This window comes from Mesorhizobium sp. M0626 (assembly GCF_040320665.1).
GTDB lineage: Bacteria > Pseudomonadota > Alphaproteobacteria > Rhizobiales > Rhizobiaceae > Mesorhizobium.
The window spans coordinates 53,453-163,687 of sequence record NZ_JAMYQD010000006.1 but is presented as its reverse complement, the minus strand read 5'-3'; the positions used below and the strand labels follow the sequence as shown (position 1 = coordinate 163,687).

At 62.2% G+C, this 110,235-nt stretch carries 114 protein-coding genes, 2 tRNA genes and 2 pseudogenes (2 of these 118 only partly in view); 44 read left to right on the top strand and 74 right to left on the bottom strand.

Translation table 11 applies throughout. The features are described from left to right. The 3 genes in view from NKI37_RS09445 to NKI37_RS09435 are tightly spaced (at most 17 nt apart) and all read left to right on the top strand, a layout consistent with a single transcriptional unit that may run on beyond the window. Window positions 1-1,349, top strand: the 3' portion of a protein-coding gene (locus tag NKI37_RS09445; protein WP_023714986.1) for a PrkA family serine protein kinase. The gene continues 601 nt to the left of window position 1, outside the view; only the last 1,349 of its 1,950 coding nucleotides appear in the window; the start codon falls outside the window, past its left edge; the stop codon is at window positions 1,347-1,349. Between the two features lie 17 nt (window positions 1,350-1,366). Beyond that, window positions 1,367-2,674, top strand: a complete 1,308-nt coding sequence (locus NKI37_RS09440; RefSeq protein WP_023686733.1) for a YeaH/YhbH family protein — start codon at window positions 1,367-1,369, stop codon at window positions 2,672-2,674. Window positions 2,675-2,683: 9 nt separating this feature from the next. Further along, on the top strand, window positions 2,684-4,234 hold the full coding sequence (locus NKI37_RS09435; protein ID WP_352790761.1) for a SpoVR family protein: 1,551 nt from the start codon (window positions 2,684-2,686) through the stop codon (window positions 4,232-4,234). 41 nt (window positions 4,235-4,275) lie between these two features. Here NKI37_RS09435 and NKI37_RS09430 read toward each other — a convergent pair whose 3' ends face one another. The 3 genes from NKI37_RS09430 to NKI37_RS09420 are packed head-to-tail and all read right to left on the bottom strand — an operon-like array spanning window position 4,276 to window position 6,910. Then, complete coding sequence (locus NKI37_RS09430) at window positions 4,276-5,172, bottom strand: HlyC/CorC family transporter (RefSeq protein WP_023670669.1); 897 nt, start codon at window positions 5,170-5,172, stop codon at window positions 4,276-4,278. Next, window positions 5,169-6,302: a 3-dehydroquinate synthase gene (aroB, locus tag NKI37_RS09425; protein ID WP_352790763.1), complete on the bottom strand. Its 1,134-nt coding sequence runs from the start codon at window positions 6,300-6,302 to the stop codon at window positions 5,169-5,171. The genes NKI37_RS09430 and aroB overlap by 4 nt, the downstream gene beginning before the upstream one ends. Next, a complete protein-coding gene (locus NKI37_RS09420) occupies window positions 6,299-6,910 on the bottom strand; it encodes a shikimate kinase (protein WP_023670667.1) in 612 nt (203 codons plus the stop codon). Before NKI37_RS09420 ends, aroB begins: the two co-directional genes overlap by 4 nt. 171 nt (window positions 6,911-7,081) lie before the next feature. Here NKI37_RS09420 and NKI37_RS09415 point away from each other — a divergent pair, with 171 nt between their 5' ends. The 5 genes from NKI37_RS09415 (at window position 7,082) to NKI37_RS09395 (ending at window position 11,044) form a co-directional block, all read left to right on the top strand. After that, complete coding sequence (locus NKI37_RS09415) at window positions 7,082-7,234, top strand: hypothetical protein (protein WP_023670666.1); 153 nt, start codon at window positions 7,082-7,084, stop codon at window positions 7,232-7,234. A gap of 21 nt (window positions 7,235-7,255) precedes the next feature. Continuing rightward, on the top strand, window positions 7,256-8,167 hold the full coding sequence (locus NKI37_RS09410) for a site-specific tyrosine recombinase XerD (RefSeq protein ID WP_286439652.1): 912 nt from the start codon (window positions 7,256-7,258) through the stop codon (window positions 8,165-8,167). Between the two features lie 88 nt (window positions 8,168-8,255). Then, window positions 8,256-9,206, top strand: coding sequence for an acetyl-CoA carboxylase carboxyltransferase subunit alpha (locus tag NKI37_RS09405; RefSeq protein ID WP_352463189.1), 951 nt, complete (start codon window positions 8,256-8,258; stop codon window positions 9,204-9,206). 233 nt (window positions 9,207-9,439) lie between these two features. Further along, window positions 9,440-10,735, top strand: a complete 1,296-nt coding sequence (locus NKI37_RS09400; protein WP_352713599.1) for a L,D-transpeptidase family protein — start codon at window positions 9,440-9,442, stop codon at window positions 10,733-10,735. Between the two features lie 60 nt (window positions 10,736-10,795). Continuing rightward, window positions 10,796-11,044, top strand: coding sequence for a sulfurtransferase TusA family protein (locus NKI37_RS09395; protein ID WP_027050749.1), 249 nt, complete (start codon window positions 10,796-10,798; stop codon window positions 11,042-11,044). Between the two features lie 12 nt (window positions 11,045-11,056). Here the strand turns inward: NKI37_RS09395 and NKI37_RS09390 are convergent, their stop codons facing one another. Next, on the bottom strand, window positions 11,057-12,154 hold the full coding sequence (locus NKI37_RS09390) for a CobW family GTP-binding protein (RefSeq protein WP_023822508.1): 1,098 nt from the start codon (window positions 12,152-12,154) through the stop codon (window positions 11,057-11,059). Window positions 12,155-12,157: 3 nt separating this feature from the next. After that, window positions 12,158-13,336, bottom strand: a complete 1,179-nt coding sequence (locus tag NKI37_RS09385; RefSeq protein WP_023694057.1) for a D-alanyl-D-alanine carboxypeptidase family protein — start codon at window positions 13,334-13,336, stop codon at window positions 12,158-12,160. A gap of 233 nt (window positions 13,337-13,569) precedes the next feature. On the opposite strand from NKI37_RS09385, the gene NKI37_RS09380 reads away from it, so the two are divergent. Together NKI37_RS09380 and NKI37_RS09375 are read left to right on the top strand one after the other, a co-directional pair. Then, on the top strand, window positions 13,570-14,733 hold the full coding sequence (locus tag NKI37_RS09380; RefSeq protein ID WP_023699100.1) for a M20 aminoacylase family protein: 1,164 nt from the start codon (window positions 13,570-13,572) through the stop codon (window positions 14,731-14,733). A gap of 106 nt (window positions 14,734-14,839) precedes the next feature. After that, window positions 14,840-14,916, top strand: a tRNA-Arg gene (locus tag NKI37_RS09375). 87 nt (window positions 14,917-15,003) lie between these two features. Here the strand turns inward: NKI37_RS09375 and NKI37_RS09370 are convergent. Further along, window positions 15,004-15,195, bottom strand: coding sequence for a hypothetical protein (locus NKI37_RS09370; RefSeq protein ID WP_352790766.1), 192 nt, complete (start codon window positions 15,193-15,195; stop codon window positions 15,004-15,006). A 197-nt stretch (window positions 15,196-15,392) separates the two neighbouring features. Between NKI37_RS09370 and NKI37_RS09365 the strand changes: the two genes are divergently transcribed. Then, on the top strand, window positions 15,393-15,638 hold the full coding sequence (locus NKI37_RS09365; protein WP_352790767.1) for a hypothetical protein: 246 nt from the start codon (window positions 15,393-15,395) through the stop codon (window positions 15,636-15,638). Window positions 15,639-15,744: 106 nt separating this feature from the next. Here the strand turns inward: NKI37_RS09365 and NKI37_RS09360 are convergent, their stop codons facing one another. The 9 genes from NKI37_RS09360 to NKI37_RS09320 form a co-directional block, all read right to left on the bottom strand. Next, window positions 15,745-16,164, bottom strand: a complete 420-nt coding sequence (locus tag NKI37_RS09360) for a hypothetical protein (RefSeq protein WP_352790769.1) — start codon at window positions 16,162-16,164, stop codon at window positions 15,745-15,747. Between the two features lie 50 nt (window positions 16,165-16,214). Next, a complete protein-coding gene (locus NKI37_RS09355) occupies window positions 16,215-16,676 on the bottom strand; it encodes a hypothetical protein (RefSeq protein WP_352790771.1) in 462 nt (153 codons plus the stop codon). 492 nt (window positions 16,677-17,168) lie between these two features. Then, a complete protein-coding gene (locus tag NKI37_RS09350) occupies window positions 17,169-17,594 on the bottom strand; it encodes a hypothetical protein (RefSeq protein ID WP_352790773.1) in 426 nt (141 codons plus the stop codon). Further along, window positions 17,587-17,769: a hypothetical protein gene (locus NKI37_RS09345; RefSeq protein ID WP_352790775.1), complete on the bottom strand. Its 183-nt coding sequence runs from the start codon at window positions 17,767-17,769 to the stop codon at window positions 17,587-17,589. Before NKI37_RS09345 ends, NKI37_RS09350 begins: the two co-directional genes overlap by 8 nt. Window positions 17,770-18,332: 563 nt before the next feature. Beyond that, window positions 18,333-18,956, bottom strand: a complete 624-nt coding sequence (locus tag NKI37_RS09340) for a hypothetical protein (RefSeq protein WP_352790777.1) — start codon at window positions 18,954-18,956, stop codon at window positions 18,333-18,335. Between the two features lie 485 nt (window positions 18,957-19,441). After that, the gene (locus NKI37_RS09335; protein WP_352790779.1) at window positions 19,442-20,002 is read right to left on the bottom strand and encodes a recombinase family protein; all 561 of its coding nucleotides are present in this window, start codon (window positions 20,000-20,002) and stop codon (window positions 19,442-19,444) included. A gap of 322 nt (window positions 20,003-20,324) precedes the next feature. Continuing rightward, on the bottom strand, window positions 20,325-20,666 hold the full coding sequence (locus tag NKI37_RS09330; protein ID WP_352790781.1) for a hypothetical protein: 342 nt from the start codon (window positions 20,664-20,666) through the stop codon (window positions 20,325-20,327). Window positions 20,667-21,641: 975 nt separating this feature from the next. Then, on the bottom strand, window positions 21,642-22,028 hold the full coding sequence (locus NKI37_RS09325; RefSeq protein WP_352790783.1) for a hypothetical protein: 387 nt from the start codon (window positions 22,026-22,028) through the stop codon (window positions 21,642-21,644). Next, on the bottom strand, window positions 22,029-22,277 hold the full coding sequence (locus NKI37_RS09320; protein ID WP_352790785.1) for a hypothetical protein: 249 nt from the start codon (window positions 22,275-22,277) through the stop codon (window positions 22,029-22,031). Between the two features lie 144 nt (window positions 22,278-22,421). Between NKI37_RS09320 and NKI37_RS09315 the strand changes: the two genes are divergently transcribed. Both NKI37_RS09315 and NKI37_RS09310 read left to right on the top strand, forming a co-directional pair. Beyond that, window positions 22,422-22,718: a YuaX family protein gene (locus NKI37_RS09315; protein WP_352790787.1), complete on the top strand. Its 297-nt coding sequence runs from the start codon at window positions 22,422-22,424 to the stop codon at window positions 22,716-22,718. Beyond that, window positions 22,708-23,643: a TIR domain-containing protein gene (locus tag NKI37_RS09310; RefSeq protein WP_352790789.1), complete on the top strand. Its 936-nt coding sequence runs from the start codon at window positions 22,708-22,710 to the stop codon at window positions 23,641-23,643. Before NKI37_RS09315 ends, NKI37_RS09310 begins: the two co-directional genes overlap by 11 nt. Before the next feature lie 42 nt (window positions 23,644-23,685). Here NKI37_RS09310 and NKI37_RS09305 read toward each other — a convergent pair whose 3' ends face one another. After that, entirely contained in the window at window positions 23,686-23,949 is a 264-nt protein-coding gene (locus NKI37_RS09305) for a hypothetical protein (RefSeq protein ID WP_284269195.1), read from the bottom strand. Between the two features lie 223 nt (window positions 23,950-24,172). Here NKI37_RS09305 and NKI37_RS09300 point away from each other — a divergent pair, with 223 nt between their 5' ends. Continuing rightward, on the top strand, window positions 24,173-24,352 hold the full coding sequence (locus NKI37_RS09300) for a hypothetical protein (protein ID WP_352790791.1): 180 nt from the start codon (window positions 24,173-24,175) through the stop codon (window positions 24,350-24,352). A 35-nt stretch (window positions 24,353-24,387) separates the two neighbouring features. On the opposite strand, the gene NKI37_RS09295 is transcribed toward NKI37_RS09300, so the two are convergent. The 5 genes from NKI37_RS09295 to NKI37_RS09275 form a co-directional block, all read right to left on the bottom strand. Then, window positions 24,388-24,597, bottom strand: a complete 210-nt coding sequence (locus tag NKI37_RS09295; protein ID WP_352790793.1) for a hypothetical protein — start codon at window positions 24,595-24,597, stop codon at window positions 24,388-24,390. Continuing rightward, the gene (locus tag NKI37_RS09290) at window positions 24,572-24,781 is read right to left on the bottom strand and encodes a hypothetical protein (protein ID WP_352790795.1); all 210 of its coding nucleotides are present in this window, start codon (window positions 24,779-24,781) and stop codon (window positions 24,572-24,574) included. Before NKI37_RS09290 ends, NKI37_RS09295 begins: the two co-directional genes overlap by 26 nt. Before the next feature lie 89 nt (window positions 24,782-24,870). Beyond that, window positions 24,871-25,236 carry a hypothetical protein gene (locus NKI37_RS09285; RefSeq protein WP_352790797.1) on the bottom strand — a complete coding sequence of 122 codons (366 nt, stop codon included), beginning with the start codon at window positions 25,234-25,236 and terminating at the stop codon, window positions 24,871-24,873. A 16-nt stretch (window positions 25,237-25,252) separates the two neighbouring features. Continuing rightward, window positions 25,253-26,953 (bottom strand): ATP-dependent nuclease, encoded by a 1,701-nt coding sequence (locus NKI37_RS09280; protein WP_352790798.1) that lies wholly within the window; start codon window positions 26,951-26,953, stop codon window positions 25,253-25,255. 74 nt (window positions 26,954-27,027) lie between these two features. Continuing rightward, window positions 27,028-27,741 (bottom strand): SOS response-associated peptidase, encoded by a 714-nt coding sequence (locus NKI37_RS09275; protein ID WP_352790807.1) that lies wholly within the window; start codon window positions 27,739-27,741, stop codon window positions 27,028-27,030. A 133-nt stretch (window positions 27,742-27,874) separates the two neighbouring features. Here NKI37_RS09275 and NKI37_RS09270 point away from each other — a divergent pair, with 133 nt between their 5' ends. Beyond that, window positions 27,875-28,909, top strand: a complete 1,035-nt coding sequence (locus tag NKI37_RS09270) for a COG3904 family protein (RefSeq protein WP_352790799.1) — start codon at window positions 27,875-27,877, stop codon at window positions 28,907-28,909. 175 nt (window positions 28,910-29,084) lie between these two features. On the opposite strand, the gene NKI37_RS09265 is transcribed toward NKI37_RS09270, so the two are convergent. The 9 genes from NKI37_RS09265 to NKI37_RS09225 form a co-directional block, all read right to left on the bottom strand. After that, window positions 29,085-30,275, bottom strand: coding sequence for a tyrosine-type recombinase/integrase (locus NKI37_RS09265; protein WP_352790801.1), 1,191 nt, complete (start codon window positions 30,273-30,275; stop codon window positions 29,085-29,087). Between the two features lie 531 nt (window positions 30,276-30,806). Further along, window positions 30,807-31,217: a TadE/TadG family type IV pilus assembly protein gene (locus tag NKI37_RS09260; protein WP_023708223.1), complete on the bottom strand. Its 411-nt coding sequence runs from the start codon at window positions 31,215-31,217 to the stop codon at window positions 30,807-30,809. After that, window positions 31,207-31,632 carry a TadE/TadG family type IV pilus assembly protein gene (locus NKI37_RS09255; RefSeq protein ID WP_352790803.1) on the bottom strand — a complete coding sequence of 142 codons (426 nt, stop codon included), beginning with the start codon at window positions 31,630-31,632 and terminating at the stop codon, window positions 31,207-31,209. Before NKI37_RS09255 ends, NKI37_RS09260 begins: the two co-directional genes overlap by 11 nt. A 19-nt stretch (window positions 31,633-31,651) precedes the next feature. Then, the gene (locus NKI37_RS09250; protein WP_348529196.1) at window positions 31,652-32,857 is read right to left on the bottom strand and encodes a pilus assembly protein TadG-related protein; all 1,206 of its coding nucleotides are present in this window, start codon (window positions 32,855-32,857) and stop codon (window positions 31,652-31,654) included. 379 nt (window positions 32,858-33,236) lie between these two features. Further along, window positions 33,237-34,223, bottom strand: coding sequence for a methyltransferase (locus NKI37_RS09245; protein WP_023696403.1), 987 nt, complete (start codon window positions 34,221-34,223; stop codon window positions 33,237-33,239). Between the two features lie 237 nt (window positions 34,224-34,460). Continuing rightward, a complete protein-coding gene (gene chrA, locus NKI37_RS09240; protein ID WP_023683940.1) occupies window positions 34,461-35,852 on the bottom strand; it encodes a chromate efflux transporter in 1,392 nt (463 codons plus the stop codon). After that, window positions 35,849-36,667, bottom strand: a complete 819-nt coding sequence (locus NKI37_RS09235; RefSeq protein ID WP_023683941.1) for a chromate resistance protein ChrB domain-containing protein — start codon at window positions 36,665-36,667, stop codon at window positions 35,849-35,851. The genes chrA and NKI37_RS09235 overlap by 4 nt, the downstream gene beginning before the upstream one ends. Window positions 36,668-36,807: 140 nt before the next feature. Next, complete coding sequence (locus NKI37_RS09230; protein WP_023683942.1) at window positions 36,808-37,596, bottom strand: 3-hydroxybutyrate dehydrogenase; 789 nt, start codon at window positions 37,594-37,596, stop codon at window positions 36,808-36,810. Window positions 37,597-37,928: 332 nt separating this feature from the next. Further along, window positions 37,929-38,465, bottom strand: a complete 537-nt coding sequence (locus tag NKI37_RS09225; protein WP_023683943.1) for a TetR/AcrR family transcriptional regulator — start codon at window positions 38,463-38,465, stop codon at window positions 37,929-37,931. Window positions 38,466-38,614: 149 nt separating this feature from the next. Here NKI37_RS09225 and NKI37_RS09220 point away from each other — a divergent pair, with 149 nt between their 5' ends. After that, on the top strand, window positions 38,615-39,919 hold the full coding sequence (locus NKI37_RS09220) for an efflux RND transporter periplasmic adaptor subunit (RefSeq protein WP_023683944.1): 1,305 nt from the start codon (window positions 38,615-38,617) through the stop codon (window positions 39,917-39,919). Further along, entirely contained in the window at window positions 39,916-42,999 is a 3,084-nt protein-coding gene (locus tag NKI37_RS09215) for an efflux RND transporter permease subunit (RefSeq protein ID WP_023696405.1), read from the top strand. The genes NKI37_RS09220 and NKI37_RS09215 overlap by 4 nt, the downstream gene beginning before the upstream one ends. A 164-nt stretch (window positions 43,000-43,163) precedes the next feature. Here the strand turns inward: NKI37_RS09215 and NKI37_RS09210 are convergent, their stop codons facing one another. Continuing rightward, the gene (locus tag NKI37_RS09210) at window positions 43,164-43,625 is read right to left on the bottom strand and encodes a L,D-transpeptidase (RefSeq protein WP_023683946.1); all 462 of its coding nucleotides are present in this window, start codon (window positions 43,623-43,625) and stop codon (window positions 43,164-43,166) included. A gap of 331 nt (window positions 43,626-43,956) precedes the next feature. On the opposite strand from NKI37_RS09210, the gene NKI37_RS09205 reads away from it, so the two are divergent. Together NKI37_RS09205 and NKI37_RS09200 are read left to right on the top strand one after the other, a co-directional pair. Continuing rightward, the gene (locus NKI37_RS09205) at window positions 43,957-44,289 is read left to right on the top strand and encodes a hypothetical protein (protein ID WP_023670061.1); all 333 of its coding nucleotides are present in this window, start codon (window positions 43,957-43,959) and stop codon (window positions 44,287-44,289) included. A 33-nt stretch (window positions 44,290-44,322) separates the two neighbouring features. Next, window positions 44,323-44,493, top strand: coding sequence for a hypothetical protein (locus NKI37_RS09200; RefSeq protein WP_023670062.1), 171 nt, complete (start codon window positions 44,323-44,325; stop codon window positions 44,491-44,493). Between the two features lie 71 nt (window positions 44,494-44,564). Here the strand turns inward: NKI37_RS09200 and NKI37_RS09195 are convergent, their stop codons facing one another. Further along, complete coding sequence (locus NKI37_RS09195; protein ID WP_023670063.1) at window positions 44,565-45,269, bottom strand: response regulator transcription factor; 705 nt, start codon at window positions 45,267-45,269, stop codon at window positions 44,565-44,567. A 46-nt stretch (window positions 45,270-45,315) separates the two neighbouring features. On the opposite strand from NKI37_RS09195, the gene NKI37_RS09190 reads away from it, so the two are divergent. Together NKI37_RS09190 and NKI37_RS09185 are read left to right on the top strand one after the other, a co-directional pair. Beyond that, on the top strand, window positions 45,316-46,092 hold the full coding sequence (locus tag NKI37_RS09190) for a response regulator (RefSeq protein ID WP_198018604.1): 777 nt from the start codon (window positions 45,316-45,318) through the stop codon (window positions 46,090-46,092). Window positions 46,093-46,314: 222 nt separating this feature from the next. Then, window positions 46,315-48,405 (top strand): hybrid sensor histidine kinase/response regulator, encoded by a 2,091-nt coding sequence (locus NKI37_RS09185; protein WP_023751677.1) that lies wholly within the window; start codon window positions 46,315-46,317, stop codon window positions 48,403-48,405. Between the two features lie 203 nt (window positions 48,406-48,608). On the opposite strand, the gene NKI37_RS09180 is transcribed toward NKI37_RS09185, so the two are convergent. Next, window positions 48,609-48,989 carry a hypothetical protein gene (locus tag NKI37_RS09180; RefSeq protein WP_023751676.1) on the bottom strand — a complete coding sequence of 127 codons (381 nt, stop codon included), beginning with the start codon at window positions 48,987-48,989 and terminating at the stop codon, window positions 48,609-48,611. Between the two features lie 504 nt (window positions 48,990-49,493). Between NKI37_RS09180 and NKI37_RS09175 the strand changes: the two genes are divergently transcribed. Then, on the top strand, window positions 49,494-50,696 hold the full coding sequence (locus NKI37_RS09175) for an aromatic ring-hydroxylating oxygenase subunit alpha (protein ID WP_023751675.1): 1,203 nt from the start codon (window positions 49,494-49,496) through the stop codon (window positions 50,694-50,696). Between the two features lie 15 nt (window positions 50,697-50,711). Here NKI37_RS09175 and NKI37_RS09170 read toward each other — a convergent pair whose 3' ends face one another. Beyond that, entirely contained in the window at window positions 50,712-52,124 is a 1,413-nt protein-coding gene (locus NKI37_RS09170; RefSeq protein WP_352498128.1) for an aminotransferase, read from the bottom strand. 291 nt (window positions 52,125-52,415) lie between these two features. Between NKI37_RS09170 and NKI37_RS09165 the strand changes: the two genes are divergently transcribed. From NKI37_RS09165 to NKI37_RS09155, 3 genes are all read left to right on the top strand, one after another. Next, window positions 52,416-53,333, top strand: a complete 918-nt coding sequence (locus NKI37_RS09165) for an ABC transporter permease (protein WP_352790899.1) — start codon at window positions 52,416-52,418, stop codon at window positions 53,331-53,333. Further along, complete coding sequence (locus NKI37_RS09160) at window positions 53,330-54,154, top strand: ABC transporter permease (protein ID WP_023690125.1); 825 nt, start codon at window positions 53,330-53,332, stop codon at window positions 54,152-54,154. The genes NKI37_RS09165 and NKI37_RS09160 overlap by 4 nt, the downstream gene beginning before the upstream one ends. A 91-nt stretch (window positions 54,155-54,245) precedes the next feature. After that, entirely contained in the window at window positions 54,246-55,319 is a 1,074-nt protein-coding gene (locus NKI37_RS09155; protein ID WP_023748366.1) for an ABC transporter ATP-binding protein, read from the top strand. Between the two features lie 40 nt (window positions 55,320-55,359). On the opposite strand, the gene NKI37_RS09150 is transcribed toward NKI37_RS09155, so the two are convergent. From NKI37_RS09150 to NKI37_RS09125, 6 genes are all read right to left on the bottom strand, one after another. Continuing rightward, window positions 55,360-56,655 carry a flavin monoamine oxidase family protein gene (locus NKI37_RS09150; RefSeq protein WP_352790901.1) on the bottom strand — a complete coding sequence of 432 codons (1,296 nt, stop codon included), beginning with the start codon at window positions 56,653-56,655 and terminating at the stop codon, window positions 55,360-55,362. Then, entirely contained in the window at window positions 56,652-57,728 is a 1,077-nt protein-coding gene (locus tag NKI37_RS09145) for an extracellular solute-binding protein (RefSeq protein ID WP_023670074.1), read from the bottom strand. Before NKI37_RS09145 ends, NKI37_RS09150 begins: the two co-directional genes overlap by 4 nt. A gap of 116 nt (window positions 57,729-57,844) precedes the next feature. Next, window positions 57,845-58,927, bottom strand: coding sequence for an ABC transporter substrate-binding protein (locus NKI37_RS09140; RefSeq protein WP_352790903.1), 1,083 nt, complete (start codon window positions 58,925-58,927; stop codon window positions 57,845-57,847). A gap of 53 nt (window positions 58,928-58,980) precedes the next feature. Next, window positions 58,981-59,643, bottom strand: coding sequence for a transcriptional regulator BetI (gene betI / locus NKI37_RS09135; RefSeq protein WP_023711681.1), 663 nt, complete (start codon window positions 59,641-59,643; stop codon window positions 58,981-58,983). A gap of 27 nt (window positions 59,644-59,670) precedes the next feature. Beyond that, window positions 59,671-60,282, bottom strand: coding sequence for a class I SAM-dependent methyltransferase (locus NKI37_RS09130; RefSeq protein WP_352794422.1), 612 nt, complete (start codon window positions 60,280-60,282; stop codon window positions 59,671-59,673). Next, on the bottom strand, window positions 60,225-60,470 hold the full coding sequence (locus tag NKI37_RS09125) for a hypothetical protein (protein WP_352790915.1): 246 nt from the start codon (window positions 60,468-60,470) through the stop codon (window positions 60,225-60,227). Before NKI37_RS09125 ends, NKI37_RS09130 begins: the two co-directional genes overlap by 58 nt. A gap of 202 nt (window positions 60,471-60,672) precedes the next feature. On the opposite strand from NKI37_RS09125, the gene NKI37_RS09120 reads away from it, so the two are divergent. Genes NKI37_RS09120 through NKI37_RS09105 form a run of 4 tightly spaced genes read left to right on the top strand, consistent with a single transcriptional unit; the run spans window position 60,673 to window position 65,370 of the window. Further along, window positions 60,673-62,292 carry a phytoene desaturase family protein gene (locus NKI37_RS09120; protein WP_023690118.1) on the top strand — a complete coding sequence of 540 codons (1,620 nt, stop codon included), beginning with the start codon at window positions 60,673-60,675 and terminating at the stop codon, window positions 62,290-62,292. Further along, the gene (locus tag NKI37_RS09115) at window positions 62,279-63,844 is read left to right on the top strand and encodes a phytoene desaturase family protein (protein WP_352790904.1); all 1,566 of its coding nucleotides are present in this window, start codon (window positions 62,279-62,281) and stop codon (window positions 63,842-63,844) included. The genes NKI37_RS09120 and NKI37_RS09115 overlap by 14 nt, the downstream gene beginning before the upstream one ends. A 51-nt stretch (window positions 63,845-63,895) precedes the next feature. Continuing rightward, window positions 63,896-65,122 carry an aminomethyl transferase family protein gene (locus NKI37_RS09110; RefSeq protein WP_352790905.1) on the top strand — a complete coding sequence of 409 codons (1,227 nt, stop codon included), beginning with the start codon at window positions 63,896-63,898 and terminating at the stop codon, window positions 65,120-65,122. 2 nt (window positions 65,123-65,124) lie between these two features. After that, window positions 65,125-65,370 (top strand): hypothetical protein, encoded by a 246-nt coding sequence (locus NKI37_RS09105; RefSeq protein WP_023690115.1) that lies wholly within the window; start codon window positions 65,125-65,127, stop codon window positions 65,368-65,370. A 3-nt stretch (window positions 65,371-65,373) separates the two neighbouring features. On the opposite strand, the gene NKI37_RS09100 is transcribed toward NKI37_RS09105, so the two are convergent. The 4 genes from NKI37_RS09100 to NKI37_RS09085 all read right to left on the bottom strand — a co-directional run bounded on the left by NKI37_RS09100 (window position 65,374) and on the right by NKI37_RS09085 (window position 68,543). Continuing rightward, window positions 65,374-66,432 carry a dipeptidase gene (locus tag NKI37_RS09100; RefSeq protein WP_023690114.1) on the bottom strand — a complete coding sequence of 353 codons (1,059 nt, stop codon included), beginning with the start codon at window positions 66,430-66,432 and terminating at the stop codon, window positions 65,374-65,376. Between the two features lie 249 nt (window positions 66,433-66,681). Further along, window positions 66,682-66,981 carry a GNAT family N-acetyltransferase gene (locus NKI37_RS09095; protein WP_023683956.1) on the bottom strand — a complete coding sequence of 100 codons (300 nt, stop codon included), beginning with the start codon at window positions 66,979-66,981 and terminating at the stop codon, window positions 66,682-66,684. Further along, window positions 66,974-67,606, bottom strand: a complete 633-nt coding sequence (locus NKI37_RS09090) for an alpha/beta hydrolase (RefSeq protein WP_023727286.1) — start codon at window positions 67,604-67,606, stop codon at window positions 66,974-66,976. Before NKI37_RS09090 ends, NKI37_RS09095 begins: the two co-directional genes overlap by 8 nt. A gap of 4 nt (window positions 67,607-67,610) precedes the next feature. Next, window positions 67,611-68,543 (bottom strand): VOC family protein, encoded by a 933-nt coding sequence (locus NKI37_RS09085; RefSeq protein WP_023724468.1) that lies wholly within the window; start codon window positions 68,541-68,543, stop codon window positions 67,611-67,613. A gap of 217 nt (window positions 68,544-68,760) precedes the next feature. On the opposite strand from NKI37_RS09085, the gene NKI37_RS09080 reads away from it, so the two are divergent. Beyond that, on the top strand, window positions 68,761-70,299 hold the full coding sequence (locus tag NKI37_RS09080; RefSeq protein ID WP_031197104.1) for an alkaline phosphatase family protein: 1,539 nt from the start codon (window positions 68,761-68,763) through the stop codon (window positions 70,297-70,299). 104 nt (window positions 70,300-70,403) lie between these two features. On the opposite strand, the gene NKI37_RS09075 is transcribed toward NKI37_RS09080, so the two are convergent. After that, window positions 70,404-71,708: a PRC-barrel domain-containing protein gene (locus tag NKI37_RS09075; protein ID WP_023715017.1), complete on the bottom strand. Its 1,305-nt coding sequence runs from the start codon at window positions 71,706-71,708 to the stop codon at window positions 70,404-70,406. 256 nt (window positions 71,709-71,964) lie between these two features. Between NKI37_RS09075 and NKI37_RS09070 the strand changes: the two genes are divergently transcribed. Further along, on the top strand, window positions 71,965-72,885 hold the full coding sequence (locus NKI37_RS09070; RefSeq protein ID WP_352790907.1) for a diacylglycerol/lipid kinase family protein: 921 nt from the start codon (window positions 71,965-71,967) through the stop codon (window positions 72,883-72,885). Window positions 72,886-72,911: 26 nt separating this feature from the next. Here the strand turns inward: NKI37_RS09070 and NKI37_RS09065 are convergent, their stop codons facing one another. Then, window positions 72,912-73,139, bottom strand: coding sequence for a hypothetical protein (locus tag NKI37_RS09065; protein WP_023735212.1), 228 nt, complete (start codon window positions 73,137-73,139; stop codon window positions 72,912-72,914). Window positions 73,140-73,254: 115 nt separating this feature from the next. On the opposite strand from NKI37_RS09065, the gene NKI37_RS09060 reads away from it, so the two are divergent. Beyond that, window positions 73,255-74,823 carry a sensor histidine kinase gene (locus NKI37_RS09060; RefSeq protein WP_502896399.1) on the top strand — a complete coding sequence of 523 codons (1,569 nt, stop codon included), beginning with the start codon at window positions 73,255-73,257 and terminating at the stop codon, window positions 74,821-74,823. Window positions 74,824-74,881: 58 nt separating this feature from the next. Here NKI37_RS09060 and NKI37_RS09055 read toward each other — a convergent pair whose 3' ends face one another. From NKI37_RS09055 to NKI37_RS09045, 3 genes are all read right to left on the bottom strand, one after another. Further along, window positions 74,882-75,343 carry a hypothetical protein gene (locus tag NKI37_RS09055; RefSeq protein ID WP_023706299.1) on the bottom strand — a complete coding sequence of 154 codons (462 nt, stop codon included), beginning with the start codon at window positions 75,341-75,343 and terminating at the stop codon, window positions 74,882-74,884. An 11-nt stretch (window positions 75,344-75,354) separates the two neighbouring features. Further along, window positions 75,355-75,681: an ElaB/YgaM/YqjD family protein gene (locus tag NKI37_RS09050; protein WP_023670092.1), complete on the bottom strand. Its 327-nt coding sequence runs from the start codon at window positions 75,679-75,681 to the stop codon at window positions 75,355-75,357. A 124-nt stretch (window positions 75,682-75,805) separates the two neighbouring features. After that, window positions 75,806-76,567 (bottom strand): Crp/Fnr family transcriptional regulator, encoded by a 762-nt coding sequence (locus NKI37_RS09045; RefSeq protein ID WP_023806537.1) that lies wholly within the window; start codon window positions 76,565-76,567, stop codon window positions 75,806-75,808. Between the two features lie 279 nt (window positions 76,568-76,846). Here NKI37_RS09045 and NKI37_RS09040 point away from each other — a divergent pair, with 279 nt between their 5' ends. Beyond that, window positions 76,847-77,224, top strand: coding sequence for a response regulator (locus tag NKI37_RS09040; RefSeq protein ID WP_023806536.1), 378 nt, complete (start codon window positions 76,847-76,849; stop codon window positions 77,222-77,224). A 56-nt stretch (window positions 77,225-77,280) separates the two neighbouring features. Here the strand turns inward: NKI37_RS09040 and NKI37_RS09035 are convergent, their stop codons facing one another. Continuing rightward, entirely contained in the window at window positions 77,281-77,832 is a 552-nt protein-coding gene (locus NKI37_RS09035; RefSeq protein ID WP_023670095.1) for a sigma-70 family RNA polymerase sigma factor, read from the bottom strand. Window positions 77,833-77,835: 3 nt separating this feature from the next. Continuing rightward, complete coding sequence (locus NKI37_RS09030; protein WP_023670096.1) at window positions 77,836-78,039, bottom strand: NepR family anti-sigma factor; 204 nt, start codon at window positions 78,037-78,039, stop codon at window positions 77,836-77,838. 212 nt (window positions 78,040-78,251) lie between these two features. On the opposite strand from NKI37_RS09030, the gene NKI37_RS09025 reads away from it, so the two are divergent. From NKI37_RS09025 to NKI37_RS09000, 6 genes are all read left to right on the top strand, one after another. Beyond that, window positions 78,252-79,046, top strand: coding sequence for a response regulator (locus NKI37_RS09025; RefSeq protein ID WP_023670097.1), 795 nt, complete (start codon window positions 78,252-78,254; stop codon window positions 79,044-79,046). 220 nt (window positions 79,047-79,266) lie between these two features. Further along, window positions 79,267-79,434 carry a DUF1328 domain-containing protein gene (locus tag NKI37_RS09020; RefSeq protein WP_023670098.1) on the top strand — a complete coding sequence of 56 codons (168 nt, stop codon included), beginning with the start codon at window positions 79,267-79,269 and terminating at the stop codon, window positions 79,432-79,434. Window positions 79,435-79,594: 160 nt separating this feature from the next. After that, window positions 79,595-80,629: a sensor histidine kinase gene (locus NKI37_RS09015; protein ID WP_023670099.1), complete on the top strand. Its 1,035-nt coding sequence runs from the start codon at window positions 79,595-79,597 to the stop codon at window positions 80,627-80,629. 129 nt (window positions 80,630-80,758) lie between these two features. Further along, a complete protein-coding gene (locus tag NKI37_RS09010) occupies window positions 80,759-80,935 on the top strand; it encodes a hypothetical protein (protein ID WP_023683964.1) in 177 nt (58 codons plus the stop codon). 142 nt (window positions 80,936-81,077) lie between these two features. Continuing rightward, complete coding sequence (locus NKI37_RS09005) at window positions 81,078-81,404, top strand: hypothetical protein (protein ID WP_023670101.1); 327 nt, start codon at window positions 81,078-81,080, stop codon at window positions 81,402-81,404. Between the two features lie 83 nt (window positions 81,405-81,487). Continuing rightward, on the top strand, window positions 81,488-81,730 hold the full coding sequence (locus NKI37_RS09000) for a YMGG-like glycine zipper-containing protein (protein ID WP_023670102.1): 243 nt from the start codon (window positions 81,488-81,490) through the stop codon (window positions 81,728-81,730). Window positions 81,731-81,769: 39 nt separating this feature from the next. Here NKI37_RS09000 and NKI37_RS08995 read toward each other — a convergent pair whose 3' ends face one another. The 4 genes from NKI37_RS08995 to xylF form a co-directional block, all read right to left on the bottom strand. Continuing rightward, window positions 81,770-83,416 (bottom strand): CHASE domain-containing protein, encoded by a 1,647-nt coding sequence (locus NKI37_RS08995; RefSeq protein WP_352790911.1) that lies wholly within the window; start codon window positions 83,414-83,416, stop codon window positions 81,770-81,772. A gap of 156 nt (window positions 83,417-83,572) precedes the next feature. Continuing rightward, window positions 83,573-84,370, bottom strand: coding sequence for an ATP-binding cassette domain-containing protein (locus NKI37_RS08990; protein WP_352741156.1), 798 nt, complete (start codon window positions 84,368-84,370; stop codon window positions 83,573-83,575). Window positions 84,371-84,382: 12 nt separating this feature from the next. Continuing rightward, complete coding sequence (locus NKI37_RS08985) at window positions 84,383-85,699, bottom strand: sugar ABC transporter permease (protein ID WP_352790913.1); 1,317 nt, start codon at window positions 85,697-85,699, stop codon at window positions 84,383-84,385. Window positions 85,700-85,843: 144 nt separating this feature from the next. Continuing rightward, window positions 85,844-86,884: a D-xylose ABC transporter substrate-binding protein gene (gene xylF, locus NKI37_RS08980; RefSeq protein ID WP_023683968.1), complete on the bottom strand. Its 1,041-nt coding sequence runs from the start codon at window positions 86,882-86,884 to the stop codon at window positions 85,844-85,846. Between the two features lie 265 nt (window positions 86,885-87,149). Here xylF and NKI37_RS08975 point away from each other — a divergent pair, with 265 nt between their 5' ends. Then, complete coding sequence (locus NKI37_RS08975) at window positions 87,150-88,385, top strand: ROK family protein (protein ID WP_352791590.1); 1,236 nt, start codon at window positions 87,150-87,152, stop codon at window positions 88,383-88,385. Between the two features lie 30 nt (window positions 88,386-88,415). Here the strand turns inward: NKI37_RS08975 and phoB are convergent, their stop codons facing one another. The 8 genes and pseudogenes from phoB to NKI37_RS31935 form a co-directional block, all read right to left on the bottom strand. Then, entirely contained in the window at window positions 88,416-89,105 is a 690-nt protein-coding gene (phoB, locus tag NKI37_RS08970) for a phosphate regulon transcriptional regulator PhoB (RefSeq protein WP_031193203.1), read from the bottom strand. Between the two features lie 16 nt (window positions 89,106-89,121). Next, the gene (gene phoU, locus NKI37_RS08965; protein WP_352462178.1) at window positions 89,122-89,826 is read right to left on the bottom strand and encodes a phosphate signaling complex protein PhoU; all 705 of its coding nucleotides are present in this window, start codon (window positions 89,824-89,826) and stop codon (window positions 89,122-89,124) included. Between the two features lie 41 nt (window positions 89,827-89,867). Further along, window positions 89,868-90,692, bottom strand: a complete 825-nt coding sequence (gene pstB / locus NKI37_RS08960) for a phosphate ABC transporter ATP-binding protein PstB (RefSeq protein ID WP_023683970.1) — start codon at window positions 90,690-90,692, stop codon at window positions 89,868-89,870. 17 nt (window positions 90,693-90,709) lie between these two features. Continuing rightward, entirely contained in the window at window positions 90,710-92,026 is a 1,317-nt protein-coding gene (pstA, locus tag NKI37_RS08955) for a phosphate ABC transporter permease PstA (protein WP_023683971.1), read from the bottom strand. After that, a complete protein-coding gene (gene pstC / locus NKI37_RS08950; protein WP_023701343.1) occupies window positions 92,023-93,483 on the bottom strand; it encodes a phosphate ABC transporter permease subunit PstC in 1,461 nt (486 codons plus the stop codon). Before pstC ends, pstA begins: the two co-directional genes overlap by 4 nt. Before the next feature lie 96 nt (window positions 93,484-93,579). Beyond that, on the bottom strand, window positions 93,580-94,608 hold the full coding sequence (locus NKI37_RS08945; protein ID WP_352791593.1) for a substrate-binding domain-containing protein: 1,029 nt from the start codon (window positions 94,606-94,608) through the stop codon (window positions 93,580-93,582). A 497-nt stretch (window positions 94,609-95,105) separates the two neighbouring features. Continuing rightward, a complete protein-coding gene (locus NKI37_RS08940) occupies window positions 95,106-98,159 on the bottom strand; it encodes a PAS domain-containing hybrid sensor histidine kinase/response regulator (RefSeq protein WP_502896408.1) in 3,054 nt (1,017 codons plus the stop codon). A gap of 119 nt (window positions 98,160-98,278) precedes the next feature. Continuing rightward, window positions 98,279-99,658: pseudogene (locus tag NKI37_RS31935) on the bottom strand (PAS-domain containing protein); the annotation flags it as partial. 188 nt (window positions 99,659-99,846) lie between these two features. On the opposite strand from NKI37_RS31935, the gene NKI37_RS08935 reads away from it, so the two are divergent. Then, complete coding sequence (locus NKI37_RS08935; protein WP_023696429.1) at window positions 99,847-100,203, top strand: hypothetical protein; 357 nt, start codon at window positions 99,847-99,849, stop codon at window positions 100,201-100,203. A gap of 118 nt (window positions 100,204-100,321) precedes the next feature. Here NKI37_RS08935 and NKI37_RS08930 read toward each other — a convergent pair whose 3' ends face one another. Next, window positions 100,322-101,233 (bottom strand): DUF2865 domain-containing protein, encoded by a 912-nt coding sequence (locus tag NKI37_RS08930; RefSeq protein WP_352791595.1) that lies wholly within the window; start codon window positions 101,231-101,233, stop codon window positions 100,322-100,324. A gap of 291 nt (window positions 101,234-101,524) precedes the next feature. Between NKI37_RS08930 and NKI37_RS08925 the strand changes: the two genes are divergently transcribed. After that, window positions 101,525-101,740: a hypothetical protein gene (locus NKI37_RS08925; protein ID WP_023670117.1), complete on the top strand. Its 216-nt coding sequence runs from the start codon at window positions 101,525-101,527 to the stop codon at window positions 101,738-101,740. Window positions 101,741-101,849: 109 nt separating this feature from the next. Here NKI37_RS08925 and tolA read toward each other — a convergent pair. From tolA to NKI37_RS08895, 6 genes and pseudogenes are all read right to left on the bottom strand, one after another. After that, a pseudogene (gene tolA, locus NKI37_RS08920) lies at window positions 101,850-102,219 on the bottom strand (cell envelope integrity protein TolA). A gap of 215 nt (window positions 102,220-102,434) precedes the next feature. Beyond that, window positions 102,435-103,316 (bottom strand): glutathione S-transferase family protein, encoded by an 882-nt coding sequence (locus NKI37_RS08915; protein ID WP_352791600.1) that lies wholly within the window; start codon window positions 103,314-103,316, stop codon window positions 102,435-102,437. A gap of 25 nt (window positions 103,317-103,341) precedes the next feature. Continuing rightward, window positions 103,342-103,923, bottom strand: a complete 582-nt coding sequence (locus NKI37_RS08910; protein WP_352791602.1) for a VOC family protein — start codon at window positions 103,921-103,923, stop codon at window positions 103,342-103,344. Between the two features lie 591 nt (window positions 103,924-104,514). Continuing rightward, window positions 104,515-104,589: transfer RNA gene (locus tag NKI37_RS08905), tRNA-Glu, on the bottom strand. A 92-nt stretch (window positions 104,590-104,681) separates the two neighbouring features. Continuing rightward, entirely contained in the window at window positions 104,682-105,089 is a 408-nt protein-coding gene (locus tag NKI37_RS08900) for a VOC family protein (RefSeq protein ID WP_023818426.1), read from the bottom strand. A 13-nt stretch (window positions 105,090-105,102) separates the two neighbouring features. Further along, a complete protein-coding gene (locus tag NKI37_RS08895; protein ID WP_023748342.1) occupies window positions 105,103-105,483 on the bottom strand; it encodes a hypothetical protein in 381 nt (126 codons plus the stop codon). A 25-nt stretch (window positions 105,484-105,508) separates the two neighbouring features. Here NKI37_RS08895 and NKI37_RS08890 point away from each other — a divergent pair, with 25 nt between their 5' ends. Together NKI37_RS08890 and rpoH are read left to right on the top strand one after the other, a co-directional pair. Then, window positions 105,509-106,567: an RluA family pseudouridine synthase gene (locus NKI37_RS08890; protein WP_352791604.1), complete on the top strand. Its 1,059-nt coding sequence runs from the start codon at window positions 105,509-105,511 to the stop codon at window positions 106,565-106,567. A 188-nt stretch (window positions 106,568-106,755) separates the two neighbouring features. Next, entirely contained in the window at window positions 106,756-107,667 is a 912-nt protein-coding gene (gene rpoH / locus NKI37_RS08885) for an RNA polymerase sigma factor RpoH (protein WP_023670124.1), read from the top strand. Between the two features lie 294 nt (window positions 107,668-107,961). Here rpoH and NKI37_RS08880 read toward each other — a convergent pair whose 3' ends face one another. From NKI37_RS08880 to NKI37_RS08865, 4 genes are all read right to left on the bottom strand, one after another. Beyond that, the gene (locus tag NKI37_RS08880; protein ID WP_352790745.1) at window positions 107,962-108,834 is read right to left on the bottom strand and encodes an MBL fold metallo-hydrolase; all 873 of its coding nucleotides are present in this window, start codon (window positions 108,832-108,834) and stop codon (window positions 107,962-107,964) included. A 145-nt stretch (window positions 108,835-108,979) separates the two neighbouring features. Further along, entirely contained in the window at window positions 108,980-109,639 is a 660-nt protein-coding gene (locus tag NKI37_RS08875) for a peroxiredoxin (protein WP_023670126.1), read from the bottom strand. Between the two features lie 190 nt (window positions 109,640-109,829). After that, window positions 109,830-110,195, bottom strand: a complete 366-nt coding sequence (locus NKI37_RS08870; RefSeq protein ID WP_023670127.1) for a cell division protein ZapA — start codon at window positions 110,193-110,195, stop codon at window positions 109,830-109,832. Window positions 110,196-110,207: 12 nt separating this feature from the next. After that, on the bottom strand, window positions 110,208-110,235 hold the 3' portion of the coding sequence (locus NKI37_RS08865; protein WP_023670128.1) for a DUF4164 domain-containing protein. It continues 245 nt past the right edge of the window; the window shows 28 of its 273 coding nt (coding positions 246-273); the start codon falls outside the window, past its right edge; the stop codon is at window positions 110,208-110,210.

The following is a 110,235-nucleotide window of genomic DNA, read 5'->3' as shown; positions in this document are numbered from 1 at the left end:
TCGTCAAGCTGATGCCTTCGCGGCTGCGCCAGATCGGCATTGCCAAGACCGAACCTGGCGATGAGAACAATCAGGATGTCTCGGCCCTGGTCGGCAAGGTCGACATCAGGCAATTGGAAAATTTTAGCCAGTCCGACCCCGATGCCTATTCCTATAGCGGTGGCCTGAACCGGACCACGCAAGGTCTGCTTGAATTCGTCGAGATGTTCAAGGCACCCATCAAGGTTCTGCATCCGCTGCTGACCGCGACACAGGAAGGCAGCTACAACGGCACTGAAAATTTCGGCGCCTTTCCCTACCAGGGGATCATCGTCGCCCATTCCAACGAGTCGGAATGGCAACAGTTCAAGAGCAACAAGAACAACGAGGCGTTTCTCGATCGCATCCTGGTGGTCAAGGTACCCTATTGCCTGCGGATCACCGAAGAGAGGCAGATCTATGAGAAATTGCTGCGTGAGAGCGAGTTGGCCGCCAGCCCCTGTGCCCCTGAAGTTTTGGACATCCTCAGCCGCTTTGCAGTTTCGACGCGCTTGGCCGAGCACGACAACTCGCCGCTCTACACCAAGATGCGCGCCTATGACGGCGAAAATCTGAAGGAAGTCGATCCCAGGGCAAAGTCGGTCCAAGAATATCGCGACGCCGCCGGCGTCGATGAAGGCATGACGGGCGTCAGCACGCGCTTTGCCTTTAAGATCCTTTCGCAGACATTCAACTTCGATAATGAGGAGGTGGCCGCCGATCCTGTGCATCTGATGTACATTCTGGAGGAGGCGATCAAGCGGGAGCAGTTCCCGAAGGAAACGGAAGCGGCCTATCTTGAATTCATCAAGTCGGAGCTTGCGGCGCGCTACGCCGAGTTCATCGGCCACGAAATCCAGAAGGCCTATCTGGAGTCCTATAGCGAATACGGCCAGAACCTCTTCGACCGCTACATCGCCTATGCGGATGCCTGGATTGAGGACCAGGACTACAAGGACCCCGACACCGGCCAGATCCTCAACCGGGAGATCCTGGACAACGAACTTTCGCAGGTCGAGAAACCGGCAGGCATCGCCAATCCCAAGGACTTCCGTAACGAGGTGGTGAAGTTCACTCTGCGCGCTCGCGCAAGAAACCACGGCCGCAACCCGTCATGGACCAGCTATGAAAAACTGCGCGAGGTCATCGAGAAGCGGATGTTCGGACAGGTCGAGGACCTCTTGCCGGTGATCAGCTTCGGCTCCAAGCAAGACAGCGTTACGGAAAAGCGCCACAACGAATTCGTGCAGCGCATGATCGAGCGTGGCTACACAGAACGGCAGGTACGCCGGCTGGTGGACTGGTACATGCGGGTGAACAAGGCGGGTTGACAGAGCCGGATGGTTCCATGCCGATCTTCATCGACCGTCGCCTGAACCCCAAGGACAAGAGCCTTGGCAATCGACAGCGCTTCCTCAGGCGTGCTCGCGAGGAGTTGAAGCGGAGCATTCGCGATCAAATCCGCACTGGCAGGATCGCCGACGTGGATACCGAGCACGCCGTGCCCATGCCTGAAAGGAAAACGGCCGAGCCGAGCTTCAACGATGACAGGGCCAGCGGACGGCGCCGACACATCCTTCCGGGCAACAGGCATTTTTCCCCTGGAGACCTGCTCCCGAAGCCGCATGGGGGCGGCGCGGCGTCGTCGCCAGGAAACACGGCGTCGGAAGACGATTTTCGTTTCGTGCTGTCACGCGAGGAGGTGCTCGAACTCTTTTTTGAGGATCTCGAACTGCCCGACCTGGTTAAGCTCAATCTCAAGGAAATCCTTGCCTTCAAGCCGCGCCGGGCCGGCTTCGCGGCAACCGGTTCCCCGACCAACATCAATGCCGGCCGCACCATGCGCAACAGCCTAGGCCGGCGCATTGCGCTGAGGCGCCCCACGCAGCAGGAACTGGAGGCGATCCTCCGGGAAATCGTCACGCTTGAGTCGGCCCCGGCCGGCGCGGCGGTGCGCCAGCGCATCGCGGAATTACGCGACGAGCTTGACCGGCTGGAGCGACGGCGCAGGCGAATTGCCTTTGTCGATCCGGTCGATATCCGATTCAACCGCTTCGACGCCCGGCCGGTGCCGAATGCCAATGCCGTCATGTTCTGCCTTATGGACGTGTCCGGATCGATGGGCCAACGCGAAAAGGACTTGGCCAAACGCTTCTTCGTGCTGCTGCACCTGTTCTTGAAACGGCGCTACGAACGCACGGAGATCGTCTTCATCCGCCATACCCATGAGGCGCACGAAGTGGATGAGGACACGTTCTTCTACAACACGCAGAGCGGCGGTACGATCGTCTCCACCGCGCTCGACGAAATGCACCGCATTATCGGCCAGCGCTATCCTGCCAGCGAGTGGAACATTTACGCCGCGCAGGCCTCTGACGGGGACAATTTCACCACCGATTCCGAGCGATGCATAGAGCTCATGAACGGCAAGCTCATGCGCCTGTGCCAGTATTTCGCCTATGTCGAGATCATCGACGAACGCGAGAGCCACATATTCGGTGCTACCGAAAACGGGACGTCGCTTTGGCGCGCCTACAGTACGATCGAGCTGAAATGGCCCAACTTCCAGATGAGCCGCATCGCTGCTCCCGCGGATATTTACCCGGTCTTCCACCGGCTCTTCGCCAGGCAGCCGGCGGCCATCAAGAGCGCTTGAGAGAGAGAGATGGTCAGGCGAGCCAACGAAACGAATTTGTTGTTTTCCGGTTCTGACTGGAATTTCGAGAAATTATCGCGGGCTTTTGAAGAGATCGAGGCGATCGCGGTCGACGAGTTGTATCTCGATACTTACCCGGTCCAGATGGAGATAATCTCCTCCCAGCAGATGCTCGACGCCTACTCATCTATCGGCATGCCACTGATGTATCGGCATTGGTCGTTCGGCAAACATTTCCTTCACCAGGAGCTTCTTTACCGTAAGGGTGGTCGGGGGCTGGCCTATGAACTGGTCATCAACTCCAATCCCTGCATCGTCTACCTCATGGAGGAAAACACCATGGCGTTGCAGGCCCTTGTGACGGCCCACGCGGCGCTTGGCCACAATCATTTCTTCAAGAACAATCATCTGTTTCAGCAATGGACCGACGCCGGGGCAATCCTGGGTTATCTGGACTTCGCCAAGGGCTACATCGCCCGGTGCGAGGAGCGGCACGGCCTTGCAGCAGTGGAGGCCATTCTCGATTCCGCCCATGCGCTGATGGAACAAGGGGTGTTCCGCTACCACCGGCCGCCAAAGCTCTCGTCGGAGCGACAGCGCGAAGGGCTTCGCGAGCGCCTCGAATACGAAGAGCGCTCCTACAACGATCTGTGGCGCACGCTGCCGCCGTCGCAGAACAAAAACAAGTCCGGCAATGAGGATCAAGGGATGGCGGAGCGCAAGAGATCGCTCAACCTTCCCGAGGAAAACCTCCTTTATTTCCTCGAGAAGAACAGCCTGATCCTGGAACCCTGGCAGCGCGAGATCATCAGGATCGTCCGCGTCATCGCGCAATATTTCTACCCGCAGCGACAGACTCAAGTCATGAATGAAGGCTGCGCCACCTTCGTGCATTATACCCTCATGAACATGCTATTCGATCGTGGCCGGATCGGCGAAGGTGCCATGCTCGAAATCCTGCGCAACCATTCGAACGTGATCTTCCAGCCGGCCTTTGACGATCCCCGGTTTTCAGGCATCAATCCCTATGCCCTCGGCCTCGACATGATGCAGGACATACAGCGCATTTCGACCGAGCCGACGGCGGAGGACCGCGACTGGTTCCCGGACATTGCAGGACATGGCAACTGGCGCGAGGTCCTGCTTGAGGCCTGGGCCAACCACCGCGACGAATCCTTTATCCGCCAGTACCTCAGCCCGAGCTTGATCCGAAAATGGCGGTTCTTCGTGCTTGGCGATGGAGCCGACAAACTGCATTTCGAAGTCGCGTCGATCCACAACGAACGTGGCTATCACAAGATACGCGCCCAGCTAGCCCACAGTTACGACCTTGGAGCGAATCGGCCGGACATCCAGGTGATTGATGTCGACCTGCTCGGCGACCGGCAGTTGCGGCTGCAACACAGGGTAAAGGATGGTGTTGTGCTCGAAGGGGCCAGCCGTGACGCGACGCTGCGCCATGTCCGCAGCCTCTGGGGCTACGAGGTCAGCCTGGTCGCAGTTGACGCTCAAACCGGTGCGACCATCCACGAACGGTCTACGAGCCAGATCGCGGCATAAGCTCGGCAAAGAGCGTCATGTGGCGGGCCTGCTCGGTACCTTTAAGATTCGCCCGCCGGCCTGATCCTGATTCTGGCGATCCGGTTTTTGTCGCGCTTCATCACCACGAAGCGCTTGCCGTGGAAGGTGAAAGCCTGCTTTTCCTCGGGGATCGACTGCGTCTCGTGGATGACCAGGCCGGCAATGGTGGTCGCTTCCTCGTCAGGCAGGTTCCAGTCGAGCGCCCGGTTGAGATCGCGGATCGGCACGGTGCCGTCGACGACCACGGAACCGTCCGCCTCCTGCTTGACGCCCTGAATGTCGACATCGTGCTCGTCGGCGATCTCGCCAACGATCTCCTCGATAATGTCCTCCAGCGTCACCAGCCCTTCGACCTCGCCATATTCGTCGACGACGATAGCGAAATGCGCCTTGGCACGCAGGAAGGCGTTGAGCTGTTCCTGCAGCGTGGTGGTGTCGGGCACGAACCAAGGCTTCGACGCGATCTTCATCACGTCGATCCGGGAAAAGTCGTTGCCGACCTCGTTCAGCGCTCGCAGCAGGTCCTTGGCGTGCAGCACGCCGACAATGTTGTCGAGAGAGCCTTTCCACAACGGCATGCGGGTGTGCGGGCTCTGCAGGATCTCGCGCACCACGGCTTCCGGCCCATTGTCGGCATTGACCGAGCGCATATTGGTGCGGTGGACCATGATGTCGGAGACTTCGAGCTCGGCGAGATCGAACAGCCCGCCGACACGGTCGCGGTCCTCACGCACCATCTGGCCGTCGCGGCGGAAATCGTCGACCGCGCCGCGCAACTCGTCCTGGGTCGAGCGCTGCGGCTCGATGCGCGACAACTCATAGCCGAACATGGCAAGCAGGCGCGTGCGCACGGCCAGGACAAGCAGGATGAGGATGGCAAGGACGGCGACGACGGTCCAGCCGGGCTCGTTGATCATCGCGGCCGGCCTTCCTGGCCCGGGTGGTTTTCGCTGAGGAACGAAAGCACTTCCGACGCCGGTACATCCTTGGCAATAAAAGCCTGGCCAACGCCGCGCGTCAGGATGAAGGTCAGCGCGCCGCGCGACACTTTCTTGTCCTGGGTGATGAAGCCAAGAAGCGCCTCGGCATCGGGCAACTCACCAGGGATGTCGGCCATCCGCCAGGGTAGACCGACGGCGCGAAGATGCGCCTCGACCCGCGCCGCGTCGTCCGGGCTGGCCAGATTGAGCCTTGCGGAAAAGCGGTGCGCCAGCGCCATGCCGATGGCGACGCCTTCGCCATGGACGAGGCGGGCGCCGTCATACTGTGTGGCGCCTTCCAGCGCATGGCCGAACGTGTGGCCAAGATTGAGCAGTGCGCGGTCGCCGGTTTCGAACTCGTCGCGGGCGACGACATCGGCCTTGGCGCGGCACGCCTCGGCGATGGCCTCGGCCCGCTCCGGTCCGCCAGCGAACACCTTTTCCCAGTTCGCTTCCAGCCAGGCGAAAAACGCCGGTCGGTCGATCAACCCGTATTTGGCAAGCTCGGCATAGCCGGCGCGAAATTCGCGGATCGGCAGCGTGTCGAGCACTTCGGTATCGGCCAGCACCAGTTTCGGCTGGTGGAAGACACCGACCAGATTCTTGCCGCGCGGACTGTTGATGCCGGTTTTGCCACCGACCGAGGAATCGACCTGCGCCAGCAGCGAGGTTGGAATCTGGACGAAATTCATGCCGCGGCGCACGATGCCGGCGGCAAAGCCGGTGAGGTCGCCGATGACGCCACCGCCGAGCGCAATGACGACATCGCCGCGCTCCAGCTTGGCGGCGAGCACGCCGTCGACCACCTCTTCGAGATGGGCAAAGCTCTTGGTCTTTTCGCCGGCCGGCAAAGTGATGACGGCAGGCTGGATGCCGCGTGTTTCCAGACCGGCCTTCAGCGCGTCGAGATGTGCCGCCGCGACATTGTCGTCGGTGACCACCGCCGCCCTCGTGCCGGGCAGGCGGCGCGAAATCTCGGCGCCGGCGCGCGCCAAAAGGCCGGGGCCGATCAGGATGTCATAGGCGCGCTCGCCAAGGCCGACCTCGACAGTGACCGGTTCGCTCACAGCCGCACCTCGCCCGGCGCAGTCGGAGCCGGAATGCCGAAATGCCCGCACAGCGCGTCGACAACCTCGGTCGCAATGACCTCCTTGCGGTCGTCGCGTGTCGGCACGGTGATGTTGGACGTGGCATAGACCGGGTAGCGCTCGCCCATCAGCCGCTCGAGCACGGCGCGCGGATCGGCGCTTTTGAGCAACGGCCGGTTCTGCTTCTTGGACACGCGTTCCATCAACAGGTCGATCTCGGCCTTCAGCCACACCGACACGCCATGCCCGGCGATCGCTTCCCGCGTCTGCGCATTCATGAACGCGCCGCCGCCGGTCGACAGCACCTGCGGCCCACTCTCCAGCACGCGCAGGATGACGCGCTGCTCCAATGCCCGGAATTCGGTCTCGCCATAGCGTTCGAACAGTTCCGGCACCGTCATGCGCGACACGGTTTCGATCTCCTGGTCGCTGTCGACGAAGGGCAGCGACAGCATCGTCGCCACCTTGCGGCCGATCGCCGTCTTGCCGGCGCCCATCAGGCCGACAAAGACGATCGAGCGGCTTCCCAGCCTGTCGAGCAGCGCGGCATGGCTATCGCCGGGAGGATTTGCTGGTAACGCGTTCATGAGACCATGCTGTTTCTAAGCCGTCTTTGCCGGCGTATCGACATCAAAAGCCCGTTTGCGTCAAGCATAGCGCCTTTCGCACGCAGAGCCCTTCGTCCTTGAATTGACGGAATTAGCGTCCCATAAGGACACGGGCTTGGAATCGCAGAGCAAGAAGACGGGCGAAGATTGATGCCGACACTGTTCCGCTTTGTCGTGACGATGATGATTCTTGCCGGCATTGCCTATGGTACGATGGTGGCGTTGGCGATGTTCGTCGAGCCGAAAAAAGCCGAAATCACCGTGCGCATTCCACCGGAAAAGCTGAACCCCAAGAAAAACTGACCCAAAACTGACCCCTGGAACATGAACAGCGCGGCTCGCATCGAAGCCTTTCTCGAGATGATGAGCGCCGAACGCGGTGCCGCTGCAAACACGCTGTCTTCCTACCGCCGTGATCTCGAAGACGCTTCGCAGCAGATTGCCGGCGGGCTTGCCGCTGCCGCCGCAGCCGACATCCGCGCCTATCTCGACGATATCGCGGCGCGCGGCTTTGCGTCGACGTCGCAGGCGCGCAAACTGTCGGCGATCCGCCAGTTCTTCAAGTTTCTCTACGCCGAGGGCTTGCGCGGCGACGACCCGACCGGCACGCTGGACAGTCCGAAAAAAGGCCGGCCGCTGCCCAAGACGATGAGCGAGGCCGATACCGGTCGGCTGCTCGACCGTGCGGCGCTTGAGACAGGCGATGGCGTCAATGGCGACCGGGTGGCGGCACTGCGCCTGCATGCTTTGGTCGAGGTGCTCTATGCCACCGGGTTGCGCGTCTCCGAACTTGTCGGCCTGCCGGTGACCGTCGCCCAGCGCGACGACCGCTTCTTCATGGTGCGCGGCAAGGGCGACAAGGAGCGCATGGTGCCGCTGTCGGCCAAGGCCCGCATGGCGATGCGGGCATGGCTCACGGCCCGGGCGTCGGTGCCGGCTTTCGCCGACAGCCCGTTTCTGTTCCCGGCCGCCGGCGACAGCGGCTTTCTCTCCCGGCAGGTCTTTGCCCGCGATCTCAAAGGCCTTGCCGCGCGAGCCGGCATATCGGCGGCGAAAATATCGCCGCATGTGCTGCGCCATGCTTTTGCCAGCCATCTCCTGCAGAACGGCGCCGATCTCAGGGCGGTGCAGCAGCTGCTCGGCCACGCCGATATCTCGACCACGCAGATTTACACGCATGTGCTGGAAGAGCGGCTGGTGCGTCTGGTCAACGATCATCATCCGCTTGCCGACTAGGCCTCATATCGCTATGTGAGGGCAACGTGCCCGCGCGGAGCCTACGTCTGCGCGATGTTTGCCTTCCGACGCATCGGTCCGCTCAAGAATGTACAATTACCTCGATTTCGAAAAGCCGGTGCAGGACCTTGAACTCAAGATCCTCGAGCTGAAGAAGCTTGCCGAGAATGGCGAGGCGGTCGATGTCGGCGACGAAATCAGCCGGCTCGAGAAGCGCGTGCGCGACGCGCTGCGCGACATCTACAAGGCGCTGACGCCGTGGCAGAAGGTGCAGGTCGCGCGCCACACCGACAGGCCGCATTGCCTCGACTACATCAAGGGCCTGTTCAGCGATTTCACGCCGCTCGCCGGCGACCGCAATTTCGGCGAGGACCAGGCGATCATCGGCGGCTTCGCTCGCTTCCGCGGCGAACCGGTGGCCGTCATCGGCCAGGAAAAGGGCTCCGACACGGCGAGCCGGCTCAAGCACAATTTCGGCTCGGTGCGTCCTGAAGGCTACCGCAAGGCCGTGCGGCTGATGGAACTTGCCGACCGCTTCCGGATTCCACTTCTGACGCTGGTCGACACCGCCGGCGCCTACCCCGGCGTTGGCGCCGAGGAACGCGGCCAGGCTGAAGCCATCGCCCGCTCAACCTCGGCCTGCCTCGGCCTCAAAGTGCCATCGATTTCGGTCGTCATCGGCGAAGGCGGTTCGGGCGGCGCCATCGCGATCGCCACCGCCAACCGCGTCTACATGCTGGAACACGCCATCTATTCGGTGATCTCGCCGGAAGGCGCTGCCTCGATCCTGTGGCGCGACACGACGCGCTCGAAAGATGCGGCGACCAACATGAAGATCACCGCCCAGGACCTTCTGGAAATGAAGATCATCGACGCCATCATTGCCGAGCCGCTCGGCGGCGCCCAGCGCGCGCCCGAAACGGTGATCGCCGCCACCGGCGACCTCATCGCCAAGACGATGAAGGATTTTGCCGGCGCCAACACCGATTTTCGCGAACAGCGCCGCGAAAAATACCTGGCGATGGGCCGCAGCCTCTGATTTTGGCCGGCAGCGCACCGCAATGTGGCGTCAAGGAGCAATTTCGCCACAAAAATGCCGCCGCATTCGGCTCAATAAAAAATCCGTGACACCGGGCGAATTGCCGTGGGGGCGCTGTCCGACGCTTGCGGTAAGGAATTTTCAAGGTTAACGGGCTTAGGGTCCGTCAGTGTTCAGCATGCAGGCCCGGGCGCTATCCGGCCGTGACGCGAGAAAAAGACATAGCCGTATCCATGTTTACCAAGCTTGCCCGCACCGCACTTCTGATCGCCGCGCTTGGCGTTGCCGGCTGCAACGATTCCTCGATGAAGAATTTTGCGCCGGAAGCCAGCAAGCCGCTGCCGGACAAGATCCTGGCCGACATGAAAGCCAAGGGCATGATCCGCACCTCGTCGGTGATGGCTCGCATCTTCAAGGAAGAAGGCAAGCTCGAAATCTGGAAGGCCAAGACCACCGGCCGCTACGAGATGGTCGCCAGCTACGACATCTGCAAATGGTCGGGCAAGCTCGGCCCAAAATACACCGAGGGCGACCGCCAGGCGCCGGAAGGTTTCTATACGGTCCGCCCGTCGCAGATGAATCCGCGCTCGAACTATCACCTGTCCTTCAACATCGGCTATCCCAACGCCTATGACCGTGCCAATGGCCGCACCGGCGCCAATCTGATGGTGCACGGCGCCTGCTCGTCGTCGGGCTGTTATTCGATGACCGACCCGCAGATCGAGCAGATCTACGCTTTTGGTCGCGATGCCTTCCAGGGCGGCCAGACCGAGTTCCAGATCCAGGCCTTCCCGTTCCGCATGACCGCCGCCAACATGGCGCGCTACCGCAACGACCCGAACTATGAGTTCTGGAAGATGCTGAAGGTCGGTTACGACAATTTCGAGATCACCAAGGTGCCACCGAAGGTCGATGTCTGCGACAAGCGCTATGTCTTCAACCAGGTGGCGCCTGAGGGCACGACATTCGATCCGACTGGCGCATGCCCCGCGACCACGCAGCCCGATTCGCTGAAGAGCGCACTCAACGCCTATCAAAGCAGCTATGACGCGGCCTTCACCGGCGCGGTCAAGGCCAGCGTGCCGGCGCCCAAGCCAACCATTGCCGGCATCAAGGAAGCCGCCATCGTTTCAGACTGGTCGAAGCGCCGCGCCCGGGGCGAGCGCGTGCCGATCGAACCGCCGTCGCTGAATTCCGACGGCACGCTGACCGAGACGGCGCGCATGGGCCGCATCGATTCGCCCGCCGGCCGCAAGATGGCGGCGCTGGACGCAGAGAAGGAAGCCAAGCGCAAGGCCGAGGAACAGCGGGTTGCTGCCATCGAGGCTGCGAAAGCCGCCAAGGCCCAGGCACTGGCTGAAAAGCAAGCCGCAAAGGCCCAAGCGCTGGCCGAAAAGGAAGCAGCCAAGCAGGCCCCCCAGCAGCCGGTCGCCACTGCGAGCGTCGAGGCGGCGCCTGCAGAACCGCCGGCGGACGAAAGCCGGATGTCGAAGATCAAGAACAAGCTGCTAGGCATGTTCGGCGGCTGAGGTTTTTCGCCTTGCCGATGCATGTCGCCCAAAAGTGCGCAGCGGTTTTGGGACAAAGACATGCATGAAGACAAACAAACAAATCACACCGCGATCTATGACCTCAAGGGCCTGAACTGCCCCCTGCCCGTTCTCAAGGCGAAAAAACGCCTGGCGGCAATGCAGCCGGGCAGCCGGCTTTGGCTGGAGACCACCGACCCGCTGGCGGTCATCGACATCCCCGCCTTTTGCGCCGACGCTGGCCACCAGCTTGTTGAAACATCAGCCGTCAGCGGCGGCCACCGCTTCCTGGTCGAACGCGGCGCATAGCGAGCCTGACAATCAGCCCCCGGCTATCGCCAGCGGATTGCTCTCCAGCGCCGCGCGATCCGGCGTGTCGATCGACGGCCGGTTGGTGAAGGCGGAAAACAGCCGGCGCACATAATCTTCCGGCATATCGAGCGTGATCAGCACCAGCCTGGTGCCGCGTTGGCCGTCCGGCCAGGCCAGCAGCCGCGCCGGCGGATGCAGGATCTTCTGCACCCCGTGGACGACAAGCGGCCGCGACGGGTCCTCCGCAAGCTCGATGACGCCCTTCATCCGCAAAAGCTTGTCGCCATGCGCAGAACGCAGCAGGTCGAGGAACATCTCGATCGCCGAAAACGGCACCGGGCCGTCATGGACCAGCGAGTAGGAGCGCACGCGGGAATCGTGGCGGTGGTGGTGCTCATGTTCGCCGTGATCATGATGATGGTGGTGCTCATGGGCGGCTTCTTCGCCGAGCCAGCGCCGGACATCGGCGGATTTGGTCGCCGCATTGTAGAGGCCGCAATCGAACAGCGCCGTGACGCCGGTTCGGCCGTCGCCGGCCTCCAGCACCACGGCGCCTGGATTGAGCTGATGGAGTCGCGTTCGCAAAGCATCGACGTCGCCGGGATCGCTGGCCAGATCGACCTTGGTCAGCACGATGCGATCGGCGACCGCCACCTGCTTGACCGCCTCGACATGGCCGTCGAGCGTCGCATTGCCGTTGACCGCGTCGACCAGCGTGATGACGCCATCAAGTCGGAAGGCCTGCACAAGGGCGGGATGCGCCATGATCGACTGCAGCACCGGCGCCGGATCGGCGAGCCCGGTGGTTTCGACGACGACGCGGGCAAGGCGGGCGATACGGCCGGTCTGCAGCCGGTCGACGAGGTCAGCCAGCGTATCGACCAGTTCGCCGCGCACCGTGCAGCACAGACAGCCGTCGGACAACTGGATGATGCCGTCCGAGGCCTGCTCGACCAGCAGGTGGTCGATCGCCACCTCACCGAATTCGTTGATGATGACGGCCGTGTCGACCAGTGCCGGATCTTTGAGCAGCCGGTTGAGCAATGTCGTCTTGCCGGCGCCGAGGAAGCCGGTGACCACCGTGACGGGTATCGGAAAGCCAGCCATCGCCTAGTTCGCGGCTTTGACCAGCTGGTCGCCCTGCACCGCGGTTGCCTGGCCCACCACGGCCGGTTCGGCGCCCTTTGGCGCCGGAATGTCTGGCCGCCAGCTCGGCAGCGGCACATCGGCGTATTCCTGGCCGCCCTGGTCGAGCATCGCCTTCGGCGCCGGCCCGGTGGCGCCGCCGAGGCCCACGGCAACCAGCGTCGGCACGTGGTCGAGCTTTTCCTGATAGGGCGATTTCGGCACGTCGGCACCCTTCGCGGCCACCGGCGGAGCCGCCTCGGACTGCTCGTGCGGCGCCTTCTTCCTGCAGATCTCATCATGCATGTCGTTGGGTGACATTGTATCGCCATAGGAAGGCATGGCCGCGACCGTGAGCCAGTTCGGGTCGGGCGTGGCAAAGCCCTGGTCGAGCAGCCTGGCGGCGGTCTCGGCACGGCTGATCGCCGATTTTTCGCCGAGCACGACCGCGACCAGCGTGCGGCCATTGCGTGTCGCCGAGCCGATCATGTTGAAGCCCGAGGGACAGACGAACCCGGTTTTCATGCCGTCGGCGCCGGGATAGCGCCCGATCAAGAGATTGTAGTTTGAGATCGCCTTCTTGCCGACGGCAAGGCCTTCGATCGAGAACCAGGGGGCGTATTGCGGGAATTCCTTGCGGATCGCCATCACCAGCAGGGCAAGATCGCGCGCCGTCGTGTACTGCTCCGGCGAAAACAGGCCGTTCGGATTGACGAAATGCGTTCCGGTCATGCCAAGCCGCGCCGCCTCCGCATTCATGCGAACGGCGAATCCGGCCTGCGAGCCGCCTATGTTTTCGCCGATGGCCATGGCGATATCGTTGGCCGATTTGACCAGCATCATCTTCAACGCATTGTCGAGCCGCATCACCGAGCCCGGCTTGAAGCCCATCTTGCTCGGCGGTTCGCCCGCCGAATGCTTGGTCACCTTGATCGGTGAATCGAGCTGGACCTCGCCGGCGGCAATCGCCCGGAAGGTGACATAGGCGGTCATCAGCTTGCTCAGCGAAGCGGGATACCAGCGCTTGAAGGCGTCCTGGTGCTGCAGAACCTTGCCGCTGTTGAGGTCGAACAGGATCACCGGATTGGCCAAAGCTGGCCCAGCCAGCATAGGTAGCGCCAAGCCGCCCGTTAGCAGTAATTTGAGGATATGGCTGTGCCGCATCATGGAATCCGAAATCGCCTCTTGCCGTAGTCGCCCCTGGCTCCGTAAGATTTCGTTACGCGATGGCCAGCATGACCTGATCCGGCCCTCAATTTCCGGATCACATTGTCTGGGGTGCTATTTACCCTATGTGACGCCAAGATGGCAAAGTGCCAAGATGGCAACAAGCATGGCAATCACAATTGCAATCAAGCAGGCCAGATCGTCTGCTCCAACAGCGAGATGGAACCATTATGCCGATTCTCAACCGCGCCGCCGAGATGCAGGATGAAGTTGCCGGCTGGCGACGCCATCTGCACCAGACGCCAGAACTGAATTTCGATGTCTTCAAGACCGCCGCCTTCGTCACCGAGAAGCTGAAGGAATTCGGCTGCGACGACGTGGTGACGGGCCTCGGCAAGACCGGCGTCGTCGGCATCATCCATGGCCGCAAGGGGCAAGGCGCGACCATCGGCTTGCGCGCCGACATGGACGCGCTGCCGATCAACGAGATCACCGGCAAGCCCTATGCCTCGACCATTCCTGGCAAAATGCATGCCTGCGGCCATGACGGCCATACGGCGATGCTTTTGGGCGCCGCCAAATATCTGACCGAAACGCGCAATTTCGCCGGCTCGGTCGCGGTCATCTTCCAGCCGGCGGAAGAGGGCGGCGGCGGCGGCAACGAGATGGTCAAGGACGGCATGATGGAGCGTTTCGATATTTCGCGCGTCTTTGGCATGCACAACATGCCGGGCCTGCCGGTGGGCCAGTTCGCCATCCGGCCGGGCCCGATCATGGCGGCGACCGCCGAGTTCACCATCACCGTGAAGGGCCGCGGCGGCCATGCGGCGATGCCGCACGGCACGATCGACCCGATCGTCATCACCAGCCAGTTGGTCGGCGCCCTTCAGACGGTCGCTTCGCGCAGCACCGATCCGGTCGAGGCGGTGGTGGTTTCGGTGACGAAGTTCCACGCCGGCGACGCCTACAACGTCATTCCCGAGACCGCCGAGATTGCCGGCACGGTGCGCACACTGAAGAAAGAGATCGCCAAGAAGTCGGAAGAGCGCATCCGCACCATCTGCGAAGGAATAGCCACCGCCTTCGGCGCGACGATCACTGTCGACTATGACGCCAACTATCCCGTGACCTTCAATCATCCGGAAGAAACGGTCTTTGCCGGCGATGTCGCGGCACATGTCGCCGGCGACACCCAGGTCCACCGCGCCATCCAGCCGGTCATGGGCGGCGAAGACTTCTCCTACATGCTGGAAGCCCGACCTGGCGCCTTCATCTTCATCGGCAATGGCGAGACCGCCGGCCTCCATCATCCGGCCTACGACTTCAACGACGAAGTCATACCGCACGGCATGAGCTACTGGGTGAAACTGGCCGAAACGGCGCTGGCAGCCTGACCTGCCCCGACGAAAGGCCGGCCGATTAGCCTTCGGCCGGCCTCTTCATTGCCTTCGGCGAGCCTCTTGGCGAAACGATCGGAAGCGGCTATGTGTCGGGCCGCGTGGTCCCGTAGCTCAGTAGGATAGAGCGGCAGATTCCTAATCTGTAGGTCACAGGTTCGATTCCTGTCGGGATCACCAAACAAAATCAAGGCGTTGGTGGAATGAAGCTCGCAAGGCAATCTCCCGTGGGGGCGCCGCTGGGGACGCGAGACGCCGCGAGCGTGCTTAAGCTGCCCGTCGTAGTCCCCGTCGCACGTCCTCGACGTACCACTGCAGCGCCTGCCATGGGTCATCTTCGAGCAGCCTCACCGCCTCCGCGTAGGCCTCGCCTTCGCCAAAGTCCTCCTTGAGGCTTTCAATGTGTCCCTTCATCCACTCGGCCACGGCGGTTTCAAGGATGCTGTAGTCAATGCGCATTTGGTGTCTCGCTCCTGTTGCCGCCTCGCCCGCTGGCGTGACTGGCCATCGGATAGCGGGCAGCCGCCAACTCGTCAAATCAAATAAATTCAATGCGTTAGCGGAACTGTTCCCTTGGCGGAACCATCCCGCGAGCGGGTCGATCTATTGCCCTCGTTTCCAACTTCCAGCATTCTGCGCCAAACCGGGAGGGATGGATGCGTTCCATGTTCATAGCCGCGCTCGGCTTGGCGCTTGTCGGGTGCAACAACACGACGTCGTCAGGGCAGTGGCGCGAGTTTCAGGCCACAACAAAAGACAGCCGTTTCGAGAGGGCCAAGGCAATTTGCAATGGTCGCGCGGGCGAAACGCAGGTGATGGCGGGACGGCTCTGGATTGCCGGGGCGATGGCATCGAACAGCACATTCAAAGCCTGCATGGCGGAACACGGGTTCGTGCAGTGAAAAGCCCCGCCCCCGACACACCTCTTGGGGCGATGCATCGGGGTCAGGTTCACCCAGTCAGGCTGGGGTTGGTTTGATCAGGGGATAAAAAGTACCCCCAGCCGGATTAGAGCCCATGCGCCTTCCGGGCCTCCGCTATGGTCTTGGCGTGATCATGGAAGACATGCCATTCGCCCTTGGCCGCAGCCCTGCGCAGCGCCGGGTAGTCGGCCTCGTCGACATGCTCGAAGTACGTCGCCAGCGTCAGCCCATGCTGCCGAAGGACATTCCGGTCCAAATGCTGAGAGAACGCAGTCTCGACCACAGCCGCTTCCACCGGGTCGATCCCGTACGCTTCGCCGATAAGGATTTCTCCGGTCTCGACATAAGCGTCCACGATGAATTGCTGCTGGGCGTCGCTGTGGGTGTCCCTGAAGCGGTCAAGGCTCTGGTCGGCCATACGAACAAACTCGGCATGTTGCTTCTCTTCCTTCTCCTCGGCTGTCAGTTCCTCAGTGTCGTTGGTCTCGTCATTCTTCTCATCCACGGTAGGCAACGGAGCGGCATCAACCGCCCCGTCACTCTCGGCCCCCGTGGTTACCTGAAAGAATAGCCGTAGGGCACCAAAGCCGCGTTCACAGCCGCGACGTAATCGCCCTGGCTGATCTCCCCTCGTGCCGCCATGTCCTTCGCTTGCTGGGCTCCCAACTGGATGCCACCAACGGTCACCGCAAGCTGATCTACAAGGGCCTGCGGAGCCGAGCCGTTCATCGGCTTAGCCGCTGCTATCTGGGCTTTCTGGCCTTCGGTCAGGGCCTGCCCGGTGTTGATGCCAAGGCGCTTAGCCTGAAGCTGTTGATTTGCCCGAAGGCCTGCTTCCGTTTGTGCCGCGATCTGTTCGTTGAAATCGGCCTCCCTGCGGTCCCTCTCGGCCTGCTCATGGTCGCGCCGCATCTGATCCACCCGGTCTTCAAGGGCCTGTCGCTCTCGTGCTTCCTGAGCGCGGATGTCGGTCGTGCCCGTGGTGATGAGGCCGCTGGCCTTGTTGAAATCGTTCATGATGTTCGTTCCTTCAATTTGGTCATGGTTGATCGCCCCGGCGCGTCATTGCTCCGGGTGCGGGTAGGCTTGGTGGTGATAGTCGCGACCCCCACCAATCTGGCTGGTGGGTGTAGTGGTTAGCGCCTCGGAGAGAACCCGTAGGTCATCGCCTCAGGACGCTCAGGACGCTCGCTAAGGCCGGTTGGGGTAGTTGCTCCGGCTAGATCATAGCTGCCTCCGGCGACCCTTCCACGCGGCGCTGTGGGTCTCATAGACATCTCGGCAATACGCCGTGCGACTGCCACAGCCTCAAGCTCGGGGTAGCCATAGATTTCAAAGCATCGTTCAGCAGCCGTGTTGAAGCTCTGGGTCCATTCGATGCCTATCCCCGGCAATCTCCGGTCTAGCTGCGAGATGTTCCCCCAGTCGTCCGCTTTGATCCACTCGATTAAGGCAAGGGCAGCCTCTCGCGTGGGGTAGGTCGCGACCCAATCCCGCCGCCTGATGTCGTCAAGGTTCAAAGCGAGCGTTCCTATCGTTGCGCCACCTGAGCGGCCCGTGCTTCACGATTAGGGGCAGATGGTCATGGAAGGTTTCCCCATGCTCGCTGCCCGCTGTAGACGCCTCCAGCATGTCGATAACGCTAGGCTCATTGTCCCGCGACGGATGCCGAACGGGCAGGCGGTTCAACCAGTCTAGGGCGTCCAGTTCGACATGCCCGCGAAGGCCAGCCTTGACTGCCCCTTTGCCGGCCAGCCGCTTCAGCTCCATGTTCAGCATTGACCGGCTGGTGATGTACGCGCGGTCGATCCATTCGCCGGTCGACTGAACACCTCGCCTGCGGGTCCGCTTCATCTCGACCATCTGGACGATCCATTCGCGGTCGGTCTCGATAACGCGGATTGCCGGGGTGATCTGGCGGGTTGTCTCAGCCATTGGCTGCCTCCTTGACCAGACGCGCGGCCTCTCGCTTCATCCTCCGCACCTCGGCAACCTGGGCCTTGTTGCGGTGATACCATTCCCGGCTGATTTCCTTGGCGCGAGCCGGGTTCGCTGCTCGCCATTCTCGACCGTGTATCCGCCATGCAATGCGGTCGGCCTCAGTCGACATGATAGGGGTCGGCTCCTGTGGTCATGTTCATCGGTTGTGATCCTTTCGGGTGAGGTGTTCGTGGTGACATTCGAGCTTCCCTTAAAGGGACGCCTCTGGTTGACGTGGAAGGGTGAAGACCTGTGGAGGGGAGACCATCGGTCATCCAAGCCTCGGGTGGCCAGACTTCACGGGTCCTTTGGGTTCCTTCTGGCTATGACCTTGGAACAAGGGAAATCCAGAGAGTAGACCAAAGCTGTGAGTGAAGTTGTGCTGATGGTGATCAGATACTCAGGAGACACATTCCATGGTCTTCGGAGCGAAGCGACCAAGGTACAACTCAGAATAAGGGGTATCTCTAGGGCATCTCTGTTACAGAGGGCTTCTAGAAGAGTGTCTTATGTCCCTGAGCAACTCAGGAGAACCTTGGTGTCATCTTCGGATAAGCCTATCGTCGATAGGAACCCCGAAGTGCTGACCAAGGTAACACCCGAAGGGGAAGTCCCCTGAGGGGAGTTATGCCTATATGCGGTAGTCAACCACTTATGCCGATGTTATCATTGCAAAAACTCGTTTCAACGCCTTCATAACTTCCGGGTTCGTTTCGGTTTGAACAATCTACTGGTATCCCGCTTTCGTGCCGTGACCTGGGCCTTGATTGCAGCGACATGCTTTGACACCGCCTGCTTGGAGATGCCGAGCAGCGCCGCCACCTCGGATTGAGGCCATCCATCCACGACGTAGAAGGCAACCTTCTCGCGGGTGCTGGTCCCGATGCCCTCTGCTGTCCACGGGTCGAAGCCGAGAAGGTCGGCGACAATGGGAGCGCCAGTCGCCTTCAGGTATGCCCAGACATCGAACGGAGCGCGCCCACGCTTGGTTACCTCATACCGCTGCACACGGCCCCGCCTAGCGATCCCCCTGCGTTCAGTTTCCAAAGCCTCACAGGGTTGGGACAGGTGGGACCGGACGGCACGGTCGGTGATCCCCAGCACCCTCGCTGAGGCGGGCTGCGAGAAGCCCTCAGCGCGTAGGACGAGGGCGGCCTTATGGTTGAACTCTGGGGTGCGTTCAGTGTCCTTGCGGATGGCCTCTTGGTAGCGTTGGGTTGTCCACCGGGGGCCTTTCCTTTGAAATGCCTCAACCTCGGCAGTCCAGTGATCCGAGGTCTCGGAGAAATCCGCCTCGACGGGACGGAAGACAGTCATGTTGGTTCCTTTCGTGGTGCTTCATACAAAACAATTGACGGGTGATTTCATACAAAACAATTGACGGGTGATTTCATACAAAATCGGAGGACAGATAGAGGGACACACGCGCCTCACCAAAGCTGCCCCGCCAAGCGCCACATCCTGTCTCCCGGAATGAGCGAAACAGGGCAACAGGCGGTCGCAACAGGGGAGAACTGCACGGGGCAGCTTGGGTGAGGAGTGTTGGGTAGTGCTAGTGGTGTGGCTAAGCGCCCTTAGTAGTCCTAGTGGAGGGGTTATGGCCCCTCGTAGTGCTAGTGGGCCACCTATTCAGCGGTCGCCTAACGTGAGCCCTTGGTAGTGCTAGTGGAAGGGGTATCGCCCTCCGCAGTGCTAGTGGTCACCTCAATTGCCTCCGTAGTCCTAGTGGGATGGCTATTCGGTGATGACCCCTGCCCAGTGCTAGTGGGGGCCTTATCGCCCCTGTAGTGCTAGTGGAGGCCTTAACCCGCAGTGAGGACCTTCTGGACCGCTGAGGGTGAACACGCGGCCTCCTTGGCGATCTGCCGCACAGACCGTCCCTCGGCTTTCAGGGCCTTGATCCGATCATGGTCGAGCGTCACGGGCCTGCCGGTCTTCCACGGCTCGCCTTGCGCCTCTGCCTTGGCCTTCGCCTTGGCGATGCCTTCCATCTGGCGTTCCTTGCGAAGCGCGGTCTCAAACTCTGCGATGCTGGCGAGGATGCCGAACACCAGCTTGCCTGTCCGTGTGGTCGTATCAAGCGAGGCGTCATCCAGCACCTTGAAACCAACACCCTTCTTGTCGAGCGTCTTGACGATCTGGTGGAGGTGCGCCGCCGATCTCGCCAGACGATCCACCTTGGTCACCACGAACACGTCACCCTCGCGGGCAAACTCAAGCGCCTTCTCAAGCTCAGGTCGCGTTTCGTCCAAGCCGGACCTCTTCTCGCTGAAGACCTTCTCAACACCGGCTGCTGTCAGCTTCTCAAGTTGGGTGTCGAGGTCCTGTCCGGTGGAACTGACGCGAGCGTATCCGATGAACATTTGTGCACTTTCCTCTAAGAGAGTTGGTGCACACCACTTAGTGGACGATTAGTGCACATGTCAAGGGGCGTGTTCACGAAGGTATAGGTTTGTGCACGGTGCACCTTCCTAACCTAGTGGTATGGTTTGTCTCGCCTGTGATGGCCTTCGGCAGCCCCTCCAGTCCTTGGGGCTCCGTGTGGTGGAACCGAAGGGGTATGGGGGGTCGTCGCGCGAGCCAGTTATCCGATCACCCGCGCAGATTTTTCCACCAAACATTCCGGCCCCTCCAAGGTGGTCAAGGACCTCTTTTGCGGAGCCGGGGGGATGCTGGTGGGTACGCTCAATGTTGCTGCTGGAGGTGTTCCGCCGTGGTCACGAAATAGTCACTGTTGTTCCGCTTGTCAGCCTGATTGTGTGATTTAAGTTCGTGAGATGGGAAACCGGAGCCGGCGTCCATAACCGGCTCCTGATCGAGGGTCCACACCCGATCTAAGTCCCATGATGGCGGCGCGTCGGTCACTAGCTCATGACGGTGGTCGGCGCGTCGTCGCACATTTTTATCCAAGCATCGATGTAGGGTCGAGGCAAGCCTGAGCAAGGTCAGGTTGACATCACGATTGAGTTGATCGACTGGCCAGTGTGACGCATTTCCTAGCGCCGTCATGTCAGCGACGTAAGGCATGGGATTTCTTAGGTATATCGTATCAGCACCCTGAAGCGCCTTCCGCGCTGCCGAAGTGCCCCCTGCGTCCCGACGTATTGGGCCTGCTCCCTATTCACTTGTAGCCGGCTGCCCCGTATTGTTGAGAAGGGCGGGGCAACCAAAATGGAGCCTGAGGACGATCTGAAGTCCCGTATCGAGGCTGCACTTGTTCGCGGCCACCACAGCCAATGGCAGCGCCAATTCCTCCTCGACATGCGTGACCGATTGGTGAATTACGGTCCCCGCACACGACTGAGCGCAAAGCAGTGGGCAAAGCTCTACGAGATCATCGGCCCCGCACCAGCAAGCACCTACGCGCCATCGCAATCGCGCCCGAACAAACCTCTATCGTCGCCGCGTTGGCGAACGCGCCGTTGGCGAAACCCACTCGCTCGCGAGGCCCGGTACTTGGCAGCCAGGTTCGTCAGAACGTTCGGGATCGTGCTGGCATTGGTCGTCGGGTCCCTGATCTATTCGTTCGTCGTCAAGGGCGAGCACGTCCCTTGGCCAAGCATGCCGTCATTCGCAAGGTCAGACGTAGCAGGCGACCGGGTGCCACTTGCCAGAACGCAGTTCACCATTACGGACGGCGATACCATTCGGCTCAATGGTGCTGCGAAGGGAACCCGGCTGGTCGGCTTCAACGCCCCCGAAAGCATCGAGCCAAGATGTGAGGTTGAAGCGGACCTTGGGCGTCGAGCCAAGGCGCGCCTCACGGAGCTGGTCGCTTCGGCGAAGCTCGAACTGGAAATGATCCCGTGTTCCTGCCCGCCGGGGACCGAGGGTACAAACCGCTGCAATCATGGGCGAAGCTGCGGTTCGCTATTCGCTAACGGGCAAGACGTGGGTGACGTGCTAATTTCTGAGGGGCTGGCTGTGCCGCTAATCTGCGGCGCAACAAGCTGCCCGCCGACACCTCGCCCTTGGTGCGCGTCGTAGCCTGGGACGGTGCAATCAGCCCCCCCTTTTGAGGCCTGAACCGAGATTTCTGATGAATGCCCGTCCTTTGTTGGTCAACGTCAGCGAACGCTTTCGGCGGTCGTTCCGGTCGAAGTCTATGCGGATCATCTCGTAGCCGCCCGTCATGTCCTTGTGGCCTTCGGCCCAGTAGTAGCAGTTGCGGGACGCAGTGCCTGACTGGAGGCCGACCCGTCTTTCGATGTCTTGAACGGAAATCTCCTTGTCGGCTTGTTCTGCCGCAGCGATCTCTAAGAGTGTCAGACCCGTCGAGACCTGCATCTTGGGGTCGAACTGGTTGAACCTCTGCAAAGCGTTCATCAACAGCCTGAGCGCCGCGAGGTCGTCAGCGGTCCCGGTCGCCGAGACGTTCTCCACCTCCATCTACTCGGCCTTTGTGGCTGTGTATTGCCTGCCCACGATGATGAGTGGCAATGCCATTGCGGACAGGACAGCACCGACCGCTCCGACGACGTAGAGCCAAGTCACATCGGGCGGCAGGCCGTCGAAGCCGTGTCTGGCCCCGGAAAGCCCCATAAACGCGAAGCCGACGATTGCAGGGCCGACGAGCATCAGGATCACTCCAAGGATGCCGGCCTCTGTCAGTTTCTGGGTGATGATGGTCCGCGTCATGTTGCCCGCCCCTGTTTCCGATGTTCGAGTGATTAGGCGAGGTCAACGACTGGTCAAGTCGCTTGATGTTCTGGCACAATTGACGCTACGTCGCATCTACTCCTGTGCCTATGTATGCAACATTGCTAATTGACGGGGATTGCAATGATCAAAATAACGGGGCTCGACAAACTGACCAAGACACTTGAGCAAGCTCAAAAGGCTCTCAGGGAAGTCGACGGCGAACTTGGGACTGTGAGTTTCGATCCCGACGACCCAGCCAGTATTGAAGCCGCCATACAAAGCGTGGGAGCAATGATTGACGAGCGACTTGGCCCTTATGAGAGGAACCCTGTGATTGCGCCTCTGATCGAAGGCATGAAGGAGCAATATAGGCAGGGGATCTTGGATCGGGCAGCTGAGGCGCGACTCGGGCAGAACGAAGACGCCGATGGCGACTGACCTGTTCAAGCAGATGAATAACGCGCTGCTCGATCTCCAGGCATCGCAGTATCAGACTTACCAGCGGCCCCTCAAGGTACTGGCCCGTCTGTTGCAAAATCCCGACCTTGCTGAGATCAACGCCGAGCTGACAGTGGGTCTCGATCTGGATAAGTTCCTTGGGGCTCAAACTCCGCGCGGAGGTCTCGTAGGCTCTGACACCCTCGATTGGCCAGACGACCCCAACGAGACGCTTGGCCTGACGCTGCTGCTGATCTTGAGGTTCGCCGAGGAGCCTCAAATGCTGCTCACCTTTGGGCACCATTACTTCCACTCCGGGAGCAAACTCAGCGCGGCTATCCACTCAGTCGTTGGGCAACTGCTGATCCCGTTCCTCCGGGACTACAAGTCATACGTTGAGGGCAAGCACGACAGTGGCGTGCGCTTGCTCTTGCCCGCATCGACCAATAACCGGGAGGCACGATTGACTGGGTTGGGATCGAACAAGGTCTTCATTGTCCACGGCCACGATGATGGCGCCCGCCACGGCCTCGCGAGGTTTCTTGAGAGACTTGGTCTCGAGCCCGTGGTCCTTCAGGAGCTACCTAACCAAGGTCGAACGATCATCGAGAAGTATGAGCAGATCGCGAGTGAAGTGGCTTTTGCGGTCGTATTGCTCACTCCCGATGACGTCGGGGCCTCCCATACTGCGACTGAACAGAACCATCGGGCACGCCAGAACGTGATATTTGAGCTTGGGTACTTTGCCGGACATCTGGGGCGCGGCAAGGTATGCCTGCTCCGCAAAGGTAATGTTGAAATACCGTCCGACCTCTACGGGGTTCTCTACATCGATTTGGACCCTTCGGAGGGATGGAAGGCAAAGCTCGTGACAGAGATGAAGGCCGCAAAGCTGGATTTTGACCCCAGCCGTATGTGGGGCTGACACCGGGGAAACAACGCACTACGACTTTGCTAGGCCGATAGGTCACTCCATGTCGGGCACGTCGCCACCCACAAAGAGCGTCGTCGGTTCTCCGTATTCGCCCAGCGACGGGTTAGCATCGCGTGACCACGCAATGACCCCGGCATGTTTCCCCGCCAAACCCTTCGCGGTCCTTATTGCCCGGTCCTCCGTCTGCTGCTCGGCTGGCCCAAAGACAGGCTGAAGGTCGCCGGTCTCATCGCGGTCGAAGGCGGTGACGACTATCAGCTTGGGCATCTTCGGTTGCGGAAGGATGTTGTCTGACATGCTGCTGCCCTTCGTGGGAGGTTCGTTAATCGGCCCCACCGCGCTGGCGTCGATGCCACCCCCGGCTGAACCCAAAGCTTACGGCGGGTGCCCATAGGGCCACCTCGCGTTCCAATGAGGCGTTGGCGATAAGAAGCGCCTTCACTGCCTCTCGGGCATCCCCGCCGCAGGTCGCTATAGCCTGATCAGCGGCAAGCTCCCAGTCCATTGCGGGTGGATCGACTTGCTGTTGCTCGGCTGGCATTGCTCGGTCTCACAGGTATTTCTCACCATCGCCACGATGCTCGAAACAGAACCAGTGCGGTTCACGCTTTGGCTTCGCGAAACCCCATCCGGCATCTTTGCCGCAGCCAGGACGCTCGCACCAATGATGCTGGATACCGGGCGCTGTGACGTGTTCTGAGCTTGGAAGTCTGATTTCGTCGCTCACGTCCCGCATCACCCCAACATTACCGGGGTATCGTCATAACTGACGGTCGCCACCCCCGGATGCCGGTGAGCTATGGCGAGTATCTTGGTCTCAAGCTCACAGTTGTAGACCATGAGAGCTTTCACGGTCTCAAGCGGGCTCTCGTATCGAGCGATCAGCTTCACCGCTTCCGAATGCAATTCGGCTTTGGCTTCAACGTCCAAATGCAAGATGCTCACGCTCGTTCCTCCTTCCGGGACGCGGCCCCGAGCGCGCGTCAAGTTGTTGCTGAAGGCGACCGTTGAGAACGATCATTTCCTTGAGCGCCTTCATCACGTCGCCCTTGTGGACGGCAACGAACTTCTCGGCGACGGCTTGAAGTGCGGCCTCTCGGCGGCTGTCCAGTGTCACAATGTGGTCCATGGCGATCACTCCAAACGCTTAGACACCCACAGGGAACAAAAAGAGAACATAAATGTCAAGGGCGGATTGACCAAGGCAGGAATGAGTTCCTATTTTGGGCCATGCCTGACACTGGTGGAAGACGAAAGCGTGGCGGAGAATGGAAGCTCAGCAATGCCCATGAGATAGGGCAGCTGGTGCTGGTCCGCTGCGGGCTCTGCAACGTCAAGCGCTGGTATCTGCCCAGTGATCTCAAGGAAATCTTCGGGGACGTTGAGGCCGATTTGGTGGGAGTCAAAATGAGTTGCAAACGGTGCGGCAAGAACGAGTACATGCACGCCGAGACGCAAAACCCCTCTGCGCGCGAACGCCAGGGTATTCGAGTTACGCGGCTCGCCGAAATAAGGACAGTACGGCGGGTCGTTTGGCGGGACGAGGGCTGAGGCCGCGTTGAACCAGTTCAACCCGATAGCCATACTGTATCCAGTTCGTCTACACCGTTGTTGTGGGGTCGATCCACGCCGCCAATGAGGCAATGACACTCTTGAAGTTCGGGTAATCTGTCTGCCACGTCGTAGTCCCCAAAAGGACAGTTGTTACATCTGGGGTCGCTTTGCCCTGTATGACACCCAAGCTGTGCTCAAGATCAACAGGCCACACCGTTTGCAAGTCAGATTCAGTCCGGCACCTTTCGAGGGCAGCGCGAGCCTTCTCCGTCTTTGGCTTCACGCTACCGTCCTCCAGAATGTCCTCGTCGGTGACCGCACTCCAGCGGATGCCCAATGCCCTCGAAATGGAGGCAAGTGCTGGAATGGCTGATACCCCTTCGCACTGGGTGACGCTGACCGACCGAGCGTCAACGTCCATGCCCAATTGTTCGAACGCCAGCTTGACCGCGAATTGGTCGTCCTTCCCCTCACAGAAGACCGCAGCTGTGCCGAACAGGAAGTCATGCGCGCCACGATCATCAAGCTTCGACTGCAGCTTCGCGCTTTGCTCCAACTTATCTGTGTGAACGCTTTTGCTCGTCACCGAGCCCTTCGTCCTCACCAGCCGGGTGATGAGTTGATCTTGGTCGAAAGACACCAACTCTGGCGAATGCGTTGTGTAGACCACCGTCCAGCCCTTCAAAGCCAGGGCGCCCAGAACCTTTCGGATTTTGCGGCGCAGATGGGGATGAAGGTGTGTTTCCGGCTCCTCTAAGAGTAGGACAACCCTTTCCTTCAACAACTCGGGATACTCTGAGAGTGCCTCAAGCGCCGCGAGACGGATCACACTTTGCCAACCGTCTCCCATGCTCCTAAGTGGAGTCGTGACGCTGTCAGGATCGGTTGCGAGCGACACGGCAAGTTGCTGGGCCAGCCATTCCTCCAACACCTGCGTGTTTGGCTGTAGGTCAATCTTTGCGTGGCTGCCAACGTACCGGCTGAAGACCCTTTCCAACCGGGGCTTCATGTCGCCAGTCCAGAACGGAAAGGCTTCCACTGCTTCCCGGAAGAAATCGTAAGCCTTGTGCAGTGTTCCAGGCATCCTCCTTTCGCTACCGTCGCTCACCTTCATCGTCCAATCGTCGCCAAGGAAGCGCGTTGCCAGAAGCCTCGACAGCTTGGCGATAGGGCCAGACTTCCAGACATACAGCGACGCTTCGATGTTCTGAGGTTTGAAGAACCATACCTCAGGCGTGTGTTCGTGGATGTCGTCCAGCCGAGCGTTCACGAGCTTGTATCCGATGTCGTGGTCGATGAACTTCGGCTTGTCCTCCGCGCTAAGCGACGTGCGGGGGGCAGTGGTTACGCTCTTGCCCTCCCTGTCGAACAAAGTTCGGCTGTGGCTCATCTTGCCGCCCTTGGCATTCCTTCCCTTGACCTGAACACCGTGGATCATGCTGGGTTTTGCGACGCCCTTGACAGCCGGGTATCCGAGTTCGTTGTCCGAATGAAAGTGCACTTGGACTGTGAACTCGCTGGACTGTCTTCCAGTCGCATCACAGAAGAAATCTGTCGATTCTGGTGACCACTGGTGGTAGCCCCCACCATTCAGAGCAAGCGCAATCGCATTGAGAACGGTGGACTTTCCCGCATTGTTCGAGCCGATGAGAACAGAGGGAAAGCCATCGCGAAGATCGAGCTCCAAATGTTCGATGCCACGAAAGCGGTCGATGACTACCTTCGACAGCTTGAAGTCGATGGGCATTGTCTGCTCCCCCCAAGTCGTGACTCGGGGTCGCGCAAGTCACTGGACCAGTGAGCCGCCCCGCTTACTTAGCCCTATAGTAACGACAGTTGGCCGCCAATGTCTTTGGCACTTTGCGGGAACTTGATCTGCGTGGCTGGCTTCTCCACGATGACAAGGGCGTCGTCCGGTGCCGTCCGCTGTAGCGCCTTTGCCTGAGACCACGGCGCGGTAAGCCAGGTCTCGGTGTCCTCTTGCGTCGTCAAGATCACTGGCATTGCCTTCTCGTGGATCGGCGCGATGAGGGCGTTGGGCTTGGTTGTCATGAACCCGTACAGCTCGAAATCGCCGGGACCGTCTTTGACCTTGCGAACACCTTGCCAGCGCGTCCACAGGCCGGCGAAGAAGAACAGGGGGCGGTCCTCTCCAAGGGCAAACCAGTAGTTCCTCTGCACGCCCGTCTCCGGGTCCTTGTCGCCCGGTGTGGGGCTGGGTTCTGCGAAGCTCGTCACAGGGACCACGCAACGATGCTCGACACCAACGTACTGCTGCCAGTGGCCGTATTGCGGATTGCGTATGTTGGTCGTGCCGTAGTCGGCCTTGCCCTTCACCCGCTCGGACGGGGTCGGCATGCCCCAAAGCAGGTTGGCAACCTCACGCGCCCCATCCGAGGCATTGCGGACCACCGGACCGGGCCTGTTCGGGTAGATGTCGACGGACGGCTCAAGGTTGCCCAAGATGTCCCGCAAGGTGCCGGTCCACTGGCGGATGGCCTCTTGTGAAGTGGTGAGGTTGTAGAGGTTGCACATCGTTTTAAATGTTCCCAACAGACACTGAGTTTCAACCAGTTCTCTCATCGCCAGTTGCCCCGGTCCAGTTGCCCCCTTGAAATAGTTCTTTAAGTGGCTCTTAGTTGAGGTTGGTGGGTTTGGATGTTGGGTTATGCGTTCGGTTCTGAAGTTTCTCGCTGTCACGTCAGTTATTGTCGCCACATCAAGTTCAGCTAAGGCTCTGGAATACAAGCCGGTATCGTCGCCGGGCGAGCTTCCGTTTCTCATCGTCTCCGGTGAATTTGGGGTCAACGAACCTCTGAACGAGTTTAGCCGAGCTGTCACAAGCAGTGGGGCTAGGGTGGTCGTATTCGACTCGCCGGGAGGCAGTATCGGAAGTGCAATGCAGCTTGGACGTATGATCCGGGCAGCCGGCCTTGATACGCTTCAAGTCCGACAGTTGCAGTGCGCGTCGGCTTGCTCGTTAGCTTACATGGGTGGCGTTCGCCGTGTTGCCGATCCGGGCTCTATTGGTGTTCATCGCTCATCCTTCGCCCCAGAGAACGGGATGTCTACCGACGAGGCTGTGGCCAACGTTCAAGCCGTAACTGCCGATATCATGTCCTACATGTCCGAGATGGGCGTGGACCCCAAGTTGATGGCCGTAGCATTGAGTTACGACAGGTCTGATATGCGATATCTCTCCGCCAGTGAGATGGCTGAACTGCGCGTAACCAACATTTCCACCACGCCGCCGTCCATTGACACGTCGCGTGTGTCGCCAACGCCCAGTCCGGCCCCGGCTGAAGCCAGCGCAGACGAGCGGCAGCTAGAGAGCGCGGCGGTAGCATTTATCAAAGGGCTCATCGAGCACCATGGCGACAACGCAGATTTGGCGATCGCTCAGGTTCAAAATTCGTATGCTGGCATCGTCGACTATTACGGAAAGCCAACGGACCTAAGCTCGATCATCGCCGACAAGAGAAGCTATTTCCAACGATGGCCGGAACGGGGATACAATCTCCACGACGAGAGCGTCATAGTCACCTGTGCCAATGAGCGATGCATGGTGTCGGGCACTTACGACTGGGTCGTCCGCAGCCTGCCAAGGCACAAGCAGGCAAAAGGTGTGGCGCGCTTCAGTTATACGATTGCGATTGGGCAGAACCCCAAAATCATCGCTGAGACCAGCAAAGTCATGCGCTAGGATCTCAAAAAGTCCGCGAGGGGGGAAGCGACGCCTAACTTAGCCAACGGCTGCGAAGGCCTTCACCATCGCCTCAGTCGCCACCTTAAGGCGCGCGCCTCTTCGCCGCCACAGCCCCAACACTGCCCGAAGAGTGACCGAGAATTAGTCCTGGTCGGACTTAGTGAAGCCGGCATCACGCAAACGCCTTCTCAAGCACTTCCTTCTGTTTCCCGTCCATCACATGCGCGTAGTGCTTCAACAGCACGGCCACCTGTGTATGGCCAGTCAGCGACATAACGGTCCTGAGGTCGGCCCCTGACGCCACCAGACGGGACGCAAACGCTTTCCTGAGGTCGTAAGGACGGACGTCGCTCAGTCCAGCCGCCTCAAACATCTTAGCGGCGAACTTCTTGATCGTCGTTAGGTGGCCCGTCTTTGCTGCCTTATAGCCCCGCTGCCGTGTCCCCTTCGCTCCGTCTGACGGAAACACGAATGGGCTGTCTCCGCGCTCTTCGATCATACGCTTGAGCAGCGCCACGGCCTCGGCCCTCAACGTCACGCGATGGGTCCGCCGTTGCTTCACTGTTTGCGCCGGCTTCGTCCACACGCCGGCGTCGAGGTCGACGTCAGTCCATCGCATGGCGAATGCTTCCTGCGGTCGGCTCCCGGTCAACCATAACAGCCGCACGGCATCCGCGTTCTGCCCGGGATTGGCATCCAGCACCTTCAACAGGCCGTCAATCTCAGTGTCAGCCAACAGCCGCTCCCGGTGTCGGGCTTCCGCCTTGGCGCTACCCATGACGGGATTGTCTGCCCGATAGCGTCCCCGCAACGCCGCTGTGAACACGCTCGATAGGCCGGCCCTGACGTGATTGTGTAGAGCCGGTCGACGGGCGAGCTTGGTTAGAATGCGGTCGATGTCTGTAGCCGTCACGTCCCTCAGAAACCGGGTTCCGATAGTCGGCTCGACGTGGTCACGCATCTGTTGCTTGAAATCGCGGATGTAGCGCGCCGCCCTCCCCTTCGCTTCCATGGTCTCAGCAACTTCCTTGATAAGGTCAGAAACGGTAACGCCAGTTCGCTTCCGCTCCCGCTGCTTCTCTGCCGGGTCGGAGCCCGCAGCAAGCTCTCCGAAGCGTTGCCTCGCGATTGCCCTCGCGTCATCAAGGTCAATTTGCTCGACGGGTCCAATGTTCATCTTCCGGTCGCGACCGTTCCTGCCGCCGAAGGTGTCGTCCTTCCAGCGCATCGCGAAGGTCGGTCTCCTCCCAGGCCGAAGGCGAATGCCAAACGCAAGAACCTCGGTGTCCCAAATCCATGTCTCTGTGGTAGTCTCCTTAGGCAAATCTCGTTCTATGAGCCGCTTTGTGATCTTCACGCGCATATATCGCCTCTCTGCCATGGGGACCTAGCCGGGGACGCCGTGGGGACGTGCGATGCCGCCACCGTACGCCTTGTGTTCCTGTATTTCTGGGTCCGTCATGGGGACGTGTAATTGCGCCGGGTCCACTCCGCAAGCCTTATTTCTCTTAGGCGTATCCCCTGTAGCGTAAGGTGTTTACCTGCCAGACATGGGCGACTTCGGCTACAGCTTCCTAATCTGTAGGTCACAGGTTCGATTCCTGTCGGGATCACCAGCAAGATCAAAGGCTTGGTGACTGAGATAGCCTGTCGGCATGTTGCAGCACTGATGGACTGGTTTTCGGTGATTTTCACGGACGCGACCAAGCAAGCAGCCTGACTTTAGTTCCATAGAAAAAGTCCATCCCTGAGGTCTCAGGAGCGAGCTTTAAGCATCTACAGCCGCGAAGAGAATCGACCTCTTGCAAGTACAATTTCAGATCGAGCGATGGTTCCCAGTCGATCCGTTACGGTCTGAGTTCGGCGCCGCCAACTCAACGAAGCCGGCCGTATCCTAGCTGGCAACCAGGGGCACCGTGACGGTCGTGGCGTAATTTATCGGATACTGGTCGAAATACGGGAAAGCGATGACGAAGGCATAGCTGGCGGTCAGATGCGCCATCTTGAAACCGCCGCTGGCAGGGTCGGTCGCGATCGTCACAATGACGTTCTTCAGACCCAGGTTCACCAATTTCTGCGTGGCGATGGCCTGGATGTCGCTCTGCGAAAGCGTGTTGTTCAGCTGCAGCGCCCGGGAAGAGGTTTCCAGTGTATAGCGGACGGTCGACACGGCATTCATGGCCCAGCCGAAGGCGAAGATTCCGAACAAAAGCATCACCAGGAAAGGCGCGATCAAGGCGAATTCCAGCCCGGCTGCGCCGGAGCAGTCACGGCGCCACCTGGATCCGATCCTTTCAGCGGACACGGATCACCTCCTGATGACTGATCGCGCGCGGGTCCGGGAAGACACCGAAGTTAAACGGGGGCACCCAGGTGCCCGTCGCCGTTATCTGGACGAAGACGGTCGGCAGCTTCGTTCCGCCGCAAATGGTGGTCGCATCCACGACCGTGGCGCCGCACAAATAGGAGCGGACCAGTACGACCGCGGCGTCCTCGGGCTTGTCGTTCCAGCTCGAAAGCGCGACCGCCTGCGTTCCGGTGTCATTGGACGCGCCGGCCATTACGAGATTGGCCGCGGTTTTGACGCCCGCGCGCATCTGCAGGTAACTCGTTACGTAGGACCAGCCGTCGGCGATGCCGAGGCAGACGAGGCACAGGATGGGCAGCAACATGGAAAACTCGACGGCAGCTATCCCGGATTTGTCCAGGACAATGCGCAAGGTCCGCCCACCCATCCCGCTACTCGACGAGCTGAACGGATTGCGTCGCCGGAATGTTCTTCATCCCGAGGCTGGTGCAGTCCTGCTTGATGGTCGTACTGCCGGACCACTGGATGGTGTCGGCGACGACCTGAGTGCAGCCGCCGTTCCCCGAGAAGTTGCCAAGGTAGTTGACCTGCTGCCTGGGGAAATAGATGGCGCCGGTCAAAAGCGAGTCCGCTGTGCCGTTGAAGGTGCTCTGTGCCGCAGTCCCGGTCCTGTCGCCGTAGAACAGCACGCCGGAATAGGCTCCGGAGGTAGGCGCGCTCAGCGTCACCTTGGCGTTGCCGTTCATGCTGACGGTGTTGCTGCCTGCCATGAAGATGGTTACCCCGCTGCCGGCGACGACCGCGTTGGCGTTGACCTTCATACCGCCCTGCACGACGTAGACGCCGGGCTGCAGGGTGACGTTGCCGCTGAGGCTCATGCCGCTACAGTAGGTGCCAGGCTGGAGTGTTTGCGACGTCTTGTTGCCATTGACATTCTTGCAAGGGTTGCCGGCTGTCGGCGTCGCCAAGCCGGAGAAAGGATCGGCTGCCGGCAAGGCTCGGGTGATGTTGGACTTGCAGACTGTGGTCGCTGGATTGTTCAGCACCATGCCGCCGACCGTGATCAGGCAGTCGGCCTTGAGCACCGCCGAGCCCTGCGTCTTTATGGCGTCCGAGGCAATCGAGTCCGACATGACCGAACAGCCGGTGAGGTTGACGGTGGTGTTGCCGGAAAAGAGCGCAGCCTGGGAGGCCGACGGACTGAGCGCCAGCACGCAAGCTTTGGAGGCGTCATTGATCAGCGCCACCGCCCTTGCCTGTTCGGCAACGGGCGCCTGGTTGAAAATCGCCGTGAAGTAGCGGTCGAGGTTCTGCTTGACGATGACCTCCACTGCCTTCTTCGCGGTGTTCGGGCCGGACAATGGCGGCGTGTTGACCTGGATCGTGCCCGGCGTGGCAAAATTGTTCGAGGTCGCGGACTGCGTGGCGGCGGCGATGATGGTCGGGTTATCGGAACCCGCGACTTTCTCGAGCGCGCCGGCATAGGCCGCGGCATCGGCAACGGCCTGCAGCTTGAGGCTGCTGTAATACCAGAAGGATGTCTCCACACCGAGGCCGGCGCCGCCAACCACGACCGGCAAGGTGAAGGCAACGATGACGGCAACGTTACCGTTCGTGGCGCGCCTTAGGCGGCTCAAAGCAAACCAAATCCGGGTGAACGCGTTGGATGCCATATGTATTAGAAACCACGAATAGATAAACGAATGTCTAAAAACTCCATTCCGATTCGACGTAGTCGAACGGGCTAGCTAGGCGCAAGTTGCAGCGACCGCGCAACATCCTGTCGGAGGTTCCGCCCCAATCGACGAATGCGAAATATGCCGCTATCCCGAACTTTGTTGTCGACCAAGTGACATTTAAATGCCCCCTCTGCGAAGAAGCTATCGAGAAGACAGGGGACACCGCGCTGCCGGTACGGGGAAAGATCGGCTCACGCCGCCTCAGGAACTTTGTTCAATCCGTCCGGGGCTGGCTCTGAGGGCCACACACGCCCGAAACCAACTACTCCAGCCACAATCAGTCCGTGAGGCGCCCACGAAACAACGTGGTGCCGTCGGTCAGCTGCGACCTGGAGATATCCCGGAACCCAGCTTCGGCCATCCACCCGCGATACTGACCTTCCGTGTACGATTCGCCTGCGCGGTAAAGGTTCAGGAAGGTGAGATTGAGAAAGACACCCTCAGGCGGGCCGAGACGGTCGTCATCGACGACACCCCACCCCGCAATTGCGATCTCGCCTCCTTGGGTGAGGCAACGCGCCGCGTTCAGGATCGAACTGCGCGCCTGGTCCGGCGGCAGGACCTGGACGACAGCCTTCAGGATTGCCAAGTCATGCCGGCCGGTCGATGGCGCGACCGTTATGTCGCCTTCTTCGACAACCACATCGCCGGCACCGTATTCCGACAGGATCGCTGGTGCGACCGCCGCGACCGTCGGGAGTTCCATCAAAGTCGCCGCAATATGCGGCCATCGCTCGCGAAGACCGACCAGAATGGTCCCGGCGCCGCCGCCGATGTCGATCACCGAACTGACCGCCGAGAAGTCCAGTTCACGGGCGAGATTTCGGCCGAAAATCACCCCTCCCGGTGCGAGCATGCGGCTGAAGGCCGCTGCGGATTCTGGCCCCGCTTCGGAAAAGTCGTGCAGCGCGGCCGGCCGATTCTGCCGCAGCGACTCTGCGGTCAAAAGGTCGGCTCCCCAGAGTTCGCGCAGCAGCACATGATCGCCGCCGCGATAGGTCGGCTTGGACGCGTCGAGGAACTCCGACGCTTCGGCTCCGTTGCGAAACTGACCATCCTCGACGTCGAGGAGACCGATGCTGGCGAGCGCGTAGAGGAACCGCGACAGACGAGCGGGCTCGACTTTGAGCGCTGCCCCAAGGCTGTCGGCAGTCGCAGCATCGCCGCCGAGCCAGGTGAAGATGCCAAGGTCCAGCCCGGCACGAAGCGCCAAGGCGGGGGGCACCCCTGCGATCAGCTTGTCGATCCGATCGGAATCCACCATGTCATATCCCGTTGTGCGATCCAGGATCGACTTTGAACAGCTCGGCCAACCTCGTCAAATCAGTTCGCCAGCGCGCCGCTCTCCGCGTCGAGCAGGTTCAGCTTGGCGGTATCGGGTTCGACGTAAAGCGTATCTCCGGGGCCAGCGCTGATCCTACCAGCGCCCGCGACCGTTGTGCGCCGGCCCGGCATACCTCAAAAATCCGGCTGTGATAATGGCTGGTCGCGCCTTCGGACGCTACGCAGGCAAGGCCAGCAGCGCCAGTCCGGCCAGCGCCGAGCCGGCCAATGTCGGCAGCATGCCGATCCTCAGTTTCAGCATGGCGACCATGGCGGCCGCCGCCAGCAGCGCGGCGCGCCAATCCAGCGACGACAGCACCGGTAGCTCCATCCCAAGACCAAAACGGTGCACCGCGCCGAAGACGACATGCAGTGCGAACCACAGCGCAAGGTTCATCACCACGCCGACCACAGCCGCCGTGATCGCACTCAGCGCCGCCGACAGCGCCTTGTTGCCGCGCAGCGCCTCGATGTAGGGGGCACCCAGAAAGATCCAGAAGAAGCACGGCACGAACGTCACCCAGAGCGTCAGCAATGCGCCGAGCGATCCGGCCACAAGCGGTCCCATCGCACCGGCGTGACGATAGGCGGCGACGAAGCCGACGAACTGCAGCACCAGGATCAATGGTCCCGGCGTCGTCTCGGCCAGACCAAGCCCATCGACCATTTCACCCGGCGCCAGCCAGCCGAACGAGGTCACCGCTGCCTGCGCGACATAGGAGAGCGCAGCGTAGGCGCCGCCGAATGTGACCACCGCCATCAGGCTGAAGAAGCCGCCAAGCTGTGCCCAAACACTGGCAGGGCCGGTCAGCGCCAGGATCAGTACGACCGGCCCGAGCCAGATCGGCAGCCAGATCGCGATGGTGCGCGGCGCGTGCCATTTCGTCGGCTTGGTGTGAGCGAGGTCGCCGCGTTCGAACATGACGTCGACGGCGCCCCTGACATCGGGCAAATTGTCCTTGCCGCGTGCGGCTCCGGAAAAACGCGCCGGTGCCAAGCGGTTGCCGATCCAGCCGGTCAGCCCTGCAACCAGGATGATCAGCGGAAACGGCAGCCTGATGACATAGATGGCAAGGAACGCGGCCACCGCGATCGCCATCATCACCCGGTTCTTGAGCGCCCGTTTGCCGATGCGGAGGACCGCCTCGACGACGACGGCCAGCACCGCCGCCTTGATGCCGAAAAACAGCGCCTCGATGACGGGCGCATCATTGTAAAGCACGTAGAAGATGCTGAGGCCCAGCATGACAAACGCACCGGGCAGCACGAACAGGATGCCGGCAACGAGGCCGCCGGCGGTCCGGTGCAGCAGCCAGCCGATATAGATGGCGAGCTGCTGTGCCTCGGGGCCTGGCAGAAGCATGCAGTAGTTGAGCGCATGCAGGAACCGCTGCTCGCCGATCCAGCGGCGATCCTCGACCAATTCCTTGTGCATCAGCGCGATCTGTCCGGCCGGCCCGCCGAAGGAGAGCAGGCCGATCCTTGCCCACAGTTTCGCGGCTTGGCGGAAGGTCGGGACGATCGGAGCCTCGGTAGCCTGTGCATCGTCGTCCGCGGCGAGGGCGCTCATGGCGCTTTGCCCGCGCTGGGCCAATTGTGGGTTTCGTCAGTGGCATCGCGGCACCATCTGAAGAACGCATCGTAGAGCAGCATGCCGGCATCAAGCTGTTCGAGATCGTCGCGGAACATGCGCGACAGCCCGAGCGATGCAGCGAGGAACCCGGCCGCCTGCGGTACGAGATCGAGGCGCGCCGTATCGGCTGCACGCACGATCAGCGCAAGGCGATCGAGCGCTTCGGACCGCAACCCGAACTCTTCGATCATCGTGTCGAAGGTGCAGCGCTCGCCGCGATGGCTCCAGAACACGTCGTCGATGTCGAAGGCAACCGCCCCAAACCGATCGGCGGCCGCCAGCACTTCAGACGGCTCGACAAACAGGAACACCGCCGAGGGATCGACGAAGCGGCGGATCAGCCAAGGACAGGCGATGCGGTCGACCTTGGGGCGGGCACGCGTCACCCAGACCGTGCGGCCCTTGTCGTCGCGGGGCGGTATCTTGTCGGCCTTGACCAGAAGTCCCTTGGCCGCCTGCCACGCCTCGAAGCCGCCTTCAAGGGATTCGGCAGCAATGCCCTCATGGCGCAGCCACGCGGCAACGCCTTGCGAGAGCTTCAGCCCCTTCTGGCAGATGACGACAGCATGAGCCCCCGTGAACTCGGCCGCCCAGCTCGAAACAGACTTGAAGTCGCGCCGGCACGAGGCCGGAAGCAGCCGCGGATCGACGTCGTAGTCTTCGTCGATGCGGACATCGACAAGAACAGGCGCGTCGGACAGACCGACAAGGCGGGAAAGCTGCGCTACGGTGATTGCGGTTGTTGACGGCATGGCGTCCACCTCCAGAGTGAGAGTTTGGACGCGATCATTGGGCTGACGCCTCACGGGGTCGTCGCGAAGGAACCCCTTGCCACAATGCTGGATTGATCTTTCGTCTTTGTCAAGGAAAGAGCGGCGCCGGGGGAGCGCGCCTACTGCGCCGTCCAGCCGCCATCCATCGGCAAAGTCGTGCCGGTAATCTGCCTGGCCGAGTCCGAGCACAGAAACAGCGTCAGCGCGGCGAGCTCCTCGACGGTGACGAATTGCTTCGTCGGCTGTGCCGCCAGGAGCACGTCGCGCTTGACCTGTTCCTCGGTCATGCCGCGCGCCTTCATCGTGTCGGGGATCTGCTTTTCGACCAGTGACGTCCAGACATAGCCGGGCGCGATGGCGTTTACGGTGATGCCGTCCTGCGCGACTTCCAGCGCTACCGTCTTGGTCAGACCCGCTATGCCGTGCTTGGCCGAGACGTAAGCCGACTTGAACGGCGAGGCGACCAGTGCATGCGCCGACGCGGTGTTGATGATGCGGCCCCATTTGCGCGCCTTCATGCCGGGCACCACGGCCTTGATCGCGTAAAAGGCGGCAAGCAGATTGATGCGGATGATGGCTTCCCACTTGTCGTCGGGAAACTCCTCGATTGGCGCGACATGCTGTATCCCGGCATTGTTGACCAGAATGTCGAGGCTGCCCAAGGCCTGCTCGGCTTCGCGCACCATGGCGGTCACCGCTGCGCCGTCCATCATGTTGGCGCCGGAGTAGCGGCACTGGACGCCAAAATCCTTCTCGATGCCGGCGCGCTCCTGTTCGATCGCCGCGGCTTCGCCAAGGCCGTTGATCGTGACGTTGGCGCCCTCGGCGGCAAGGGCGCGGGCAATGGCCAGGCCAATGCCGCTGGTCGATCCGGTGACGAGCGCATTCTTCGAAGAAAGGGAACCCATGGAGATCTCGCGACTGTTAGGAGGACTACAAAGGCACATAGTTTGTGCGCCGCAACATGACAATGCCATAACCATATGTCGGCGCCATCACAGCCCTAAAACGCGCTTTGCCGGCCTCGCCGAGCGCCGTCTCAAGGCTGACACGGCAGTGTTATGGTGCGGCGCAACATAGTCGGCCGCGCATTCGCGCAGTCATTCCTGAACCATCGATCCAACGAATCAGGGGGCTGTAGCTTGAAATCGCCGATGTCGTGATGCGTGCCTATGCCATGCCGCTCACCAACCGTCCTTTCCGCCCGGCCCGTATCGCTTCTTCGATCCGACGCCCTGAGCTATCCTGCAATCTCCAGCAGGGCCGATACCAGCAAGTGGCGTTCGTCGGCGGACAGCACGTCGGAATCGAAGAGGTTCATGCTGCGCAGCCCTTCGATGGCCAGAAAGCAGACCAGCAGCGTCTTGAGGTCCGGCGTCTCGCTCTTCAGCCGCTGCAGCAGCTGCGACTTGAAGGCTTTTATCGGCGTCAGGAAATCCGGATCCTCGGCGATCGCCGAGAATATCCACGAAGCCGTCGGCTTCGGCTCCTCGCAATCATCCGCCGAGAGCCGGATATAGGTGGCGAGCAGGCTCTCGCCGCTGGCGCCGGCGACACGGCCCGATTCCAGCGCCAGCTCGAACGCGCGCAGGTAATTCTCCACCAGGCCCTGCATCAGTTTGGCCTTGGTCGGAAAGTTATATAACAGGCCGCCTTTCGACACGCCGGCGCGGCTGGCGACGGCGTCAAGCGACAGGCTGCCGGGACCGGCCTCGCGTGCGACATCGGCGGCGGCGGCGAGTATCTTGTCGCGCGAATTTGCCCTTTGGGTCTTCATCGATCCCTTCCCCCGCACCAGCCTAGGCGGAATTGACAAGACCGTCCAGACGGTACAGTAAGTCCGCCGTCATTTGTAATCGGGACCTGGCGTCGATAAGTGTCCCGCTATTCGGCTATTTTGCCGGACATCGGCCGAGGGGACAGTTCGTGAAGCGCTTCATCTCTATCACCGCAATTCTGCTTCTGCTCGCTCTGGTGTGCGTCGGCGTTGTCGGCTTCAACCTGTTCCGCGACAACGCTATCAAACAGTATTTCGCCACCATGAAGCCGCCGGCGACGACCGTATCGACGGTTGTCGTCAAGCCTTCCGACTGGACGCCGGGGGTCGAGGCGATCGGCACGGTACGCGCCGTGCGCGGTGTCGACCTTACCGTCGAGACCAGCGGCATCGTCAAGGACATCCTTTTCCATGCCAACCAGAAGGTGCCGGTCGATTCGGTCCTGCTGCAGCTCGACGATGCCGTCGAACGCGCGGATCTGGTCGCGGCCAAGGCGCAGTCCGTGTCCGACAAGACGGCGCTCGAACGCGCGCTGGAGCTGCAGCGGCGCGGCGTCGGAACGGATGCCACGCTCGACACCGCTCAAGCCGCTGCATCGGCCTCCGCCGCGCAGGTCAACAAGCTGCAGGCCGTGCTTGATCAGAAGCAGCTGACGGCGCCGTTCGCCGGCACCGTGGGCATCCCCAAGATCGACCTCGGCCAATATCTCTCGCCCGGCAACGCAGTGGTGACCTTGCAGGATCTGGACACCATGCGGGTCGATTTCTCGGTACCCGAACAGCAGCTGCCGCTGCTCAAGATAGGCCAGGCGGTGCGGCTCGGCCTCGGCGGCACCGGCGGCGGCGCCGACATGCCGTTTGCCGGCTCCATTCGCGGCATCGATCCCAAGATCGACGCTTCAAGCCGCCTGGTGTCCGTCCGCGGCGAGGTCGCCAACCCTGACGGCAAGCTGACGCCCGGCCAGTTCGTCCAGGTTCGCGTCGAGCTGCCGCAGGAGAAAAACATTCTGTCCTTGCCGCAGACGGCATTGACGTCGAGCCTCTATGGCGACTTCGTCTTCGTCGTCGTTCCGGCGAAGCCGGCGGAAGGCGCCCCAGCCGCGAAACCCGAGGAAAAGCCTGCTGCAGGGGCCGACGCGGCAAAGCCGGCGGCAGATGCAAAGCCGGCAGACGCGAAACCGGCTGCCGAAGACGCCGCGGCGAAGCCCGCGGACAAGCCGGCTGTCGACCCGGCGAAGCCCGCGGCAGAACCGGAAAAGCCGGCGCTCGTGCTGTCGCAGGTGTTCGTGAAGCCCGGCCGCCGCAACGACGGCATGGTCGAGATCGTCGAGGGCATCAAGGCTGGAGACGAGGTCGTCACCGCCGGCCAAAACCGTCTCTTCAACGGCATGTCCGTCGCTGTCGACAACACCATTGACCCCAGCAAGTCGGCGAACCAGCAGGCTCAGCAATGAACTTTTCCGACATCTTCATTCGCCGGCCGGTCCTCTCCACCGTCCTCGCCTGTATGATCCTGCTCCTGGGTTTCCAGGGCATCTTCAACCTGTCGATCCGGCAGTATCCCAAGGTTGACGAGACGGCGATCACCATCACCACCGCCTATCCCGGCGCCAGCGCCGACCTGATCCAGGGCTTCATCTCCGCCCCGATCGCGCGGGCCGTCGCCTCGACCGAGAACATCGACTACGTCACCTCGTCCAGCCGGCCGTCTTCGAGCACTGTGGTCGTCCAGATGAAGCTCGGCTCCAATCCGGATGTCGCGCTGACCGAGGTCCTGTCGAAAGTGCAGGGCGTACGCGGCACCTTGCCGGATGCATCTAAGGACCCGGTCATCGTCAAGGGCACCGGCCAAGAGTTCGCGATGATGTACATCTCGATGCAGAATCCGAACATGAGCAAGGAGCAACTCACCGAATATATCGAGCGCGTCGTGCGGCCCCGCATGTCGACGGTCGAAGGTGTCGCCGACGTGCAGATCTTCGGCGCCGAGGAATATTCGATGCGGGTCTGGATCGACCCGGTCAAGCTTGCTGCGCGTGGCGTCACCGCCGCCGAAGTGCTGGCGGCGATCAACAACTCCAACTTCCTGTCGGCGCCCGGCAACACCGAGAACGAATATGTCGTCTCCTCGATCACGGTTCGCTCGACGCTGCAGACGCCTGAGGCCTTTGCCGAGCTTCCGCTGCGCTCGACGGACGGCCAGGTGGTGCGCTTGCGCGACGTGGCGCGAGTCGAGCTTGCCGCCGAGAGCACCGACACGAGGGTGAGCTTCAATGGCAAGCCCGGCACCTTCCTCGCCATCTTCCCGACGCCGGCCGCCAACCCGCTGACAACGGCGGAGGCGATCCACAAGATCGTGCCTTTGATTCAAGAGACGCTGCCGAAAGGCATGACCATCGAAATCGTCTACGATTCCACCGAACAGATCAGCGCCTCGATCGATGAAGTGTTCAAGACCATCGCCGAAGCCGTCGCCATCGTCGTCGTGGTCATCCTGTTGTTCCTCGGCTCATTCCGCTCGGTGATGATGCCGATCGTGACCATCCCGCTGTCGCTGGTCGGCGTCTGCTTCCTTTTGTTTGCGGTCGGCTATTCGATCAACCTTCTGTCGCTGCTGGCCATGGTGCTGGCCATCGGCCTTGTCGTCGACGACGCTATCGTGGTGGTGGAGAACATCCATCGCCACATGGAGGAGGACCACATGTCGCCGATGCAGGCGGCCTTCAACGGCATGCGCGAGATTTTCTCCGCCATCGTGGCCATGACCATCACGCTCGCCGCCGTGTTCGCGCCGCTGGCCTTCACCGGCGGCCTGACCGGTGCGCTGTTCCGCGAGTTCGCGGTGACGCTCGCCGGTTCGGTGGTGCTGTCCGGCCTCATAGCCGTCACCATCACGCCGATGATGGCGGCGCGTCTGCTCAAGGCGGGATCGCACAGTCGCTTCCAGCGCGTCGTCGACGGAACCTTCAGCCGTGTCGAGCATGTCTATGAGCGGGCGGTCACCGCCTCCTTGAGAAATCGACCGGTGACGCTGCTGATGGTCGTGGCGCTGGTTGCGCTCACCGGCTTCATGTTCACCAAGACCTCGAGCGAACTGGCGCCGGAAGAGGACCAGGGCTTCCTCTTGTCTATCGTGACGGCACCGCGCTACGCGACCTCGGACTACACCGAGACCTACGTCAACCAGATCCTCGGCCTGGTGAAGGACATTCCCGAAACCAGGGCGCAATTCTCCGCCGTTGCCTTTGGCGGCGCCACCAACGGCGCCTTTGTCGGCTTCGCCTTCAAGGATTGGGCCGAGCGCCAGCGCAACTCAAAGGAGCTTCAAGCCGATATCCAGGGACGCCTCGGCAAGGTGGCCGGCGTCGAGGCCTTCGTCTTCGCGCCGCCGACGCTGCCGGGCTCCGGCGGCGGCCTGCCGATCTCCATGGTGGTGCGCTCGACCGGTGGTTCCGCCGAGGTCTACGAGGCGGCCGAGCAGATTAAGAACAAGGCGCAGGCCTCCGGCCGCTTCATCGTCGTGCAAAACTCGATGTCCTTTGACGCTCCGCAGGTGACGGTGACCATCGACCGCGACCGCGCGGCGGCTCTCAACCTGCCGATCGCCGACATCGGCCAGACGCTGACGCTGCTGGTCGGCGGCGCCGAAGTGGCTCAGTTCGACCGCGACTCCAACAGCTACGACATCATCCCGCAGGTGCCGAAGGAATTCCGCGACAATCCCGAGAAGCTCGGCGAATATTTCGTGCGTAGCGTGACCGGCGAAATGGTGCCGCTTTCAGCGGTGGTGAAGATTTCGACCAACGCCGCGCCGGCCGCGATCGAGCAGTTCAACCAGCTGAACTCGGCGACGATATCAGCGCTGCCGCTTCCCGGCGTCACCACGGGCGACGGGCTGCAGACCCTGGAGAACCTTGCCAAGGAGAGCCTGCCCGATACCTTCTTCATCGATTATTCCGGCCAGTCCCGGCAGGAGAAGGAGCAGGGCAACACGATCCTTATCGCGTTCGCAGCCGCCGTAATCGTCATCTATCTGGTGCTGGCGGCGCAGTTCGAAAGCTTCCGCGACCCGCTGATCATCATGATGGCGGTGCCACTGTCGATCTTTGGCGCCATCGTGCCGCTCAATCTGGGGCTTGGAACGCTCAATATCTACACGCAGGTCGGCCTGATCACACTGATAGGTCTGATCACCAAGCACGGCATTCTTCTGGTCGAGTTCGCCAACCAGCAGCGCGAGTTGCATGGCATGAGGCGGCGCGATGCGATCGTCGCCTCGGCCAAGGTGCGCTTGCGGCCGATCCTGATGACGACAGCGGCGATGGCGCTCGGCGTCGTGCCGCTGATCGTGTCCAGTGGTGCTGGTGCGGCGGCGCGCTATTCGATGGGCCTCGTGATCTTCACCGGCATCCTGGTCGGAACCATGTTCACCCTGTTCGTGGTGCCGATGTTCTACACCTTCATCGCCAGCAAGGACCTGCCGCACCACGCCGAAAAGCCAGACCCGAAGCTGATGCCGGTGCACGCGGACTGAGCTGCGAACGGCGTTAGCGAACAAACGAAAAGAGGCCGGAAATTTCCGGCCTCTTTTTTGACTGGATTGATTTACCGCGAAGCTCTGATGGAGCTTCAGGCGGGAACTTGCGGTGCGGCATGACCTGGCCGGCTGCGCTGCACCATCGCTCCAAACGCAGTCTGCTACTTGACGATGACGATGCTGGTGTTGGTCGGGCCGAAGGTTTCGACCAACTGGTAGAAGTCGGCGGCATTGTCGGGATGCAGCCGCACGCAGCCATGCGACGCCGGCCGTCCCAGCCGCTTGATGGCGTTGGTCGCATGCACGGCGTAGCCGCCGCTGAAGAAGACCGAATGCGGCATCGGCGCGTTGTCGTATTTCTTCGAATGCCACATCTCGTGCATGCGGGTCGGCTTGAACGAGCCGGTCGGCGTGACATGCGCACTGTCGCCGGTCGAGACCTTCCAGGCGAAAGTCGGCCGGCCATCGACCAGCACTTCCATGGTCTGCTGCGACAGCGAAACACGCGCCACGATCTGGTTTGCCGCGGCATGGGCGGTGCTGTTGGCGGTGCCAAGCAGAAGCGCGGCGCCGCCGGCTGCGGCGGTGACGTTGATGAGTTTGGCGGAAATGGCTTTGTACATGATGGCTCCTCTTTGCCGGTCCTGCCGGCGTCAATTCGGTGGCCGCCTTATCCCCGCGCCATGTTTCAGACTGACTTCGCTGAGGCTCGTTTGTGTTTCGAATCTGTTTCCTCTGGTTAACAAGCAAGGTGGACAAGGGAAGCGTGCTCCGCCTTCGCTGCGCACTCCCGATCACGCACCGCGCCCCCAAACGAAAGTGCTGATGTCCTTATATGAAAGAAGATTGGCTTCGCTCGAAACCGACTTGCAACAAAGCGCGGCCTGGGCGGCATGATCTGGTTACAGGCTCGCGGCACAGTCATCCCAACGAGAACAGCCGGCGCCAACGAAAATGAGCATCAAATCGACCACCCTGTCCTGGCTCTTCAGGATAAGCATCGCCGCATTTGTCGTCGGCGGCATCGGCACAGTAGCCGGCACCCCGATGACGAAACTGGCGGTGATGAATTCGGGTGAGATTTCGACGCTGCATGCCGCGCTGTTCATAGCCTTGGTCTGGATTGTCTCCAGTCTGCGCATCAACCGTCTCAGGGCCCTCTGGCGGGTCGGCCTCGGGTTGAAGTGGATGCGCGGCCCCTCCGGCAACTTGCTGCCGAGAGGACCGAAGGCCCGCGTCGCAACGGGGGGCTCCGTGGGCGACGCGGGCACTTCGGGTTTATCCTGAAGCACCCGCGGTTCTGATTTTTGGGGACAACCGATGAAGACGAAATCTGCAGCCTCCGTGCTTTCGGTACTGCTCTATGCACAAGGCCTGCTCGGCTTTGCCGGTCTCGCCACGGTTCTCCTGAAGGACCGCGCGCATGCCGCCAGCGAAATCGTAGTCGCCAGCGAATTGCCGTCGGGACCATCGCTTCTGGTGGTGCGCTGACGCCTATGCATGGCGCCCGAGATTGCGCAGCTTTTTTGGGCGAGCCGAGGAACAATCCAGCCTCCCGACCCTCAGTCGGCGCGCTGCGTCGGCGGGTCGAACCGGTAGCCTGCGCCGCGTATAGTTGTGATGGTTTCGGTGTCGAGCTTGCGGCGCAGCCGCACGATGCGCGAATCGATCGAGCGGTCGAAGGCATCGGCATTTTCGGCGGGCGCCGCCGCAATGATGTCGTCGCGCGTCAGCACCTTGCGCGGGCTGGCCAGAAACAGCCTGAGCAGCGCCACCTGGCCCGGCGACAGCTGTTCTTCCGTACCCGAACGGTGCATGACGATGGCCGACCGCAAATCGACGGTGGCATTTTCCAGCACGATCAGTTCCTGGGCGGACCTGCCGCGCCGCGTCAGCAGGCCGCCGATGCGCGCGGCAAGCTCCCTGACATTGAGCGGACTTTCGACGACATCTGCGGCGCCAAGCTCGAGCGCCAGCACCTTGTCGACCAGATCGGCCGGCCGGCAGATCAGGATGAAATCCGGCCCCGCCTTCCCGTCCGCGCTCTGGCCGCCGCCGTAACGCCTGAGCAGGTCCCGCCCCTCCGCCTGGCTGAGGCTGTCGCCGACGATGACGATATCGATGCCTCCGGCCGAAAGCAGGGATTCAGCTTCCCAGGGCTGCCGCGCCTCGCGCACGTCATGGCCGCGCCGGTCGAGATGATCGGCAAGATCGCCGGCCACCACATCGGCGACGGAAACCAGCGCGATGACGGATCGTGCAGCCATGTTTTTCTTCCCGTTCCCCCGCAACCGGATATGAGTGCTGGACATCATGTTTATACCCAATCTACTTTCCGCTGAAAGCGGGAGCGAGGCCATAGTGCGGGCACGGATTGTCATCGTCGAGGACGAGCCCGATCTCCGGGACGCGGTCGCCGAGTATCTCGGCGCCAACGGCTACGATGTGACCCAGGCCGGAAGCGCGGCCGAGGCGCGCGCCTTGCTGGAGACGGAATCGTTTCATTTGGCCATTCTCGACATCGCCATGCCGGGCGAGGACGGACTGTCGCTCGGCCGCTGGCTGCGCTCGAAAATACCGGTCGGCATCATCTATGCCACGGCCGCCGGCACCGCACTCGACCGCATTGTCGGGCTGGAGCTTGGCGCCGACGACTACATCGTCAAGCCCTACGAGTTGCGTGAGGTGCTGGCTCGTGTGCGCAGCGTGCTGCGCCGCGTGCCGCAGCCGAGCCCGCCCCAGGCGGCGAAGGCACAAGCCGATGGCGGCCGCCGCCTGACCTTCGGCCCGTTCCAGGCCGACCTCGACGGCAGGCTTGTCACCGGCGCCAACGGCGCCGTCATCGACATGGCCAAGAGCGAGTTCGATGTGCTGGAGGTTTTCCTGACCCGCGCCAACCGGCTGTTGACGCGATCGGCGATCTCCGAGGCGATTGGTTTTGTTGAGGATCCTGAATCGTCGCGCGCCGTCGACATTCGCATCATGCGGCTGCGCAAGAAGATCGAAACCGATCCGGCCAATCCGAAATTTTTGCGCACAGTGCGCGGCGAAGGCTATATCTTCTCGCTGCCGACCGGTGACGGGCACTAGAGCAATTACAGGAAAAGTGTACGCGGTTTCCGCCCGGAATTGTGTGAAAACAAAGAAATAGAGGCTTCTCCGTTTCCGTGAAACGGTGAAGCGCTTTAGCAATTCCAGGAACAGTGCGTAGCGATTTTCCGTTCGGGATTGCATTGAAAGATGGAGCGTTTCACCTTTTTCGTGAAATGCTCCATAGCTGCCTAATTCGACGGCCCTTTACTGATGGCTGACATGACCGCTGAACCAGCACCACGTATGGACCCGCAAGGCGCTCGCCAGAGCGCCGCGATGGCGGCTGTGCGCGTCGTCCGCCGGTTGCGCGATGCCGGCGACTGGCAGCGCGAGATGGAAACCATCCTCGAAACGCTCTGCAGCGCCATGAATTGCCAGCGCGGCATCCTGTTCAGGCTGCGCGAATTGCCCGGCCAGGGCTTCGCCCAATCGGTCGCCGCCTACTGGATCGATCCTCGCTTCGGCGGCGAACTGGCTTCGCCGACGGTGATCATGCAGTCGATCGTCGATACCGATCCGCTGCTGGAGCGGATTGGAGAGGACGAGCGGCAAGGCAAGATCTTCGCCGGCCATACGCGCGATCTCGACGGGTTCCTCAGGGCCGATTTCGAAAAGCAGCACATCAAGTCGTTCCTGTCGGTATCGGTGTTCGCGCACGGTCATCTGTGGGGCACGTTCGCGGTCAATGACTGCCTAAACGAGCGCGAATGGACCGAAGAGGAAGAGGCGACGATGCACATCATCGCGCTCGCCATCGGCGACGCCATCGAGCACTCGCCGTCCGACGCCCATGCCAGCGAAGTCATCCGCCGCACCATGCTGCAGGCGTCGCTCGACGCCATCATCGTCATCGACGAGACCGGCTCGATCATCGAATTCAATCCGGCCGCCGAAAAGATGTTCGGCTATCAGCGCAGCGACATCCTCGGCAAGGACCTGCTCGATACCGTGGTGCCGGAATATTACCGCAAGGGCTATGTCTCGGGCGCCGAATACATGTCTGGCCGCGGCGCGCCGATGGTTGGCCAGCGGCTTGAGACCGTGACACAGAATGCGGCCGGCGAGGTGTTTCCCATCGAATTGACGGCGACCGAGATGCGGGTGGCCGACCGTCAGCTCATCTTCGGTTCGATCCGCGACCTGCGCGATAAGCTGCGCGCCGAAGAAGAGATCAACCGCCAGCGCGAAAAACTGCACCAGAACGAGAAGATGGCGGCAATGGGTTCGTTGCTGGCCGGTGTTTCGCACGAGCTCAACAACCCGCTCGCCGTGGTCGTTGCTCAGTCGACGCTGCTGCATGAATTCGCCACCGACCCGCAGACCAAGGTTCGCGCCGAGAAAGTGCGCGCCGCTGCCGAGCGCTGCGGCCGCATCGTCAAAAGCTTCCTGTCGATGGTGCGCCTGCATCCGGCGGCGCAGGCCGAGACCGATCTCAACCAGGTGATCCGCGCCGCACTCGAAGTGACCGCCTATGGCGCACGCTCGAGCGGCATCATCATCGACACCGATTTCGCGCCCGGCCCGCTGCTGGCGATGGCCGATGCCGACCACGTCACGCAGGTGGCCGCCAATTTCCTGATCAACAGCCAACACGCTCTGGCCGGTATCGGCGGCGACCGCCTGATCAAGGTGCGGACATTCCGCAGCGATCGCGGCAACCCCGGGTTTTCGGTCGAGGACAACGGACCGGGCATTCCCGAGGCGATCCGCAGCCGCATCTTCGAATCCTATTTCACCACCAAGCCGGTCGGCGTCGGCACCGGCATCGGCCTGTCGATCTCGAAATCGATCGTCGAGCGCCACAACGGCAATATCTGGTTCGAGGAGGTGCCGCCGCGCGGCGCGCGCTTCGTCGTCCAGCTGCCGGTAATCACCGGCGGCGCGGCAGCAGCCGGCGACAGCCCGGCTCGTTCCAGCGGCTTGCGCCATGCGCTGATCATCGACGACGAACCCGACGTCGCCGGCTCCCTCTCCGACATCCTGGAACTGATGGGTATCAAGTCGCGGGTTGTGCCGGCCTGGACGTCGGCGGCGGCGACCTTGACCGGCCACATGCCGCCAGACATCGTCTTTTCCGACTTGCGCATGCCCGGCACCAGCGGCATTGCCATCTACCGCGAATTGCTCGCCGACAACCTGGCGCTCGCCAAACGCTTCGTGCTGGTCACCGGCGACCTGATCGGCGCCAAGGCCGAGATCGAAGCCTTGCCGGCGCCGCAGCGCCCGCAAATCCTGGAAAAGCCGTTCTCGACGCTGGACGTCCGCGGCGTACTCTCGGCAATAGCCGACCAGGTCGCCGCCGCCGGCTAAGTTTTCCGAAGCACCCACGTAGGGGTCTATCGAGATTCGGGTCAGAGCGGAGCGTACTTGAAGTACGCGAGCACCGGAAGCGCAGGGAACCTCCATGCGCAGGCCGGCCTCACCCGAATGTCGATAGGCCCTAAAAAAGAGGCTCCCGACCGAGGGAAGCGGCGGGAGCCAAGAACGAGCGCGGGAGGAAGCGCTCGGGAGGTTCAGAAAACGTTGGGTGTCGTGGTCAGCGGCGCTGCGTTGGCGATCATGCGGACGGCACGCGCCTTGTGCACGCCGGACTGGGCGGCGATGACGCGCAGGCACTCCGCGCTCTCGGCGCCCCAGGCTTGGCCCTGGCAGGCAAAATCGATTTCCGGCTCCGGCAGCCGGGCGGTCTTGATGGTGGTCGGCGCGCCCTGGACGACATTGGCCGGCGGGTTGAGCGAAGCGAAGGCCGGACCGGAAGCCGGTGTCAGGAACATGACGGCCAGAGCGCAGGCGCCCAGCATGGAGAACATCGCAACCGGATGGTCGCTGGCGCGCTGACGCAGTGCCGGTTTGGCGCGTCGTTCGTTGCTAGTGATCTCGACTTTCGTATGCATTGCTGCTCCCCTTCGTTTTCTTATGAAACGAACCTAAGCGCGCCTGGTAACGGGCGAATGATGCGCTTGGCTTGCCCGCGTAACAGGTTTGAAACAAGAAATTCGGGCATATCCGGACAGATCCGGTCATGTGCCGACGGCAAGATGCGTTTGCGAAGCTGTTTCATGCGGGCAATCAAATGTTGACGACAGGCGGGCCGCGAACGCACCAAGCCCGCTTCCTGTCGGCCGCACTATGAACAAGCTCACACTGCGGATCGAATTTGCGGACGCCAGGTATTTTCGTCTCGGAGCGGGCCGTGTTTGCAAGCTCGGCACGGCCAAATCCGCATGCCGGACAACTATTTCACGCCCCCCGGTTAACGCCCGGATATTCCGGGATTTTCTGGCTTTCAGCTGGTCCTGTTGTGCCGACTTGAAAAGTTGAGATTTCTACAAACCATTGCATTTCAATGTAAAATATGGTTTTATTGAATGAGTATTCAATAAAAGAAGAGCTTTTTTATGAACCCGCATCTCCGTGACGTGGCGATCCCCAATGATTGGGACCGGCGGGGTCTGCCGGGCTGGAGTTATCACTCCGACGCGCTTCTCGAACTTGAGAAGGAATACGTCTTCCGCAACCATTGGCAGATCGCCGGCCATGTCTGCGACGTGCCGAATGCCGGCGACTATCTGACTATGGACGTGGTCGGCGAGCGGGCGCTCATCGTGCGCGGCAAGGACGGCGTCGTGCGCGCCTTCAACAACATGTGCCGGCATCGCGGCAGCCGCGTCGTCGCCGACAGCCAGGGCACCTGCAAGAACGCGCTGGTCTGCCCGTTCCATGGCTGGGTCTACAATCTCGACGGCACGCTGCGCGGCGCCGCCCGGCCGCGCTCCTTCCCCGAGCTCGACAAGACCGAATTCGGCCTGATGCCGCTCGACCTTGAGATATGGATGGGCTTCATCTTTGTCCGCTTTCGCAAGGGCGGCCCGCAGCCTTCGGTGGCCGAACTGTTGAAGCCGATCGAGGCCGAGATGGCACACTACAACGTGGCCGAGATGGTGCCGTCCTGGGGCATCTGGACACAGAAGACGCCGGTCAACTGGAAGTCGGTGCGCGACGTCGACAATGAAGGCTACCACGTCGCCATGGCGCATCCGGCGCTGCAGGATCTCTACGGCTCGACCTATTTCGACGAGCCGTTCATCAACGGCGTGTCGCGCTCCTTCGCCACCTACAGTCCGCATGCCGGCCGGCGCTGGAGCGTGCGCGAATACATCAAGCTCACGCCCGATGCCTCACACCTGCCGGAGCATCTGCGCAGGGCCTGGATCTATTACGGCATCTTCCCCAACAACGCGCTGTCGATCATGCCGGAATCGGTGCAGTTCTATCAGGAGTTCCCGCTGTCGACCGGCGAGACGCTGCTGCGCGGCGCCATCTACCGCTACCCCGACGAGACCCGGGAACAGGCGGCCGCCCGCTATCTCGCCTACCGCATCGACCGGGACACCATGAACGAGGACGTGCAGCTTTCCGTGTGGTCGAACGAGTCCATGATCTCGGAGGCCTTCGAGGGTTTTTATCTCTCCGACCTCGAATACGGTGTGCGCACCCACCACGACCATCTGCGTAAGCAGATCCCGGTGCTGGGCCTGGAGACGGCGCCGGAGGAGAAGGACATGTGGAACCTCAATGAGGCTATGCGCTCGCAGGTGTAGGGGCGGAACTGCCAGTCACCCCTGCCACACGCCCTCTTTGCGCAGATCATCCATGGTCCGCGAAATGCCTTCGCGCAGGATCGCCACCATGTCGTCGATCTGCTCTCGCGTGATGATCAGCGGCGGCGACATCACGCACATGTTGATCAGCGGCCGGACCAGGAGGCCGAGTTCGTGGCAATGCGCGTCGATGCGCTTGCCGACATCCTTGTCGAGCTGCAGCGGATCCTTGCTTTCGCGGTCGGCTACGCACTCGACGCAGCCCATCAGGCCCATGCCGCGGACTTCGCCAACCAGCGGCAGCTCCTCCAGCGTCTTCAACTGCGCCTGGAAATAGGGCGCGACATCGCGCGTGTGGGCAAGCACGCTGTCTTCCAGGATATCGAGGTTCTTCAGCGCCACCGCGCAGCCGATGGGATGACTGGTATAGGTCAGGCCATGGCCGAACATCGCATCGGGATGGTTGGAACGGCGCATTTCCTGAAGCAGCCGCTCCGAGATGATGACGCCGCCAAGCGGGAAATAGCCTGATGTAACGCCCTTGGCGAAGGTGATCATGTCGGGGTCGATGCCGAAGCCATCGCCGGAGGCAAAGACATGGCCGAGCCGCCCGAAGCCGGTCACCACCTCATCGGAGATATAGAGGATATCGTTGTCCCTGCAGATTTCGCGAATGCGCTTGAGATAGCCATCCGGCGGCACGACGACGCCGCCGGATGCCTGCACCGGTTCGCCGACGAAAGCACCGATCTTCTCTGCGCCGACGCGGGCGACCGCATCGCGAAACTGATCGACCAGGAAATCGCAGAAGGCGGCGATGTCAATGCCTTTCGGCCGCCGGAACGGGTCTGGCGAGGACAGTTTGACGACCAGATCGTCGGCGCCGTCCATCCAGTCGCGGTCGCGCGGCCGGCCGTTGAGCGAGGCCGACAGATAGGTCGAGCCGTGATAGGCGCCGCCGCGGCTGAGGATCAGCTTCTTTTCCGGCCGCCCGCGCACATTGTTGTAGAACTGCATGAAGCGCAGTGCCGTCTCGACAGCCGACGATCCGCCGGTGGTGAAGAAGGTATGGCTGAGATCGCCCGGCGCATGATCGGCGAGGCGCTTGGCGAGCTCGGCCGACGGCGCATTCATCGTATACCAGGGCGTGTTGTAGGACAGCATCATCGCCTGGTCGTACATCACCCTGGCCAGCTCCTCGCGGCGGTGGCCGACATTGATGCACCACATGCCGGCCGGCCCGTCGATCAGTCGCTTGCCTGTTACATCGGTGAGGTAGATGCCATCGCCCTCGCCGATCAGCGCACGCGCTTCATTGCCGACCGAGCCGGCATAAGGCCAGGGCTGGATGAGATGGCGCTTGGCCAGCTCGACCGCATCGCCACCGTCAGCCATTTCCATCGCTCTTAGGTCTCTTGCAGCCGCCATCATTGCCTCGCATCGTCTGAGCGTAATTTCACCGGACAGAAAGCGAAGCGCCAAGGGCAGGAAAGCCGGCTTTCTTCACTTCATTTTGAATGTCCGTTCAATCAATATTACAGAAATAGCGCTTGATTTCAATGCACGGATGCGCTCATGATGAAAGAAAGCCGGCAAGCTTGAGCGCAACCAGCAAAGCGCGCTCCGCAAAAATTGGGAACAGGCAGCCGGCCCGGTCGATGGGAGCATCATGGCGGAACAGTTCGAGCCAGCAACCGAGATCACGCCCGGGTCGCTGCAATGACGGTAGCTGCCGAAGGGGTGTCCACGCGGCGCATGACGCGAGCAAGGCGAAACGCCCTTCTGCAGTCCGAGTCCGTCCAGGGCCTTGCCCTGATCAGCCCGACCTTGGTCTACGCTTTGATCCTGCTGCTGGTGCCGATCCTGGTGGTCTTCGCCCACTCCTTCTGGACGCAGAACTACCTCACCATCGACCATACATTCACGCTGGAGAATTATCGCATCGCGCTGACCGAGCCGATCTACCGCGATCTGCTCTGGCGCTCGCTCTACATTTCGCTGACGGTGAGCTTTTTCACCGTCATCCTCGCCTATCCGATCGCCTATTTCATCTCGTTCCATGGCGGTCGCCACAAGAGCCTGTGGCTGTTCCTGATCACCATCCCGTTCTGGACCAGCTATCTCCTGCGCGTGATGTCATGGAAAGTCATCCTCGGCTATAATGGCGTGCTGAATTCCGGCCTGATGGGCCTCGGCATCATCGACGAACCATCGACCGCGCTACTCTACAATTCCAGCGCCGTCATCATCACGCTCACACACGCCTGGGCGGCCTTTGCCATCCTGCCGATCTTCGTTTCGCTCGAGAAGGTCGACCGCACCTTGGTCGAGGCTGCCACCGATCTTGGCGACGGCCCGCTGCGCTCCTTCCTGCGCGTGACGCTGCCGCTGTCGGCGCCGGGCGTCATCTCGGCCGCTCTCATCGTCATGATCCCCACCGTCGGCGACTACGTCACCGCAAGGCTGGTCGGCGGCAAGGATGGCGTGATGATCGCCAATGCCATCGAGTCGCAGTTTCACAAGGCCTCCAACTGGCCACTCGGCGCGGCACTGTCCGTGACCACCATGCTGGTCGTGACGCTGATGGCGGGCGCCACCGTGCTCATCATCCGCGCGCTGCAGAGGCTGGCGCGATGACGGCGAGGCGGCGCCTTTTCCCCGGCGGCTGGCTGTCCGCCTACGCCCTCCTCTACGTCGTCTTTCTCTATCTGCCGGTGATCTTCCTGCCGATCTTCTCGATCAACACCGCGCCGACGCCAAAATTTCCTCTCACCGGCTATACGCTGAAATGGTACCAAGACCTGCCGAAGACGCCGGCGCTGCTTGACGCCGCCTGGAACAGCCTGATCGTCGGTATCTCGGCATCGGTGCTGTCGACGCTGCTCGGCATCCTCGCCGCCCGCTCGATCACCCGCTACCGCTATCCCGGCCGCCGCACAATCAATGGCCTGATCATGGCGCCGCTGGTGCTGCCGGAAATCATCCTCGCCATCTCCATGCTGCTGGTCATGCTGCAGTTAGGCCTGAGCCTGTCGCTGTTCACCGTCGTGCTCGGCCATGTCCTGATCTGCATTCCCTATTCGATGACGGTGCTGACCGCCGGTTTCGAGGGCTTCGACCGCAGCCTCGAAGAAGCCTCCGCCGATCTCGGCGAGAGTGCCTTCGGCACCTTCCGGCGGGTGACGCTGCCGATGGTGGCGCCGGCGATCATTTCCAGCCTCCTGGTCTGCTTCACCATCTCGCTCGACGAGTTCGTCATCGCTTTCTTCCTGACCGGCACCGAGACGACGCTGCCGATCTATATCTGGGGCCAGTTGCGCTTTGCCGCCAAGCTGCCGGGTGTGTTGGCGCTGGGCACGCTGCTGCTGGTTGCCTCTTTCGTTTTGATGACCGTTGCCGAGATCCTGCGCCGTCATGCGGCCAGACGCACCCAGAGCGAGGGAGGCCTCTATGCCTGAGCAGTCCCGGGCCGAACGGCCTCAGGATGAGCCATCCAAGCAAGATAAGTCCGAGCGGGCCCAATCTGATCGACCCCAAACCGACCGAGCAATGATCGAAATCCGCAGCGTTACCCGCAGCTATGGGGCGTTCAAGGCGCTCGACGACGCCTCGCTGACCATCAAGGAGGGCGAGTTCTTTTCGCTGCTCGGCCCTTCCGGCTGCGGCAAGACCACGCTGCTGCGCATGATTGCCGGTTTCGACAACCCGACCAGCGGCTCGATCTCGGTCGGCGGCCAGTCGATGGAAGGCATCCCGGCCAACCGCCGGCCGACCAACATGGTATTCCAGAGTTATGCCATCTTCCCGCATCTCAATGTGGAGCAGAATGTCGCCTATGGGCTGAAACGGCTCAGGCTGGGAGGAACGGAAGAAAAGCGCCGCGTCGAGGAAGGGCTGGCGCAGGTGTCGCTCACCGGCCTCGGCAAACGCCTCGCCACCGAGCTTTCCGGCGGCCAGCGCCAGCGCGTGGCGCTCGCCCGCGCCTTGGTGATGCGGCCCAAGGTGCTGCTGCTCGACGAGCCGCTGTCGGCTCTCGACAAGAAATTGCGCGAGCAGATGCAGGTCGAACTGCGCCGCCTGCAGCAGGCGGTCGGCATCACCTTCGTGCTGGTCACCCATGACCAGTATGAGGCGCTCGCTATGTCCGACCGCATCGCCGTAATGTTCGGCGGCAAGATCGCCCAGGTCGCCTCGCCCAAGGAAATCTACCAGCGGCCGGTCAACCGCCAGGTCGCCGATTTCCTCGGCGGCATGAATTTCGTAAAAGCGCAGATCATAGAGGAGAATGCCGCCTCGCTGGTCGTCGACACGCTGGGCTTCGGCCGGGTCAGGACCGACAAGCCGAAGGCCTTCGTGCGCAATGGCGGCGGCGCCATGCTGGGCATCAGGCCGGAGCGATTGCGCGTGCTGTGGGACAACGCGACGGCGAAATTCGAAGTGGCCGGCAAGGTGGTCGAACGCCACTATTTTGGCGAGATCACCCATCTCATCGTCGAGATACCCGGATTGGAAAAGCCACTGTCGGTCACCGAGACCAACGACTTCGGCGCCGACGATATCCCCGTCGGCACTTCGATCCGCCTCGGCTACGATCCGGAGGCCTTGGTGGCGATGGCGGACTGAGCATGATCCCGAAAAGTGGAAACCGGTTTTCGGAATAAGATCATGCTCCACTAAGAATTTTAAGTTCCGTCGCGATCTGTTTGGCTGCGATCCGCCCCATCACGATGGCGCCTTCGACATAACCCGGGAATGACGGCGACAGTTCCGACGATGCGAAATGAACAGGATCTGCGCCGGCACGGATCGTGCGCTCGGCATCCCTTGCCGTCACATCGACAATAAGGTCGCTGTAGGCGCCGCCGCTCCAGCGGTCATCGATCCAGTCGCGCTGGCTGAAATCGATAATATCGGCCGCCTCCGGGCCAAGGGCATCAACGAGCCTTGCCGTGACCTCCGCACGCAGCGCCGCGTCCGCGAGCGGACGCCAACGCAACGCCAGTGGTCCGCCGACGAAGACGACCAGCGCGGCATGTTGCGCATCCTTGCTGGCGTCACAGGCGAACAGGCCCGGCAGGTCGCGCCACATCACCATGCCGCACAGGTCGCGCTCGCGCCAGAACGGCGTGGGATAGCGCACCAGGATCTTGATCACCGCACCGCTTTCCCAGACGCCGAGCGCCTTTGCGAGAGCCGGCGGCAGAGCGGGCGCGAAATCCAGCTTCGCGGCCGTCGCCGGCGGCAGCGCGACCAGCACTTTTCGCGCTTCGATGGAGTTGCTCGCCGAGACGGCACGAACCCGTTGCGGCCCGTGCTCGATGCGCGTAACCGGTTCGTTCAGCCAAACCCTGTCGCCGAGATCTCCCGCCATGTCGTCGGCCAGCGACTGCATGGTTTCGAGCAGCGAATACTGCAGCTCCGGCACCTCGTTGGTGATGCGGCGGTCATTGTCGATGAGGTACCACAGCGGCACCATGTGCATCGCCAAGCACCACAGGCCTTCGATCATCGAGCGGAAAGCCGTCTTGGCGTCAGTGGGATCATGCTGGCGTTCGAGCCAGGCGGCAGCGCTCATGCCGGCGATCGAGGGATCGTCCGGCTCGATCGCATTCATCCGCTCGCGGATTGCCATCGCGCCATGATAGGTCCGTTCGGCCTCTTCGACCGACAGCGATGGATGGGTGATGAAATCGCCATTCACATAGGTTTCGACGAAGGCCTTGCCACGGGACGCGGCCAGCGCCGTCACCTCCGGCATGTCTTCGCAGAAAAACTGGCCGCCGCTGTCGATGCGCTCGCCAAGCCCGTTGCGAATAGCCTCGACCCTGCCGCCGACGCGGTCGCGTGCCTCGAGCAGCACGACATTGATGCCGGCCTTTCTCAGCTCAAGCGCAGCCGACAGGCCGGTGAAACCGGCGCCGACGATGACGACATCGGTTCTTTCAGTCCTGTCGCTCAATAGCCGGCCTTGATCTTCTCGAATTCCGTGACCATGCGCTGCTTGAGCTCAGGCGGCACCGGCTGCTGGAACAGCGTCTTGTCCAAGAACTTGTCGAGATTGTCGAAGCCACGGTCGCTCAGCACCTGATGGTCGATCGCGGCCATCCCGGCGCTGTTGCCGTGGCCGTAGCCGAAGGTCTTGACCAAGTAATCGGACACGGCATGCGCGTTGACCGCACTGAGGAAATCATAGGCCTGATCGAGCTTGCCCGGCGCGTCCTTCATCAGCACATAGCCGCACACCCAGGTGGATATGCCTTCCCTGGTGTCGCGGTTCATGGCGATCGGCATGCCTTGGCCCTTGAGCGTCACGAAGGTCTCATTCCAGCCCCAGACGAGGTCGACCTCATTGCCGGTAAAGGCCTGGTTGAGGTCGGTGTCGTCGGTCCAGTAAAAGCGGATGTTCTTGTGGACGTCACGCAGGAAGGCGGACGCCTCCTGGAACTGCGCGTCGGTCATCTTGGTCCAGTCCTTGAGGCCGATGACCAGGCTGGCCAGCGCATAGGCGTCATCGACATTGTCGCCGATGGTGACGCGGCCCTTGAATTTGGGATCGGCGAAAATCTTCAGCGACTGCGCTTCCTCCGCCGTGACCTTGTCGGTGCGGTAGAGCAGCGAAGTGTTGCCCCAGTCGAACGGCATGAACCAGGCCTTGCCGTCGGCGGTGACGGCGAGATCCTTCATCGCCATGATGCCGGGATTGAGATCCTTCCAGCCGGCGATCCGGGAGGTGTCGAGCGGTTGCAGAATGCCGGCCGCGCGCCACTTGGTCACGCTTTGCGAGCAGGGGTGGGCGATGTCGGCCTTGAAGCCGGCGCGCATCTTCTGGAACGCTTCCTCCTCGTCGCCGAAGAAAGCAAAGGTCGGCTCGGCGCCGTATTTGGCGGTGTAGTCGGGGTGCAGCAACGGATCTTCATAGCCTGACCAGTCGAACACGACGAGGTCGCCGCCGCCTTCGGCATAAGCAAGCACGGCGCCGGCGCCGACTGTAAGAGCAGCGGCAAGGGCGAGGCGGCGAAGCATGGAATTCATGGCGCGAAACTCCTCATCGCGAAAAGCGGCCGGGCGACGTTACGGAATTTCAGCGGCCTTGGCGAGACCGTCTGCCCGGCGCACTGACAGGCAGACGGAGGAGGCCGGACAGAGCTTTAGTAGCCTGCCTTGATCTTCTCGAATTCGGCGATCATCTTGAGCTTGAGCGACGACGGCACGGGCGATTGGAACAGGGTCTTGTCGACGAATTTCTGCACGTCGTCATAGCCCTTTTCTTTCAGGATCGCCGGGTCGACGCCGGCCATGCCCTTGGCGTTGGCCTGGCCATAACCCCAGTCCTTGACCAGCACCTTGGCGGTCTCGGGATCGTTGATCGCGTTGAGGTAGTCATAGGCCTTGTCGACATTGCCGGGTGCGTCCTTGAACAGCACGTAGCCGCAGACCCAGGTCGAGATGCCTTCGTCCGTATCCTTCTTGGACTTGATCGGCACACCGGCAGCGACGGATTGTACCGTGGCATCGTTCCATGCCCAGGCGAGATCGACCTCGCCGCCGCTCAGCAACTGCACGACGTCGGTGGTATCGGTCCAGTAGGAGCGGACATTTTTGTGCACCTGACGCAGGAAGTCGGAAGCCTGCTTGAACTGGTTGTCCGTCATCTTGGTCCAGTCCTTAAGCCCGATGGCAAGGCTGGCCAGCGCATAGGCGTCGTCGACATTGTCGCCGATTGAGACCCGCCCCTTGAACTTGGGATCGGCGAAGGCCTTCAGCGACTGCACATCCTTCGCGTCGATCTTGTCGGAGTTGTAGGTGAGCCGGGTGTTGCCCCAGTCCCACGGCATGAACCAGGCCTTGCCGTCCGAAGTGGTGGCCAAATCCTTCATCGCCATGATGCCGGGATTGAGATCCTTCCAGCCGGTGATCTTCGAGGTGTCGAGCGGCTGCAGCAGCCCCGCCTCACGCCACTTTGTCACGCTCTGCGAGCAGGGATGGCCAAGATCGGCCTTGAAACCGGAGCGCACTTTCTCGAAGGCTTCGTCCTCGTCGCCGAAGAAGGCGAAGGTCGGCGAGTCGCCGTTCTTCTCGACATATTTGGGGTGGAAGCTCGGGTCCTCATAGCCGGACCAGTCGAACACGATCAGGTCCTTGTCGGCGGCGACCGCAATCGCCGCGGCCGAACCAGCCAGCGTCGCCGTCAGCGCCAATGTCAGTGTCAGGCGTCGGGTTATTCTTTTCATGCTGTTCCATCCTCTTTGTCATTGCATTGCCGACTCGACTGGCCGGCTTCTGGTTATCCGTAGTGCTTGGGAAAGGCGGCTGCGAGGAACGCGTTGGCCGCTTGCAGCGCGGTTTCGCGCGTGGTGTCTTCGGTTCCCATCATCAACCGCAGCCACAGGCCTTCCAACATGGCTGACAGCGCCAGCGCCATCACCTGCGGCTCATAGGCATAGCCGCCGCTCTGCTTGAGCGTCGCGCAGAGGTCGATGAAGACCTGCTGGTAATATGCGTCGCGGGAACTGCTCAGCGCCTGATAGACCGGCCGCGACTTGGCCTCGCCCCAGAAAGCGAGCCAAGCGGCGAGCTTGCGCTTGTTGCAGATCGAGCGGTCGAAGTCGGCCCAAACCAGAATCTGCAATTGGCGGGCTGGGTCATCACCGGCTTTCCGCAGGGCAGCACGCCAATGTGCCGAATACTCGTCATACATATACTGCAGGGTGGCGATCAGCAGCTTCTCTTTGCTCTCGAAATGAAAGTTGACGATGCCGCGCGACAGGCCGGCGCCATCGGCGACATCGGCCATCGTCGTCTCCGCGTAGCCGCGCTTGGCCAGCGAATCGATGGTCGCTTCGATCAGCTGCTGTTGCCTGACCTCCTTCGACGCCTTGCGGCCGCGTTTTTCCGGTTCGGTTTCTCCAGACGTGTCGGAGGATCGCTCTTCGCGCGCAGCTTTCATCGGTGCCGTCATGCTCCACATTGCCGGCTATCCCACGACAGCCGGCTTCCACCCGCGAAGATGAGTGGGACGGTGCTCGCCACTGTCAAGCACCTTCTTCATGGCCTCCCAGGTCTTGATGTTCTTGTCGATATAGGCCGCTCCGACCGCGGCTGCCGCCGTCTCGTAGAGCGGGCCTTTCAGCCTTTCCAGCTCGCCGCGCGCGACCTTGCGATACCAAGAATTGCGGTCCTTCACAGTGACATCGGCAAAGCCGGCGCTGCGCATCGCTTGCGCATAGCGTGCCGGCGAGGCCATGGCGAAGGACAGGCCTTCGGCCGCGACATAGGCCTTCATCTCAGATGACGGCTCGCCGTCATGGCCGATCAGCCAGTCGGAGGCGGCAAAGACGCCGCCCGGTTTCAGCACGCGGAAGATTTCGGCAAACAGCGCGTCCTTGTCGGGCACATGCAAAAGCGCGTCCTTGGAGAACACAACATCGAAGGCGCCATCGGTGAAAGGCAGCGCTCCGGGCGGCGCCTGGACGAAGCTGGCGCGGTCTGAAAGCCCTCGTACAGCAGCCCGCTTTCTGGCCGCCTCGATCACCGGCCGCTCGATGTCGAAGCCGGTGGCATGAGCGGCACCGTGGCGCTCGACCAGATGCAGCGCGATGCCGCCGGAGCCGCAGCCGATGTCGAGGATCGTCTTGCCCCTGAGCGACAGCCCTCGACCACCCGGTCGACCTCGTCTGGTCCGCCCGGCGACAGATAACCCTCGCCCCACAGCGCCTCGAGGAAGCGGATCGCGGCGTCGTCATATTCCGGCTCGCCATCTGCCGTTTCGATCATCAGACCTTAAGTCCCATCAGCCGAATTGCGCAGGTTCGAATGCCGGCAAAGCGTAGCGTATTAACAGGAAAACGCAATATCATTTGTTGAACATTCATTCAGAACGGCTGGACAGAATAGCCGCTGCCGTGCCAAATTCCGCGCATTCGGCGACAAATCACGCGAAAAATGAAGGGTCGAGCACCATGAAGGCTGGGCGCGAATGAAAGCTTGGGATGCGATCGTCATCGGCGGCGGACACAACGGCCTGGTCAACGCCAGCTATTTGCAACGCGCCGGGCTCGACGTGCTGGTGGTGGAAAAGAACGACTGGGTCGGCGGCGCCGCCACCAGCCGCGAGCTGACGCCGGGCTTCCTCTACTCCAACTGCTCCTATGTCTGCTCGCTGTTTCGCCCCGAGATCATGCGCGACCTCGAACTGCCGCGTTTCGGCTTGCAGGTTATTTCCTATGAAGGCGGCGCCGTGTTCACCCGCGACGGCGACTACCTCGCCAACTACCGTGACCACGATGCGCACCGGCGCGAATTCGCCCGCTTCTCCAGGCGCGACGCGGAGGCCTATGACCGCTATTCGCGCGACGTGACGCGGCAGTGCCGTTTCATCCAGCCGCTGCTGATGCGCACCGCACCGGACCCGGCCAGTCTCAAGCCGCGCGACCTCGGAGAGCTTCTCTATCTCGGCAAGAAATTCGTCGGCCTGTCATCAGAAGAAATGGCGCTGACGCTGCGCTTCTGGACCATGTCGATCTCGGAATTCCTCGACGAATATTTTGAGACCGATGTCATCAAGGCGAACTTCGCTTTGTCCGGCATTATCGGTACCGCGCTCGGGCCGATGTCGCCCGGCACAGCCTACGTGCTGCTGCACCATTATATGGGTGAGGTCGACGGCTCGGTCGGCGCCTGGGGCTATGCGCGCGGCGGCATGGGCGCCGTCACCAAGGCGCTCGCCGCTTCATTCAAGGCGTCCGGCGGCGCTATCCGCACCGGCGCCGAGGTCGACCATGTGCTGGTGAGCCGAGGCAAGGCCAAGGGCGTGGTGCTGGCCGGCGGCGAGGAGGTCTACGGCAAGCTCGTCGTCTCCAACGCCGACGTCAAACGCACATTCCTGAAACTGGTCGAGGAGAAGGAACTGCCCGACATTTTCCTGCGGCGGGTCAGGAACTTCAAGATCCGCGGCTCCTCCGGCAAGGTCAACATCGCGCTGGATTCTCTGCCGGAATTCCCGGCACTGCCGAAGGATTCACCCGTTTATCGCGGCGACATGCATTTCACCGATTCCATGGAGCGCATGGAGCGCGCCTATGACGACTGGAAGGCCGGTCGCTGGTCGGCCGACCCATTCCTCGACATGGTCATCCCAACGACGCTCGACCCGACCATGGCGCCGCCGGGCAAGCATTTCATGAGCTGCTTCGTGCAGTACGCACCGCCCAAGGTCAAGGGCCAGGACTGGACCGATGCCGACCGCGACGGTTTCGCCGAAAGCGTAGTTGCGCAGATCGCCGAATACTCGCCAGGCTTCCGCGACCGCATCGTCCATATGGAGGTGCGCACGCCGCGCGAGATCGAAGCCGAGGTCGGCCTCACCGAAGGCAACATTTTCCAGGGCGAGCTGACCTTCGACCAGCTGCTGTTCAACCGCCCGGTGCCGGGCTACGCACAATACCGCTCGCCGGTCGGCGGGCTCTATATGTGCGGCTCCTCGACACATCCCGGCGGCGGCGTCATGGGCGCACCCGGCCGCAATGCGGCAGCCGAGATCCTGCGCGACCTCGCCAAATCGACCTCCCATATGAGCCCGGCCCATGACGTCATTTGATGCCATCATCATAGGCGGCGGCCATAACGGCCTTGTCGCTGCCGCCACTCTGGCGAAAGCCGGCCGCAAGGTGCTGGTGCTGGAAGCGGCCGGCGATGTCGGCGGCGCGGCGCGCACCGAAGAGTTTGCGCCAGGTTTTCGGGTCTCCTCGATCGCGCATGTGCTGAACCGCCTGCACCCCGACGTGGTGAAGATATTGGAGCTGGAGAAACACGGGCTGCAGGTCACCCGCGCAGACTTCATTCCGTCGGTCGCCTTGGCGAGGGACGGCCCGCCGCTTGTCCTGCATGGCGCCTATGGCGAAGTGCTGACCGGCTCCACTCCGTCCGAGCAGTCCGCCTGGAAGGAATTGCGCGCGCAACTCATGCGCTATGCCGGCATCCTGAAACCGTTCCTGTCGCGGCGCCCGCCCGATCTCGGTGGCATGTCCCTGCTTGAAACCGCAGCGCTCGGCCAGACGGCCGTGGCGCTGAAAAAGCTCGGCAAGGAAGACATGCGCGATTTCCTGCGGGTGCTCCTGTTGAACGTCGCCGACCTGCTCGACGAACAGCTTGCCGATCTCAGGCTGAAGGGCCTGCTTGCCTTCGACGCCACGCTTGGCAGCCACCTCGGCCCGCGTTCGCCGACCTCGCTGCTTGGCCTCTATTACCGGCTGGCCGGCGAGACTGACGGTGCGGCCGGGGCACAGATGCTGCCGAAAGGTGGTATGGGTGCGGTCGTTGCCGCCATTCGCGCGGCGGCGGAGAAAGCCGGCGTCACCATCCGCACGGCAGCGCCCGTGGCCAGAATAGTCGTCGAGAAAGGGCGCGCCCTCGGCGTGACCCTCGACGGCGGCGAGGTGCTGCACGCCAGAACGATCGTCTCCGCCATCAACCCGGCGACGACCATGCTCGATCTCGTCGGCCCGCGCGAGCTCGACACGGGTTTCGTGCGCAAGGTAAAGAACATCCGCATGAGGGGCGACGCGGCGAAGCTCCATCTGGCGCTCGAACGGCAACCGCAATTTTCCGGCGTCGGCGCCGATAATCACAAGGGCCGTCTGGTCATCGCGCCCTCGCCCGACCATGTCGAGCGCGCCTTCAACCCGTCAAAATATGGCGAGTTCTCAGCCGAACCGGTGATGGAGATCACACTGCCCTCGCTCTCCGACCCGTCGCTCGCGCCAAGCGGCGCCTGCGTGCTGTCGGCGATCGTGCAATACGCGCCTTATGCGCTGAAAGAGGGCTGGGACGCTGGCAAGCCGAAATTCCTCAGCGCTGTCATGGCGCAGCTCGAAGCCTACGCCCCCGGTATCAGCAAGTCCGTGCTGCATGCCGAGCTTTTGACGCCAGCCGATATCGAAGCCAACTACCGCATGCCGGGCGGCCATTGGCACCACGGCGAATTGCAGGCCGACCAGATGTTGATGTCGCGGCCGGTCTCCGGCTGGTCGGGCTACGACACGCCGATCGAGGGGCTGTTCCTGGCCGGCGCCGGTTCGCATCCAGGCGGCGGCGTTTCGGGTGCTCCCGGTTTTAATGCGGCGCGGCGCATCATAGCGACGAAGGGATGACCGGATGTTTCAGCCAGTCAACGCCGCACTCTACGGCGAAGGAATGTCGTCATGACGAGTCCGATCAACAACGCCGCCCGCACCACAGCGCAGGGCCATTTCCGCACCTTGCGTCTCGGCACGCCGTTCCAGCCGCGCATCGATGCGGTGGCCAAAACTCAGGACTGGTACAATTGGGCCGGCTATCGCGCGCCGCATTCGCTGTGGGACGAGGAACTCGAATATTTCGCCATCCGCAGCCAGGCGGCTTTGTTCGACATCTCGCCGATGACCAAATACCGCATCGAGGGGCCGGATGCCGAAGCCTTCCTCGATCGCGTCACGCTGCGCGATGTCACCAAGCTGAAACCCGGCCGCGTCCACTACACCGCATGGTGCGACGACGAAGGTTTTGTCCTCGATGACGGCACGCTGTTCCGGCTGTCGCCGACCCGCTTCCGCCTGTGTTCGCAGGAGCGGCACCTGCCCTGGCTGCTCGACAGCGCCATCGGTTTCGAAGTGACCGTCGAAGAAGAGACTGAAAGCGTCGCTGGTCTCGCTCTGCAAGGCCCAACCTCCTTCGCCGTGCTGCGCGAGGCCGGCTTTGCCGGCGTTGAAAAACTCAAAGTGTTCGATCTCGCCGAGTTCCCGCACGATGGCGGCACTATCACCATCTCGCGCACCGGCTTCACCGGCGATCTCGGCTACGAACTGTTCGTGCCGGCCGAAAAAGCGCTCAGCCTCTGGGACCGCCTGATGACGGCAGGCGAACTGCGCGGCATCCGCGCCATCGGCTACGCCGCCCTCAACCGCGCCCGGCTGGAAGCCGGCCTCATCGTCGCCAATGCCGACTTCACCACCGCAGACCATGCCATTCGCGCCGACCGTCTGCGCATGCCGGACGATATCGGTCTCGGCTTTATGGTCGCCCTGGGAAAAGGCCATTTCAATGGCCGCCGCGCCATCCTCGAAGCCCGTGCCAAACGCAAGCTGCTTTACGTGCTGGTCGGGTTGGAGATCGAAGGCAACATCCCGGCCGAACACGCCATCGTCTATCACAAGAAGCATCAGGAGGTCGGCCTGGTCAGCGCCGCCATGTGGTCGCCGATGGCCAAGCGCAACATTGCCATCGCCTCGCTGACGCGTCCCTATGGTGATACGATGGTGGAAGACCTCTGGGTCGAGATCTACGCCATGCGCGAGTTGCAGTACCAGAAGCTGATGAAGCGGGCCAAGGTGGTGGCCCGTCCTTTCATCAAGCTCGACCGCCGCACCGCCAATCCGCCGGCGGATTTCTGATCATGGCCGACGAACCGGATGATGAGACGGAAGCCGCCGAACAGTGGCAGCTGGTCAACACGCCGCTCGGCGAAAAATGGTCGGGTCGTACCCGCTATGCCGCCGCCATGTACTTCTACAAGCGCGGCGAAATGAGCGCCGAGACGCTGGAAGTCTACCGCATCTGCGCGCGGCTGGACTGGGAGAACCCGCTGCCGATGATCAGGGATCGCGGCGGCCAGGATTGGCTGAAGCGCATGGGCGCTTAAGCCTCAGCCTATGGTTCTTTCGAGAACGCTCAGCCAGTTGCGATAGGCTATCTTCTCGATCAACGCGCGTCCGAAACCGCGCGCGGCCAGCGCATCTATCAGCTTCGGCAGACCGGCAACGTCGCCGATGACGGCCGGAATCATCGCCCCGTCGAAATCGGAGCCGAGACCGACGCCGTCCTCGCCCAGCGCCTGCAGCAGCGAGTCGACATGGCGCACCATGATGTCGAGGCTAGTGTCCGAATTCATCCGTCCGTCTTCACGCAGGAAGCCGGTGGCGAAGTTGAGCCCGACCATGCCGCCGGTCTCGCGGATAGCGCCGAGCTGCCAGTCCGTCAGGTTGCGCGAATGGGTGCACAGCGCATGCACGTTCGAATGGGTGGCGACCAGCGGCGCATCGCTGAGTGCGGCGACATCGCGAAAGCCCTTTTCGTTGAGATGCGACAGGTCGATCATGATCTTGAGCTGATTGCAGGCCTTGACCAGCGCCTTGCCGGCATCGGTCAGCCCCGGTCCAGTATCGGGCGACGACGGGAAGCGGAACGGGACGCCATGGCCGAAGGCGTTGGGGCGGCTCCAGACAATGCCGAGCGAGCGCAGGCCGGCTTCGTAGAGCACGTCGAGCAAGGTAAGTTCGGGATCGATCGCCTCGACGCCTTCAATATGAAACACCGCCGCGATCGAACCTTTCGCCATCGCCTCGCGAATGTCACCGGCACTGCGGCAGACTGTCAGCGCGCCCGCGCGCTCCAGCCGAAACAGGATCGAGGCCATGCCGATGGTGGAATTGAGCGCATCAGCGCGCGGCAGTTCCGGCGGCAATGGCTCATTGTCGCTCGGCGCCGGCGGCACCGCAGCACGTTTGCTCTTCTCGACCGGCGGTGGAAAGATCGCGAACATGCCGCCGGCAAAGCCGCCCTTCTTGGCGCGCGGCAGGTCTATATGACCGCCCTGCGTCCCCTCGATGAACAGCTTTTCGACGTCTGTGTCTTTCGACTGGTACAGTCGCAGCAGCGTGTCGTTGTGGCCGTCGAAGACGGGGACGAGATCGGGTTCGGTCATTAGGAAGCCATTCGGTCAATTGGCAGGAGCGGACGAACCGCGGCGAACTGTGTACTTAGGCAAGAAGGCCGAACTGCGCAAATGCCAGAGAGGCGTTCGCTCTTGTGGCTGAGCGACTCCGACCACCTGCCGGGTCCCCGCTGCTTCGCAGCGTCCCGGCGTTCGCCGGCCTTTCATCGTGCCACCGGCACGATGAATTCGCCTTCGGCGACCGGCAACTCACCCCACAAGGGGAGAAGGGAAAAAGGTCTATTGCTTCAGCACATCCGCCCATTCCGGATGGCGGCGGAACTGGGCGTTGGCGAAGGGGCAGAGCGGGATGATCTTCTTGCCCACTGCCCGCGCGTCCTCGACGGCGCGTGTGACAAGCCGAAGGCCGGCGCCCTGGCCGCGAAACACGTCCGGCACTTCGGTGTGATCGATGATGATCTGGTGCTCGCCGACCTTGGTGAAGGTCATTTCCGCCTCGGCGCCGCCGGGTCCGCGCAGCACATAACGTCCCTTCGAGCCGCGGTCCTCGAGTTCGATCTCAGGCAATTCGTCAGGCATCGCTTGCTCCTTCAACCGGCGCATCGGCAAAAAGCCGCCTCGCCGCTTCGATCTCGTTTGGTCGAATTTCGTGGCCGCCATCGTGCCACTCCACTGTGACATCGGCGCCATCGGCGCGCAAATAGGCCTCCAGCCGGGATGTCAGGTTGGGCGGGCAGATCGGGTCGCGCTTGCCGGCGGTGACCAGGATGCGGCGTCCGGCAAGGCTGCCCTGCACCTGCGGTTCGAACGGGATCAGCGGGTGCATCAGCACCGCCGCATCGAACAGCTCGGGCGCGGCGAACATTACGGACGCCAGGATGTTGGCGCCGTTGGAATAGCCGAGACCCAAGACCGAAGATGGCCTTGCCGCTGCCACCTGCGCCTTGATGAAACCGGCCATCTTGGCGGTCGCCCGCGCGAGGTCGTCCATGTCGTAGACGCCCTCGCCGGTGCGGCGGAAGAAACGCGCCGCACCATGCTCGGAAACATCGCCGCGCGGCGATACGATCGTCGCCTGTGGCGCGAGGTCGCGCCCGAGCGACAGCAGCTGGCTCTCGTCCGCGCCGGTGCCGTGAAAGACGAAGAGCAGCGGGCCGCCGGGCGAACCCGGCAGCGCCTTATGGATGTAAGCTTCCTTGCTCATCGTCTCAGCCTTCCAGCTTCTGCAGATGCTCTTCAAGATAGGGCCGCAGATGCTGGTGCTGCGTCGGCAGTTTCAGGGCTTCGCCGAGATGGGCGGTGTCCTCGTCGCGGTCGAAGCCCGGCTCATTGGTGGCGACTTCGAACAGCACGCCGCCCGGCGTTCGGAAGTAGATCGCCCAGAAATAGTCGCGGTCGATCACCGGCGTCACGCCATAACCCGTATCGATCAGCGCCTTGCGCACTTCGAGCTGCTGGGCGCGGTTCTCCACCGCGAAGGCGACATGGTGGACCGAGCCGGCGCCGAGATTGGCAAAGCCCGCGGTAGGAAGCGATTCGATATCGACGACATCAGCGCCGTTGCCGTTCTTGATGGCGAGCCGGCTGACACTGCCGGACTTGTCCACTTGCTCATAGCCCATGAACTTCAACAGCTCTTCCGTGGCGCCACCATCCTTCAATCTGAGCGAGACCGAGTGGAAGCCGCGTATCGCCTCATCAGCGGGAATGCCGCCTTTCAACCATGGCGCGCGGCTGTCCGCCTTGTCTTCGACCAGCGCGAAACCGTCGCCGTCGGGACCGGCGAAGGCCAGCCGCTTCTCGCCGAACGTCTCTTCGCGGGAGACACCCGCAACGCCTTCATCGGCGAAGCGCTTTTCCCAATAGCCGAGCGTGCCGGCCGGCACCGAATAGGCCGTGGTACCGACTTCCCCGACGCCATGGCGGCCCCTGGCAATGTCCGGGAACGGAAAATAGGTCATCACCGAGCCGGGCGTACCGTGCTCGTCACCATAATAGAGGTGATAGACATCTGGCGCGTCGAAGTTGACGGTCTTCTTGACCCGGCGCAGGCCGAGCTTGTGCGTGAAGAAATTATTGTTCTGGCGCGCATCGCCGGCCATCGACGTCACGTGATGCAGGCCCTTGATCTGGTCGAGCATTGTCTTGCTCCTTCCCTTCGGTTTGCGGCTCTTGCCGCTGTCCACGCCTATATGAGGGGCCGCCTGGCAATGGCAAAGGCGGCAAACTCAGAATGGACTGTATCCCAATAGTGAACAGCAGGAAATTTTCGTTCACCATTTAAGCAAGACTGACAGGCTTGCGCTGCCGCCAAATTCCGGTTCATTGAACGTCTTCCCGACGTGACAGGATAGAGCATTGGCCGCGAAAAGCAGACGCCCGAACATCCTATTGATCTCCTGCGACCAATGGCGGGGCGATTGCCTGTCGGCTGCCGGCCATGCCGTGGTGAAGACGCCGAATGCCGATGCGCTCGCCGCCGAAGGCGTCCTTTTCATGCGGCATTACGGCGGCGCGGCGCCCTGCTCGCCGGCCCGCGCGTGCCTCTACACCGGCCTCTACCAGATGAACAATCGCGTCTGCCGCAACGGCACGCCGCTCGACGCCCGCCACGGCAACATGGCGCTTTCGGCCCGCGCCCTCGGCTATGATCCGACTTTGTTCGGCTACACCGACGTCTCGCCCGATCCGCGCACGATGGCGCCGGGCGATCCCCGGCTGAAAAGCTATGAGGGCGTGCTGCCCGGCTTCAGCGTTCGCCAGTTCCTGCCTGAGCATCAGAAACCATGGCTGTCATGGCTGAAGGCACGTGGCGTCGACACCAGCGCGGGCTCTCCCGGCATTCACCGCCCCGTGGGCGGGGAAGCGGGCGACGCCGTGACCAGCGCGCCGCCTGTCTATTCCAGGGACGAGACGCCGACCGCTTTTCTTGCCGGCGAATTCATTCGCTGGCTGGACGAACAGGATTCGCCATGGTTCGCGCATGTCTCCTTCATCAGCCCGCATCCGCCCTTTGTCGTACCGCGGCCCTACAACACGCTGTATGATCCGGCGGACGGACCGCCCTTCCGCCATGTCGAGACTTGGCAGGCCGAGGCGCAAAGGCATCCCTATCTGGCTTACGACCTTGGTCGCCAGAAGCGGAGAAGCTTCCGCCCCGGCACCGACGGCCACGTGCGCGACTGGGGCGACGACAACATCCGGGCCATCCGCGCGATCTATTACGGCATGATCTCGGAGGTCGACGCGCAGCTTGGCCGCATCTGGCAAGCGATCAAGACGGCGAATGCATGGGATGACACCATCATCGTGCTGACTTCGGACCACGCCGAGATGATGGGCGACCATTTCATGCTGGGCAAAGGCGGCTTCTTCGACGGCAGCTATCACATCCCATTGATCGTGCGCGACCCGCGTCACGGCAATGCAGCCGGCTCGACCGTCAACCACTTCACCGAGGCCGTCGACATCTTCCCGACCTTGCTCGATCTGCTGGACGCCGACGCCCAGCTGCATCTCGACGGCCGCTCGCTAAAACCGTTCCTGCAAGATGAACCGCCTAAGGATTGGCGCGACGCGGCGCATTGGGAGTTCGACTTCCGCTCGATTGCCAGCGGTGAGGCCGAACGGCATTTCGGCATCGGCTCGCGCCAGTGCAACCTCGCCGTCATCCGTACGGAAAAATTCAAATACGTGCATTTCGGCGGCGGCCTGCCGCCGCTGCTCTTCGACATGCAGAAGGATCCGGGCGAACTGGCCAACGTTGCCGCCGACCCGGCCTATCTCAGCGTGCGGCTTGAATTTGCCGAGCGACTGCTTGCCTGGCGCGCCGAGCATCTTGACCAGTCGTTGGCGCTTGCAGAGCTGACGGACGAAGGGGTGGTGGATATGTGGTAGGCAGTAGGCAGTAGGCAGTAGGCAGTAGGCAGTAGAATGTTCTGGCGGCCTGATTGCCTCGTCACTCGGTTTCGCCTACTGCCCAATCCCTACTGCCTATTCCCTTACTGTACCATCATCCGCTGCTGGTCGCGCTTCTCGGCATAGCTGCCCTTGTCATACGCAGCCTGCGCCTGCAGCTGCTCCTTGGTGAAGTTGGTGTAGAGATATTTGTTGCCGTCCTTGTCGGTCATGAATTTGAGCTTGTCCATGCCGACCGCGACCTCCTTGGCGCCGATGCCTAGAAAGCCGCCGACATCGATGATGACGGCATCCGGCTTGCTGTCGGGCGTGAGCACGACGTCGCCGATCTCGCCGACCTTGGCGTCGTTGGCGCCATAGACGGTGGTGCCCTTCAGGTCGTCGCCTCTGATGTTGCCGACCGGCATTTCGGTCAGTGTCGACTTGTCGATCGCTGCCGTTTGCGTCGGATCGGTGGCTTTTGTACCGGCCGGAGCTTCCGCGGTCTTGTCCGCTGGCTGAGCATTGTCAGCCGGTGCAACGGCCGTCGGGGCAGCGGGAGCAGTCGGCTGCGTTGCGTCGGAGGTTGTCGTCACCGGCGCCGGATCATAGGGCTTGCGGTCGAAATCAGGCTGCGCCTGCAGTTCCTCCTTGGTCGTCTGCGCCACCAGCCAGCGATCGCCGTTCTTTTCGGCCCACCGTGCCTTGGCGAAATCATAGGTGACGTTCTTTTCACCCATGCCGAGGAAGCCGCCGACGCCGATCACCAGCGACTGCGCCTTGCCATCCTTGGTCAGCACGATGTCATTGACGTCGCCGATATTCTGGGCATCGTCGCCAGTGCCATTGTAGACATTCTCGCCGATGATGTTGGTTGCGAGATTGCCGTCAGCGCGTTTCACCGCCGGTTCTGACGGCGCGGCGTTGAGATCAACCGGCTTCTGCGGGTCGTTCTGCGCCGTGGAAGCAGGCGCCGGGGCCGGATCGTAAGGCTTACGGTCGAAGTCGGGCAGCGCCGTCAACGCTTCTTTCGTCGTCTCGGCGACGAGCCAGCGATCACCATTCCTCTCGACCCATTGCAACTTGCCGTAGTCGAAGGCGACGTTCTTGCTGCCTATGCCGAGGAAGCCGCCAACGCCGATAATGGCGGATTTCGCCTGGCCGTTTTCATCGAGGACGACGTCGCTGACGTCACCGATCTTCTGCGCATCGTCGCCAGTGCCATTGTAGACAGACTCGCCGATGATATTGGTCATCAGCGCGCCGTCGGCCTGTTGCGGCGCCGGCGCGATGGTAGCAGGGGCTTCAGCCGGCGCTGGGGTCGTCGCCGGGGTCGTCGTTGACTGCGCAAACGCACCGGTAGCGATCAGCGTTGCCAGTGCGGTCGTCGCGAACAGTGTGCGGATCATGATTAAGTCTCCTCTTGCGTGATCTCATGTGCGCCGCAATCGGCAAACCACTTGCCGGGAGACCGAAGGCGGCGCCTCCAATGGGATCACAACGTTGTGACAAGGCGCTTGTTCCGAAAAAACGGGAGCATCGAAATACCCTGGGCAAGTCCGCGGAATCGCCCGACATTCCCACCCGGCCGATGGAACCTTTCCCAAGCTTGCCCGTTTCAGCCTGCGGCTGGCATTCCGGCCGCTAAAGAATACGGAGTGGGGCATGCGATTTGCAGCGGTGCTGAACCGGGACGGCGGCACCTTGCGGACCACCGATCTTTCAGCGCTAACCGACCGGATGCGCCAGACGCTCGAGGCGGCTGGTCACTCCATCGAGATCGACATCGTCGCCGGCAAGGAGATTGTCGCGGCGCTCGACAAGGTCGCCGCGCGGCGCGACTTCGACGTCGTGCTGGCCGGTGGCGGCGACGGCACCATTTCGGCCGCCGCGGGGCGGCTGATGAATGGCAAGAAGGCGCTGGCCGTCCTGCCTGCAGGAACAATGAACCTGTTCGCCCGCGGCCTTGGAATTCCGCAGACCATCGATGGCGCGCTGAAGTCCTTTGCCGACGGCGAGATCATGGCGGTCGATATCGCGAGCGCGAATGGCCGGCCGTTCGTGCATCAGTTCTCGATCGGCCTGCACGCCAGGATGGTGAAGCTGCGCGACAATATGGAATTCGCCTCGCGCCTGGGAAAGATTCGCGCTTCGGCCAAGGCCGCTTGGACGACGATCAACAATCCTCCAGCCATGAAGGTGACGTTGACGGTCGGCGAAGCCGAAATCGTGACCCGCATCAGCGGCATCGGCATTTCCAACAATCTGTTTGGCGAAGGCCATCTGCCTTATGCCGACAATCCTGCCGGCGGCGTGCTCGGCATCTATGTAACCGTGGCGCGGCAGCGTGGCGAGCTGGTCAGGGCGCTCTTCGACATGGCTCGAGGCAGGTGGCGCGACAGCGATCATGTCGAAACTCATCAGGCCGACAAGGCAATCGTGACTATCCATACCGGGAGCAAGAAATTCGGCGCCGTCATCGACGGCGAACTGGTCAAGCTGGAGCGCGAAACGACAATCCAGATCCACCCTGGCGCACTGAACGTCCTGGTTCCGGCGCAAGCCGCCCAGGCGAAGGCCGCCTGATGCGATTACGAATGACGCGGAAAACCCTAGCCGCCCGACTGCCCCTCGCCGGCTGGCGCGCTCTGGTTGGCCGGCGCGCTCTGGCCGGTGGGCTGCCCCTGGCTTTCAGGGGTATCTGGATCGATCTTTTGGCCATAAATCTCGGCCGCTCCCCAAGCAATGAAAGCCAGGAGCAACCCGGCGACCAATATGCGCAGGCCGTGCCAACCCCAGCGCCCCTGACGGGCTTTGTTTTCAGGGGCGATCTTGGTCATTGGCGGCGTTCCTGTCGCGCAACCGGGATGGTGGATAAAACCATCGCCAGCGAAGCATGGTGGGGTAACGATTGCTTGCTACAAAAGTTCCGGCGCGCGACGACGGCCGCGCGAGATGCGCGCCACCGCAGGTGGGGCCTGCAAGCGAGGGGGCTTGGTGGATAGCAAGGTGGCGAAGCAGGCTGGTTTGCCGGTTGAGGTCCGCCGCGCCGTGGCGGCGCCGGAGCGGCTTGCCGTACTGCATAGGCTTGACGCGATCGACACCGACTCCGATCCCGACTTCGATCGCATTACCGGCCTTGCCGCAGCCGTGATGCAGGCGCCGATCGCGCTCGTCACGCTGCTCGACACCGAACGACAGTGGTTCAAATCCTGTGTCGGCTTCGACGAGACCGAAACCGCGACCGACATATCGTTCTGCGCCCATACCATTGCCGCCGGCGACGAGCCCATGGTGGTGCCGGATGCCAGCATCGACCCTCGCTTCTCCCGCAACCCGCTGGTCACCGGCGAACACCATGTCCGCTTTTATGTCGGCGCGCCGATGGTGGTCGCCGGCGCGCGCGTCGGCACGGTGTGCGTGCTCGACCGGGAGCCGCATGAATTTCCGTCCGCTGCCGCGCTCGATCATTTGAAATCGCTGGCCAGCCTCGCCGCCAGCCTGTTTACCCTCAAGGACGCCACCCGCAGCGGCGCCATTGCCACGGCTGCTTTGGCGCAGGAGGAAAAGCGCCGAGCCATAGCGCTCGATGCCGCCTCGCTCGCCAGTTGGGCCTGGGATATCCGCACCGACATGATCGAATGCGACGTGCGTTTGTCGGAGCTGTTCAACCTGCCGCGTTCGAACCGGCTGCGGGCGCGCGACATTTTGGCCGCCATCGACCCGCGCGACGTCTACCAGACCGAGACGCGCTTTCGCCTGACCGGCAGCGACGACTATTTCGGCGAATACCGGGTCAAAGGCTTCGATCCGCCGCGCTGGATAGTCACCCGCGGCCGCGTCATCGAGCGCGACGGCGAAGGCAAGCCGACGCTTATCTTTGGCGTCAACTACGACATCTCGGAACGCAAGCTCGGCGAGGACCGGCAAAGGCTGCTGCTGCGCGAGCTCAACCATCGGGTCAAGAACACGCTGGCGACCGTGCAGGCGCTGGCCACACAGACCGTTCGCCACGCTCGCCGCCCAAGCGAATTCCTGGAAGCCTTCGGCGCCAGGCTGCAGGCGCTGGGCGCTGCCCATAACCTGCTGTCGGATCGCGAATGGCGCGGCATCGGTATTCGCGAACTGATGCAGATCGAGGTGAAGCCGTTCGATTCGGCAGAACGGCCGCGCATCGTGATCTCCGGTCCGGAGCTGCTGCTTTCGCCCGACCAGGCGGTGGGGCTCGGTTTGATCATGCACGAACTGGCCAGCAACGCGCTGCAATACGGATCGCTGTCGGTTGGCTCGGGGAAGGTCGATGTCGACTGGAAGGCGGCGGGCAAGAAAGGCGCGCGCCGCCTTGTGCTGACCTGGAGCGAAAGCGGCGGGCCGAAAGTCGACCCGCCGGAACGCCAGGGCTTCGGCTCTATCCTGATCCGCCGCAGCCTCGCCAAGGTTTTATCGAGCGAAGTGACCCACGAATTCCGCAGCGAAGGCGTGTTCGCCGAAATATCGATGCCGCTTGAAGATCTGCCGGCTTAAAGCAATTTCAGAAGTGCGAAGCGGTTTTCCCGGGAACAGCGTATCAGCGCGACGCGCTTTAGTCGGCTTCGCTGTCTGGATCGCCCGGATCCGGTTTGACGTTCTCGCGGTAGATGGCATAGGCCGCGAGCGCGATCATCGGGCCGAGAATGACGCCCTTCCCGCCTTTCCCCTTGAGCAAGGCCGGCAGCACGGCAAGCGCCGCGGTGATACCGAGCGCCTTCAGGTCGGCATTGCGCCTTCGCGCACGTCGGCGCGCACGCGTTCCGGCCGCAAGTTGATGAATGAGCACGATAAGCCCGGCCGTTACCAGGAAACCGGCCGCGAAGCCAAGACAGGCGGCCATCGAGCCATAACGGTCAGCCGCCCAGATGTAGGCCGCCCCCAGGAGAAACCCGAGGCCGCACAGGGCAGCCACGGCGGCGAGCCCGTAGACGATTGCCGCCGTGCGCGCGCGGCGCATGGCGGCAATGGCTTCACCCGAGGCCAAGGCCGAGATAAGCGGTGCCAGCATGCCCATCTCTGTCGAAACTAGCGCCGGGCAAGAAGCGCAAACAGGAAGCCGACGCCGGCCGCGATCGCCAGTGAAGTGACCGGCTTCTCGCGCACATTGGCCGTGATCTGGGCCTCAAGATCCTTGGCGTTGCCACGCAGGCTGTCGAAGACGGCTTCGCCCTGCGCGCGCAACTGGTCGACGCCTTCGGCAGCAGCGCGCCGCGCCGTGCCGTAACCATGTTCGCCGGTCTTGGCCAATTGCTTGGTCAACTTTTCGATATCCGCCTTCAACTGCCGAATGTCGGCTTCCAGGTCGGCGTTCGTCTGACTTTCGTTGGCGGTTTTTCCTGCGGCAGTTGCCATTCTAAACTCCTTGCGTTTGCTTGGCTTCAAACGCCCGACACACGTCATGGTTCCGAAATCGGAGACCGTATCCATGAAAGGGTGTTTGCAAGTGCGAGTCCAGCCCCAGATGGAGGCCTGCCTGTCAGATCAGCGGCCGACGGCCTTCGCTTAGGCCCTCCCAGCGCGCGAGATCCTTCAGCCCCTCCCCGTCGATCACTTCGCAACCGCCGTCGCGCCAGGCGATCAGCTTGCGATCGATGAGCTTGCGGATCGTCTTGTTGGTGTGGACCAGCGACAGGCCGAGCGTATCGGCGACATGCTGCTGGGTAATCGGGATTTGCACCGGCGCCTTGCCGTTGAGCCCGACTGCCGCCGCGCGGCTGGCGATGAAGGCAATGAGATAGGCGGTGCGCTCGACCGCCGTGCGCCGACCGACGCTGAGCAGGTTCTCGTCCAGCATGCGCTCCTCGCGCGACGCCAGCCAGGTAATGTCGTAAGCAAGGCCCGGATGGTTGCGGTAGAGCTCGTGCAGGTTTTCACGCTCGAAGACGCACAACAGCATGGGCGACAGCGCCTCGACCGAGTGCTGCATTTCGCCCATCAGGCTGCCCTGCAGCCCGATAAGATCGCCGGGCATGGAGTAGTTCAGGATCTGGCGCCTGCCGTCCGACAATAGTTTGTAGCGGAAGGCCCAGCCCGAAAGCACGGTGTAGAGATGAGCACTTTGGCTGCCTTCGACCAGCACTGTGGCGCCCTTGTCGACGGCCAGTTCGCCCTTCTTGAACATGCTGACATAGGCAAGCTCCTGCTTCTCGAATTCCCGGAACACCGGCAATGCCCGAAGCGGGCAGATCTCGCATGGGTACTGACGGCTGGAAAACGAACGACCATTCTGGCCAGACATTTCGATCCCTCTTTCGAAAGTCTCTTGCCAGAGACTGAGTGCTACGCCTTTGCAAGGCCGCGGTTCCGCTGCCGATGGCATGTCTTTTTTAAATGACAGGATGGCAAATAGCGATCATGACTCGCTACACTCGACTGAGGCGAATTCGAAGCTCGCTTGTGGAGTAGAGCCGGTGGGCGAACTTTTCGGATTAAGGCCTGACCGATCCCCCAAGGTCCGCGATGCGGTTGACTGGAGTCACTGTACCCGATGCTGCAAGAATTGAGGAGAGATTGCCAAGTGCCGCCATTGCTTGAGGGATTGCGAATTCTTGTCTTGGAGGATGAATTCCTGATCGCCATGGATGTCGAGCAGCTTTGCCGCGACCATGGCGCGAGCGACGTAGTGATTGCCCGCGCTCTGGCCGAGATCGATGAGCAGAAGGTCGTTGGCGAGTTCGACGCCGCTATCGTGGACCTCATGCTGGGCGGAACGTCTACACTCGATTTCGCCTCGCGGCTGCGCCAATCGGGCCTGCCGTTTGTCTTTGCCTCCGGCTATTCGGACCCGGATGAGATCAAAGTGTCTTTTCCCGGCATCCGCCTGGTCACCAAGCCTTATTCGGGGACCGATCTCGTCGAGGCTCTGGCGGCGGCCTGCGGACGCGCGCCAGTCTGAGATATCTTCGATGCGTATGTGTAGAGAGCCCAGGCCCGCAAACGGGGCCTCCGCCGTCAGGCAGCGTTTGAACCCGTCACCTGGGACGAGATCGCGTCCGGCCCGTATTCGTCTTCGCCGGAGATTTTGAGGATCTCCTGCAACCGCGTGCGGGCCCGGCTGACCCGGCTCTTGATCGTTCCGACCGCACAGCCGCAGATTTCGGCGGCCTCTTCATAGGAAAAGCCTGAAGCGCCGATGAGGATGATGGCTTCGCGCTGGTCCTCGGGGAGTTGCTCGAGCGCGCCGCGGAAATCCTTGAGGTCAAGCTGGCCGTGCTGAGCCGGATGAACGGCAAGCCTGGCCGTCATGATGCCGTCGCTGTCCTGCACCTCGCGGCCGCGCTTGCGCATCTGGGAATAGAACTCGTTGCGCAGGATGGTGAACAGCCATGCCTTGAGATTGGTGCCGGGCTGAAAGCTCTCATGCTTGTCCCAAGCCTTGACCAGCGTCTCCTGCACCAGATCGTCGGCCTTGTCGGCATTCTGCGTCAGCGACACGGCAAAAGCCCGCAGGCTCGGGATCGAGCCGAGCAGGTCGGTCTTGAACCCTTGTGAGACAGCTGCCATGCCTCAGTCCTTCTTCTGTGCGGGTTCGGCCTTTTCCAGTTGGCTGAGCAACTGGGCAAAGCGATCCGGCACATTGTCCGAGACCAGCTCGTCATAATACTGTTTGAGTTTACGGCCAATTTCCGAATTCGCCCCGAGCGGGTCGCCGGAATTGGCCCGGCGCCTGTCAGCGGCGCCAGCCAGCGTTTCTTTATTCATGTCCTTCATTTCGCCCTTAAATCCAGCGCCCCGAGCCGCCCCATTACACAACGCAAAGCGGCCCCCTCGTCTGGTTGCCCATCGCACCACAAACGTCGCCCGTGCAGTTTCGTTCCACAAGTGTCGGAACTTTTTCGCAAAACCCGCGTTTGGGTGTTGGGGCTTGCAATCAGCTTGACCTGCAATCTATGCAATCACGTCATCTGAGGGAGACGTCTACCATGAGCCTTTCCGCAACCATCGCTCCGCACCTGCCGTTCCTGCGCCGCTTTTCACGCGCCGTATCCGGATCGCAGGAGAGTGGCGATGCGCTGGTCGCCGCGATGCTCGAAGCCATCATCGCCGACGTCGACATCTTCCCGCAAGCGTCAAGCGACCGCATCGCGCTCTACAAGGTATTCGCCAAACTGTTCACCTCCATTGCCATCCGCGTTCCGCAGGAGCAGGCGCAATCGGCATGGGAGCAGCGCGCCGCCGCCAATCTGAACGCCATTGCGCCACGGCCACGCCAGGCTTTCCTGCTGGTCGCGGTCGAAGGCTTCGGTGAAGACGAGGCAGCTGAAATTCTCGATGTCGACGCCAAGGAATTCTCCGAACTGCTTGCCCAGGCGAGCAATGAGATCTCTCGCCAGGTGGCGACCGATGTGCTGATCATCGAGGACGAGCCGCTGATCGCCATGGACATCGAGGAAATGGTCGAGAGCCTCGGCCACCACGTGGTCGGAACCGCGCGCACCCATACCGAGGCGGTGGCGATGTTCGGCAAGACAAGGCCGAAGATGGTGCTGGCCGACATTCAGCTTGCCGATGGCAGCTCGGGTATCGATGCGGTCAACGAAATCCTGTCGTCGACTTCGGTGCCGGTAATCTTCATCACCGCCTTCCCCGAACGTCTGCTGACCGGCGAGCGGCCTGAACCGGCCTTCCTCGTCACCAAGCCGTTCAATCCCGACATGGTCAAGGCGCTGATCAGCCAAGCGCTGTTCTTCGACCGGCAGGCCAAGGCCGCCGCGTGAAGTAGGGCCTTCAATCTCCAATTTTTCGCCGCCTCGCAGCGTTGCCGGCACTGGCGATCGCCTAGCCCGGCGATCGGCGGCTGCCCGTCGCTCCGTATGGGGCGCACGCGCGTGAATCAATTCGCATCCGGGCCTCTTCCAAAGTCCTTCTTTTTCGGCAAATGGTGGAACAAACAGCAATCACTCACGTTCTTGATTCAGTATCGGAAGGAGACAGATCATGCTCTACTGGGCGCTCGTATTTCTCGTCGTGGCGATCATCGCCGGCGCGCTTGGTTTCGGCGGCATCGCCGGTACCTCGGCCGGTATCGCGCAAATATTGTTCTTCATCTTTCTCGCCTTCCTCGTCATCTCGCTTCTGGCCGGCCTGTTCAGACGGGCATCGTAGGAGCGGGCGAACACTGGAAGCCGCACCCCTCAAACGGTTTCCAGCCACCGCCGGGCGATGTCCTCCAACGGGACATCGTCCGGCGGACCTTTTCTGGGGACCTACTCAGGAACTGAGTCCAAGTGAATCGTTCGGTCCTGATCAGGTGGACAGGTGATTGATGCGTTCCATTGGCGGAGGCGAGAGCGGACAGGGCGACGAGGTGATCGCACTGCACCCGGCTGAAAGCGGAATGCAGCTTGGCCGCGCCTTGCTTCACGCTCTGCACAATGCCGGCATTTCCGTCCTCTATCAGGATCGTGAATTGAAGACTGTATGGGCCCGCAACATGCGTGCGCCGTGGGTTTCCGACACAGCCGACAGCAACGGCGCGTTGCCACCGGCGCAAGCTGAGCAAATCGCCGCCGCCAAAAGCAATGTGATCGCTTCCGGCAATCCGGAACGCCTTGAACTGAGTGTTCCCACCGGTGATGGCATGCGCTGGTTCCAGGTATGGGTCGATGCCGATCGGGGCCATCGCGGCGACGTGCAGGGCGTCGTCACCACGATGGTGGAAACCACCGAGCAGAAACGCCGCGAACAGACGCTGAAGACGCTGTTGCGCGAAGTCAGCCACCGCTCCAAGAACCTGTTGGCCATCATCCAAAGTATTGCCACCCAGACCGGCCGCTATTCCGAGACACCCGACGATTTCCTGAAGCGCTTTCGCGGCCGCCTGCAGTCACTGGCTTCCTCCCAGGATCTGGTAACGTCGTCGAACTGGCGGGGTGCAGCACTTCGCGAGCTTATCCGCGGCCAGGTCGTTCGCTACGGCGCCGATCCCGCGCAGAGCCTGCGCTTCAATGGCGTCAACCCCTACCTCAATCCCAACGCGGCCATTCATATTGGACTGGCAATGCACGAACTCGCCGTCAATTCATTCAGCTACGGCGCCCTGGCGCGGCCGGACGGCTTTGTCGAGGTAACCGCCGATCTGTCGAACGTCGCAGAGGCCGCAGACAAGCCGGCTTTGTCGCTGACCTGGGTCGAGGCCATTGTCGCCAATGATAACAGGCGCACCGAGAAACGCTTCGGCAGCGTTGCCCTCGAACGTGTCGTGCCGGCATCGCTGAACGGCACGGCGACGCTGGAGATCACCAGTGACCGCCTCGAATATCGCCTCGTCGTTCCGCACGGCAATTTCGAAACCGAATGAGCGGCGGGATTCCTTAACCGGCTGTTCACCATAAAATCCGATGCTGTGGTTCCCAGAGATTGCTGGATCTTGACCGATTCAACCGATGTTTCGGCCGCAGCCTGCAACGCGAGTATGGGAGGAATGATCATGACGGTTGCCGATATGAACAGGCTGGAGCAGGCCGCCCGGGTGTCGATGAGCGGCTTTCAGGATCCTGACGCTTCAGCCTCGCCTTTGCAGCACGCCTGGCATCCCTTGCTTCGCGTCGCCGCTGTCGCGCTCGTCGCCGCTGTTGTGCTGATCGTGGCGTCGCAATTGGTCTGAGCCAGATGCTCAGGTTCACGCTGCTCCCAAGCAGCCTGGCTCAGAAACTGTCCAGCTCGTAGCCGACCAATTATAAACGCCCCTTTCGGCACAGGAACTTTGACGGCTGTGGACCGTTCTTATGGCGAGAGGACGTGTCGCCGTGGAACACATCGCCGCTTTGCTTCTGGTAATTGGCTGTTCGAACAACATGACCGAATGCCGTGAACTGCCGGTGCCGGTCAGTGTTTTCGAAACCGCCGAAGCATGCACGGCAGAACGTCCATTCGCTGCCGGCGACGTGCAGGGTCAGGCCGAGCACGTCGTTGCCAAATGTCTTACGGTCGACCCCGCGCTGGAAGATGATTACGACCAGATCGTCTGGAACGTGCGCCCGGACGGCACCCTCGACGCGTCTTTGCAGATTTCCAGTGTCGTGGTCGCGTCGAACGCCACGCGCCGCGAAAAAGACTCTCTTAGCCAACAATAAGATCGAGCGGGCAAAGGCTGCTGTTTCGTGCTAAATAGCGGCTGGAGCTTACTAAAGTGAGGACAAAAGTGAGGAGAGATTCTATGCGGAAATTGATTATTGCCATGGTTGCGGTGGTCGCCGTCAGCGGCTGCAGCACGACCGAGCAGGATGTCGGTGTCGGCGCCGGTGTCGGTGCTTTGGCCGGCGGACTGATCGGCGGCGGCAAGGGTGCGCTGATCGGCGCAGCCGTTGGCGCCGGTTCCGGCCTGCTGGTGCGCAACCTGCGCAACGGCTATTGCCAGTATCGCGACAATCGCGGCCGGCTCTACACCGCTCGCTGCTGATCCGCTTCAAAAGCGTCAGACAATCGCGACGGAGACCGGTCAGCCGGTCTCCGTTTGTTTGACTGCATCAGGCTGCGGGATCCTGATTTCCACCGTAAGCCCATCGGCGCGAAAATCTCGGGCAATCGTGCCGCGCAACTCGCGCGTGACATTGAGGTCGATCAGCTTGGTGCCGAAGCCGGTCTTCGCCGGCGCTTCGAGTTCCTTCTGCCCGGCCTCGCGCCAGTTCAGAACCAGCATCCGCTCGGACCCGCGCCCCTCGAACGACCAGTCGACCTTCAGCGCACCCACGGAATTGCCGGCCTCGCCATATTTCAGCGCATTCGTCGCCAGTTCGTGAAAGGTCAGGCCAAGCGCCTGCGTCGTCCTCTCGTCGAGCAGCACCTGAGGCCCTGACAATATCCCTTCCGGAAGCTCCTTGCCGAATACCTGGCCGAGCTCGATGCGCAGCAGGTCGCTAAGATCGGCCTTCTGCCAGCGCGAACGCGTCAGCATGTCCTGGGAAGCCGCCATTGCCTGCAGGCGGGCCGAGAAGGAAGTTGAGAACTCCTGCACGTCGGTTGCTTGCGCCGCCGTCTGGCGCGCAATCGCCAGCACCCGCGTGATCGAATTCTTGATTCGATGCTTCATCTCCTGCAGCATCAAATCCTTTTCGAGCAGGCTTTTTTCCGTCGTTTCATGCAGCAGCGACTTGGCGTCGTAGGCGCGCTCCTGGTAGCGGGCCACCAACGCTATGGCGCCGGCCAGAAGCAGGCCGAACAGCCCGAGCATGACCGGAATGGCGCGCGAGGACGGTTGCGAAAATGCACTTGTCGGCCGAAACAGCACCGTCCAGGGCCGACCGGCGACGATGATCTTGCGCGTCACCAACAGCCTGTCGCCAAAGCTCGCAACCGGCGGCGTCTCCGACTGGAACAGAAGATTGTCGGCGTCGGCCGTGCCGTCATAGATCGCGGTGTTGACCGGCAGCAAAGGCGTGCGGCTGAGCGCGGTCTGGAACAGGTCGCGGGCGCGGAAGGCCGCGTAGAGAAGGCCTGATGTCGATGATCTGGACGCGTTGATACCATCCGGCGCGGTTTCGACATTGAGCCTGACGAAGACCAGGAAACCGGTAAAGGTCTGCGCCGCGCCCGTGTCCTGGCCGAGTTGGACCAGACCGCTTGCGTGCTGTGCGTCATCGGCCAGCGCTTTTTCGATCGCCTCGCGCCGCACCGGCTCGGTGAACATGTCGTAGCCGATGGTGGATTCGTTGGCAGGGTCGAGCGGCTCGAACAGCACGACGGGCGTGCGCCACGGCTGTGTCGTGTCCGGATAGACCGTGTGGGCGGCGCCGCGGTCGCGCAACATGTCGCGCTCGACCGCCGCTTCGTCACCGGTCTTGGCCAGCCTGAGATAGCCGATGCCGCGCAAGCCGGCGAAATTGTTATCGACATTGAGGGCGCTGAAGAAGGCCTTGAATTCGCTACCTGAAATCTCGCCGTTGCGGGCGTCGAACAGCGCCTGCGTCGAGCGCAGCAGTGACAGATGCAGATCGATACGGCTTTCGATGCGGTTGAGCGCGTCGTCGGCCGTCGCCTCAAACTTGATGCGCGCCGCTTCCTGGGTCGCGAAATAGGCGAAGCCCGCCATCGTCAGGCTGATCAGTGCAACGGCAATGAAGGCAAGGATCGGGAAAAACTTCTTCAACGCAGACCCATGGACGGTTCGGGACCTTTATGGGCAAGTCGCCGCGGCAAGACAATGGCGCGGCCAAGCCATAATGACAGCTGGCATATCATGCATATTTAGCCGGCTTATCGATCTCGAGCATCAGTGAACATGACAGCTGACGATAGCGTGGTCTCAGGCCGCGATCTTCAGCGCACCCGGACCGGGAATGGCGCCGGGCGGGCACTTTCCCAGGATGATCATGCCGAGCACTTCGTCCTGGGTCACATCGGTGGTGCGCGCGGTGCCGACGACCTGGCCGTTCTTCATTACGCAGACTCGGTCGGCAAGCTCGAACACGTCGTGAATGTCGTGGCTGATCAGGAAAATGCCGATGCCGTCGGCCTTGAGCTGCTTGACCAGTTCGCCGACCTGCGCCGTCTCCTGCGGCCCAAGCGCGGCCGTCGGTTCGTCCATGATCAGGATGCGGGCGTTGAACAGGATGGCGCGTGCGATCGCCACCGACTGGCGCTGGCCGCCCGATAGCTTGATCACGGGCTCCTTGAAGCGCTGGAAGCGCGGATTGAGCCGGCCCATCACCTTGCGCGCCTCGGCCTCCATGGCGACATCGTCGAGTGTCCCCCACGCGGTCATCAGTTCGCGGCCGAGGAAGAGGTTGGCGGCAGCGTCGACATTGTCGGCCAGCGCAAGCGTCTGGTAGATCGTTTCGATGCCGTATTTCTTGGCGTCGCGCGGATTGGAGATCGAGGCCTCCTGGCCGTTGACCAAGATCTGGCCGGCATCGCGCTTGTGGGCGCCCGACAGGATCTTGATCAGCGTCGACTTACCGGCGCCGTTGTGGCCAAGCAGCGCCACCACTTCGCCCGGGAAAAGATCGATGGACGCATCGTCGACGGCGCGAATGCCACCGAACGCGATCGAGATGTTGCGCATGTCGATCAGTGGCGTACCGGTGGGAGCAGTTTTTTCCATAATCGTTCCTCCCTAGACGCGCTTGCGGTAGACGGTGTCGAGCCAGACGGCGATGACCAGGACAGCGCCAACGACAATGCTCTGCAGCGGCGAGTCGATGCCGAGCAGCACCATGCCGGATTGCAGCGACTGCATCAGAAGCGCGCCGAGCATGGCGCCCATCACCGTTCCGGCGCCGCCCGCGAGCGACGTGCCGCCGATGACAGCGGCCGCGATCACCAAAAGCTCGTCCAGTGTGCCCAGCGCATTGGTTGACGCATTGAGACGGGCCGACGAGATCGCCGCGCTGATTGCAGCCAGCACACCCATGATCATGAACACCTTCATGGTCACCCAGCGCGTGTTGATGCCGGCGAGTTCCGCTGCCTCCGGATTGCCGCCGATGGCGAAGACATAGCGGCCGAAACGCGTGCGCTTGGTGATGAACGTCATGATGATGCCGACAATCACCGCCATCAGCACCGGTATGGCGATGCCATGCGCGATGAACAGCCCGCCTTCGGGAACGGTGATGCCGTTCTGCTGTGCGTACTGGCGCACGATGCCGATCGGCCATGGATAGGAATTGGCGATCCACACGGCGCCGAGGATGGCCGCGCAAGCGACCACGCCAAGCAAGGTCTCGGCCCAGACGGGGCGCAGTGGAAAGCTGAAGCGCTTGCGCTGCGAGCGACCGTTGAGCAGCGCGAAGGCGACCGCCGCGCAGGCGACAATGCCGACGATCCAGCTGGCAGCGGCGCCAATCGAGCCGCGTGGTCCGCCGCCCATCAGCTGGAAGGTGGCGTCGAGTGGCGCGACCGTGCGCCCGCTGGTGATGAGCCATGCCATGCCGCGCCAGACCAGCAGGCCACCAAGCGTCACGATAAAGGCCGGAACCTGCATATAGGCGATGATGAAGCCCTGGAACGCGCCGATCAGCAGACCAAGCACCACGCCGGCGGCAAGCGCGACGATCCAGAGCCAGGGGTTTCCAAGCTGGAAGCCGATGACGCGAATCAGGAATTCGGCCTGTGCCACGCCCATGATCATGCCGATCACGCCTTCGACGGAGCCCACCGAAAGGTCGATGTTGCGCATCACGATGACCAATACCATGCCGGTCGCCATGATCGCGACCGAGGACGTCTGCACCGACAGGTTCCAAAGATTGCGCGGCGTCAGGAAAAGCCCACCCGACAGGATATGTATGCCGACCCAGATGACCAGCAGCGCGCCGACCATGCCGAGCATGCGCGTGTCGAGCTCGGTCGCTTTCACGAACCGGGCGACCGCGCCGAGTTCAGACGCTCGTGCCGTATCGGCCTGCGGATTTGAGGTCGTGTCGGTCATGATGTCCTCCAGCGGCTTGCCGTCTGGCGCGGATGCCGGACCACAGCCTAGAAGTTTGCCGCCGATGGCGGAAACACACAATTCTCGTAGAGAAAACGCCGCGGCTTGACAGCCGCGGCGCCTCATTTCTTCAAGTCGTCGAGATCAGTTGCAAGCCGCGACGCTGCCGGCGGCGACGCCCGTGCAGACTTCGTCCTTCTTGATCCAGCCGGCGTCGATGACGACGTTGAGGTTGTCCTTGGTGATCGCGACGGGGGTCAGGAACAGCGACTTGACGGTGTTGCCGCCAGGCGTGGTGAAGTCCTTGGCGCCGGCAATGTCGCCCGTCTTCTTGCCATCGGCAAGCTGCGAGGCGATCTCGGCGGCGTTCTTGCCGAGTTCGCGCGCGTCCTTCCACACCGACACCGTCTGCGTGCCGAGCGCGATGCGGTTCAGAGCGGCATGGTCGCCGTCCTGGCCGGAGACCGGAACCGTTCCGGCAAGGCCCTGCGCCGTCAGCGCGGCGACAACGCCGCCGGCGGTGCCGTCATTGGCCGCAACCACGGCATCGACCTTGTTGTCATTGGCGGTCAGGAACTGTTCCATGTTCTTCTGGGCATTGGCCGGCAGCCAGCCATCGGTATAGGCCTCGCCGACATTCTTGATCTTGCCCGAGTCGATGGCTTCCTTGAGCACTTCCATCGAGCCCGAGAACAGGAAATCGGCATTCGGATCCGAGCCCGAGCCCTTGATGAAGACATAGTTGCCTTCGGGCTTCGCCTTGAACACTTCGCGGGCCTGCATGCGGCCGACTTCCTTGTTATCGAAGGTCAGGTAGAAGACGTCCTTGTTCTCGATCAGGCGGTCATAGCCGACGACCGGAATGCCTTCGTCCAGCGCCTTCTGCACCGCCGGGCCGATGGCCGAGGCGTCCTGCGCCAGGATGATCAGCGAGTTGGCGCCCTGCGAGATCAGGCTTTCGACGTCGGTCAGCTGCTTGCCGGGATTGGACTGCGCGTCGGCCGAAATGTACTTGTCGCCGGCAGCCTCGATCGCCGTTTTCATCGCCGCCTCGTCGGTCTTCCAGCGCTCTTCCTGGAAGTTCGACCACGACACGCCGATGACCTTGTCCTTCGCCTGCGCGACCGACATCAGCGCCAGCGACATGGCGACACCCGCCAGCATGGCGGCTGCAAATCTGTTCATCATAATCCTCCCTGCGCCGCGTGCGGCGCGACAAAACTGGCCCGAGGGCCGGCACACAGAGGCCCTATTTTTTCGAGCCTCGAAAAAATACTGGTTCAATGATAAGGCGCTGTCAACATCGATTCTGATGGATTCTGATGGCCTTGCCGAATTTTTTCGAGGTCCGCAATAAACAATGACAGGGCTGCCGGCGTCTGCCAATATTTGGCTGGTGCCGTCGAACGCCTTCACTATCATGAGGCGCGAGGAGGCCGGGAGGAAACAAATGTCGGTTGGAATCCGCCACGACGATCTGCGCCGTCGCAACCGTGCCATGGTGATTTCGGCCGTGCGCCGGGCCGGCCAGCCGTCGCGGACCGAGATTGCGGCGACCACCGGCCTCAGCCACTCGACCATATCGGCAATCTCGTCTGATCTGATTCAAGAAGGCGTCCTGATTGAAGGCAAACCTGGCGAGACAGGCGCACTGAAACGCGGCCGGCCGCAGGTCGGCCTTGGCCTCAACCCGGAAGCGGCGGCGGTGATGACCGTCGTGCTGTCGCTCAATTTCCTGTCCGTCACCGTCATCGACTATGCCGGCCACGTCGTCGCCGAGGAACAGCGCCGGCTGGACACGCTGACCAAGCCGCGCGACGAGCTGATTGGCGAATGCGTAGCAATCGTCCGGCGGCGGCTTGAGGATCCCGACCTCGATGTCCAGAGCATCGCCCGCATTGCCATGGGCATCCAGGGCATCACCGATTCGCAGGCGCGCGCCATGCTGTGGTCGCCGATCACGCCACTGACCGACATTGCCTTCGCCGATATGTTGGAAGCGGAATTCGGCATTCCTGCCACCATGGAGAACGATTGCAACATGATGGCGGTGGCGCTGCAATGGCGCCAGCCCGAGCGCTACCGCGACAATTTTATCGCCATCCTCTTATCGCACGGCATCGGCATGGGCCTGGTGCTGAAAGGCGAACTGTTCACCGGCACCCATTCCTCGGGCGGCGAGTTCGGCCACATGATCCACCGTCCGGGCGGCGCGCTCTGCCGCTGCGGGCGGCGCGGCTGCGTGGAAGCCTATGCCGGAAACTACGCCATCTGGCGCAGCGCCAAAATGATGGGCGAGGATGCCGAGCCGGTCGATATCGGCGACGCTGATATGCGCGCACTCGCCGCGCGCGCCCGCGAAACCGACGGCCCGGAGCGCGAAGCCTATCGCAAGGCCGGCGAGGCGCTCGGCTTCGGCCTCGGCAGCCTGTTTGCGCTGATCGATCCGGCACCCGTCGCCATGGTAGGCGTCAGCGCCGCCGCCTTCGACCTGATCGAACCGGCATTGCGCGAAGCGATCGCCCAGACCGCCGGCGGCCAGCACTCGAAATCGATCTCCTTCGACACCGAGCCCAACGAGCTGCCGCTGATCCGCGAAGGCTGTGCCATGCGCGCGCTCGGCTTCGTCGATCAGGAGATTTTCGCGCCGGGCATTCAGGCCAAATCCGGCAAGCATGTCGCCTGAATGGCCGGCAACGGCGCGACGCGCAGCATCCTAGTCTTCCCTGATCGCGTAGCCGGCGCCGCGAATGGTACGGATGACATCCGGCATGCGGCCGTTGTTGACCGCTTTGCGTAAGCGCCCGACATGGACGTCGACGGTTCGCTCGTCGATGTAGATCGTCTCGCCCCAGACATTGTCGAGCAGCTGGCTGCGCGAGAACACGCGGCCGGGATGGCGCATCATGAATTCGAGCAGCCGGAACTCGGTCGGTCCGAGCCTGATCTCGCTCTTCTTGCGGTAGACCCGGTGCGATTCTCGATCGAGCACGATGTCGCCGACCTTGAGCACGCTCGACAGCACTTCCGGCTTGGCCCGGCGCAGCAGCGCCTTCACGCGCGCCATGAACTCCGGCGTCGAGAATGGCTTGACCAGATAGTCGTCGGCACCGGTGGACAGGCCGCGCACGCGATCGCTTTCCTCACCGCGCGCGGTCAGCATGATGATCGGCAGCCGCTCGGTTTCGGGCCGCACTCTAAGCCGCCGGCAGAGCTCGATGCCGGAAACAGCGGGCACCATCCAGTCGAGCACCAGGAGATCGGGCACGTTTTCCTGCAGGCGGATCTCGGCCTCGTCGCCGCGTGTCACCACCTCGACGTGATAGCCTTCGGATTCGAGGTTGTAGCGGAGGAGCACGCCTAGCGGCTCCTCGTCCTCCACGACCATGATGCGTGGCGCGATCATCGGCAGTTCACCCTCATCAGGCCGGCATGGCCATCGCCGTCTCGTCCTGCTTCGGACGATTGGCGGGCAGTTGCTGGCCGGTCAGCACATAATACGCATTTTCGGCGATGTTGGTGACATGATCGCCGATGCGCTCAAGATTCTTGGCGCAGAACAAGAGATGCGTGCAGGCGGTGATGTTGCGAGGGTCTTCCATCATGTAGGTCAAGAGCTCACGAAACACGGACGTGTATTTGACGTCGATGCGCTCGTCGTCATTCCTGAGTTTTGCAAGAGCTGCCGCATCGGTGGCGGCATATTCCTCGACGACGCCTTGCACCTGGATCAGCACCAGCTGCGCCATGGCATCGATGGAGTGCGAGAGGTCGCGCGGCGTGACGCTCAAGCCCACGGTGCCGACGCGTTTGGCGATGTTCTTGGCGAGATCGCCGATGCGCTCGAGGTCGCCGGCCATGCGGATCGAGCCGACCACGGCGCGCAGATCGTTGGCCATCGGCTGGCGCTTGGCGATCAGCGTGATGGCGCGGTCGTCCAGTTCGCGCTGGCGCGCATCCATGATGGCGTCGTCGGAAACGACACGCTGTGCCAGCGCATTGTCCGAATTGAGCAGCGCCCTGGTCGAGCCGCTGACCATCGAGCCTGCCAGATCGCCCATGTCGCGGATCAGCTTGCTGATCTGCCCGAGCTCTTCATCGAAGGAGGCGACGGTATGTTCACCCATGATCTTGGTCCTCGTGCCTGAAAATTCACCCGCCGGACGGCTCAGCCGAAGCGGCCGGTAATGTAGTCCTGGGTGCGCTTGTCGTCGGGGTTGGTGAACATCTTGTCGGTGGCGCCCTCCTCGACGAGATAGCCGAGATGGAACATCGCCGTGCGCTGCGACACGCGCGCCGCCTGCTGCATCGAGTGGGTGACGATGACGATCGTGTAGTTCTGGCGCAGTTCGTCGATCAGCTCCTCGACACGGGCGGTGGCGATCGGATCGAGCGCCGAGCAGGGCTCATCCATCAGGATCACTTCCGGCGACACGGCGATGGCGCGCGCGATGCACAGGCGCTGCTGCTGGCCGCCGGACAGGCCGGTGCCGGGCTCCTGCAGGCGGTCCTTGACCTCGTTCCAGATCGCAGCCTTCTTCAGGCTCTGCTCGACGATCTGGTCCATGTCGGACTTGCGCTTGGCCAGCCCATGGATGCGCGGGCCGTAGGCGACGTTCTCGTAGATCGACTTCGGGAACGGGTTGGGTTTCTGGAACACCATGCCGACGCGGGCGCGCAGTTCGACGACATCGATGTTCTTGTCGTAGATGTCGTCTTCATCGAGCGTGATCTTGCCGGTCACCCGCGCCAAATCGATGGTGTCGTTCATGCGGTTGAGGCAGCGCAGGAAGGTCGACTTGCCGCAGCCGGACGGGCCGATCAGCGCCGTCACCTGGTTCTGACGCACGTCGAGATTGACGTCGAACAACGCCTGCTTCTCGCCGTAGAAGACGCCGACCTTGTCGCCGCGCATCTTGATGACTTCGTTCGACTTGGCGTTCATTTTGTCGCCCACTGCATTCTCAAGGGACTGTTCGGTCATGATGTTCATACCAAATTGCCTTTTTTCTACCAGCGCCGCTCGAAGCGGCGCCGGAGCACGATCGCGGTGATGTTCATGGCCATGAGGAAGACGAGCAGGATGATGATGGCGCCGGACATGCGCTCGACAAAAGCGCGCTCAGCCTCGTTTGCCCACATATAGATCTGAACCGGCAGCGCGGTCGCCGGATCGAAAGGCGTCGTCGGATAATCGGCGACGAAAGCGACCATGCCGATCAAGAGCAGCGGTGCTGTCTCGCCGAGCGCACGCGCCAGGCCGATGATGGTGCCGGTAAGGATGCCTGGGGCGGCAAGCGGCAGGATGTGATGGAACACCATCTGCATCTTGGAGGCGCCGAGACCTAGGGCCGCCGAGCGGATAGACGGCGGCACCGCGGCGAGGGCGGCGCGCGTGGCGATGATTATGGTCGGCAATGTCATCAAGGTCAGCACCAGGCCGCCGACGAAGGAAGCCGAGCGCGGCATGCCGAGGAAGTTGATGAACACGGCAAGGCCAAGCAGACCGAAGACGATCGACGGCACCGCCGCGAGATTGTTGATGTTGACTTCGATCAGGTCCGTAAAGCGGTTCTTCTTGGCGAACTCCTCCAGATAGATGGAGGCGGCGACGCCGATCGGCAGCGCCAGCAACAGCACGATCACCATCATGTAGAACGAGCCGATGATCGCCACGCCCATGCCCGACGTTTCGGGCCGGCTGGAGGCGCCATAGGTGAACAGGCCGGTGTTGAAATGCTCGGCCATCACGCCGTCGGCTTTAAGCTTGTTCATCCAGTCGATCTGCTGGTTGGACACCTTGCGGCGCGCTTCATCGACGCCGAGGTCGATCTGGCCCTTGAAGGCCGAGTCGAGGTTCGCGGCAGCCAGGATGTCGACGTCACGCGTCCTGCCGATCACCGACGGATCGGCGGAGACGATGTCGCGCAGCTGGACGCGGGCGCCTTCCGACAGGAAGCCCTTGAGCTTCAGCATCATCGGCTTGTTGGCCGGATCGATGCCGAGCTTGGCCACCAGCGCGTTTTCGGCGAGCTTGGGATAGTTCGCCTTGATCAGCACGGTAGGGTCGGTCGCGCGCTTGCCGGAGGGATCGATCACCTTCTCGTCGAAGGTGACCGGCAGCGTCACCGTCGTCTGCCAGAAGGCGGTGTAGCCTTTCGAGACGATGGTGATCAGCATGATGGCCAGGAACGCCAGGCCCACCGAGATCGCAATCACGCCATAGATGCGGAACCGGCGTTCGGCGGCATAGCGCGCCTTCAGCCCGATGTCGCGGCGCGGTCGCGCGACGGCGCCCGCCATCGTGTCCAGGGGGATGTCGGTCATTCGTACTGCTCCCGGTACTTGCGCACGATGTAGAGGGCGACGATGTTCATCACCAGCGTCAGCGCGAACAGCGTCAGGCCGAGCGCGAAGGCGACCAGCGTCTGCGGCGAGTTGAACTCGAGGTCGCCGGTCAGCTGGTTGACGATCTTGACGGTGATGGTCGTCATCGCCTCGAACGGATTGGCCGTCAGATTGGCGGCGACGCCCGCCGCCAGCACGACGATCATCGTCTCGCCGATGGCGCGCGACGCCGTCAACAGGATGGCGCCGACGATGCCGGGCAGTGCCGCCGGCAGGATCACCCGCTTGATCGTCTCGGAGCGGGTGGCGCCGAGGCCGAGCGAGCCGTCACGCATTGCGCGCGGCACCGCGGTGATGATGTCGTCGGACAAAGAGGACACGACCGGGATCAGCATGACGCCCATCACCAGACCGGCGGTGAAGATGCTCTGGCCCTGGATGAAGGGCGAGCCGCCGGTGAGTGCCGCCGACAGGTCGCGCAAGAACGGTCCGAGCGTGACCACGGCGAAGATGCCGTAGACGATGGTCGGGATGCCGGCCAGCAGTTCAAGCGCGGGCTTGACCACCGACCGGACGCTGCGCGAGGCGTATTCGGACATGTAGACCGCCGACATCAGCCCGACCGGCACTGCGACCAGAAGCGCAACGGCGGCGATGTAGAGCGTGCCGGCCAGTAGCGGGATCAGGCCGAACTGACCCTGGCTGCCGCCGGAACCGGCGGCGGCGAAACGCGGATCCCACACCGTTCCGAAGAAGAAGCTCATCGGCGACACGCTCTCGAAGAAGGTGATGGTCTGGAACAGCATCGACAGCACGATGCCGACCGTGGTCAGGATGGCGATGGTCGAGGCCGCAAGCAGCCCCCACAGCATCAGCTTCTCGACGTTGTTGCGCGCCCTGGCGCGCGGCGCGATCTGCCTCAGCGCATAGAAGGCGCCGGCGACCGACAGCGCGAAGGTCAGCACGGCGCTGAACAGGCCGAGCCGGTCCTGGACCTGGTTCGCCTCGACCGCGATCGGAATCATATAGTCCTGGGTGTCGCTGGCCAGTGCCACGCCCTTGGCGGCGAGCAGCGGCTGCAATTCGGCGAAAGTAGCGGGAAGTGCGGTATCGCCATCGAGCCGGCGCAGGCCCTTGGCCAGGCTCTTCACCAGGCTGGCGTCGAGCGCTTCGCTGGCCACCTTTGTGTCGGCGGTGCGCTCGGGCAAAGCGGCATGGATATGCCGGTCGAGATAGAAGGAAGAGCCGATATCCCAGACGGCGAGCAAAAGGACGGCAGGCAGGACCGCGATCAGAAAGGCCCACCAGCCATGATAATGCGCGCGCGAATGCGGCTTGACCTTGCCGGTATCCTGCGCCGCGGCGCGCTGGCGGCCGATCACAAAAGCGACCACGCCTATGGCAATGACTATGGCGAGTACGAGCAAGGACGACATCACCCACCCCAGGGAAAATTCAGATCGCCGCCGCCGTTGCGGCAAGCGGCGAAATCAGGGCGCGGATTTGGTCCGCGCCCTGATCCGGTCGGTTGATTACATTGTCTTTCCGGCGGCGAAGGCGTCGCGCTGGCCCTGACGTTCGGCGTCGGGAGCGGAAACCAGGCCGTACTGGGAGAGCGGGCTTTCCGGGCCGATCATCTGGTCATCAAGGAAGAACTCGACATATTCCTTGAGGCCGGGAACGACGCCCAGATGCGCCTTCTTGACGTAGAAGAACAACGGCCGCGACACGGGGTACGTGCCATCGGCGATGGTCTGCGTCGAAGGCACGATGCCTTCCACGGTAGCGACCTTCAGCTTGTCGGCATTGTTCTCGTAGAAGGCGAGGCCGAACACGCCAACGCCGGTCTTGTTGGAGTCGATGCGGGCCAGCGTCTCGGTGTAGTCGCCATCGATGTCGACAGCCTTGCCGTCCTTGCGGATGGCGATGCAGGTCTTGCCGATTTCCTTGTCGTCGGCGATGCCGGCAGCCTTCAAAGCGGCCTTGTCGCAGCCGGCGTCGAGCAGCTTGGTCTCGAACACTTCACGGGTGCCGTGCTTCTCACCCGGGATATAGGCGGCGATATCCCAGTCGGGCAGCTTCGGATTGACCTGGTTCCACTTGGTGTTCGGGTTGTCGACCAGCTTGCCGTCGACCACCAGCTTGGCGGCGAGCGCCTTGTAGATGTCGGCGGGAACCAGCGCCCAGTCCGGACCCTTGATGTCGGTGGCAAAGACGATGCCGTCATAGCCGATGCGGACTTCCTGGACGTCCTTGACGCCGGCGTCGGCGCAGGACTTCAGCTCGTCCTTCTTGATCGGGCGCGAGGAGTTGGCGATGTCGATCGTGTCTTCGCCGACGCCCTTGCAGAACTCCTTGATGCCGGCGCCGCTGCCGCCGGACTCGACCACCGGGGTCTTGAAGTTGGTGAAGGTTTCGCCGAACTGCTCGGCGACGATCTTGGCGTAAGGCAGCACGGTCGACGAACCGGCGACCTGGATCTGGTCACGCGCAGCGGCGACACCGGACGATGCGGCGAACGCTACCGCCACGGCCGATGCCGTAACGAGGAATTTCTTCATGTGGCCTGCTCCTGTTCGGAAGATGGTCTCTTGGCGCCCTCTTCAAACCGGCGCCCGCTGAGGCCAATAGCCTTCGATTATTACAGTCGCATGACAGTTTCGTGTCAGCCCGGTAACGTCGCACAGACGCCTCGTGAGCCGCAGCCTTTAAGCCGGTTTGTGGGGATGGAAGTTGCCGCTGGAATCAGACGCTTGCGCGATTCGTGCTGGCATCAAGTCCCGGCAGATCGCAGGCCGCGATGCCGAGAAAGAAAAACCGGACGGGAGCGCGTTGCCCGTGGCCAGAGCGAATTTTGGCCGAGCCATCGCCAAAAACAGGTCCGTTGGGGTAGATTCGACGCTGTTTCTTGTCGGCGGTCGCTTGCTCCCGCCCGTAACTGAATGAGCGGTTTCGTTGCGACCATTGTCCTGACTGGGCGCCAGCTTTGATATGGTGCGATCGCACCATAGCCTTGGCTGTTGCGGCGCGGCCGAATCCCGGCCGGCGCCGCAGGTTGCTATCCAGCGTCTCGTTGGGCTTCGCCTGATATGCCGACCCAGCGCTCGACCTTTTCGAGCAGCGCCCTGGGGCTGATCGGCTTGGGCAGATAGTCGTCCATGCCGGCTTCCAGGCAGCGCTCACGGTCGCCCTTCAAGGCATGCGCGGTGACGCCGACGATCGGGATATGCATACCCGTATGTTCTTCCAGCCGGCGAATTGCGGCGGTGGCCTCGAGCCCGTTCATCTCCGGCATCGAGACGTCCATCAGGATCATGCGCGGATTAAGCCGGCCGAAGGCATCAAGCGCCTTGCGGCCGTTGCCGACGATTTCGAAACTGTAGCCGGTTTCGCCGATTATCTGGGTGAACACCATCTGGTTCACTTCATTGTCCTCCGCAACGAGGATGTCGAGCCGACGTTCATCCCCGGCGGCCCGGGCGCGGGCACGAACCGGCGGCGGTTGCAGCAGGGCGCGTTCCGAGGCAGCGAGCGGCGGCTTTGCCGGCGACGGTTCGTTCCTGCCGCCGCCGGAACCGCTGCTTGCCGCCGGCAGCACACGGCCGTCTGTGATATTGTGATGGTGCCGCTGGATGGTGGCGACCAGCGTTTCCAGAAGCACCGAGGAACGCGCCGGCTTGATTAGCTGGGCGTCGATGCCGAGATCGCGATAGCTGGTGTTGGCGAGCGACTGGTCGACCGAAGTCAGCATGATGATCGGCGTGTCGGCCAGCCCTGCGGTGCTGCGCACGACGCGCGCCATCTCGGCGCCGCTCATCCCCGGCATCTGATAATCGAGCACGACGCAATCGACCGGCACGCCGTAGGCAGCCGCGGCGACCAGCACCTTGAGCCCTTCGGGTCCGCTTTCGGCGGCGCAGGAATCGAAGGTCCATGACGCCATCTGCTCGCTCAGGATCGATCGGTTGACGGCATTGTCGTCGACGATCAGCACCCGTGAGCCGGTCACGTCGACCGGCATGATCCGCCGTCCGGTCTGTTCCTCGGCCCTGGGCAATGTCACGGTGAACCAGAAGGTCGAGCCCTTGCCTTCGGCGCTCTCGACACCGATCTCGCCGCCCATCAACTCGACCAGCCGCGAGGTGATGGCGAGCCCGAGCCCCGTGCCTTCGTGGCGTCTGGTCGACGAGGTGTCGGCCTGACTGAATTTTTCGAAGACGAGCTTCAGTTTCTGCTGCGGAATGCCGATGCCGGTGTCGGTGACCGAAACGGTAAGCTTTGTCCCCGTCGGCCCCCTTTGTCCGGTCACGTCGACCAGCACGTGGCCTTCGTCGGTAAACTTCACCGCGTTGCCGACCAGATTGGTGACGATCTGCCTCATGCGACCGACATCGCCGACGAACAGGCTTTCCAGGCCCGGCTCGACGCGCACGATGAGCTCGAGGTCCTTCTCCTTGGCGCGCGTCGATATCAGCGTCGCCACATCCTCGATCGCTTCGGGCAGGTTGAAGGGCGCAGGGTCGAGCACCAGCTGTCCGGCATCGATCTTGGAGAAGTCCAGTATGTCGTTGATGATGGTCAAGAGCGCGTTACCCGATTTGACGATGATGTCGGTGAACGTCTTCTGCTTGGGATCGAGGTCGGATTTGGCCAGCAACTCGGCCATGCCGAGTACGCCGTTCATCGGCGTGCGGATCTCGTGGCTCATATTGGCCAGGAATTCCGACTTGGCGCGGTCGGCCAGTACGGCGCGCTGGCGCGCCTCGCGCAGTTCGGCCTCGCGCAGCTTCAGTTCGGTGATGTCGGTGGTCGACCCAATCAGATAGAGCGAACCATCGGACGCGATCATCGCGCCCTTGCGGGCGAACTGGTGGCGCACGCTGCCGTCGGCAAGCGTCACCGTTTCCTCGATCTCCTGTGTATCGCCTGTGCGCAGCACGGCGAGATCGCTGTTGACGAAGGCTTCGCCGTCCTCGCCGAAAATCTCGATGTCCGTCTTGCCGATCGCGTCTTCCCTGCGGAGGCCGGTGAGGTCGCACCAGCCCTTGTTGACGTAGAACTGCCTGAGGTCGGAGCGCTTGGCGTAGATCGACACCGGCACGTTGTCGATGAGATTGCGGAACACCTCGTTCTCGCGCATGCTCTCTTCCAACGCCTGCTCGCGCGCCTTGACGTCGGTGATGTCGGTGCTGGACCCGACCAGGTGCACCGACCCATCGAGCGCCACCAGCCGGCTCTTGCGCGTCATCAATTGCCGCACCGTGCCGTCGCGATGGGTAACGGGCTCCTCGATCTCGCGGCCGCGGCCGGTGACGACGACCTGGGTGTCGTCATGGGTGTAGGTTTCGGCGTCGTCTATGCCGAAAAGCTGGAGATCGGTTCGGCCGATGACCTCCTCCTTGGGGATGCCGGTCAGCGCGCACCAGGCCTTGTTGACGAATTCCATGCTCAGATCCTGCGCCTTGATGAAGGCGGCGACCGGCAGTTCGTCCATGACGTGGCGGAACAGGTCGATCTGGCGCATGCTTTCCTGCAGCGCCTTTTCGCGGCTCTTGATCTCCGAGATGTCGACGCGCACGCCGATGAAGGTGCCGTCCTCGGTGCGCATATCGTAGACCTGATACCAGCGGCCGTCGGGATTGCTCCGTTCGTAGGAGGAGTTCGGCAGGCGGTAGCGGGCGAGAATGGCATCCAGCCAGATGTCTCGATCGCCGTCATAGAGCTTGTCGGTCTCCGGATCGCCACTGAAGCGGAAATATCCCACGGAATGTCCAAGTTCCAACGCCTCGCGGAAGGTGCGGCCGGGCTGCCATGCCGGTTTCAGCGCCGGCAGCGTGTCCTGCAGCTTGCGATTGGCAAAGATGAACTTGTCGTCGCGGTCATAGATGATGACGGCCGCCGGCAGCGACTCCAGCACCGTGGCGAGGTTCTTGCGCGCGTCCTCGGCCTCGGTCTCGCGGCGCTTCATGTCGGAAATGTCGAACAGGAAACCGGCGACATAGTTGCGGCCACTGGGCATGCCGACGCGGTTCTTGCGCACGATGCGCGAGCGGCTGGCGCCCTCGGCGTCGAAAGTCTCCTCGACCTCGTAGGGCGTGCCGGTCGCCAGCACGGCGCGTTCGCTGTCTTCGAATTGCGCGGCGTCCTTTTGCTTGAGGAAGTCGCCGCCGGCATCGCTTGCGGGCTCTGTCCGAACAGTGCCGAAAACGCCTCATTGACGAAGACGAAACGCAGATTGTCGTCCTTTACGAAGATCGGGTCCTTGACGCCGTTGATCACCGCCTCGGCCAGCCGCGATTTCTCCAGCGCTTGGGCGAGTTCAGCCTCGCGATCCTTCATGTTGGTGACGTCGACATAGGAGATCAGCCTTTTGCCGCCGGCGAGCGGCGCCAGCGAGGCAATCAGCGTACGGCCGTCATTGCGTGGCAGTTGCCTGGAGCCCACCAGGCCGGCCGAGATTTCTGCTTCGCGCTCGGCGATGTGGTCCTGCCATTCCGCATCGTCAGCACCGTACGGGTCCATATCGCGGCTGGCCTGCATCAGTTCGCGGAAGCCGCAGCCGATGCCGGCGCGCCGGGGATCGATTTCCCAGAAATCATAGAAGGCGCGGTTGATCACCTCCGCGCGCATGTCGGCATCGAGGACGAGCACGCCGATCGGCATCTGGTCGACCATCGTGCGAAGATTGGCGAAGGTCTCGGTGATCTTGGCGTTGGCACTCTCGATCTCGGCGTCGCGACGCTTGAGCTCGGAGACGTCGTAGTAGGTCAACAGCCGCTTGCCGCCGGACAACGCCGTCACGGAGAACATCATCGTCCTGCCATTGGCATGGAGAAATTCGCGTGGCGCAACCGAGCCGGCGCTGATCTCCTCGATGCGGGTGGCGAGGTAGTGCTGCCACTGCTGTCCATCGAGATCGCCGTAGATGCCGTTGCGGCGGTTGAGTTCCATCAACAGGCTGAACGGCGCGCCGACCGTGACGGCGCCGTCGGGGATCCTGGAGAGCTCGCGATAGGCCTTGTTGACGATGAGCGTGTCGAACTTCGCGTCAAGCACCACGACGCCCATATGCATGGCATCCATTGTCCGCTCGAGATCGGCGAGGTGCTGCGTAGCCTCGCCGGCCGGCGGATCGCTCTCGTCCTGCCGCAGTTCGTCCAGCGCACCGGCCAGTGCCGTGACGTTGCGGCCGATGCCGCGATAGCCGATGAATTCGCCTTCGCCGTCGAACCGCGGGGAACCGGTGATCGAAACCCAGCGGCAGCCGGGACGGCCGCCCTTCAACTCATAAACAAAGTCGCGAAACGGCCGATGCGCCTGCAGATCCTCCAGATGCGCGGCGGCGTGTCGATTGCCGTGCACCATCTGCTTGAGGAAATCGAAGCGGAAACGGCCAAGAATGCTGGCGGGATCGATGCCGGTGGCGGCCTGGTAGTTCTCCGAAAGCCAGGAAAAGCGCAGCTCGGCGTCGGTCTCCCAGACCCAGTCGGCGCCGGCCCCGACCAGTTCGCGCAGCGCTTCGGGCGAACCCCCGACGGACGTATCCTCGCCGTTCACCACCCCTTTTAGGGAACCGCGTCCGCCACGTGTTCCAACAGTCCCGTCAGCCATCCCGTTCCCACCCCGAAAGCCAAGGCCGAACCCCCTCAGCGGTTCGCCGGCGGAATGTGCCCGAGAAGCATTAATGATCCGCTAACCATAACCAATCCAGACTGCGGCCAGAGCCACATTGCCCTGCGGTATTCCGCCGGTTGTCGGCGGAACCCCGGCCGGGCTATAAGTCAGCGGGGGTGTTGCTGATGACCGGTTGGATCGTGCCTTGTTTCCTGTGCCTGGCGCTGCTTGCGGGCAGCGGCTGCGCACGCAGCTATGACGGCACGGTGGTGATCCCGAAGCCGCTCGATATCAGGCGGGTCTGGGATCGCGATCCGTCGCAGACTGAGGCCAGCCAGATGCAGGCGGCAGCCGGTGTGTTTCCGACGCCACCGCCGCAGGAGCCCTACCGGCCCGCGGCACGCAGGCACACGACACAAATAGCTGCGCCAAGGCGGCACGTCAGGTCCAGCCCTCCCAGCATGGCTTCCGAACCGGCCAATCCGCTCACCTGCAAGAATGTCAGCGAACCCGGCAAACGCTACAGGATGGTTTGCGAATAGCTGGTACTAGTGCAATTCCAGGAAAAGTGTGAAACGGTTTTCCGTCCGGAATTGCGTAAAACAAAGACATAGAGCGGTTCGCCGTTTCGGTGAAACGGTGAAACGCTCTAGGCGCAGGTTACTCCGCCGGGAAGAAAGCCGGCCCGACCACCCTGACCGGCCGCGAGCCGGCCAATGGCTCGACCGATTGTCGCTGGGCGGCGCCCCTGGCCTCTGCAGCGTCTGCGCCAGGCTGGAGAAGTTGCGCCACGGTGCCAAGATCCGGCTTCGCTGACGGCAAAGGAATGATCGCGTTGGCCATATTGGCTGGCGTCACCGTGCGCGCTCTCAGCTCGGCAACGCGCCGGTGATAGCGCTTGAGGTCGCAGGCCCTGAAGTTCGCATCACCGCGATATTTGAAGGCCGTCGGCAGGTCCTTGTAGGATGTGCGCGTATCGAGCGCGACCATCTCTTCGGTTTCAAGGCTTGGGTCCCTGAGCGTGTACAGGTCGACGCCGGCATCGTCGCAGATGTAGCGGCACTGGTCGACCATCTCCTTGACATCGCCGCCTTGCACGAACTGCGATTTCGGCGCCGGGAAGAAATAGCCGTCGGTGAGACGAACGCAAAACAGCATCGAATTGCTGCCGATCATGGCGCCAGCCGGACGCTGTCTTTGTTGCCCGGCGGCGGGCGTGCAGCCGAGCGCGACGAGCCTGGCCTGCAGTCCGGACGCATCCCGGCGCGAAACCGCGGCGCCGGCGATCTGGCGTTGCACCTGTGTGCGGCTTTTGGCGAGGTCGGCGCAAGCATTGAAGAACCCGCCCACCGCACTTTGCGCCGTGCACCGGCGTTGCCTCTCCAGCCCTTGGATCGCCGCAAGTTGGCGACGCAGCTGCGCAAGCTCGGGGCTGATCCCGCCGCTGCGGCCGGACGGTGCCAGCTGGCTCCTGAGCGCGGCGCATGGATCGGCAACGGAAGCCGAAATGCCCAGGACGCTTGCCGCTACCGACACCAGTGCAAAGGTCACGACAAGCCACAAACGCATCATCGGCGACACCTGGTCCTTGTACCCCTGTGGAGCCGATCGCCGCTCCAGCCGATTGAGCCTCAATGCGTGAGGCAAGTCTAATTGAAGAGACGCCAACAACCGCCAGGTATTTTATGCCGAGTGTATTATGCGGTTCCTGTAAATTCGCTATTACACTTTTGTTTCAAGATTGAGACGTAGCCAGGCTTGGGCGAGCCCAGGCCGCCGCAATCATCGATCCCGCGTTATCGGCCCTTGCGGATGAAACCTTTCTCCGGTGTCTCGCGTTGTGTCGGGCAAAGGAGACCGAAGATGTCTATTCACTTCACTGTCTCTGGCCTGACCAGGAACCTGTTCCACTCGCTGGGGCTGGACCATGAGCGGGCGCCGAGAGCGCTCGATCCCGAACAGAGCCTGTTGCTGGAATGCTATCTCGCCGGACAGATTCCGGAATCCGCCTGGGCCGACTACGTCTTCGAGGCGCCGGAACTGCAGCGGCATGTGGATATCAGGCGCCCGCACAACTGATCAGAGCAATTCCAGGAAAAGTGCGAGCGGTTTCCGTCCGGAATTGCGTCAAGACAACGAGGGAGCGGGTCGCCGTTTCGGCGAAACGGTGAAACGCTCGCCCGCTCGCCTACTGCTTGGGCGAAGCGAATTGCACGGTGAAGACACTGCCCCGCGACGCCTTGCGCCAGCGTCGGCGAAAAGCTCAACGGCAAGCACTTTTGCAGGGCAGTGGTTGCGGCGTCGACGAACGACTTCCTGGTATCCGCATCGCCATCGACCTTGATCGCCGTCGGCCGCGGCGGACCGATCAGCGTGCCGTCGCGCTTGAAGCTGAAGCTCAAGGTGACGCTGGCATTTCCAACACCCGCCGGCGGCGTCCAGCACGCCTGGATGGCATCGCCGACCTCCGCCATCGTGTCGAGCGGCGCGGCATTGCACGGGTAGCCTCCGACCAACACAACACCGGCAATCGCAAACACTCTCGCTACGCCCTTCATCGCAAAGCTCCTCGTGTGTCGTCCGCCGACCATGATGGTAGGGTCGAAGCAGACGATGGCAATATGCCTGATGTCTTACAGCATGAGACGCGCCTGATGGCGCATCGGCGAAAAGCAAAAGGCCGGCATTGCGCCGACCTTTCCCTTCACCCTTGCGCCAGTACATCCGTGGTCGCGCGGTGCCTTCAATAGACAGCGTTCTGGTTAATGAATCCTTAGCGTTGCGCGCTGGCCTGCGACTTCACATAGGCGATGTAGCCGCGCACGTCGCCGGCCGGCTCGGCATAGGCCTGGCCGAGTTTCTTCTCCATCGCCGTGACATACTCCTTGGCCCATTTTGGCAGCGCATAGTCGATGACGGCCAGGAACTCCAGCGTCGATGCCAGGCGTATGTCGGCGATCGACGGGTGCTTGCCGCCGATGAACGGCTTGCCGTCCCTGAAGAAGGAGTGAAACACCTCCAGCGGCTCGGCAATGGCGGCCATGGCGGCCTTCTGCGCCTCGGACTTCTTCTCCGGATGAGCGTCGCTATGGCCGACCTCGCCGGCGTAATGCGGAAAACCCAGCGCCGGATAGGTGGCGCGCGCCACATACGGGTAGAGCGTGCCGATCAGGTAGAACATGGCGCTGTCGACCATCGCCCGCTTGGCCGGCGCCTTGGGATAGAATTTCTCCAGTCCGTGCTTGTTGGCGAGATACTGCATGATGGCACAGCTCTCCCAGAGCACGCCGCGCGGCAGCCCCTTGTCCTCGATCATCGGCGTCAGATGCGCCGGATTGCGCGCCATATATTCGGGCGAGCGGGTGTGGCCCCAGGCGTCGGTCTCGGCGGCGTCGAACCCAGCCGCACGGGCAAACACCCGGACGGTCATGTTGTTGACGCTCGGCTTCAGCATCGAGAGCTTCAGCGCCGGTTTTTTCGCCGCCTTGGCCTTTGTCGCCGACTTCTTGGCAGCCGGCTTTGTCGCGGCTTTCGCGGCCGGCTTTGCGGCTGCCTTCGGCGCGGCCTTTACGGCCGCCTTTGCGGCCGGCTTCGCTGCCGCTTTTACTGCTGGCTTGGCCGCTGGTTTGCCTGCGCTCTTAACTGTCTTTGCCATTGTGGTCCTCCCCTTTTGCTGGCCGTCAGTATGGATTCTTCGGCGTCCGGTCGTCCGACAAGGTCGCGAGCGACCACTCGACCAGCGTCTGGATCGCGTCGGCAAGGTGCACTTCGGCGATGTTGTAGTCGCCGCGCGCAACGCGCAGCTTGTGCGCCTGCATCAAGACGTCGGCATGGGTGAAGCCGGCCGGCGGCTCGAAGCGGTAGGACGCCAGCTCGATCAGAAGGCCGAGCGGATCCTCGAAATAGATCGAATCCATGAAGCCGCGATCCTTGACGCCGCTGTGCTTGATGGCGCGCTCGTCGAGCCGGGCGACCGCCTGCAGGAAGGTCACGCGCGACACCGAGAACGCAATATGATGGACGCAGCCCGGTTCGGTGGGCGTGCGCCGCTTGACCGGCGTGCGGCTCTCGTCGGTGAAGACGGTGATCAACCTGCCGTCGCCGGGATCGAAATAGAGATGGCTTTCGCTTGGCTTGTCGAGATTGGGTTGCTCGAAAATGAACGGCATGCCGAGCACGCCCTCCCAGAAATCGATCGAGGTCTGGCGGCCGGCGCCGACGAGGGTGATGTGATGGACGCCCTGCGACTGCAGTTTCTGCATCGGTCTCCTCCTCGCCGACCCTCGCCTATGTTCCCCGGCGTCTTGCGCGCCGCAACGCCCTTTGGCGAGGCTTCGTACATGATGCTAGTGCAATTGGCCGCGCCGCGCCAGAAGCTCGCGGAAACTGCCGGCGCTGGATGGTGAACGGGGCTTGAGTTGCATGACCTGAGGCTATGCAACAGCTCTGAGCTCGGCCTCCTCCAGCGTACCCAGGCCCGCGCATTCGGCGCATGCCATCGTCTGCCCGGGACAGCCGGCCCGATGCGTGCCTTGCGGGCAGCAATGCCCTTTCGACTCGCGCCATTTCAAGCAATCGAAAACCTGCCCGCTGCCGTGACAGCACGGGCATATCATTTTTGCCGAACTCATACCTGCTATGCCCAACCAAATCCGCGTTGCCGCAGATGCTATCCCCGCACCGCAAGTAACAGAGATCGCTACGCTTTCAAGCGTCGCGGTCTGACTTAAATTGGGTGTATCTGTGACGCGGATTTGCCGGGTTTTCGCTGATGCCGCCGACCCTCGCGGTCACACGCGATCCGCGCGGCTGCTGCCCGAAATTGTCGATGATGCGGAAGGAAAGCGGTTGCTTGGTACGCCCAAGGGGAATCGAACCCCTGTTCCCGCCGTGAGAGGGCGGTGTCCTGACCGCTAGACGATGGGCGCGTTCAAGAACCGGCGATATAGGCTGACGGTTTGGAAAAAGCAACTGGGCTTCGAACGGCCGGACCGCTTCTGTGCAATCTCGGTTTGCGGACTTAGCGTTTCGGCTCGATCAGGTCCCACAGATTGCCGTAGAGATCGGCGAAAACCGCCACGGTGCCGTACGGCTCATGGCGTGGCGTTTCATGGAAATCGACGCCGTTTTCCAGCATCGTCGCATGGTCCCTGGCAAAATCGTCGGTTTCGAGAAACAAAACCACGCGGCCGCCGGTCTGGTCGCCGACGCGGCTTTTCTGCACATCGTCCAACGCTTCCGCCAAAAGCAGCCGGGGGCCTTGCCCGGCCGACGGCGTCACCGTCACCCAGTGCTTGCCGTCACCGAGATCGATGTTGTCGCAGAGCGCAAAGCCAAGCTTGCCGACATACCAGGCAATCGCCTCGTCATAATCGGCGACGACGAGCGTAACGGTTGCTATGCGGCGATGGTCGGCAAACCCGGTCATTGTTTCGGCCCGCTCATTTGTTGCGGATGGCGAAGCGGCCGATGATACGGCGCTCGGCGATGTCGTAGACGAAGATGGTGCGGCTGCCGTCGCTGAGCTCGGCGTCGATTGAAATTCGATTGCCCGACAGAGCCTGGCTGATCACCTTGGCTCCGACCGGGAGCACTATGTCGGCCGCGAGCGGCTCGCCGGGCGGAATTGGAATGTCGTTGGCGAGCGGCGGGTTCGCGGGCGGCGCTTTGCGCGATTTGTAGACAATGGCCGCGATCACCACCATAAGGGCCAGCAAAAGCAGGCCGAGATTGATGGCCATGAAGCGGATGAGCCTGCCGCGCACCTTTTCGATCTCGGGATCGAGCGGCTTTTCTTCTTCATCGGCAACGGGCCGGGCCATGGCAGAACTTTCCGGAACTTTTTCGATGAGCGCTCATAACGAAGAGACCCCTGAATTGATAGAGGCTGGACAATTCATAGAGGCGGCGCCGACCGTGCTCGAAGCCGGCGCGGAAGCGGCCGGCCAGCGCCTCGACCAGTGGCTGGCGGGCGCCCTCGGGCCTGACATGTCGCGCAGCCGCGTGCAGATGCTGATCAAGCAGGGCGCGGTGTCCATCGACGGCAAGCCGGTCGACGAGACCAAGCGCAAGATGAGTGCCGGCGAGCGCGTATCGGTCGTCATGCCCGAGCCGGAACCGGCCGAACCGCAGGGCGAGGCCATCGCGCTCGACGTGCTTTATGAGGACGACGAGCTGATCGTCATCAACAAGCCGGCTGGCCTCGTCGTCCATCCCGGCGCCGGCAACTGGACCGGCACGCTGGTCAACGCCCTGATCCACCATTGCGGCGACAGTCTCTCAGGCATTGGCGGCGTCAGGCGGCCGGGCATCGTCCATCGCCTCGACAAGGAAACCAGCGGCGTCATGGTGGTGGCCAAGACCGACCGCGCCCACAAGGCGCTGTCGGAGGCCTTTGCCGACCACGGCCGCACCGGCGACCTCGAACGTGCTTATTTGGCGCTGGTCTGGGGCATCCCTCCACGGCCGACCGGAACGGTCGACGCGCCGCTTGGCCGTGCCGCCGACCGCGTGCGCCGCGCCGTCGTGCCGGAAGGCCGTGACGATGCCCGCCACGCCGTGACCAATTTCACCGTCAAGGAGCGTTTCGGCGAGGGCCAGCAGGCGTTCGCCACCGCCAGCCTGGTCGAATGCCGGCTGGAAACCGGCCGCACCCACCAGATCCGCGTCCACATGGCCCATATCGGCCATCCCGTCATCGGCGACCCCGATTACGGCCAGGCCTTCCGCACCAAGGCCAACCGGCTGCCCGAACTGCTGAAGGGTCAGGTCAAGGCATTTTCCAGGCAAGCTTTGCATGCCTGGCTTCTTGCATTTCGGCACCCGGCTACCCATTTGTCGATGAGGTTCGAGGCGCCGATACCGGGGGACATGGAGGAACTCGTCGGCGGCTTCCGCAAGCTCTGAACCAGCCAGCTAAAACCTGAGCGGCATTGTTCACTTCAGCGTGACACACTGTTTCGTGTTGAACAAATGCCTGTCTTTTCTGGTTTTGTTCCTATATAAATCAGTTGCCGCGGGCGAGCCTTTTGGTGCTCGCGTCACATGCCCGCCGCGTTTCGGGGGCATCACTCCAATAGAGAGGGGGCGCAATCATGGCCCAGTCACTACCTAGTATTGTTTCCGGCGAAGGCGGCCTCAGCCGCTACCTGGAAGAAATCCGCCGCTTTCCGATGCTTCAGCCGCAGGAAGAGTACATGCTCGCCAAGCGTTACGCCGAGCATGAAGACACCAGCGCTGCGCACAAGCTCGTCACCAGCCACCTTCGGCTTGTTGCCAAGATTGCCATGGGCTATCGCGGCTACGGCTTGCCGATCGGCGAAGTGATCTCGGAAGGCAATGTCGGCCTGATGCAGGCCGTCAAGAAATTCGAACCCGAGCGTGGCTTCCGCCTCGCGACCTACGCCATGTGGTGGATCAAGGCCTCGATCCAGGAGTACATCCTGCGCTCGTGGAGCCTGGTCAAGATGGGCACGACCGCCAATCAGAAGCGCCTGTTCTTCAACCTGCGCAAGGTGAAGGGCAAGATCCAGGCGCTGGACGATGGCGACCTCAAGCCCGACCAGATCACCGAGATCGCCACCAGGCTGAACGTGTCGGAAGCCGAAGTCGTGTCGATGAACCGCCGCCTGTCGGGCGACGCGTCGCTGAACGCGCCGATCCGCGCCAGCGAAGGTGAATCCGGCGAATGGCAGGACTGGCTGGTCGATGACCACGAAAGCCAGGAAGACATGCTGATCGAGCAGGACGAACTGGAAAACCGCCGCGGCATGCTGTCGGGCGCTCTGGCCGTGCTCAACGATCGTGAGCGGCGCATCTTCGAGGCCCGCCGCCTCGCCGAGGAGCCGCTGACGCTGGAAGAACTGTCGTCCGAGTTCGACATCAGCCGCGAGCGCGTGCGCCAGATCGAGGTGCGCGCCTTCGAGAAGGTGCAGGACGCGGTCAAGGCCGCCGCCAAGCGCCAGATGCAGGCGCTGCGCACGATCGAGGCGCAGCCGGCGGCCTAAGGCTGGGTTCGGTTAAGGAACAGAAGGCGGCGTCGGGAAACCGGCGCCGCCTTTTTTGTTTTGTCGTCCGTCGGCGGTTAGCGAAAGTCGGACAACAGCTGATCTCCCCCCTTGAGGGGGAGATGTCCGGCAGGACAGAGGGGGGCGTGACGGATCGCAGCTTGCGATTTTAACTATCCCCAACCTGGAATTGTTCGAGCACACAGCCAAAGGTCAGCGGGACAGCACCCCCCCTCTGCCCTGCCGGGCATCTCCCCCGCAAGGGGGGAGATCGGCAGCTTCGCCACTGCCTTCTCAAAGCCCATCAAGCGGAAACTTCAGATACCGCCTCCCATTGGCCTCCGGTTCCGGCAGCCGTCCACCATTCATGTTGACCTGCAGCGCATGCAGGATCAGCCGCGGCATCGGCAGTGTCTTGTCGCGCGCTTCGCGCAAGTCGACGAACTCGGCTTCGCTGCGCGCCGCAACGAGGTGGATATTCTTTGCCCTCTGCTCGGCGACCGTGCTCTCCCAGCACGGCTCGCGGCCGCCGGCCTGATAGTCGTGGCCGACGAACACGCGCGTATCGTCCGGCAGCGCCAGAATGCCCTCAATCGAATGCCACAGCCGCGCGGCACTGCCGCCGGGAAAGTCCGTCCTTGCCGAGCCGCTGTCGGGCATGAACAGCGTGTCGTGGACGAAGGCGGCGTCGCCGACGACATAGGTGATCGAGGCGAGCGTGTGGCCGGGCGAGAACAGCACCTTGACCCGCAGGTTGCCGATCATGAACGTTTCGCCTTCCCCAAACAGCCGGTCCCACTGCGAGCCGTCTGCGGGGAAATCCGGCCAGTTGTAGATCGCCTTCCACAGCGCCTGGACTTCGATGATCCTGTCGCCGATCGCCGTCGGCGCGCCGGTCTTTTCCCGGAGATAGTGCGCCGCCGAGAAATGATCGGCATGCGGATGGGTGTCCAGGATCCACTCGAGCTCCAGCCCGTTTTCGCGGATAAAATCCAGCAAGGCGTCGGCATTCTTCGTCGCCGTCGCGCCGGATTTTTCGTCGAAATCGAGGATCGGGTCGATGACGGCGCAGCGTCTCGTCACCGGGTCGGTGACGACATACTGGATGGCGCCGGTCGGCTTGTCGTAGAAGCCGGCGACCTCAGGTTTGGCCGAAGCGATGTCCAATGTCCGGCCCCCCTGCCCCTTGCCCGACAGGAACCGTTTTCTCCGTCGGGTTGAACAAGAGCATGGTCATCTGGCAAAGCGCGCCGGTCAAGCACGCCTTGCCACAAATAGGACTGAAGCCCCAAATAGCTCCGACGGAGAAAACCTAGGCTGACGGCTGCTTGGTCTTCCTGAGATAGGGCAGGATCGTCTCGAAAGCGCCAAAACGCTTGACCGCATCTTCGTTCGAAACCGCGGCGGTGATGATCACATCCTCGCCCTGCTTCCAGTTGGCCGGCGTCGCCACCTGGTGCTTGGCCGTCAGCTGCATGGAATCGACCGCGCGCAGGATCTCGTCGAAGTTGCGGCCCGTCGTCATTGGGTAAGTCAGCACCAGCTTGATCTTCTTGTCCGGCCCGATGACATAGACCGAGCGCACCGTGGCGTTGTCGGCCGGCGTGCGGCCTTCCGACGTCTCGCCGGCGCCCGCCGGCAGCATGTCATAAAGCTTGGCCACCTTGAGGTCCTTGTCGCCGATCAGCGGGTAGTTCACCGTCTGGCCGGTCGCCGTCTTGATGTCGGCCTGCCACTTGTCGTGGCTCGCAACGGGATCGACGGAAATGCCGATGACCTTGACGTTGCGCTTCTTGAACTCGCCTTCGAGCCCCGCCATCGTGCCCAGCTCGGTGGTGCAGACCGGGGTGAAATTCTTCGGATGGCTGAACAGGATCGCCCAGCCGTCGCCGATCCAGTCATGAAACTTGATCGGCCCTTGCGTGGTCTCGGCGGTGAAGTCAGGCGCGATGTCGTTGATACGAAGGCTCATGGCATTATTTCCCCAGCAACAGATTTCGTCAGGAGCGGCCGTGGACGGCGTCAACGCTCCGGCATTCCCGCATCTTAGCGCAAAAATCGCGGCTGCAGGACAATAGGAAACTATTATTGGCGACGGAACGAGCACTTTCGTTCTACGGACCGACGTTGGGCCGACAATCTTTCGTTTGTGCGGGGAAGGCTCAGGCCTTGTTGACCGCCAGCGACGTGGCCAGGTCTTCCATGCGCTGGGCGAGCGCGCCGAGCGCGCTGGTCAGCACGGTGTCGTTCTTGTCGGCCTTGGTCAGCGCTTCGTCGCGAGTCTTGCGCAGCGTCTGCACTTCGGTCTCCATGCCCTTGACCCGCTTCTGCAGCTCCGAAAGCTCGTCCATCACCATGATGCCGGCCATCACCGTCAGCCGCTGGTCGCCGATCTCGCCGAACGAATCCTTCAGATGCGAGACATAACGGTCGAACCGCTCGGCGAGGTCGATCAGGTGCTCTTCCTGACCCTCGTCGCAAGCCATGCGATACTGCTTGCCGTCGATGGAAACCGTGACCTGTGCCATGGCCTGCAGCTCCTACCTGTCCAGCACCGCGCGGATGGTT

Bases quoted from the DNA above. Each gene is read 5' to 3' on its own strand.
- NKI37_RS09440 (WP_023686733.1), top strand. From the start codon at position 1,367: ATGCCGATCTTCATCGACCGTCGCCTGAACCCCAAGGACAAGAGCCTT.
- NKI37_RS09435 (WP_352790761.1), top strand. From the start codon at position 2,684: ATGGTCAGGCGAGCCAACGAAACGAATTTGTTGTTTTCCGGTTCTGAC.
- NKI37_RS09430 (WP_023670669.1), bottom strand. From the start codon at position 5,172: ATGATCAACGAGCCCGGCTGGACCGTCGTCGCCGTCCTTGCCATCCTC.
- NKI37_RS09420 (WP_023670667.1), bottom strand. From the start codon at position 6,910: ATGAACGCGTTACCAGCAAATCCTCCCGGCGATAGCCATGCCGCGCTG.
- NKI37_RS09415 (WP_023670666.1), top strand. From the start codon at position 7,082: ATGCCGACACTGTTCCGCTTTGTCGTGACGATGATGATTCTTGCCGGC.
- NKI37_RS09410 (WP_286439652.1), top strand. From the start codon at position 7,256: ATGAACAGCGCGGCTCGCATCGAAGCCTTTCTCGAGATGATGAGCGCC.
- NKI37_RS09405 (WP_352463189.1), top strand. From the start codon at position 8,256: ATGTACAATTACCTCGATTTCGAAAAGCCGGTGCAGGACCTTGAACTC.
- NKI37_RS09400 (WP_352713599.1), top strand. From the start codon at position 9,440: ATGTTTACCAAGCTTGCCCGCACCGCACTTCTGATCGCCGCGCTTGGC.
- NKI37_RS09395 (WP_027050749.1), top strand. From the start codon at position 10,796: ATGCATGAAGACAAACAAACAAATCACACCGCGATCTATGACCTCAAG.
- NKI37_RS09390 (WP_023822508.1), bottom strand. From the start codon at position 12,154: ATGGCTGGCTTTCCGATACCCGTCACGGTGGTCACCGGCTTCCTCGGC.
- NKI37_RS09385 (WP_023694057.1), bottom strand. From the start codon at position 13,336: ATGCGGCACAGCCATATCCTCAAATTACTGCTAACGGGCGGCTTGGCG.
- NKI37_RS09380 (WP_023699100.1), top strand. From the start codon at position 13,570: ATGCCGATTCTCAACCGCGCCGCCGAGATGCAGGATGAAGTTGCCGGC.
- NKI37_RS09370 (WP_352790766.1), bottom strand. From the start codon at position 15,195: ATGCGCATTGACTACAGCATCCTTGAAACCGCCGTGGCCGAGTGGATG.
- NKI37_RS09365 (WP_352790767.1), top strand. From the start codon at position 15,393: ATGCGTTCCATGTTCATAGCCGCGCTCGGCTTGGCGCTTGTCGGGTGC.
- NKI37_RS09355 (WP_352790771.1), bottom strand. From the start codon at position 16,676: ATGAACGATTTCAACAAGGCCAGCGGCCTCATCACCACGGGCACGACC.
- NKI37_RS09350 (WP_352790773.1), bottom strand. From the start codon at position 17,594: ATGGCTGAGACAACCCGCCAGATCACCCCGGCAATCCGCGTTATCGAG.
- NKI37_RS09345 (WP_352790775.1), bottom strand. From the start codon at position 17,769: ATGTCGACTGAGGCCGACCGCATTGCATGGCGGATACACGGTCGAGAA.
- NKI37_RS09340 (WP_352790777.1), bottom strand. From the start codon at position 18,956: ATGACTGTCTTCCGTCCCGTCGAGGCGGATTTCTCCGAGACCTCGGAT.
- NKI37_RS09335 (WP_352790779.1), bottom strand. From the start codon at position 20,002: ATGTTCATCGGATACGCTCGCGTCAGTTCCACCGGACAGGACCTCGAC.
- NKI37_RS09330 (WP_352790781.1), bottom strand. From the start codon at position 20,666: ATGCCTTACGTCGCTGACATGACGGCGCTAGGAAATGCGTCACACTGG.
- NKI37_RS09325 (WP_352790783.1), bottom strand. From the start codon at position 22,028: ATGGAGGTGGAGAACGTCTCGGCGACCGGGACCGCTGACGACCTCGCG.
- NKI37_RS09320 (WP_352790785.1), bottom strand. From the start codon at position 22,277: ATGACGCGGACCATCATCACCCAGAAACTGACAGAGGCCGGCATCCTT.
- NKI37_RS09315 (WP_352790787.1), top strand. From the start codon at position 22,422: ATGATCAAAATAACGGGGCTCGACAAACTGACCAAGACACTTGAGCAA.
- NKI37_RS09310 (WP_352790789.1), top strand. From the start codon at position 22,708: ATGGCGACTGACCTGTTCAAGCAGATGAATAACGCGCTGCTCGATCTC.
- NKI37_RS09305 (WP_284269195.1), bottom strand. From the start codon at position 23,949: ATGTCAGACAACATCCTTCCGCAACCGAAGATGCCCAAGCTGATAGTC.
- NKI37_RS09290 (WP_352790795.1), bottom strand. From the start codon at position 24,781: ATGGACCACATTGTGACACTGGACAGCCGCCGAGAGGCCGCACTTCAA.
- NKI37_RS09285 (WP_352790797.1), bottom strand. From the start codon at position 25,236: ATGGCTATCGGGTTGAACTGGTTCAACGCGGCCTCAGCCCTCGTCCCG.
- NKI37_RS09280 (WP_352790798.1), bottom strand. From the start codon at position 26,953: ATGCCCATCGACTTCAAGCTGTCGAAGGTAGTCATCGACCGCTTTCGT.
- NKI37_RS09275 (WP_352790807.1), bottom strand. From the start codon at position 27,741: ATGTGCAACCTCTACAACCTCACCACTTCACAAGAGGCCATCCGCCAG.
- NKI37_RS09270 (WP_352790799.1), top strand. From the start codon at position 27,875: ATGCGTTCGGTTCTGAAGTTTCTCGCTGTCACGTCAGTTATTGTCGCC.
- NKI37_RS09265 (WP_352790801.1), bottom strand. From the start codon at position 30,275: ATGCGCGTGAAGATCACAAAGCGGCTCATAGAACGAGATTTGCCTAAG.
- NKI37_RS09245 (WP_023696403.1), bottom strand. From the start codon at position 34,223: ATGGTGGATTCCGATCGGATCGACAAGCTGATCGCAGGGGTGCCCCCC.
- chrA (WP_023683940.1), bottom strand. From the start codon at position 35,852: ATGAGCGCCCTCGCCGCGGACGACGATGCACAGGCTACCGAGGCTCCG.
- NKI37_RS09235 (WP_023683941.1), bottom strand. From the start codon at position 36,667: ATGCCGTCAACAACCGCAATCACCGTAGCGCAGCTTTCCCGCCTTGTC.
- NKI37_RS09230 (WP_023683942.1), bottom strand. From the start codon at position 37,596: ATGGGTTCCCTTTCTTCGAAGAATGCGCTCGTCACCGGATCGACCAGC.
- NKI37_RS09225 (WP_023683943.1), bottom strand. From the start codon at position 38,465: ATGAAGACCCAAAGGGCAAATTCGCGCGACAAGATACTCGCCGCCGCC.
- NKI37_RS09215 (WP_023696405.1), top strand. From the start codon at position 39,916: ATGAACTTTTCCGACATCTTCATTCGCCGGCCGGTCCTCTCCACCGTC.
- NKI37_RS09210 (WP_023683946.1), bottom strand. From the start codon at position 43,625: ATGTACAAAGCCATTTCCGCCAAACTCATCAACGTCACCGCCGCAGCC.
- NKI37_RS09205 (WP_023670061.1), top strand. From the start codon at position 43,957: ATGAGCATCAAATCGACCACCCTGTCCTGGCTCTTCAGGATAAGCATC.
- NKI37_RS09200 (WP_023670062.1), top strand. From the start codon at position 44,323: ATGAAGACGAAATCTGCAGCCTCCGTGCTTTCGGTACTGCTCTATGCA.
- NKI37_RS09195 (WP_023670063.1), bottom strand. From the start codon at position 45,269: ATGGCTGCACGATCCGTCATCGCGCTGGTTTCCGTCGCCGATGTGGTG.
- NKI37_RS09190 (WP_198018604.1), top strand. From the start codon at position 45,316: ATGTTTATACCCAATCTACTTTCCGCTGAAAGCGGGAGCGAGGCCATA.
- NKI37_RS09185 (WP_023751677.1), top strand. From the start codon at position 46,315: ATGACCGCTGAACCAGCACCACGTATGGACCCGCAAGGCGCTCGCCAG.
- NKI37_RS09180 (WP_023751676.1), bottom strand. From the start codon at position 48,989: ATGCATACGAAAGTCGAGATCACTAGCAACGAACGACGCGCCAAACCG.
- NKI37_RS09175 (WP_023751675.1), top strand. From the start codon at position 49,494: ATGAACCCGCATCTCCGTGACGTGGCGATCCCCAATGATTGGGACCGG.
- NKI37_RS09170 (WP_352498128.1), bottom strand. From the start codon at position 52,124: ATGGCGGCTGCAAGAGACCTAAGAGCGATGGAAATGGCTGACGGTGGC.
- NKI37_RS09165 (WP_352790899.1), top strand. From the start codon at position 52,416: ATGACGGTAGCTGCCGAAGGGGTGTCCACGCGGCGCATGACGCGAGCA.
- NKI37_RS09160 (WP_023690125.1), top strand. From the start codon at position 53,330: ATGACGGCGAGGCGGCGCCTTTTCCCCGGCGGCTGGCTGTCCGCCTAC.
- NKI37_RS09155 (WP_023748366.1), top strand. From the start codon at position 54,246: ATGATCGAAATCCGCAGCGTTACCCGCAGCTATGGGGCGTTCAAGGCG.
- NKI37_RS09145 (WP_023670074.1), bottom strand. From the start codon at position 57,728: ATGAATTCCATGCTTCGCCGCCTCGCCCTTGCCGCTGCTCTTACAGTC.
- NKI37_RS09140 (WP_352790903.1), bottom strand. From the start codon at position 58,927: ATGAAAAGAATAACCCGACGCCTGACACTGACATTGGCGCTGACGGCG.
- betI (WP_023711681.1), bottom strand. From the start codon at position 59,643: ATGAAAGCTGCGCGCGAAGAGCGATCCTCCGACACGTCTGGAGAAACC.
- NKI37_RS09125 (WP_352790915.1), bottom strand. From the start codon at position 60,470: ATGATCGAAACGGCAGATGGCGAGCCGGAATATGACGACGCCGCGATC.
- NKI37_RS09120 (WP_023690118.1), top strand. From the start codon at position 60,673: ATGAAAGCTTGGGATGCGATCGTCATCGGCGGCGGACACAACGGCCTG.
- NKI37_RS09115 (WP_352790904.1), top strand. From the start codon at position 62,279: ATGACGTCATTTGATGCCATCATCATAGGCGGCGGCCATAACGGCCTT.
- NKI37_RS09110 (WP_352790905.1), top strand. From the start codon at position 63,896: ATGACGAGTCCGATCAACAACGCCGCCCGCACCACAGCGCAGGGCCAT.
- NKI37_RS09105 (WP_023690115.1), top strand. From the start codon at position 65,125: ATGGCCGACGAACCGGATGATGAGACGGAAGCCGCCGAACAGTGGCAG.
- NKI37_RS09100 (WP_023690114.1), bottom strand. From the start codon at position 66,432: ATGACCGAACCCGATCTCGTCCCCGTCTTCGACGGCCACAACGACACG.
- NKI37_RS09095 (WP_023683956.1), bottom strand. From the start codon at position 66,981: ATGCCTGACGAATTGCCTGAGATCGAACTCGAGGACCGCGGCTCGAAG.
- NKI37_RS09090 (WP_023727286.1), bottom strand. From the start codon at position 67,606: ATGAGCAAGGAAGCTTACATCCATAAGGCGCTGCCGGGTTCGCCCGGC.
- NKI37_RS09085 (WP_023724468.1), bottom strand. From the start codon at position 68,543: ATGCTCGACCAGATCAAGGGCCTGCATCACGTGACGTCGATGGCCGGC.
- NKI37_RS09075 (WP_023715017.1), bottom strand. From the start codon at position 71,708: ATGATCCGCACACTGTTCGCGACGACCGCACTGGCAACGCTGATCGCT.
- NKI37_RS09070 (WP_352790907.1), top strand. From the start codon at position 71,965: ATGCGATTTGCAGCGGTGCTGAACCGGGACGGCGGCACCTTGCGGACC.
- NKI37_RS09065 (WP_023735212.1), bottom strand. From the start codon at position 73,139: ATGACCAAGATCGCCCCTGAAAACAAAGCCCGTCAGGGGCGCTGGGGT.
- NKI37_RS09060 (WP_502896399.1), top strand. From the start codon at position 73,255: ATGCGCGCCACCGCAGGTGGGGCCTGCAAGCGAGGGGGCTTGGTGGAT.
- NKI37_RS09055 (WP_023706299.1), bottom strand. From the start codon at position 75,343: ATGGGCATGCTGGCACCGCTTATCTCGGCCTTGGCCTCGGGTGAAGCC.
- NKI37_RS09050 (WP_023670092.1), bottom strand. From the start codon at position 75,681: ATGGCAACTGCCGCAGGAAAAACCGCCAACGAAAGTCAGACGAACGCC.
- NKI37_RS09045 (WP_023806537.1), bottom strand. From the start codon at position 76,567: ATGTCTGGCCAGAATGGTCGTTCGTTTTCCAGCCGTCAGTACCCATGC.
- NKI37_RS09035 (WP_023670095.1), bottom strand. From the start codon at position 77,832: ATGGCAGCTGTCTCACAAGGGTTCAAGACCGACCTGCTCGGCTCGATC.
- NKI37_RS09030 (WP_023670096.1), bottom strand. From the start codon at position 78,039: ATGAAGGACATGAATAAAGAAACGCTGGCTGGCGCCGCTGACAGGCGC.
- NKI37_RS09025 (WP_023670097.1), top strand. From the start codon at position 78,252: ATGAGCCTTTCCGCAACCATCGCTCCGCACCTGCCGTTCCTGCGCCGC.
- NKI37_RS09020 (WP_023670098.1), top strand. From the start codon at position 79,267: ATGCTCTACTGGGCGCTCGTATTTCTCGTCGTGGCGATCATCGCCGGC.
- NKI37_RS09015 (WP_023670099.1), top strand. From the start codon at position 79,595: ATGCGTTCCATTGGCGGAGGCGAGAGCGGACAGGGCGACGAGGTGATC.
- NKI37_RS09010 (WP_023683964.1), top strand. From the start codon at position 80,759: ATGACGGTTGCCGATATGAACAGGCTGGAGCAGGCCGCCCGGGTGTCG.
- NKI37_RS09000 (WP_023670102.1), top strand. From the start codon at position 81,488: ATGCGGAAATTGATTATTGCCATGGTTGCGGTGGTCGCCGTCAGCGGC.
- NKI37_RS08990 (WP_352741156.1), bottom strand. From the start codon at position 84,370: ATGGAAAAAACTGCTCCCACCGGTACGCCACTGATCGACATGCGCAAC.
- NKI37_RS08985 (WP_352790913.1), bottom strand. From the start codon at position 85,699: ATGACCGACACGACCTCAAATCCGCAGGCCGATACGGCACGAGCGTCT.
- xylF (WP_023683968.1), bottom strand. From the start codon at position 86,884: ATGAACAGATTTGCAGCCGCCATGCTGGCGGGTGTCGCCATGTCGCTG.
- NKI37_RS08975 (WP_352791590.1), top strand. From the start codon at position 87,150: ATGTCGGTTGGAATCCGCCACGACGATCTGCGCCGTCGCAACCGTGCC.
- phoB (WP_031193203.1), bottom strand. From the start codon at position 89,105: ATGATCGCGCCACGCATCATGGTCGTGGAGGACGAGGAGCCGCTAGGC.
- phoU (WP_352462178.1), bottom strand. From the start codon at position 89,826: ATGGGTGAACATACCGTCGCCTCCTTCGATGAAGAGCTCGGGCAGATC.
- pstB (WP_023683970.1), bottom strand. From the start codon at position 90,692: ATGAACATCATGACCGAACAGTCCCTTGAGAATGCAGTGGGCGACAAA.
- pstA (WP_023683971.1), bottom strand. From the start codon at position 92,026: ATGACCGACATCCCCCTGGACACGATGGCGGGCGCCGTCGCGCGACCG.
- pstC (WP_023701343.1), bottom strand. From the start codon at position 93,483: ATGTCGTCCTTGCTCGTACTCGCCATAGTCATTGCCATAGGCGTGGTC.
- NKI37_RS08945 (WP_352791593.1), bottom strand. From the start codon at position 94,608: ATGAAGAAATTCCTCGTTACGGCATCGGCCGTGGCGGTAGCGTTCGCC.
- NKI37_RS08935 (WP_023696429.1), top strand. From the start codon at position 99,847: ATGACCGGTTGGATCGTGCCTTGTTTCCTGTGCCTGGCGCTGCTTGCG.
- NKI37_RS08930 (WP_352791595.1), bottom strand. From the start codon at position 101,233: ATGATGCGTTTGTGGCTTGTCGTGACCTTTGCACTGGTGTCGGTAGCG.
- NKI37_RS08925 (WP_023670117.1), top strand. From the start codon at position 101,525: ATGTCTATTCACTTCACTGTCTCTGGCCTGACCAGGAACCTGTTCCAC.
- NKI37_RS08915 (WP_352791600.1), bottom strand. From the start codon at position 103,316: ATGGCAAAGACAGTTAAGAGCGCAGGCAAACCAGCGGCCAAGCCAGCA.
- NKI37_RS08910 (WP_352791602.1), bottom strand. From the start codon at position 103,923: ATGCAGAAACTGCAGTCGCAGGGCGTCCATCACATCACCCTCGTCGGC.
- NKI37_RS08900 (WP_023818426.1), bottom strand. From the start codon at position 105,089: ATGACCGGGTTTGCCGACCATCGCCGCATAGCAACCGTTACGCTCGTC.
- NKI37_RS08895 (WP_023748342.1), bottom strand. From the start codon at position 105,483: ATGGCCCGGCCCGTTGCCGATGAAGAAGAAAAGCCGCTCGATCCCGAG.
- NKI37_RS08890 (WP_352791604.1), top strand. From the start codon at position 105,509: ATGAGCGCTCATAACGAAGAGACCCCTGAATTGATAGAGGCTGGACAA.
- rpoH (WP_023670124.1), top strand. From the start codon at position 106,756: ATGGCCCAGTCACTACCTAGTATTGTTTCCGGCGAAGGCGGCCTCAGC.
- NKI37_RS08875 (WP_023670126.1), bottom strand. From the start codon at position 109,639: ATGAGCCTTCGTATCAACGACATCGCGCCTGACTTCACCGCCGAGACC.
- NKI37_RS08870 (WP_023670127.1), bottom strand. From the start codon at position 110,195: ATGGCACAGGTCACGGTTTCCATCGACGGCAAGCAGTATCGCATGGCT.